We start from the raw sequence: 115,343 nt of genomic DNA, 5'->3' as shown, positions 1-115,343 counted from the left end.
TTGCTTTTGACCAATTGGTCAAATCTGCTGCTGCTAAAGGTGCAGTGGTTTGTACTTTAAATTCTTTTAACCCTACTACTTCTGATAATTTTTTACTAGATAAGTTTCCTGCTCCTGCATAATTATTACTGGCGGAACTTGCTGTTATTTTTTGAGAAGGAAATCCCCATGACTCCCCTTTTACTGAAGCTAACTGAGTTATGGCATCTAAATCGGCATTGAACTCTAACAAGTTGTTTCCATACTCAATTTCAAGCACAGATTTTTTATCTTTATCAGGTGGAAAAACAGCTACTTTACCATTAAGTGTTGTTACCACCATCCCATTTATTTCTGCTCTAGACATAATAAAATCCCAATCAGTTGTGTAGTATTGTACTTGTTCTGCCCACTTGGTTTTTGTAGCTGTTACATCGGCTGATAAACCTGAATATGCGCCTATAATTGAAGAAATTATTTCACTATCTTTTTTCTTGGAGAAAGTAAGGCTTTTACGTCCTACAATCATACGAATGGCCTCATCTCTGCATTCAACTTCTAATGTAGGGCCAGTGGTTCCGTGTACTCGTATATTTTGTTTGGTTATTATTCCTTCAAAAACAGGTTCATTTACAGAGTCATAACCTACTGCTATTTGTACTTTATTCCCTGGAACAAAAGTTGTAGAGGAGCTTACAGAAAATCCTTCAGTAGCAGCATTTCCATCGAGAATTACTAGAGTCGCTCTTGCTATTCTGTTTATAGATTTTTCAACAATAATACGTTCTACCTCAACAGTATCTGGAATTATCTTACCGTCAACTTTTATATCAAAAGTTACCAATCCTCCACTTTTTATGTCTGTTGTTCCACTCATGATACTATAGGTTTAATAATTGGAGGAAAAATTAATTCTTGTCCTCCTTTTAATTTTCTAAACTTATTTAACCCGTTATATTTTGCTACCTGTATATAATGATTGGGCGAATTCCACACCTTATTGCATAATTGAGGTAAACTTTCACCTTCAACTACTTCTACTAAATGTGTAACATCTGGTGACTCTTTTTTTTCTTTCTTTTTTTTCTTTTTTTCTGATACGTATTCTCCAAAACTCAATGAAATTTTTGCTCTTAGCGGACTTCCATCTGGTCTAAACAATGTATAGGTAGTATTAAACGTTTTTAAAACACTATTAAACGATAAGTTGGCTCCCCATTGAATTTTCACATAATTAGGACGATGAATTTTACCATTGTATGTATATACAATATCTTCTAAGGCTTTAATTTCTTTAGCCATATCAATTCTTTTTGAGAAGACTACCCCTGTACAATCAATTACAATTTCAAAACTTAATTCATCACTAGGTGTGTTTTTATACTTCTGAGAAGGTTTGCTAGAATCTATCGGTTGTTGCTCGTTGTAACAAATCTTTCTATTCCACTTTATAGAATTTGGATTGATCATTACTTTGTAAGGTTCTCCCGGAAGAGCTGTGCTAAAATTTTCATCAGTATATCCTGTTATTTTCAAAAATTCTAGTCCCATAATTTATCGTCTATAATTTGTTTTTCTCACTCCTTCAGTAAGCATGCGTTTACACATTTCCATCAATTCTTCTTTCAAGACATTAAAATCTTGCTCTTCAAAAGATGTAGATTGCTCTTTTTCGGTAATGATTTGAGTTTTTATAACTAATTCTCTAATTTCTACAGGCATTTGTTTGCTTTTAATACTCGTGTTAAGATGTTGTAAAATGTATGTAGGCCAATTCTATTGTATCGATTAAAACTTCACTCTCTTGTGATTTAAGATCAGAAATTGAATATTTAATTGGGTATGCTTTATAAAAATTCCACTTCATAGATACTTGTCCTTCCTTATTCAAAAGGTTTACTGAAACTGTTTTGGTTTGTATCGGTTTAGCCAAACCGCCATCTATAGTTTCTTTACACCATTTAGTTAATGCATCTCCTTTAGGTACCAGTGCTCTTTTGAGCACCAAGTTTTTACTGACTGAAACAGCAGGGAGGCGGTATTTAAACCTATTTTCTCCGCCTCCTGCTACTTCTTCTACTGTTTGTTCTTTGGTTAGACCTGATACTTGTTGAAAAGGCAAACCTTCACTACTATCAAATGAAACAGAAAAATAAAAGCCTACAGGAAATTTACCTACTTTATCTTCTGTCTTAGCCTTGTTCTTATTTGCCATTTGTTATAATGAGTTCTTCATGTGCAATCTCAATAGTATCGACAGCAACTTCGTTTCCATCAGATTTTAAATCGGTACTCGATATTTTGGTTGGCCATGCATTATTTAACTGCCATTGCATCGTTACATTACCGCCTTCATCTAATAGTTTTATAAGTACTGTTCTACGTTTAATTGTGTTCATTTTTATTTCTGCATGCCAATCCCAAAAAGTATTGTCATTTACAAACACTCCACGCTTCATAGTTACATTACCGTATTTAACAATTCCTGGCATTTTCTCTGTAGAAAACAACGGACTATTACTTTTACGATATTCTATAATTTGGTTCTCTACATCCATTCCAGATACTTCCTGAAATGCGACTCCTGTTAATTCAGTTCCTAAGTCTACTTCAAATCGGAACTTTGGCATGGGCCATGTTGCGCCTTCTACGCTACCGTCATCTGTTGCCATAATTTTCTTTTTTTATTTATATTAATTTGTTTGGTTATTTCTTTTGTTTTAAATCCCTAGTCTTTCTATTAACTAGAGGTAGCCATTTGTTGTTGGAAAGTCAACACTATAAATTCGGCAGGTCGTACAATTGCTACTTTTACTGTTACATTCATAAAACCGTTTAAAATGTCTTCAGAAGTCATTGTTGTTCCCAAACCGCACTCTACTGAAAAAGCATCAGAAGCACTTGCTCCTTGTAAACCACCTTGTTTCCATATTCCATTTAAAAAGCTTCCAATCATTGCTTTTACTGCTTCCCATGTATTCTTATCGTTAGGAGCAAATACATAAGCATTTGCTGCTAGTTTACAAGATTGCTCCAAAAAAATCATTGTTCTTCTTACTGATAAATACCTCCAATCTTTACTATTCCCATCCAATGTTCTTGCTCCCCATATTAAAATACCCAATCCATTAAAAAATCGAATGGCATTAATAGATTTACCTGAAATGGCATCTACGTTTAAATCAGCTTGTTGTGTTTCCGATAAACTTATTGGTAGGTTTACGGCGTCTACCATAGAAGTATTTGCTGGTGATTGCCATGGTCCAACTTGGTTATCTACCGTAGTTATTACTCCTGCCATACCTCCACTAGGTGGTAATAGGTTTGCATCTTGTAGTACATGAGCTATGATAGTGCTATATGTTGGACTCGCTACTAGCAACGAATTATTGTACTGACTAACTGTTAGTGCTTTTCCATTTGGTGGATTTTGAATATTTGCTATAATAGCATCAACCGTCACGTTAGGATTATCAGAAGGGCTTAAAATATCTTTTAATTTTGCTACATCTCCTCCAAAAAGATTTGTATAATCAATGTCTGTAGATTGCATTACTGTTGTTCCTACAAAAGGATAGTAAGCTGTTCCATAATCTAACCCATTAGATCCTGTACTATTACGAAATGCCTCAATATCATCCATATACATTAATGGATCTGGATCATCACCACCAATAATGTCAAAAATACATACTGCTGTTTGCATTTCTGTAGACTGTAATAGCATGGCTTGCATTAAAGAGGCATTGTTTTCTACTGATAATAATGTTGCCTCTGGACATATATACATTGTTGGTTCTTGCTCTTGCTTAAGCAAGGCTAAACCATTGGTTAATTGATTGATTTGCACATTTGGATTCACCACGTGTTCACCAACAGTTGCAGGAGTTCCCGATGGTGTCCCGTAAGCCCCAACTGAAACGATATAAGCATCTCCTCCTCCATTATCATAAAACAATTTTATACTATTATATAGGTAGTAAACTGTACTAGGATCTGGTAAAATTGAGTAAAAATCACTCCCAATCATCATGTAGTCTCCTTTTGTAGGCTGACTATCTTGTTTTACTAAATAATATTCTGGTTCGTATTGTTTTGCAGGGTCTGCGGGCGCAGGTGGATTGGGCAAGCAAAAAATAGCTTGAAAATCTGCGAACGATGTAATTTTTGTAGGTACATTCGTGTACGATTTCCCTTCGTACATAGCTTGTGGCGTATACCCAATAAATGCGGGAACTGCAGTAGCAACAGGTACTACTGAGTTTCCAAAAGCATTTACTTCATTGATATAAACCCCTGGAGATTTAATGGTTGATAAATTCATAAAACATTTGGTTATAGTTATTTTTAGTTATTTTCTTGATACTGAAATTTTTTAATTACTACTTCTTGTTCTTTCGAAGGAGTGTAATTTTGTGGCTGTCTCCATAAATTTAAATGCACAGTTTGACACCCTTCATTCGGAATGTATTGATTTTGATTCTTTGCTGTTGTCCAAGTGATATTAGGTGTAGTTGGTAAACTCTTTAAGTCATATAAACCATAGTAAATTGAATAAACTACAGGTGTATTTTGGCTTTTCCAATCCATTACAATTGTTAGTTCTCCATTGTCTTGTAATGTAATTCTATGTACATTTCCTGAGGGTTCCCAAGGCTGTAATGTAAATTGTGCATTTGTTGGATCACTAGTGTTATTCCACCTACTGCACTCCAACATATCCAGTTCTCTATGACTATTAATTATTGAAACATCGTTTTCAAATTGATACGTAAACACTCCAAAACAGCAGTTATTGGCTATATCGTTAAAATTGCCTGTTGTTGTTTGTGCTGCTATTAAATACCTTCCATACCCCGGATATTTACGCTTTGGAGGATTGCTTACAGTATTAGGATTATCAGCTATTTCTCCCCACAATACTAACTCTACAGAAGACCATTGCTTAGGTCCATTTGGCAATTGCGTTTCTTTCATTTTTAAATGCAATCCTTCTTTATCTACAGATGCACAACTCGGATCCCATTGCTGATTATTAAACCAATATCCTGAGTTTGAAATTCCGAACGGATAATTTGTCCACCAATAGTATCCATCAAACTCTAGCATTCCGTTAACAGAAGTTGCATTAGGTTCCTTTGCTCCCTGAGGCATTGGGTTTCTTTGTTTACACGTATTTAATTTATTCATTACTTATTTATTTTATACATATACATACATTAAAGAGACAACAACCAACTCTGATTCACTTCTTTTTATTTCAATAGTGTTAGGATTGGGTGCCGGTAACCCTTTACAAATCACCCTTGTTCTAGCCTCTCCATTTTTCTTTGTATTGCTTATTAAATTAAATTGGTATTTCGGAACTTCAGACAAGGGCAATACGCCCTCTTTTAAAGAAAACTCTTGGGCTTTTTGTCCGTTTTGAAGTATTACATCAAAGGGACCTTTAAACTGTTTCTCTGATTTTCCTGTTATTGACAGTTCTCCTAAATTTTGCTTACTATTATTTAGTATAAAATATTTCCATTGTGTTTCTCTAGCTTTAAATTGAATTTTATAATTTGCTAATTCTTTACTTTTATCTAGCTTTATTAACTCTTGAAAATGTATGGAAACCCTTGATAGTATGTTTGCTTCTTGTTTTTTTGTAAAACTTGGAATCAACTTTTTTTCTTTATTACTGGTTTCTACCGAAGCACTACTGAATTTAATAACTCCTAATTGATTTACTGGTAAATTTGTATAATGGTAAAATTGTTGGTTTGTAGTTGTTATATTAAAATTGAATGACTCCTCTCCCGTTGTTAACGTGATATAATTTAAAAACTCTTCTATAGTTTTTTCTGTTTGAGTATAAAACTCAAAGCCATTATCTATGACTTTTAATTTTAAAGAAAACCGTTTAATAATACCTTTCGTTTCTTTTGATGCTACATACACCAAACCTTTACATATATTATTTACAAAATAGGTATGCATTACCTCTACACGAAACATCTTATAAAAACTGCTTTTAAACATCTTTTGAAGTATTTGAAGTGCTTGTAATTTCTGATGTAAAGCCTTTTATTTCATTTGAGGAAATACTAATCAGCTTCATCTTATAAATAACACTAGGTTGATATTTGGCTCCTAATGCACTCCATAAATTGTGCATTTGTTGATAACCATCTCCTTTTTCAAACTCAAACTCCAAACGTGAAATACCTTTTGGAATACTTGAGGAAGTATTAGCATCTAACGCGGTATGTATTTGAAAAAATTGTATGGAAGCATTTAAAAATTTTAACACCTCATTATAGTCTTCAAAATTTGGAGATATTAATATGTACAAATTATAGCGTTCTTCTAATGGCTTATGCACATAATTTCCATTCTTACTCTGGTTATTTCTACTGTAAAAAGATTTGACTGTTTCTTGCCCTATGTGAATTAATGTTATAACTACCTTATTTTGATTTTCAATAGGTACGGCTCCCTTCTGGTCTATTATATTATTCGCTACAACAACATCATCACTTAATCCGAATTTATTCTTTAAAAACTGATTAAGCATATTGCTTGTAAATTGTAACGACTTAAAAATCATTGCTTTTCGGGGGATATTAGTTTGGCACTTCCAAAGTTAAACACAAGAAACAGAGCCACCTAAAAACAACGATATACAAATCATAGACATACTTTTAACTTTCAACTTTTTCATAGACAAAACGTAGACATCCAATTTTAATCCAATAAAAAAGTGACTCTTTTTAAGAGTCACTTGTATCCTGTTTTTCTAATTATTCCTTCTCTTAAAAAGAACGAATAAAACTTTTTAAATCTTGTTTTTTTTCTAAAATCATTTTTTTCTTTAATCGATATTTATGTGTTCGAACACTTTCTTTACTAATTCCTAAAATATACCTTATATCTTCATTAGACATATTCATTTTTAAATAACAGCAGTATTTAATATCCTTTACCGTTAAACATGGGAATTTATGGGTTAACTCTTTGATAAATCCGGGATTGATATTTTCAAAATACACTTTAAAATCATCCCAATGATTTGTTCTAGTATTAACTTTTATATTGTTTATAATAGAATTCAACCTCCCTCTAGTAGGATAATCTACTGATAAACTTAACTCTTTTATTCTCTCCATCATGCTTTTTAACAACGCTTTTTTTTGATCTAATTCTAAAACATAACGTGCCAAATTTTTATTTTCTGTAAGAAACGATGGTTCTCCATTTCTGTTAGTATTTAAACTCGATTTATGATGCACACTACTAAGAGATAAAATACTTTTAACATTGCATAATAAGTGTTTACTTCCTAAACTATTTTCAAGTGTTTGAATCATTACTGGAGTATTTTCTAATGAAAAATCCACAGTTTCATACCTGTTTGTTAAACAAAGTACTGGCGCTACTACTTTCGAAAACGAATTAAATAAGTATTTAATTTCTATGTTATTATTTTTAAAACTAAGAATGATAAGTTTTGGCGTAATTGTGTGCAAAAATTCTTTTAATAGTTTAATTGAATTCACGGTAACTGTGCTATAGCCACGCAAATCATCTAACTCACTTACTATTCTTGAAACAGTATGCGTCGTATCTGAAGCAACGATTATGTAGTGATTTTTTTTCAAAAGCTAATTAAGTACAAGGTGTCCTTTTAAAAAATTAACACCTTATAAATTTGGTTAAAGACTATTTAAGAGTTCTTTTTGCTTTGTACACATACTCAAAGACTTACCATTTAAAAGTCGCTTTTTTTCTAACATGCTTCCTGTTTTTTTCTATCAGTGCTAAAAAAAAAGGTAAGAACGTAACGTAATTGATAACCAAAAATATTTGCTTAGTTTTGAATAAAATAAGTGTTTCCTCTTGAAAATTTCTGAAACTCACATCGTAAAAAACATAAAAATTCCTATTCGGTTACAAGAATATGCTGTTGGAATCTTTAAAACCATTCTTACTAAATCTGGTATAAAAAAAGCGATTAAAAAAGGACTTATAAAGGTGAATGGTAAAACAGCTACCACTGCTTTATATATAAATGGAGGAGAAACAATCAACTTATTGGAACCTGAAGCCTGCCTCAAGAAAAAATATTTTAATTTTCCTTTAGAAGTTCTTTTTGAAGATGATTATTTAGCTATTATTCATAAACCAGCAGGAATTTTGGTTAGCGGGAATTCTTTTGCCACAATTGATAACGCCCTTACACAAAACTTACAAAAAAGTACTGTTTTTAATGCTACTCGTCCTCGCCCCATACATCGATTAGATTATCCAACAAGCGGATTGTTACTCATTGGAAAAACAACTGAAAGTATACCTGTATTAAACCAACTGTTTGAAAAAAAAGAAATTCAAAAAACATACCATGCAATTTGCATTGGAAAAATGGAAAGAAGCGGAGAAATTGATACTCCTATTGATGGTAAAAATGCGGTCACTTCTTTTGAAGTTATACAATCCGTTGAATCTTCTCGATTTGATTTCTTAAACTTGGTAAAGCTACATCCTAAAACAGGAAGAAAACATCAATTGCGTAACCATTTATTTACTATAGGCAACCCCATTTTAGGTGATAAAGAATACTTTTTAGAAAATAAAATTTTAAAAGGAAAAGGATTGTTTTTACATGCATCTACCCTCACTTTTACACACCCATTTAGTAAAAAAAACATAACTCTCACGAAAGAACTTCCAAAGAAATTCAAAAAAATATTCTGACAATATATCTCCTATAAAACATCTATCTTTGTCGCATGCGAATAGATATTATTACGGTAGAACCCGATTTAATAAAAAGCCCATTTGAAAACTCAATGATGAAAAGGGCTATTGATAAAGAACTTGCTGAAGTTCATTTTCATAACCTACGAGAATATGGTTTTGGTAATTATCGTCAAATAGACGATTATCAATTTGGTGGAGGCGCAGGAATGGTTTTAATGATTGAGCCTATAGCTAAATGCATTGACAAACTACAATCTGAAAGAACATATGATGAAATCATATACATGACGCCTGATGCTAAAACCCTTAATCAAGTTACAGCAAACACCCTTTCATTACAAGAAAATATACTTATTTTAACAGGACATTACAAAGGAGTGGATCAACGCGTTCGTGATAAATATATAACCAAAGAAATCTCTATTGGTGATTATGTGTTAACTGGCGGAGAATTAGCTGCTGCTGTTTTATGTGATGCTGTTATTCGATTAATACCTGGAGTTTTAGGCGATGAAACTTCTGCTTTAACCGATAGTTTTCAAGATAATTTACTATCTCCTCCTGTTTACACAAGACCTTCAGAATATGAAGGTATGAAAGTTCCAGAAGTCTTATTATCAGGTAATTTTCCTAAAATTGAAGAGTGGCGCTCTGAACAAGCATACAAAAGGACTAAAGAAATACGTCCAGATTTATTAGATTAACTAGTAATCAGTGATTTATTTATTTTTTTTATCAAAAGAAAAGTTCTAAATTTGCAGCCACAAAATCAACCTCTGACGAAAATCGTGAATGTTGCTTTTATACAACCATAAATAACAAGAAAATGGATTTAGTAAAATTTGTTCAAGACGAATTTGTAACAAAAAACGAATTACCAGAATTTGCAGCTGGTGATACTATTACAGTATACTACGAAATTAGAGAAGGAGACAAAGTTCGTACTCAGTTCTTTAGAGGAGTTGTTATCCAAAAAAGAGGAAGTGGAGCTTCTGAAACATTTACTATTAGAAAAATGTCTGGTACTGTAGGTGTTGAGCGTATCTTCCCTATTAACTTACCAACTATCCAAAAGATTGAGATCAACAAAAAAGGAAAAGTACGTAGAGCACGTATTTACTACTTTAGAGGTCTTACTGGTAAGAAAGCAAAAATTAAAGAAAAAAGACGCTAAAAATTTTTTCTCAAAAGAAATTAAAAAACACTGTGATTTTCACAGTGTTTTTTTATTCATATTTGTTAATAAAACCACACACTTAACTTGTTGATAACAAAATGATTAAAACGACAAAAAAGAAATGATTATTCCTTATCTTTGAAAGAGAGTTTACAAAAAGTGACGTCAGAATTACAGTTAACTGTACCAATCACCTAAAGTAAACCTTTAAAGTAACGTTCTTTATATATTTTGTTTTTAAACCTAATTAAGGCTAAATAAAATCATCCTAATTTTTGATTAATTGTAAGTTATTCGTAATTTATAGTTTTCTAGTTATAAGTTTATAAGTATTATTGGTGTAAGTTTAGCTTAACTAAGTTGTTTAAAAACATCGAAGTTTTTATTTTATAAATGATCTAATTTATAGGGTGAAACTTCTTTTGAAATAGCAATGTAGCTTTTTCTAAGGAAAAAGCATAAACACTGTTTTTATTTGATAATGTAGCAATACAAGTCAGTACCTCTTACTATTTCAAGAAAGCCATATCAATTACAAGAAATTGTTTGATATGGCTTTTATTTTTAATAACAAATTCTCTATTTAGTCTTTTTAAATTATCATATTCACAATAAAACACCTTAATTAATAATAATTTACTATCAAAAAACTCAACCGTAATTCTTAAATTTGCGTCACTTCAAAATACAATTTAATTTATTACTTATACATATGAATAAGACTGCTAAAATTATGTACACAAAAACGGATGAAGCTCCCGCATTAGCTACTCGTTCGTTTTTACCAATCGTAAAAGCTTTTACAAAATCATCTAACATAGAAGTAGAAACCAAAGATATTTCTCTTGCTGGTCGTATTCTTGCTAATTTCTCAGACTTTTTACCTAAAGAACAACAAGTTGAAGACGCTTTGGCTTTTTTAGGAGATTTAGCAAAAAAACCAGAAGCTAATATTATAAAACTTCCCAACATTTCTGCTTCTGTTCCTCAGTTAAAAGCAGCAATAAAAGAATTACAAGCTTTGGGCTATGCTTTACCTGACTACCCAGAAGAAGCTACCACCGATGAAGAAAAAGCAGTTTTAGCACGTTATAATAAAGTAAAAGGTTCTGCAGTAAACCCTGTTTTACGTGAAGGTAACTCTGATCGTAGAGCTCCAAAAGCTGTAAAAAACTACGCAAAAAAGAATCCTCATTCAATGGGAGCTTGGAGTGCTGACTCTAAAACTCATGTTTCTACAATGACAGAAGGAGATTTTGCACACAGTGAAAAATCAGTTACTGTACCTAATGCAACTGATGTACAAATTGTACATACAGATGCTAACGGAAACAAAACTGTTTTAAAAGAAAAGGTATCATTACTTGCTGAAGAAGTAATTGATGCTTCTGTTATGAGTAAAAAAGCACTATTAACTTTCTTAGATGAGCAAGTTAAAGATGCTAACGATAAAGGAGTTTTATTCTCTTTACACATGAAAGCAACCATGATGAAGGTTTCAGACCCTATTATATTTGGTCACGCTGTTCGTGTTTTCTTTAAAGATTTATTTGCTAAGCACGGTGATACTTTTAAAGAAATTGGAGTTGATGTGAACAACGGATTTGGTAACTTATTAAGTAATTTAGAAGAGTTATCAGCTGATAAAAAAGCGGCAATTTTAGCAGATATTGAAGCTATTTACACTAGTAATCCTGATGTAGCTATGGTAAATTCTGACAAAGGAATTACCAATTTACACGTTCCTTCTGATGTAATAATTGATGCTTCTATGCCAGCAATGATTCGTACTTCAGGACAAATGTGGAATAAAGAAGGTAAACAACAAGATACTAAAGCTGTGATTCCTGATAGTTCTTATGCTGGTTTATACCAAGAAACTATCGATTTCTGTATTAAAAATGGAGCTTTCGATCCTACTACAATGGGAACGGTTCCTAACGTAGGCTTAATGGCTCAAAAAGCAGAAGAATATGGTTCTCACGATAAAACTTTTGAAATCGCTACAGATGGAAAAGTTGAAGTTATTGATGCTAACGGAACTACCTTATTAACACATACTGTTGAAGCTGGTGATATTTGGAGAATGTGCCAAACAAAAGATGCTCCTATTCAAGACTGGGTAAAATTAGCGGTTACTCGTGCAAGAGCTACAGGAGTTCCTGCTGTTTTCTGGTTAGGAAAAGAAAGAGCACACGATGCAGAAATTATCAAAAAAGTAGAAAAGTATTTACAAGATCATGATACTACAGGTTTAGAAATTAAAATCTTATCTCAAGTAGAAGCTACCAAATATACTTTAGAAAGAGTTAAAGAAGGAAAAGACACTATTTCTGTAACAGGAAATGTATTACGTGATTATTTAACAGATCTTTTTCCTATTTTAGAATTAGGAACTTCAGCTAAAATGTTATCTATCGTTCCATTAATGAACGGTGGTGGATTATTTGAAACGGGTGCTGGTGGATCTGCTCCTAAACATGTTCAACAATTAGTTGAAGAAAACCACTTACGTTGGGATTCATTAGGAGAATTCTTAGCTTTAGCTGTTTCTTTAGAGCATTTAGGGAAAACTAACGACAACAATAAGGCCAAGATATTAGCGGAAACTTTAGATGATGCTACTGATAAGTTGTTAGACAATAAAAAAGGACCATCAAGAAAAACAGGAGAGTTAGACAACAGAGGTTCTCATTTTTATTTAGCTATGTATTGGGCAGAAGCGTTGGCATCTCAAGACAAAGATTCAGCTTTAAAAGCTCAGTTTACACCTATAGCTGCAAAAATGGCTGCAAATGAAACAACAATTGTAGAAGAGTTAAATTCAGTGCAAGGAAAAACTGTAAACATTGGTGGATATTACGAACCTAATAACGATTTAGCTAATGCAGTTATGCAACCTAGTAAAACTCTTAATGAAATTTTACAAAGCATCTAATGAAATTAGTTATCTAAAATAAAAAAGCAGGTGATAAAATCACCTGCTTTTTTATTTAAAAATACCCTAAGCTAATGAGCATACCAGCAACTGTCTCTGAATTGCTATTTCTTAAGCTCAGAGTTTACAATACAGCAAAATTATAATCGTCACATTCTAATATCTTAAAACTTTTAATTAGTAAATTTGAAACATGAAATTTATCAAAACAACCGAACAAGATTCTAACTACCATAATTTAGAAAAAATGAGTCTTTCAGAGTTATTGTTTAACATTAATAAAGAAGACAAAACGGTTCCTTTGGCTGTAGAAAAAGCACTTCCTCAAATAGAAAAGCTCACAAAACAAATTGTTTTAAACTTAAAAAAAGGAGGGCGATTGTTTTATATTGGTGCTGGTACTAGTGGTCGGTTAGGTATTGTAGATGCTAGTGAATGTCCTCCTACTTTTGGTGTTCCTCACGAATTAGTTATTGGACTAATCGCTGGTGGTGACTACGCCATTAGAAAAGCTGTTGAATTTGCTGAGGATTCGACAAATCAAGGATGGAAAGACCTACAAGAGCATCAAGTTTCATCAAAAGATGTTGTAGTGGGTATTGCTGCATCTGGCACAACCCCTTATGTTATTTCTGCCTTAGAAGAATGTAATAATAATGGTATTATTACAGGCTGTATAACCTGTAACCAAGGAAGTCCTTTGGCGCTAACTGCTCAATTTCCGATTGAAGTCGTTGTAGGCCCTGAGTTTGTAACTGGAAGCTCTCGAATGAAAGCTGGAACAGCACAGAAATTAGTGTTAAATATGCTTTCTACAGCTAGTATGATTCAATTAGGAAGAGTTAAAGGAAATAAAATGGTAGATATGCAACTATCGAATAACAAACTAGTAGATAGGGGAGAAAAAATGTTAGCTTCTGAATTAAATATCGACCAAAAAACGGCTAGTGAACTATTAAAAAAATATGGAAGTGTTCGTGAAGCAATAAAAAATGTTACCAATGAATAAACCTACCACTTTTGAAACAGGTATAAAAAAGCTTCTTATTTTTTTAGGCTTATTAATTGTTGCTCCTTTGGTATTAAGTGTTGCGTTTAAAGCTTTACGAGCTTTTAAAGAAACTCCAAAGATTTTTATTGCCTACGCCTTGCTTACAATTGGTATTTTATTAATACTATTTACCGTATATTATGGCTTTAAAACATTTAAAACCATATTAGATCACCTTTTCAGTAAATAACTTTTGATTAAAAATAATTCCATAAAAAAAATAACAGATTGGGAGCATTGGCCATCCGCTATGTTTTATCTCCCTAATCTTCCATACGCTTTTTATTTAGCTTTTAAAGCCAAACATTTGGCTTTTTTTAGCGCTGCTAATCCATGTATAAAAAGCTCAGGAAATGGCACAGAAAGTAAGTACGAAACAATTTTATTAGTTCCTGAAAAACACCGACCAAAGTCAGTTTTAATTAAACCAAATACTGATTTTGAAATCGTTTATAAAAATATTCAAAAACAAAAAATCAACTTTCCATTAATTGCTAAACCTGATATAGGCTTTAGAGGCTTGTTGGTTGAAAAAATAGCCTCAAAAAAAGCCTTAAAAAACTATCTTGAAAAATATGCTATTGATATTATTATTCAAGAGTTCTTAGACTATGAAAATGAGTGTGGCATATTTTACCACAGGAACCCCAAAGAAGATACAGGTAAAATTTCTTCCTTAACGCTAAAACGTTTTTTATCTGTTACTGGAGACGGAACCTCTACTTTAAAAGAATTAATTTTGGCTGATGAAAGAGCCAAATTGTACCTAGATTTATTTGCCAAAATCCATCTAGACAAACTTATGGAAATTCCTATTAAAAATAAGGTTATTAAACTTACAGCTGTGGGAAATCATTCCAAAGGAACTCAGTTTATTAATGGTAATTATTTAATAAGTGATAAACTAACAGCCACCTTTGACAAACTAAGTAAATCAATTCCTGGTTGGTACTATGGACGAATTGATTTAAAATACAATACTTTTCAAGAATTAGAGGAAGGCATAAATTTTAAAATACTAGAAATTAACGGAATTATAGCAGAACCTACTCATATTTACGATTCGCAAAACTACACCTATTTAAAAGCCTTAAAAGCTATAAGAACACATTGGAAATCACTTTTTACTATTGCTATTACAAACCACAAAAATTTTAACACCCCCTACAAAGATTCTCTGAGCTTTCTTAATGAAATTATTTTATTAAAAAAGTATACAAAAAAAATTAAACGTCTCTCCAAATAAAAAATCTTTTCTATATTTGTAAGTGAATACATGTTCATGTATTATAAGAATCCCCCCGAGTCTTAAGAACAATTAATTATTTAGCTGAATGGGAAGAAGATTATTTTTTTATTTACTTCTTTTTTGTGTTATTATTCCTACTTTTTCACAAGTAAAAGTAGGAGAAAATCCTTCTTCTATAGATTCAAATTCTATTTTAGAGTTAGAAAGTCCAGACAAAGTTTTAGTCATCAGTAGAATGACTAATGCTCAAATGAGTGCTATCCAACCTTTACGAGGAGCTTTGGTTTTTAACACCGACGAAAACTGTGTGTTTATGTATGACGGTAGTACTTGGAGAAGTTTGTGTGCTTCAGGAACCAGAGAAAGTATTGATGTTACTACTTCTTCCACCGCACCTACAGATAATGAAGTAGGTGATTTTTGGATTAATAATACTCAAAATAACACTACTAGTATTTGGGATGGAACTAGTTGGATTTCTATAGATAACAACCCAAGAAGAGGTAACGGAGCACCTAATGCTGGCAGTGCTCCCAATCCAACACCTGGAGATGTTTATGTAGATACAACCACCGGTATAATTTATGCTTATGATGGTACAACTTGGGTGACGTCTAACACAACACCATCTGCAAATAACGGACTTTTAATAAACGCTAGTAATACTATTCAATTAGGCGGCGTGTTAATTCAACCTACCACTATTGAAACTAGTACTACAAATACATTAGCTATTAGTGGTTTAGAAAATGGAAATACTACAACTGACGATATAGTTACAGTAGACAGAACCACTGGGGTTTTGAAAAAAATAACCAGTTCTAATTTACTAAGAGAAGACGTTACAAAAATTACAGCTACAGATGGACAAGTAACATTTACTGGTCTTATATTATATACAACTGATAAAATTAATGTATACAGAAACGGAGTTAGAATCGATTTTACCGTAGACAATCCTACAACAATTACCATAGAACCTGATGCTATATGCTATGCAGGTGATGAAATACGAATAGTTCAACTTTATTAATAATAATCCTCAATTCAAAATTTTAAAAACAATTTAATTATCAATTTATGAAAACAATTACAAACAAATTTAAAATAGCTCTACTTGCCGTTGGTTTCTTAGTAGTTGGTACTGTTAGTGCACAAACAACTGATGCTACTAGCGCCAATATAACTAAAGCTAATGCAGATGGTGAAACAATTAGATTAATTGACAATAAAGGTACTATTAAATACCTACAATCAAATAATGGTATTACAACTATTACTTCAACAACAGCTGGTAATAGAACTACCACTACATGGCAATTAGGGGGTACTTTAAATGAAAACACCTACATTGATGTTGATGGAAATGCTTTCGCTTTAGATGGTATCGAATTAGTAACTGTAGGAACTGGTGCTGGTGAATTACAAGCCTCTACTGATGCTACTACTGAATCTGATCATGGTACAGGAACTGGCTTCACTATTTTAGTTAGAGATGAAGCTACTGGTGCTACAAAAAAGTTATTAGCTACTGACTTAATTCAAAGTGGTCGTGAAGAATATACGGCTGATGCTGCAGCTGAGACTGCTAATTCTGCTACAATAACAGTTACAGGCATGCCTTTGAATGCTTCTAAAGTATTAGTATATAGAAATGGAGCTAAACTAAGAGCTGGGACTGATTATACTTTAACTACCGATACAGTTACTCTTGTTCCTCAAACAACAGCTCCTTATGACTGGAATATTTATGCTGATGACTTTTTTGAAGTTCACTGGATTAAATAATTTTAATGCCTTCTAATAGTATTAAACATATTAAACTATTTATATTTACTTCCTATGCATTGGTACTATTTACTTTTAGTATCAATGCACAAGAAGTTAGGGTTATTGATAATAAAGGAACTATACAAACAGTTAACAACAATACTGTAACTACCTCTGCAACAGCCCCTACACTTCCTGTTGAAAACGATGTTTGGTTCGATACTACCAACAATCAAATAAAAATATATGATACTGTAGATGGTTGGAAGTTAATCACATCAACTATAACTCAAAATATCTACACTTTTGACAACACTTTGACTAGTAATAGAACTTTAACTGGTGATGGAAATTCTTTACGTTTTACAGGTTTTAGTAGGTTTGATATTGATAACTCAGGATTTATAAATATCAACTCTACCAATGGTTCTTTAACTTTAAGAGCTAGAGACGGTATTGATTTACAAAACAGTAATGTTAGAATTTTTGAAAACCTTTCTGTAGCTAAAAGTTTTGTAGATAGTAATAATGATGCAGGCACCGCTGGACAAGTTTTATCTTCAACAGTTACTGGAACTGATTGGATTGATCCTAATTTAGCTAAAGTAGTAAACAAAACAACAAATTATACTTTAGTCCTAGCTGATAATGGAAAAGTTTTCACATTCAATAGTGCTGCTGATGTTACGCTAACAATTCCTGCAGGGTTACCAGTAGGATACAACATAAGTATTTATCAAATTGGTAATGGAAATGTCACCATTACTGGAGCTAGTGGTGTTACAGTTCTAAACAGATTATCTCGTTTTAAAACTGCAGGTAAAGATGCTGGAATAGGTTTAATAGCTACAGCTACAAATGTATTTCATTTAACAGGAGATTTAAAAAGGTAAACATGAAAAGATATATAACTATATTTTTTCTTTTTATAGTATTATTCAGCTACTCACAGATAGCTAGATATAATCACTTCCCTACAATGAAACCTCTTCACATACTGGATGGCAAACTAGATAATATAAGTTTTGCTTTTTCTATGCGGGTATTAGAAAGTGATTATAATGGTCCTATTATCAGGCTTAGGAGGGCTGGAGATAATGCAGAACAAGATTTTGGTTGGAGTGATGACGATATTGTTGATATTGCAGCGATAAATGCATGGAGAGGAGCTAATAATGTTTTTGTACACACATGGTATGATCAAAGTGGATTAGGAAGAAATGCTGTGCAAGTAACAAGAAACAGACAGCCTCTTTTTATTCCTGATATAAACAACCCACACTTTCAAGGCGATGGAAATGACGATCATTTATTAATTCACACTCCTAACGGTATTCAAGATGTAACTAATAATGGAAACCAAGGTACAGTTATAGGAGTAATGAGAGCTACCAGGAAAGCACAACATACATTTGGTGTATTAAATAACGCTAATCGTTGGTCTTCGCATGTAAACTGGAGTGATCAGAATTTATACTTTGACCCTGGTATTTGTTGCAACGGTACGCGTTCTTTCAATAATAATGGAAATGTTGGTGTTTGGGAAATATATTCTTTTATAAAAAATAACACTAATGTAATTGCTCGATCTGGAGGAATACAACGATTTAATGGAGCTCATGTAACTGGTAGATGTACTTTAAATACAGATTTCACCATAGGTTGGGCTAATGGTAATCAACCTCAATATCATGCCACGACTAGTTTTACCGAACTCATTATGTACAGAACGAACATAAATAATACACAAATACAAGAGATAGAACAAAATTCTATAACCTTTTGGAATATTTAGAGCCTCTATTCAGGTTCAACAAAGTTATGATAGCAATAATCTTTAAACTTAACCACATATATAATACTCTAAAATCATTAGCAATCCTTTTGATAATAACTTTCTCAAATACTGTTTCTTCTCAAGAGATAAGAGTTATTGATAATAAAGGAACTATTCAAAAGGTAAATAATAATAACGTTAGTACTTCTACAACTGCACCTACACTTCCAGTTGAAAATGATGTTTGGTTCGATACAACCAATAATGAAATAAAAATATATGATGTTATAGACGGATGGAAGTTAATTACTTCTATACTAGCGTCTCAAAACTTTTATACTGCTAACGGTAACCTAACAACAGACCGTACTTTGAGTGGCATCAATAATTTTGGATTAACATTAGAAAATCTAAATCACTTTCAGCTATTTAGTAATAGTGTTGAGGTAAATGGTACTAATAGCACCCAAATAAGATCTACTGGTGGTACAATGCAAATATCTTCTGGGACTTCTTCTCTAATTTCAGCAGGTACAACAATGGAACTTTCTGCTCCAAGTAATATTATGCTACAAAGTCCTACCGAATTTAACAGCACCTTATTAGATGTTAATAATTCTTCTGGTACTTCTGGTCAAATACTAAGCTCTACAGGCACTGGAATTGATTGGATAGATAGTCCCTCATTAAATAGTTGGCTTATTACAGGAAATAATGGAACAAACCCTAGCACTAATTTTTTAGGAACGACTGATGCCCAAGATTTAGTTTTAAGAGCTGGAAATATAGAAAAACTAAGACTTAACAATAACGTTGGACAAGTACTTGTTAATCAAGCTTCCGTTTTTAACACTCATCCTTTAGTTATAAAAGCTAATGGAGTTGATGTTTTAGCTTTTGAAGACAACACAGGAACTCCCAGATGGCACTGGAATCTTTTGGCAGATGGTTTAAACTTTGTAGAAAGTAATGTAGAAGATTACAGGCTCTTCTTAGAAAATGGAGGTGATGTTGGGATTAACACAAGTGACCCTACCGAAAAGTTGGATGTAAATGGAAGGTTCCGTGTTCGAGATATTCAAACGGTTACAAGTACTTCTGATATTTTAACAACAGACGTTAATGGTGTAGTACAAAAAAAAGCTTTATTAGCAACAGAAGCAAACAATCAAATCACTACTGGCACAAATGGTGGAGTATATTTAGGCCCAACTGTATACACTGGTACTTTTATAATCAACTCAAGCGGAAATATTACTGTAAACACATTACCTTTTCAACCTTCCCAAATTACCTTTGTTGCCCACGCAAATGTTGAATCTTTTAACTTAGATACAGATAATGGTGTAGGCAATAACAATACTGGAATAGCCAATTCATTTGGTACTATGAATGGTTTTGCAAGAGATAATGGTGGTACTATAACTCAGCAAGTTATTTATGTTGGTGGTAGTGGTAATTCTATTAACGACATATCAAGGTTTGCTTCTTCATCAAACTGTATAGGCTTAAGGTATAGTAATCAAAACGGTAACGACCTTGGTAAAATTACAGCTTCGCTTACTTCTTTTAACACTAACGGCTTTACTATTAATGTAAGTAGAACTAATAATGCAAGTAGTGAAAACCTTGTTGTATTATACACCTCCTACAAATAAAATGAGATATGAAAAAACTGTTGCTCTTTATATTTATTAATACTACTTATGTAGTAACAGCACAAAACGCTTTTCACAATTCAGGTAACGTCCAATTACATGATGGTGCTAAAATTGGTTTTCACACCAACATCGTTAATAATGGCACGTTAGATAACTATACAGGTTTTGCTGGTTTTTATGCTGATAACGAGGTTAGAACTATTTCTGGAACTAATCAAGTTACCTTTTTTAATGTAGAAATTGATGCACTACAAAACTTAGAATTGTTTAATTCTTTAGGAGTACGCAATCAGTTAAGTTTTATTAATGGGCAAGTCATCACCCCCAGAAATAACACAAATATTTCCTTCGATTTTATAGATTATGACTTCTATGCAGGTGAAGATAATGAACGACATATAAACGGATACACCTCTTTAAAACAAGGTAACAAAAACACTTCTAGTTTTTCTTTTCCTATAGGAGACGGAGCAATGCTACGTCCAATGAGCTTACCTCACACTAATGAATACTGCTTTTTTAAGGGAGCTTATTTTTACGAAGACCCTAATTTTCCAACTACTTTTACTGTTAATTTTTTAACAGACCAAAAACAAGCTCTAATTGAAAATATTAGCACTATTGAATTTTGGGATTTAGACGGAAAAAATGAAACCCAGATTACATTAACATGGAATAGTCGTAGTGATATTGCTTCTTTAGCGAATCAAATTTCGCAATTAATTGTAGTAGGTTGGAGTAAAACTGAAAGTCAATGGGTAAATTTAGACGTATTAAGGGTTACTGGAGATTTGTCTGAAGGAGCAATTACATCAGCTGCATTTATTCCTGACAATTATGAAGTAATTACTATCGGCTCATTACTAGATGATAAAATTAAAACCAATAATAACAACATTTTAATTTCTCCAAATGGCGACAATCTTAACGACTTCTTGGTTTTTGACGAGGTAAATGAATACACTCACAACAAGCTGGTTATTTATAACCGTTGGGGAAATATTGTGTACCAAACTGAAGACTATAAAAATGATTGGGATGGTACCTCTAATGGTAGAGCAACCATTAACAGAGAAGATAAACTTCCAGCAGCAACCTATTTCTACTACCTAGAATTGGGAGATGAACCAAATGCGTATCAAAAACTTAAGAAGGGCTGGGTTTATATTAACCGATAATTATTTTACTAACACTTTTTTTGGAGTAGTAGGGTTATATCCAAAATCGGCATCCGGCAATTCTATCCCTAATTGATTTATAATAAACCCGATACTAGCAAAATGATGTATTGCATGACTGTGCGCTTGTATCAAAGCGCTACCTAAAGTATAATTTGCCGTAACCTTTCCTGTTCCTAAATCGTCAGTAACAGCAATAATTGTATCAAAATCTTCCGTCTTTAAACAATATAATTGTTCAATAACTTCATTAAAATATGCAATACCAGAGGCTGTTTTTTGCTCTGCTAATTGATTGCGCTCTCTATCAGAAAAATCAACACATTTTTTATTTAATCCATTAAAAATACAGGCAAAGACATCTAAAATATGTCTCATATTAGCCCCTATACTCGAATAATAAGGTGGAATAGATGTATCACTGTATTGTTCATCACTAATCGCTTCCAATAGTTTAATTCCTCTTTGTAAATTTTTATCAATAGCTGCTATCATTCGTACCTATAAGTTTTCAAGTAAGTCGTATAAATATAGAACTTTTTACGGGGACAAATAAATTATTTTTCCAATTCAAAATAAGATACTATATATCAGCCACCTAACACAAAAAAGCTTTTTATATTAACTCTTTAAAAAAGTGTTAATATATTTTTTGGCACGTTCTTTGAAAAACATACAACAACTGCGGAAGCCGAAAAGCATATAGAGTAAGCATAACCCTAAAATTAGCAATTATGAGAACAGGGATACTATTATTATTAGCAATGATGTCATTAACAACTGTAAATGCCGACAACATTGAAAAATCAACTAGCAAAATTGGGGTTACAAACCGTTATAATGACGCTGTTACCTTTGTTGAAAGAGGAATCCAATTTCATGTATTTTTAAACGGAGATTTCGACTTTAATACCCACTACGATCGATATTCAGATTACGGTGTACGTATAAAACGTGATAGAAGAGGTCGTGTTAGAAGTGTAGGAAATGTGTATATAAATTACGATGCCAGAGGAAATGTAAAAAGAATTGGTAGTGTATTTATGAGGTATAAGTTCGGAAACTTATTTAAAGTAGGAAACCTGCATATCCAATACGATAGATGGGGAAATCCAAGGTTTAGAGGATATGTAAAACCAGGAGGACATCACCATTATGGAGATGATCAGTATTATTACGATGATGGGGTTGATGTAAATATCGATATAAATATAGGTGATATTTTTGATTATGACGATGTATATTTTTACAGAAAAGACTTTGGAAGAAACTATCGTCAGTTTAGAGAAGACACTAATTTTTACTACTATAGAGCCTTACCAAATGCTAAAATTGGAAAGCGTAGTAAAATTATAAAAAGACGTAAACACAAAGCTTTCAAAAATAAAAAGTACAACAATAAGTACAGAAAAGGAAAGCCTGAACAAAAAGGGAAATCGAGAAGAAACCATGAGTAAACAAAAATCCCTCATCAAAACTGATGAGGGATTTTTTATTTTATAAAGTACCGCAAACTATTTAGCTACGTTAACCGCTCTGGTTTCTCTAATTACCGTTACTTTAACCTGTCCAGGATAAGTCATATCGTTCTGAATCTTTTGAGAAATATTAAATGATAATTCAGCAGCTTTAGTATCGTTTACTTTAGCACTTTCTACCATAACTCTTAATTCACGTCCGGCTTGGATAGCATAGGCTTTTTGCACTCCGTTAAATCCGAAAGCAATATCTTCTAAATCTTTTAAACGTTGAATATAAGAATCTAACACTTGACGACGGGCACCTGGTCTTGCTCCAGAAATTGCATCACATACTTGAACGATAGGAGCTATTAAGCTCTTCATTTCAATTTCATCGTGGTGAGCCCCAATTGCATTACATACATCTGGCTTCTCTCCATATTTTTCAGCCCATTGCATTCCTAATAATGCGTGTGGTAATTCACTTTCTGTTTCAGGTACTTTACCAATATCGTGTAATAAACCTGCACGCTTAGCTGCTTTAGCATTTAAGCCCATTTCAGCAGCCATAAGACCACAAAGGTTTGCCACTTCACGTGAGTGCTGCAATAAGTTCTGACCATAAGAAGAACGATACTTCATTCGTCCAACAGTTTTAATCAATTCAGGATGCAAACCGTGAATTCCTAAATCGATCACCGTACGCTTACCCACTTCAATAATTTCTTGAGTAATTTGCTTTTCGGTTTTCTTAACAATTTCTTCAATTCTTGCTGGGTGAATTCTTCCATCTGTAACCAATTTATGCATAGATAAACGAGCTATTTCACGACGAACAGGATCAAAACACGATAAAATAATTGCTTCAGGGGTATCATCAACAATAATCTCAACTCCTGTTGCAGATTCTAAAGCACGAATATTTCGCCCTTCTCTACCAATAATTCGACCTTTAACATCGTCTGACTCTAAATTGAAAACCGAAACACAATTTTCTACAGCTTGCTCTACTCCCACTCTTTGAATCGTATTTAAAACTACCTTACGTGCTTCTTGTTGCGCAGTCATTTTAGCTTCTTCAATAGTGTCTTGAATGAAAGACATAGCATCAGATTTTGCTTCGTCTTTTAACGATGCTACCAATTCTGTTTTAGCTTCATCAGCAGATAGTCCAGAAATCTGCTCAAGCATATCTACGTGACGCTTGTGCATTTTTTCTAATTCTGACTCTTTTTTTTCTAAGAACTCTAATTTATAATCAAAATCAGCTTCTTTCTTTTCTAACTGTTTGTTTAGTTTTTTGGTTTTATCTAGTTCTGATGATACTTGACTTTCTTTATCTCTTATTCTTTTTTCAACATCAGAAACTTTCTTTTCTCTAGATAAAATTACTTTTTCGTGTTCAGACTTAAGCTCTATAAACTTTTCTTTAGCTTGTAAAATCTTGTCTTTCTTTATTGCTTCGGCTTCTACTTTAGCTTCCTTAAGAATGCTATTGGCCTCTTTTTTTGTTTCTTGTATTAATTTATTTGCATTAGATTTTTCTAACATTTTAGCAATAAAAAAACCTACTGCTACACCTATAATTCCTGCTAAAACAGGAAATAATATTCCCTCCATAATTTTGATTTGATTGTATAAAAAAAGCCTACATTAATAGGGTTTTAAAAAACTCCAAAATAACAAGTTTAGGATTAACTGATTGATCAAGGATCCGAGGTAAAATCGGCTTGCTTTACTAACCACGACTCATCCTTTATAATTGAATAACGTTGAGTTTAACAAACAATGTACTAATGTAGGCAGTATATTAAATAATATATTTTAAAGAACGTTTTATAAATGATCTTCTAGCAAGTTAGTCAATTCATTTATCTTTTGCAATACCTCGGCTTTTTCTTTAGTATTTTTTAATGATACTATTTCTGCTTTTGACGCAAACTGTAAAGCACTCATGGCTAAAACATCTTGCTTATCTGCTACCGCATAACTTTGTTCAAACTTAGCTATCAATTCATTAATACTTTTTGCTGCCTTACGTAACCCTTCTTCTTCATCGGTACTATTCACACTTAATGGATACGTTCTACCAGCAATTACTACATTAACTTTTATCTTTGACATGCTAAAGAACTTTATATTATGTGTTCAAAAGAGTAATGCATTTATCAATCTCTCGAACCAAAGCATTTATTTTGAGTTTTGTTTCTCTTGTATTTTCGTTACTGCCCTCAATAGTTTTTGCAACTTTCAGCAAATTAAATTGTTTTTGCTGTTCTTCTAATTGCCTCTCTTTTTCTTGTAATAAAACTTGTAACTCCGCGTTATTTTGAAGTAAAACTTTATTTTCTTCTTTCAAAAACTCATAATTTGAAAGTAAGTTCTTCAACTTATCTTCCAGTAAATGAACTGCTTCTAAAGGGTTACTCATTTATTATAGAGAATAAAACTATTCTCACAAAGTTATTAATATAACTTATAATTAGCAACTCTTTTAGTATTTTTTACCAAAACACTGATTATGAACCCCTAAGGTTTTTAGTAGATTTTTACTAGTTTTGCTTTAAACTATTGCATTTTGAAATTTTATTGTTCTCTTATTTTATTCGTCTTTTTTATCAGTGGTAATGCTCAAAATAAGTACCCTCGAAATTACTTTTCAAACCCTTTAAAAATACCAGTAGTAGTATCAGGTACTTTTGGAGAGTTGCGTAGCAATCATTTTCATTCTGGTATAGATATGAAAACTCTTGGAAAAGAAGGTATTCCTATTCATGCTCCTGCTAATGGATATGTTTCTCGCATTAAAGTACAACAATATGGCTTTGGAAAAGCGTTGTATATAACTCACCCTAATGGTTACACAACTGTATATGCACATTTAAAACGATTTGAACCAAGCATTCAACAATATGTAAAAAGTATCCAGTATCAAAAAGAAAAATACAACACAGGAAACCTTTTTCTAAAACCAGATAAATTCCCTGTAAAAAAAGGACAGATAATAGGTTATACTGGCGACACAGGTAGCTCTGGCGGCCCGCACCTACACTATGAAATTAGAAATACGAAAACCGAACATATTATCAATCCGATGCTTTTTGGTTTAAATGCCGAAGATGATAAAACACCTACTGTTCAAAAATTAATGGCTTATCCGTTAAGTGATGATGCGAGAATTAACAATTCTGCTTTAGCATCTGTAGTTTCTTTTAAAAATAACGGCCATGGTAATTATATAGCTGAAAAAATAACCGCTAGCGGTACTATTGGCTTTGGTATTAGCGTATTTGACAGATTGAATGGTGCTTTGAACAAAAATGGAATTTATAGTTTAGAAATGAAGGTAAATGGTAAACGCATGTATTATCATGATCTTGAAACCTTTTCTTTTGCCGAAAGCAAATACATTAACCTGTTAATTGATTATAAACATTACAAAAACTATAAAAATAAAATACAAAAAACACATAAAGTAGAAGCCAACAAACTTAGTTTATATAAAGATTTAGTTAATAATGGAAAAATTCATATTGAAAATGGAGCGAATTACAGTATTGAAATTATTGCCAAAGATTTTAAACACAATACCTCTAAAGTAACCATACCTGTTAAAGGAATTGAAGCGAACTTAGTATACAAACAAAAAGATACCACCAACTATAAAGTTACCGCTGCTAGTTTTAATAAGTTCCATCTGAAAAATATAACTGTTGCTTTTCCAAAAAACACCTTTTACGAAGATTGCTTTATCGATTTTAAGGTAGAAAATGGTACTGCTAAAATTCACGACCCTACAATTCCTTTAGACAAACGTTATACGCTAACTTTTGAGACCTCTTTTTTAACAGAAAATCAAAAGCAACAGGTGTATATAGCTAATGTTACAAATCCTAAATATCCGAGGTATACATCTACAAGAAAAAAAATAGATAAGGTATATACGAGCACAAAGCTTTTAGGTAGTTATGCTTTGCGTTTCGATACTGAAAAACCAACTATTCAATTATATAACTTTAGCAATAATCAATGGATTTCTAAAAACAAAACTCTTAAAGTTAAAATTGGAGATAAAGATACTGGTATTAAAAATTACCGTGCTACTATTGATGGTGAATGGGTTTTAATGGAGTATAATCATAAAAAAAGAATCTTAACGTACGATTTTAATGATAAAAAGTTGGTAGGTAGCAAACATATTTTTAAACTTGTAGTCTCTGATAATGTGGGTAATACTGAAACAGTTTCAGCAACATTTTTCAGAAAAGTAAACTAAACAAGCTTGAAAAAATTTATTCTTTTATTACTGTTCCCTTCACTCGTTTTTGCACAAAAAACAGCTACAGTAAAAGGAATCATTACCAATAAATTCAATACACCAATTGAAGGAGTTGCGATTTCTTATTTATCAAAAGGAACTACTACCGATGCCAACGGAATGTATCAATTTACCATTCCTATTCGCAAAACTGTTACTGTTACATTTACTCATGTTTCCTATAAAACTTTGGTAAAAAAATTCACTTCTAGAGGAAAAAGAAGCTTTAACTTCTCTCCTACTTTACAAATTAAGAGTGAAGAATTAGAAGAAGTTATTGTTAAAAACCAACAAAAAGAAGCACAGGGTATTACCAAAATAAAAACTAAAAAAGTAAAAAACATACTTGGTGCCAATGCCGGTGTTGAAAATATATTGATGACACTCCCTGGAGTTAGTAACAACAATGAATTAAGCACTCAATACAATGTTCGTGGAGGTAATTTTGATGAGAACCTAGTATATGTAAATGGAATTGAAGTCTACCGCCCTTTTTTAATCCGTTCCGGCCAACAAGAAGGACTAAGTTTTACCAATCCGCATATGATTCAGAATATCAATTTTTCTGCAGGTGGATTTCAAGCAAAATATGGAGATAAATTATCTTCTGTACTAGATATCACCTATCGAAAGCCAACCAACTTTGGCATTCAGCTAGATTTAAGTTTGTTAGGAGGTAGTTTTACCATTGAAGATACTTTTGCCAATAATAAACTAAGTGCAATTGTTGGTGTTCGTTATCGTGATAATAGCTTATTTGTAAATAATAAGCAGACTGAAGTTAACTTTAGACCCCAATTTACAGATGTTCAATCATTTTTAAGCTACCAAGCAACTAGCAAACTTACATTAAACCTCTTAGGGAACTTCTCTCTTAACAACTATAATTACCAACCATTAACTCGCAAAACCCGATTTGGAACTTTAACGAATCCGCTAGAATTGATCGTTTTTTATCAAGGGCAAGAAAAAGATCGTTTTCAAACCTTATTTGGAGCACTTTCTGCTGATTATCAAGTTAACGACAACCTAAAACTTACAGGTACAATTTCTTCTTTTAATACACAAGAAGAAGAATATTTTGATATTGCTGCCGCTTACGCCATAGGCGAAGTAAATAGCAATATTGGTGCTGAAAATTTTGGTGAAGTTGAATTTTCTCAAGGAATAGGTTCGCAAATTAATCATGCACGCAACGACTTGGATGCTTTAATCAGCAATATTCAACTAAAAGCTACTTTAAAAGACGGTAACAATGAATGGAAAGCTGGTATCAAATACCAGAAAGAAAATAGTAAAGACCGCATTCGTGAATGGGAAGTGATAGATTCTTTAGGTTTTTCTGTTCGTCCACCACACCATATTCCTAATAATCAACCATACGAACCTTTTACAGGTCCTATTGAGCCTTACAGAAATGTGAGAGCAGAAAATGAAACAGACATTAACCGTATTACTAGTTTTTTACAATTTAGTAGAAAAACAATGTGGAACGACCACCAAGTTTGGATGAATATTGGCGTTCGTGCTCATTATTGGTCTATAAAAACAGCTTCTACTAATAGTTATTCTCAAACAATCTTTAGTCCTAGAGCACAATTTGCTATAAAACCTAATTGGGAGAGCGATATGCTATTTAGAATATCTGGCGGATGGTATTCACAACCTCCTTTTTATAAAGAATTACGTGATTATGACGGACAAGTACATCCCGAAGTAAAAGCACAAAAGTCAATTCACTTAGTTGCTGGGAATGAATATAGTTTTAACGTATGGGAGCGTCCTTTTAAATTAGTTACCGAACTCTATTATAAAGACTTATCTGATGTAAATGCTTATTCTGTAGATAATGTCCGTATTCGTTATCGTGCAGACAACGTTACTGATGCCTATGCTTATGGTTTAGACGTTCGCTTAAATGGTGAGTTTGTTCCGGGTAACGATAGTTGGGTAAGCTTTGGATATTTAAAAACCGAAGAAAATAGTAACAATAGAGGTTACATTGCTAGACCAACCGATCAACGTTTAAAGTTTGGTGTACTATTTCAAGATTATGTACCTAACTTACCTGATTTGAAAGCCTACTTAAACTTAGTTTACAATACAGGTTTACCAGGTGGAGCTCCTGCATATTCAGATGTATATCAATTTCAAAACCGTTTAAATGATTATAAACGTGCCGATGTGGGAATTTCTTATGTTTTTGCAGATGCAAACAAACAACATACAACAGGTTTTTTAAAAAGTTTTAAAGAGCTTACTGCTGGTTTAGAACTTTTTAACATTTTTGATATTCGTAACTCCAATACCAACACATGGGTACGTGATGCTTACAGTAAAAATCAATACGGCATACCTAACTATATGACGGGAAGAGTGCTAAACTTCAAATTAGGAATGCAGTTTTAGTCTCCTTTACTCTTTTTAACGAAAAATTAGCGAAAAAACTTCCTTACTCATTTTACATACATAGTACTTTAGCTCAAGAATTTAAAAGTACTATGGAAAACTCTATCCATTTTTTGTAAGAGAGTTTAATAAGCACCAATATTATACTACAAAAAATAATTAAAATGAAAAATCAACAAATTGAAATTGAAAACTTATGGAGTCGATTTAAAAATTGGATTACTTCAAATGCTCCTCATTTATCAAAAGACCTTCAGCCTGCAGTTCAACCAGAAGAAATAAAACAATTACAACAAACTATACAAACAGAATTACCTGAAGACTTTATAGCCTTTTTAAGTATACACAATGGTCAAAATAGCAATGCTGATGGTTTTATAGATGCTGAAGAGTTACTTTCTTCTGACCGAATAATGGACGAATGGAAAATTTGGTATGATTTATATCAAAGTGGAGACTTTGATGATTGTGAAGCTGAGCCTGACGAAGAAATTAAAAACTTTTGGTGGAACCCTAAATGGATACCAATTACCTATGACGGATCAGGAAATCATCTTTGTATAGATATGGACCCTACTGAAAATGGAACCAAAGGGCAAATAATAAGGATGTGGCATGACGATAGTATAAGAGAATTTATTGCTCCTTCTTTTAAAATTTTCTTTGAAAACTATTGTAACAATCTTGAAAATGGCAAATATGTTTACTCCGACGAATGGGGAGGTATAGTTAATAAAGAAGATGTTTAAATCATTTTTTTACACTGTAAAAACTATAAACAATACACAACATTATGAATTACGAACAACATTTTCAACGCTCATCTGAGATTAGAAATGAATACTGGCAACAAACAGGAACTCCTTTTTCTGATGTTATAGGAAGTATGATTAACCCTACCTTTTTAGGAGGGCCAAAATGGCCTTCTTTGCAACAAGCACATATAGGAATTAATACTGATAATGAAACTATTATAGCTACAGATGGATTAAGTGATCCATATGACGACTACGATACAAACTCAGAAAACCAAACCTATAACGGTATTGGTTTAGAGCTCTATGCAATTAGCGGTAATAAATATGAAGACATTCAACAGGTTATTGATTCTTGGGAATTTAAAGTTATACGAAGAACAAGTAATATTGCTGCTGCTAACCCTAATATTTCATATACTATAAATGATTACACCTACATTTCCACTACTATTGATAGTAGTGGATTACCTGAATATTTTGTAAATGAAGATGAAGAGGTTGGTATATTGTTAGGTTTAAAAAATAACAGTATTAGTGACTCTTTAAAATTAAGTATTGAAGAAATAGCATTGGTTAACATAACACTTTTAACTCCAAAAGAATTAGCTTATATATTAGAAAATGGAGCTGAGGGAAGAAATAAAGTAGCAGAATTACTTACTAATAAAAATTTTCATAAATTAACATCTCAACGAGAATCTGTTATATAAAATAATCAGTTAACAGTAAAATTTAATAAATGAATTGGACTTTATTAATTACAGCTGGGCTTTTTGAAGTCGCTTTTGCTGCTTGTCTTGGCAAGGCTAAAGAAGCCACAGGAATTGAAGCTTCTTACTGGTATATAGGCTTTTTAGTTTGTTTATCTATCAGTATGTTACTTCTTATAAAAGTAACACAAGAGCTACCTATTGGAACTGCTTATGCAGTTTGGACAGGTATAGGAGCTGTAGGAACAGTATTAATTGGGATTCTGATTTTTAAAGAACCTGCTACATTTTGGCGACTCTTTTTTATCACTACCTTAATTATTTCAATTGTAGGACTAAAAGTAGTTTCTCACTAACTATAAAACATGAAAACAACACCAAAACACGACGAAAGAATTGCAAACATAACTTTTGCTTCTGTTTATCCACACTATGTTACGAAAGTTGAGAAAAAAGGTAGAACTAAAGAGGAGTTACATCAAATAATTGAATGGTTAACTGGTTTTGATAACCAGATGTTAAACAACTTAATTGATCAAAAAGTAACTTTTGAAACCTTCTTCAAAGAAGCCAACTTAAATCCAAATGCCCATTTAATTACAGGTGTTATTTGTGGTTATCGAATAGAAGAAATCGAAACTCCGTTAACGAAGCAAGTTCGTTATTTAGACAAGCTTGTAGATGAATTAGCTAAAGGTCGTAAAATGGAAAAAATTTTACGATAAACCTTTTAGGGTACTTAATAATTTTTAACCCTACCTTCTCACAATACCTCTTTATTTACAAGACTTTCAAGACGAATATCTTTTTTATAAAAAATAAAAACACCAGCAAGATGATAAAAATTGAATACATTTGCTTTTGTTAATTTTCAACACATGAAACTAGTTTTTGCTACTAACAATCTAAACAAACTTGCTGAAGTACAAAAAATGCTCCCTAGCTCTATTGAGTTACTTTCTTTGAAAGATATCGATTGCTTTGATGATATTGAAGAAACTGCAACTACTTTAGAAGGTAATGCTAAGATTAAAGCAAATTACATTACCGAAAAATTTGGATATAATTGTTTTGCCGACGATACAGGTTTAGAGGTAGAAGCTTTAAATGGAGAACCAGGAGTATATTCTGCTCGCTACGCAGGTGAACCTGCTAATGCTGAAAACAACATGCAAAAACTATTAACAGCGTTGGATAATAAAACTGATAGAAATGCTCAGTTTAGGACTTCTATTTGTTTAAATTTAGACAAAAAACAGTTTTTATTTGATGGAGTTTGTAAAGGAACTATTTTAACATCTAAACAAGGTGAAAAAGGTTTTGGATATGATCCTATTTTTCAACCTGAAGGATACAATAAATCATTTGCAGAAATGACTTCAGAAGAAAAGAACAAAATAAGCCATAGAGGATTAGCAATTCAACAATTAGTAGCATTTTTAAAATCAATTAACTAATTGAATTTATCAAAAACATACACCTTTCATTTTTTACTTTTATCGGTTTTACTGATCGTTTTTTTATTATTAAACATTAGCTTAGGTTCCGTATCAATACCTTTAAAAGAAATTTTCAATTCCTTATTTGGTAATCCAGTAGCAAAAGATAGTTGGGAAACCATTATTATCAACTACCGCTTACCTAAAGCAATTACTGCAATACTGGTAGGATCTGGATTAGCCATAAGTGGTTTGTTAATGCAAACATTATTCAGAAATCCACTTGCTGGTCCTTTCGTATTAGGAATATCTTCTGGCGCAAGCCTTGGTGTAGCATTACTCATTTTAGGCTCTAGTGTTTTTGGAGGATTTTTTTTAGTAGCAATCTACTCCAACTGGGCATTAGCCATTGCTGCTAGTGCAGGATCTTTCTTAGTATTATCAGCGGTTATTATCGCTGCAAACAAAGTCCGAAATACCATGTCTATTTTAATTATCGGCTTAATGTTTGGCTCGTTAACATCGGCCGTTATTAGTGTTTTAGCTTTTTTTAGTGAAGCGGAGCAAATACAACAATATTTATTTTGGAGCTTTGGAAGCTTAGGAAACCTAACTTGGGCTGAACTTTCAGTTTTTGGAGCAATTTACCTTGTAGGAATTCTTGGAACTTTTTCTGTTATAAAACCTTTAAACAGCTTTTTATTAGGTGAAAACTATGCAAAAAGCTTGGGTATTGACATTAAAAAAAACAGAAATATTATTTTATTAATTACAAGTATTCTTACAGGAGTCATTACTGCTTTCTCTGGACCTATTGCTTTTGTTGGATTGGCTGTTCCGCATATTGCTAAAATGATTTTTTCTACCTCAAACCACAAAGTATTATTACCTGCAGTTGCTTTAATTGGAGCAATTATTCTATTAATTTGCGATAGCATAGCACAATTACCTACAAGTGAATTTACTTTACCTATCAACGCTATAACCTCTTTATTTGGAGCACCAGTAGTTATTTGGTTATTAATTAGGAAGAAAAAGATTTATGTATAAAGTTCAGAATTTAAAAATGGTATAAATAGTTAAACGAGTACATATCAAACAGCAACCAAAACATATCGTCTTACAAACAGAAAACCTTTCTATAGGGTACAAGTCAAAAAAGCAAGAAACTCTTATTGTTTCGGATATTAACGTAACTATTGAAAAAGGAAAGTTTGTCGCTTTATTAGGTAAAAACGGCATTGGAAAATCAACCTTACTCCGCACCATTTCTAAAGTTCAAAAACCTTTAAAAGGTGTTGTAAAAATCAATCAAAAAGAACTTTCAGCCTATACCAACCAAGAATTATCTACTACCCTAAGTTTGGTATTAACCGAACGCCTGCCACTAAGTCAACTAACTGTTTTTGAACTCGTTGCTTTAGGTCGCCAACCTTACACTAACTGGATTGACAAACTAACACAAGAACATTTAAAAAAGATTCTTTGGGCAATTGAGCAAACAGAAATTACCCATTTAAAAGACAAGCGATTTTATGAATTAAGCGACGGTCAGTTACAACGTGTACTTATTGCTCGTGCGTTAGCTCAAGATACCGAAATTATTATTTTAGATGAGCCAACTGCTCACCTAGATATACATCACACCTTCAAAGTGTTTTCTTTATTAAAAAAACTTGTAGAAAACACTGGAAAAACTATTATTATCTCTACTCACGAAGTAAATATAGCCATCCAACTAGCAGATGAATTCATACTGCTTTCTGAAAAACAACTATACACTGGTACTTCTCAAGAATTAATTACCCAAAATGCCTTTAATGAACTTTTCCCTAAAGAATTAATAAGTTTTAACAAAACATTAGAACAATTCGTTATTAAGAAAAATTAAATTTGAGCGATTGTAACATTTTGTTACTTTTGAAACCAATCAAACTAAACAAACCTTAATTATTGATGAAAAAATTACTTTATATAGCTAGTGCTTTTGCACTGGTAGCTTGTGGCTCTAGCAAAGAAACTGCAAATAATGATGCCACCACAGACCAAGCTGCAAAATATGCCCAAACCATTACGGCAAAAGATTTAGGTAAACATCTGTTTATCTATGCTTCCGATGAATTTGAAGGAAGAAATACAGGGGAGCCTGGACAAAAAAAGGCGGTAAAGTATTTAAAAGATTTTTATGTTAGTCAAGGAATAGCTTCCCCTTTAGGTGGTAATGATTATTTTCAAGAAGTACCTTCTGAGTATTTAAGTAACAATCGTAGAGGAATGACTTTAAAAGACTCTGAAAATGTTGTTGCTTTTATCAAAGGAACGGAAAAGCCAAGTGAAATAGTGGTTATTTCTGCTCATCTAGACCACGAAGGGGTTAAGAATGGAGAAATATACAATGGTGCAGATGATGATGGTTCAGGAACTGTAGCTATTTTAGAAATTGCTGAAGCTTTTAAACAAGCTGCTGACGCTGGTAAAGGTCCTAAACGTTCTATTTTATTCTTACACGTTACAGGTGAAGAAAAAGGTTTATTAGGTTCTAAATATTATACTGAAAACCCAATTTTCCCATTAGCCAATACTGTTGCTGATTTAAATATTGACATGATTGGTAGAGTTGACGACCGCCATAAAGGAAATCCTAACTATGTATACTTAATCGGTTCTGATAAGCTAAGTACTGAATTACATAACATTTCTGAAGCGATGAATAAAAAATATACAAACATCGATTTAGACTATAAATACAACGATGATAACGACCCTAACCGTTTTTATTATCGTTCTGACCATTATAATTTTGCTAAGCACAACATTCCTATTATTTTTTATTTTAATGGAACACATGCCGACTATCACCGACCAACTGACACTCCTGACAAAATCAATTACGAAATGTTAGAAAATAGAGCTCGTTTGGTTTTCCATACTGCCTGGGAAGTTGCGAATCGTGAGCATCGTGTTGTGGTTGATAAAGCCGCAGAATAAGGTCTAATCAAATTTAAATTATAAAGTTTAAAAGCTCATCTACTTAGATGGGCTTTTTTTACGTTCTCTTCTTCATTTTTAACCTCAACCTTAAAATATATCTTCTTTTATCCATACAAAAAAGAAATAGCAGTTTATTTATCTATTTAAATAATTATATCAGAAAAATATTCTAAATATTAAACAAAAACCTGACAAATAACATTGCTTCGTTTACATTTGCCCGCTTAAATTGTAATCCCATGGTTAACGAAGGAAAATTATCAGTAGAAAATCAACAAAAATTAGATAAATTACAAGAAGAATTGGCTGCTGCCCGCGACACTTTTTTAGGGTATCCTGTATCAAAAGATTTTGATTATTCAGAATTAAATACATTTTTTCAATACCCAATTAACAACTTGGGAGACCCTTTTGAACAAGGAACTTACCGTGTACGAACTCATGAAATGGAACGCGAAGTCATTGCTTTTTTTGCTAAACTATTTAGAGCAAACCCAAAAGACTTTTGGGGATACGTAACTAATGGGGGCTCAGAAAGTAATTTATATGGCTTATACATTGCTCGTGAATTATTTCCTAAGGCTATGGTATACTATTCTGAATCTACTCATTACAGTGTACGTAAAAACATTCACCTATTAAACATACCTAGTATTGTAATTAAATCACAAGAAAATGGTGAAATGGATTACGAAGATTTTGAAAATACGGTTCGTATGAATCGTCATAAGCCTGTAATCGTATTGGCTACTTTTGGTACCACTATGAAAGAAGCTAAAGACGACATCGGTAAAATAAAAGGGATTTTACACAATTTGGCTATTCAAGATCATTATATTCATTGTGATGCTGCTTTAGCTGGCTCTTTCGGACCATTCATGCAGCCTCGCCTTCCTTTTGATTTTATGGATGGCGCAGATAGTATTTCTATTAGTGGGCATAAATTTATTGGTTCACCAATCCCAACTGGCGTGTTAATGGCCAAAAGATCGAATAGAGATAGAATTGCTAAAGGTATTTCATATATCGGTTCGTTTGACACCACTATTACAGGTTCACGTAACGGGCATTCTCCTTTATTTTTGTGGTATGCCATAAAAAAGTTAGGTATTGAAGGTTTACAACAGCGTTATCAGCATAGTTTAGCTATAGCTGAATACTGCGAAGCTGAATTGCAAAAAATTGGAATAAATGCTTGGAGAAATCCTAATGCAATTACTGTTGTATTACCAAAAACTCCACAAAGTATTAAAGATAAATGGCAGTTAGCCACTGAAGGGAACATTTCTCATGTTATTTGTATGCCTAACGTAACAAAAACTCAAATTGATGAATTTATAAACGATTTAAAAAATTGTACAGAACAAATTATTGAAGAGGAATTTTCCTATGATTTTTCATTAAGCTAACCTTTTATTAATTTAAGACAAGTACTTTTGGTTGCTTTAAAAGAAAATTTAATTATGAAAAAATTAGTAGTAGGGACAATGCTACTTGCATTGTCATTTGCTTATGGGCAAGAAAAAAAAGAAAAGTTAACTATTGAAAAAGGCACGTGGTATACTAGTGCAAATTTTTCTATAGGACATAATAGTAATGAATTTGAGGGTTCTCCTGAAACTTCTAAATATTTTAACTTTAACTTCTCTCCTAAGGTAGGATACACTATTAACGACAACTTAATTATAGGTTTAGGTGTAGGCTATGGATATTCTAAAAGTGAATCAGGGAGTCAAATTGGAAAAGGTAATTCCTACCAAATCTTTCCTTATGTTAAAAAACACTTTCCACTTGGAAAGAAATTAACTATTTCGTTACAAGGAGAGTTTAGTTATAGTTATGCTGATTATTCAAGCAATATTAATTCTACTCCATACGAAAGAAGCACCAACCAATATTTTATAGGAATAAGACCTGGAATAACTTATTTTTTAAACAAAAATATTGCCTTAGAAACTAATATAGGTAGTTTAGGGTATTCTAAAATAGACCAAGATGAAAGTAGTTTTCCTGACAGAGAATCTGATTCATTTCAGTTTAATATAAACTCAACTGATTTAATGTTCGGTTTATCATATTATTGGTAGTATTAAAGTTTACAAATCAAACAAAAAATGCTAAGAGAACTTCTTAGCGTTTTTTTATACATTCTATTATTTGAAACTTTTTATTTTGTTGCAACACACTTACTGAAGAAAAAAGCTTTGTTAGGTGCGTACTATAATTCAAATGTGAATTAGCAACTAACAAAAATCTTCCATTGTTTTTCAAACAATTTTCTACTCCTTTAAAAAGGTTGAGTGCCACGTCAATATTATTCTCATATTCAAAATGAAAAGGTGGGTTTGATACTACTAAGTCGAAAGAATTTTCTTTGATGTGCTCTAGAGTATCATCACATAAAAATTCTGTTTTATTTCCTTCTAAATTAATTTTAGATGATTCTATAGCCAAGTTAAAATCATCTAATAGAGTTACTTTAGCTTGTAGATTTTGCTTGGCAACTTCACAAGCTATAATTCCGTTTCCAGAAGCTACATCTAATACTCTCAGTTCTTCTGGTTTTACCACTAAATTTTCTAAAAAAAATTGTGTTCCTATATCTACATTCCCAGAAGAAAACACGCCATAATATTGCTGTAAAGCTCTGTCTTTCCATTGGATAGTGTTAATTAGATTTTTCTTTTGAATTTCTTTTTTAGGAGCTTTAAAAATAAGTAATCGTGCTTTTTTCCAAGCTTTTGACTGCGTAACTTCTTCAAAATATTGTTCAGCAACCTTTATAAAAGAAGGAGAAAAATACTTAGTCATAAACCCACAAATAACCTCAGTTTTTTCATGTGAAGCTTTATGGATTTGCTGTAAGAATAACTCAAATAACTCTAAAGACTTTGGTATTTTAATCAAGGCTACTTCTACATGCTGCAAATCATTAAGTGGAGTTTTAAAATCAACTTCCGTAGAAAAATTATTCAATTCTAAGTTGTGCCAAATTGCTTTTTGCTGACTAGCATACGTCCAAACAGTAGTAACTTTTTTATGCTGTAAAGCACAATTCCACAGCCCAAAACGATCATTAAAAAGGTGTACCTGCTCTATATTCTTTTCAGTTATATAATCTAACACTAAGAGTTCAGCATTACTCCAAGCTCGTAAACTTTTATCAGAAGTCTTAGGATAACGCTGTAATTGATACGTTTTTGAGTTTATTTTTACGGTAGTATCCAATTAATTTTCTACGTTTAGCTAATTAAAACCTCCTCTTTAGCGTAGTAAATATCATCTAAAGAAGTTATTTCTCCAGCTCTATTTCTTCTAAAAATATGTTTTGGCTCTATATCCTCAATTGAATCTTTCCCCATAGCAGCCACCATTTCTTTTATTGCGCTAATGGTTTTATTATGGTAATTTTTCACACGCATATTCTTATACTTAACTACCAAAGCCTTTACTAAATCTTTATCTTGTGTTGCCACACCTACAGGGCAAGTATCTAAATTACACTCACGTGCCTGTATACATCCTAAACTCAACATAAAACTACGAGCCATACCAATTGCATCGGCTCCTAAAGCTACATATTTAATCACATCAAAAGCATCAATAGCCTTTCCACTTGCAATAATTTTTACTTGATTTTTTAGTCCGTATTTTTTCAACATCTTGTTTACAAAAGACAACCCTTCTAACAAAGGGGTACCAATGTAGTTTGAAAACTCTAACGGCGCAGACCCCGTTCCCCCTTCTCCTCCATCAACAGCGATATAATCAGGATAATTATTAGCATCTGCAAAAGCTTTAATCATGGCTTCAATTTCATCGTTATCTCCAACACAAAATTTAATCCCAATAGGTTTTCCTCCTGATAATTCTCTTACTTGCTGAATAAACGCAATCATTTCATCAAAATTAGAAAAAGCATCATGTGCTGGTGGTGAATCTACTCGTGTAAAGGGCTCTACAGAACGAATTTCAGCAATTTCTTTTGTGTTCTTTTTTGCCGGAAGAATTCCACCGTGCCCCGGTTTAGCTCCTTGTGAAAGCTTAATTTCAACCATCTTTACCTCTTCTCTAACAGCATTTTTCTTAAAAACCTCTGCATCAAAAACGCGCTTCCCATTCACACTTTTTCCAGCTCCAAAATAACCAGTACCTACTTGAAAAATTAAATCTCCTCCTTGTAAATGATAAGGTGAAATTCCTCCTTCACCTGTGTTATGAGCAAAATCGCCCATTTTAGCTCCTTGATTCAATGCCATAATTGCATTTTTACTCAATGACCCAAAAGACATTGCTGAAATATTGATGATAGAAGAATTGTATTTTTGGGTACACTTATCTGAACCTATAAGTACTCTTTCACCACTTATATGGTGGTGATCTTTAGGAAATAACGAATGTTTTACAAACTCATATCCCTTTGCATATACATTGTGCTGGGTACCAAAAGGCACCGTTTCAATTTCTTCCTTTGACCGCTGATAAACAATACTTCTTTTTTCACGATTAATAGGCTTTCCACTCAAATCATCTTCAATAAAATACTGCTGAATTTTTTCTCGTTCTTCTTCAAACACCCAACGCAAACGAGCAATTACAGGAAAAGCACGCATTAACGAGTGCTTTTTTTGAATAAAGGCGTCATATATTGCTAATAAAGTTACCGCTGAAGCAACAGTTAACAAAATATAATTTCCCATATCTGGCATGAAATAAACCAACACACCACATAATATATTAATTACAATAATAACAGATAAAATGGTATCTCTCATCTCTTTTGTTTTTCTGGCAAAAATACAATTTTAGCATAAAAAAAGCTCTGACATATAGCCAGAGCTTTCTTTTATATTTGAAATACGTGAAATTATTTTTTGAATTTCGCGTACTTGTTTTTGAACTTATCAATACGCCCTGCAGTATCTACTAACTTAGACTTACCAGTGTAGAAAGGATGTGAAGTTCTTGAAATTTCTAATTTGATTAATGGATACTCAACGCCTTCTACTTCTAAAGTTTCTTTTGTATTAGCAGTTGAACGTGTTAAAAAAACATCTCCGTTAGACATGTCTTTAAACGCTACCATTCTATAATTTTCTGGATGGATACCTTTTTTCATCTCTTGTAAATTTAAAATCTTTTATTTTTGTTGAAAAAATTATAAAGTTGGTAAAGCTTTATAGTTGTTTCATATATCAAAAACCTGCAATGGCTATTTGAGGGTGCAAATTTAACCCTTTTTTTTAATTTGCAAACAAATAATTTGCTTTAATTTGTACAACATCTTTATAAACTATCGAAAATAACATTATATATATGCGTTTTTATCAACTTTTAACCTTAGGATTAACTACCTTACTCGTAACCTCTTGTAGCGAAACTAATTACAAATTTAAATTAGATACTACTAAAAAAACCACACTAGGTAAAAAAGCGGCTATTAAGTTTGAACAATTAAAAGGTGAACAGATAGACTCTGTACAATTGTACGTAAACAACAAACGTGTAAACACGAACGAAACAAGTGTTACTATTAACACAGCTGATTTTGGTGTAGGAAAACATGCCGTTACTGCTTTGGCTTTTTACCCTAATAAATCAAAAAAATTAAACAACTCTATTGAAGTATTAGCCAAAGAAGCTCCTGCTGTATATTCTTATAAAATTGTAAATATTTACCCGCACGACAAAGATGCTTATACACAAGGTTTGGAGTATAAAAATGGGTACTTATATGAAAGTACAGGACGTAAAGGACAATCTACCTTACGCAAGGTTGAATTAAAAACTGGTGACGTATTACAAAAAGTAGATTTAGATAAAAAATACTTTGGAGAAGGGATGACTATTTTTAACAATAAAATTTATTGGTTAACATGGCAAGCCAGAAAAGGGTTTATTTACGACTTTGAAACTTTTAAACAACTTGGAAGCTTTAATTATACAAATAGCAATCAAGGATGGGGATTAACTCACAATAATTCTGAACTTATTAAAACAGACGGAACTAACAAGGTTTGGTTTTTAGATGCAAATACCCAACAAGAAAAAAGAAGTATTCAAGTTTATACAAACAAATATCCTGTTGATAATCTAAATGAAATTGAACTTATCAACGGAAAAATTTATGCAAACAAATGGCAACAAAACTCTATAGTTATTATCAATCCTGAAACTGGTGTTGTTGAAGGGGTTGCAAACTTAAACGGATTAAGAGATATCGTTGCAAAAAACCAGGCTCTAGAACCACAAGACGATGTGTTAAACGGAATTGCTTATGACGCTGAAAACAATCGCTTATTTGTTACAGGAAAGCATTGGGGCAAATTATTCGAAATAGAATTAATCAAACAATAATCTACGACCAAAAACCATGAAAAATACCCTTCCCGTACTAGCACTTATTTTATCCATTATTGTAATGTCTTGTAGAAAAGACTTCAATACAGTTCCTAGTTATGGGAAGCTACAATTTTCCAAAGATACCGTATTTCTAGACACTATTTTTAGTAATATTGGTTCTGCTACTTATAATTTAAAAGTATATAACAAGAGTAACAAAACCATTACTATTCCAGAAATTAAATTAGAAAATGGAAATACGTCAAATTACCGATTAAACGTAGATGGCTTAGCCGGTGACAACTTTAACAACATCGATATTTTAGCAAATGATAGCATCTATATATTTATTGAAACCACTATTGATGTTAACGCAGTTACCAACCCTTTATACACCGATAAAATACTGTTTGACACAGGAGAGAATCAACAAGATGTAGCTTTGGTTACTTTGGTACAAGATGCTCATTTTATCTTTCCTTCTAAAAGTAGTTCAGGCATTGAAACATTAACTATTGATGGTAAAGAAACTGAGATACAAGGTCGTTTTTTAACTGATGAAGAACTAACTTTTACCAATGAAAAACCTTATGTTATTTATGGTTATGCTGCTGTACCCCCTAGCAAAACTCTAACTATTGAAGCCGGGGCTAAAATTCACTTTCACAACAACTCTGGTTTAATTATTGATAAAAATGCTAACTTAAAAGCAAATGGTACCCTAGGTGAAAAAGTCATTTTTGAAGGAGATCGACTAGAGCATCAATTTAGTGAAATACCGGGGCAATGGGGAGTAATTTGGATACGTGAGGGAAGCTATGATAACGAGTTGAATCACGCTCAAATTAAAAATGGAACAGTCGGACTCCTTGTTGACGGAAAAGATACCTCCTCTCCTACGCTAACTATAAAAAACACTGAAATATATAACAGTTCAAATTATGGTGTTTTAGGTAGAAACACTCATATTGAAGGAGAGAACTTAGTAATAGGTAGTGCAGGACAATCTGCATTAGCTTGTACTTTTGGAGGAAAGTATACTTTTACCCATGCCACTTTTGCTAACTTTTGGAACAATAGTATTCGTCAGTTACCTTCAGTTTTAGTCAATAACCACATTACTTACCTTAACAATGATAATCAAGAAGTTACAGAGACTAATGATTTAGTTACCGCTAACTTTATAAATTGTATTATTGAAGGAAATAACAATGTTGAGTTTGTTCTTGATAGAATTGATGGAACAACCTTTAATTATATGATTGAGAATTGTTTAATAAAATTCAATGATTTCAATAATTCATTTGCTGATAATAATGAATTAAATTTTGAAGACAGCTTACATTATCAAAACAACATTCTAAACGGAGAACCTAACTTCAAAGATGTTACCAGAAACGAATTTATCATTGGTGAAAATAGTGACGCTATTAATAAATCAAAGGCATCTGCTGTATCTGAAGATATTTTAGGAATTACTAGGTCCCCTTCACCTGATATGGGTGCATATCAACACATTACGTTTTAGACCAATAGAGTTTATCTACAAAAACACTTCCATTCAACGATTCAAACAAACCATTCGTCGAATTATAACAGAGTACACTACGAGCTAAGCATATATTTGTAGTGTATTTGTTTCATTCATCGTAATAAAATAAATAGATTAATTAGTTTGGTTAGTTGAGAGCTATTCTTTCTTAACAGTAATGAGTAGCTCTTTTTAAAAAAAGAAAATCAATAATAACAACATATATAAATATTTGTCGGGGGGCAATACTAATAGATTGAGGAATCTATTCAGGGTAAAAAAGGAATACACATGTATTCCTTTTTTGTTTTAGTTATTTATAATTAGAACTTTTGTTACCCATTATAAATTATTTAGTTTTTAAATACTTTTCCGTTTTTCATTACAAAAATAACCTTTTCCATCGTATGGATATTTTGAGTTGGATCTTCAGCTACTGCTATAATATCTGCATAAAATCCTTTTTTTACTTGTCCTAATTCATTTTTCATACCTAACAGTGCTGCATTAGTTACTGTTGCAGACTGTATCGTTTCCATAGCAGGCATGCCTGCTTCCACCATATATCCAAACTCCTTTCCATTTTTACCATGCTTAAACACGCCTGCATCCGTACCAAAAGCTATTTTTACTCCTTTTTTATAAGCTCTCCCAAATGTTCCTTGTATTTGCGGACCAACTGCTAAGGCTTTTGGCACTACAATCTCTGGATAAAATCCTTTTACTTTAGCCTTCTCTTCTACTTCTTTTCCAGCTGTAATAGTTGGTACTAAATACGCGTCGTATTTTTTCATCAATTCCATTGTTTCATCACTCATATAAGTTCCATGTTCAATAGTTTTTACCCCTCCAATAATAGCACGTTGCATTCCTTCATCTCCATGGGCATGAGCCGCTACATGCATTCCATAATCTTTTGCCGTTTCACAAATTGCTTTTACCTCTTCAATCGTAAATTGTGGGTTGTCTCCACTTTTAGCCACACTTAACACTCCACCTGTAGCTGTAATTTTTATACAATCTGCCCCATTTTTATAACGCTGACGTACTGCTTTTTTTGCATCTTCAACTGAGTTTACCACTCCTTCTTTAGGACCGGGGTTTCCTATCAGTTCTCTATTACTTCCGTTGGTAGGATCTGCATGCCCTCCTGTAGTTGCTAAAGATTTTCCTGCTGTAAATACTCTAGGCCCAGTAATTTTACCTGCTTTAATTGCTTTTGCCAAAGAAATGTTAACCCCTGTTCCTCCTAAATCTCTCACTGTTGTAAAACCATTTAACAAAGTGGTTTCAGCAAATTTTACAGAATTATACGCTCTATCCGCCTCATTTAAAATGTATTTTTCTAACCTCGATTTAGGACTGTGTTCACTTTCAATATGCACATGCATATCAATCAATCCAGGCATGACTACCTTATCTTTTAAATCGATTGTTACATCATCAGGGTTTTCAGGATTCACATACCCTTTTAAAACATCAACAATCTTATTGCCTTTTACAATTACAGTTTGTTGTTCTTTTATGTTTCCTTTTTCTGTATCAATTAATTTTCCACAAAACATATAGGTACTTTGAGTAAATGCTGCCATTGATATTGTTAAGAATAGCGCTAAAAAAAGTCTTTTTTTCATGATAATTTAAGAATGATTACGCAATAAATGTAGTGATTTTTATGTAGCTTGCCTTTTTAAATTTTGACAATTACATGAAGAACATTGTTATTACAGGAACGAGCAGAGGTATTGGTTTTGAATTAGCGCAGCAGTTTGCTAATCAAGGACATCAAGTCTTAGCTCTATCAAGAAATACAAAACCTTTAGAAGAAATAAACCACACCAACATTACAACTATTTCAGTTGATTTATCAAACGAAAAGGACATAAAAAAAGCGGTTGATTTTGTTTCAACGGAATGGAAAAAGGTAGATATCCTTATCAACAACGCTGGAAAATTAATCAACAAACCTTTTGAACAATTAACTACACAAGATTTTGAAGAGGTTTATAAAGTGAATGTTTTTGCAGTTGCTGAATTGACTAAAAATCTCTTGCCTTTTATGAATAAAGGTAGCCATGTAGTTACTGTAAGTAGCATGGGGGGAATTCAAGGAAGCATGAAGTTCCCTGGATTAGCTGCCTACAGCTCTGCCAAAGGTGCAGTAATTACTTTATCTGAATTACTGGCCGAAGAATATAAAGAACAACAAATCGCTTTTAACGTCCTAGCCTTAGGTGCTGTACAAACAGAAATGCTGGAAGAAGCTTTCCCTGGTTATGAAGCTCCTTTATCGGCTAAAGAAATGGCGAATTATATTTTTGATTTTGCGTTAACTGGTAATAAATACTACAACGGAAAAGTTTTACAAGTTTCTAGTTCTACTCCATAGAAAAATAACGACTGTCACTTCGAGTGATTTTCGTTCAACATAGCTGAAAAGAAAATTGTATCGAGAAGTATTAGCTAGTTCTCGATACAATTTTTATTTTTCCATTTTATTTCAAAATAAAAAACCACTCGAACTGACTTTTGAAAAAAACACTGATTAAATACATCCCTGAAGAAGCTATTCCATTAGTTGAATATTTAATTATTGAGCATAAAATCAATTTGAAAATAGTAAGCGAACGTCAAACCAAACACGGTGATTTTCGTCGCTTACCTAATGGTCACATGCAAATTACAGTGAATAACAACTTAAACCCTTATCAGTTTTTGTTAACGTTAATTCATGAAATTGCACATCATGTTACCTATCAAAAATTTGGAAGAGTACAACCGCATGGTAAAGAATGGAAAACAGTTTTTCAGCATTTAATGCTCCCTTTTTTACAGCCTGAGATTTATCCCAAAAATATGCTCCCTTTTTTAGCCAACTATTTAAAAAATCCAAAAGCCAGTACAGATGCTGATGTAAATTTATCACTGGCATTGCGAGGTGGAAAATCAGAAGACGGAAAGAACTTTATCTTTGAAATACCTAATGGAAGCGTTTTTCAATTCAAGGAAAAACTATACAAAAGAGGTGCTAAACGAAGAACACGCTATGAATGTTTAAATTTAGAAAACAAGCGTGTATATTTATTCAACCAAAATGCAGAAGTGAAACTAGTAGCTTTAAACAAATAATACTTGTATGAATACTAATTATTACGCAGTAATTATGGCGGGTGGCGTAGGTTCTCGCCTTTGGCCTGTAAGTACTGAAAAGTACCCTAAGCAATTTCACGACTTATTAGGAACTGGAGAGTCTTTGCTACAAAAAACCTTCAACAGAATTAATCAATTAATTCCAGCAGAAAATATTTTAATTGCCACGAATGAGCGTTACGAAGAATTAGTATTAGAACAACTTCCCGAAATTAGCAACAAACAGCTACTACTCGAACCTACAATGCGTAACACTGCTCCTTGTATTTTATATGCTGCTTTAAAAATTCATCAGCAAAACAAAAATGCGGTGATGTTAGTTGCTCCATCGGATCATTGGATAGAAAACGAAACTGAATTTATTAAGAATATTGAGACTTCTTTTAACGCTTGTGCTAAAGAAGATATATTAATGACTCTAGGAATACAACCAAATCATCCTAATACAGGGTATGGTTATATTCAGTTTGAAGAAAATGCTTCTGAAATAAAAAAGGTACAAACGTTTACCGAAAAACCTAATCTAGAAAAAGCTACTCAGTTTTTAGCGAGTGGCGACTATTTATGGAATGCTGGTATTTTTGTTTGGTCTGTTTCTAGCATTTTAGATTCCTTTAAAAAACATCTTCCTGAAATGGTCAACATTTTAGATACTGAAGACAACGTGTACAACACCAATTTTGAAGATGATTTTATTAAAAGTAACTATGAAAAATGCGAAAACATTTCTATCGACTTCGGAATTATGGAACGCTCTGAAAAAGTACACGTACTCCCTGTAGATTTTGGTTGGGATGATTTGGGTACCTGGGGTTCTTTATATAACAAACTTGGTAAAGATACTCACCAAAATGCAACAGTTGGAGCTACAACTATTTTTAAAGACGCCAACGGAAATATGGTTAGCACTAAAAACGGTAAAAAAGTAGTAATTCAAGGATTACAAGATTTTATTATTGTAGAAAAAGACGATGTATTGGTTATTTGTCCACGTAAAGCCGAACAAGACATTAAACAACTACGAACTGAAGCAAAAGAGCAATTTTAACAAATTACCTCTCTTTTTATAAGATATTACTGATTAATGGAATATTCCAACATTCTTAACATAGGAATTTTAGCACATGTCGATGCTGGCAAAACTACTTTAACCGAACATTTATTATACCATACAGGAGCTATAAGAAATATCGGAAGTGTAGATAAAGGCTCAACCGTTACTGATAGTTTAGCGCTAGAAAAAGAACGTGGAATTTCCATAAAAGCAGCAACCACTTCTTTTATTTGGAACAATACTAAAGTTAATCTGATAGATACTCCAGGACACGTAGATTTTTCTAGTGAAGTTGCAAGGACACTATGTGTGGTAGATGCTGTTGTTTTAGTTGTTTCGGCTGTTGAAGGTGTACAAGCTCACACCTTAACTATTGCCGATGCCTTGCAAAAACTAAAAATTCCTACAATAATTTTCATTAATAAAATTGACCGACAAGGAGCGGATACTGAAAGTGTTTTGGAACAAATAAAAGACGAGCTTCAAATTAAAACTGTATCTATCTATACCAGTCATCATGAAGGATTAGACACTGCCTATATTAGTCCTGTTTTTCACAATAATTCCCTTACCAAAGAGCAAAAAGAAACCATCGTAGAAGAGTTAATTGAAACCGATGAAAACCTGTTAGAACAATACTTAAACGGTCACACCATTACTGATGAGACCTATATAAAATCTATTGTAAAAAACACTTCCAAAGTTTTAATTTCTCCTGTATTTGTTGGAATTGCTAAAAACAACATTGGTGTAAAGGAACTATTAGACGGATTAACAAGTTTCATTAAACCAGATAAGAATACTGCTACACAAGAAACTTCTGCTTATGTATACAAGTTAGAGCATCATAAAACTCATGGTGTCATGGCACATGTAAAAGTTTTTTCGGGTGAATTATCTTCTAAGTCGGTTATTTATAATCATACTCAAGCCGTAGAAACAAAAATAAACCAATCAAAAGTTTTTCATCATACCAAACATATAGACACTACTATTAAAACTGGTGATATCGGAATTATTACAGGTGTTGTTGATACAAAAACAGGAGACATTCTTGGCAACCCCGAAGGAATTCCAAAACTACCCGAATTAAACACGCCTGTTTTAAGTGTACAAGTAATACCTGATAACGATAAAGATTACAATGCGTTAGCACAGGCTTTACAAATTATAGACAGAGAAGATCCAACACTACAATTCAAATGGCATAAACCCGAAAAAGAATTATTATTGTTACTAATGGGAGACATGCAAATTGAAGTGCTTACACATGTTTTATTAGAACGATTTTCAATCCCTGCTACTTTTACAGAGCCTCAAATTGTATACAAAGAAACCATAAGCAAAGCTGCAGAAGGTTACATTCGTTATTGGATGCCTAAACCTTGTTGGGCAATCATGACTTTTTTAATTGAACCCGCTCCTTTAAATTCTGGTGTTAGTTACCAATCTACGGTTTCTAAAAACGACATTCATAACAAATATCAAAACGAAATAGCCAGAACAATTCCAAAAGCTTTAGAGCAAGGTTTGCTTGGTTGGGAAGTAACTGATGTAAAAATAACATTGATTAAAGGAGAAGATCATAATGTTCATTCAAGACCTGGTGACTTTAACTTAGCTACCCCAATGGGTATCATGAAAGGCTTACAAGCTGGCGGAACACATTTGTTAGAACCGTTAGTTCGCTTTGAAATAAAAACCAATGAAGAATTTTTAAGTAAAATTATTTCAGAACTTACGACGAGAAGAGCTACTATCAACTCTCCCTCTTTTCTAAATGAAATGATGCATCTTACAGGAACAATTCCCGTAGCCACTTCTTTAGACCTAAGTATTAAATTAAATACTCTTTGCAGCGGTCGTATCCGTTTGCGAATGGTTTTTCATGGCTATGACGTATGTCCTGAAGGAGAAGGAAAATCAAGACCTTTTAAAGGAGTGAATCCATTAGACGAAGCGCAATGGATCTTACACCGTCGTGGTGCTTATAAAGCTGACGAACGAGTGATTTAGTTTACCTTCTTTATTTCATTCAACACTAAAGAATTAAAAGCTTTCTCTTCACTTATAAAGTGACTTTTTATAGAGATATAATTAAGAGGATTCACCTTTCCTTCTAAACGCATATAATCTTTTTCGGTAGTTAGCATGATTTTTTGTTCAGACGGCAACTCATTAAATGCTTTTTCAATCTTTAAAATGTCTTGCTGAGTAAAATTGTGATGGTCAGGAAAGTTTAGATGCTTAAAACTTACTTTCTTTTCTTTCAAAAAATTCAATAAAGGAGTCGGATTTGCAATTCCCGTTATTAACAACGCTTCTTTATCCTGCAAATCATCAATTGTTAACTCATTTGTTCCTTTTAAACTCTCATCGTAAGCAATGGTTGTAAAAAATACCTTTTGATATGATTTTGGATTGAGTTTTCGCACTATCTTTTCTTGCTCCGCTTTTGATAAATTTTCAGGACATTTCGTAACCACAATCATCGTTGCTCGTTTAGCTCCTCTCCTACTTTCTCTTAAATTTCCTGTGGGTAATACAAAATCGTCTACAAACAAATCGTTGTACTTGGTTAGTAAAATATAGCTACTCGCTGTTACTTTTCTATGTTGATAAGCATCATCCAACAATACCACTTCTGGCGGATTATTTTGTTGTAACAACTGCTGAATTCCGTTCGTTCTATCAGCATCCACAGCTACGGTAATAACTTTTTTAAACTTCTTATAAAACTGTAAGGGTTCATCACCAACATCTTCAGCTGTATGTGTATCGTTTACTAACTGAAATCCTTCTGTTTTACGCTTATAGCCCCGACTTAAAACGGCCATTCTATATTTATCATTCAATAAACGTATCAAATACTCTATTTGTGGAGATTTTCCCGTTCCTCCTACACTCAAGTTCCCCACGGCTATTACAGGGATTTCAAAAGAAGTCGATTTTAAAATACCAATAGTAAAAAACCAATTACGAACCCTGGTGATTACATCGTACAAAACAGCAAACGGAAACAATAAAAATCGAAGTAATTTCATTGTTCCAAAAATAATAAATTAGTTTTTACACTTACACCACAAACTATTTTATCTTTTCTTCCCTTCTCACTTCTTCACTTTTCTAACTTTTTAAACAGTTAAACTTTGTAACTTTGCTGTATCAATACTTTGAAAATTACCCAAATGCACATAAAAGATATTACCAATTATATTGAACAATTAGCGCCGCTTTCGTATGCTGAAGATTTTGATAATGTTGGCTTGCTAATAGGAAACTATAATACTGAAGTTACTGGAGTTTTGGTCACACTTGACACGCTTGAAGAAACGGTAGATGAAGCAATTGCTAACCACTGTAATCTTATTGTAAGTTTTCACCCTATTGTATTTAGCGGTTTGAAAAAAATTAACGGGAATAATTATGTGGAGCGTGTCGTGTTAAAAGCCATTCAACACAACATTGCTATTTATGCTACGCATACCGCTCTAGATAATGTTAATAATGGAGTTTCAGCTAAAATGGGAGAAGTTTTAGGCTTAGAAAACATGAAAACTTTGATTCCTAAAAAAGGAATCATCAAAAAACTAACCACTTATGTTCCGTTTGAAGAAGCAACTAATTTACGTGAAAAATTATTTGAAGCTGGCGCGGGAAATATTGGGAATTACGATAACTGTTCTTTTAATGTAGAAGGAAAAGGAAGCTACAGAGGAAACGAAAACTCGAACCCTACAGTAGGGAAAAAAGGAGAATTGATGTTTGAAAAAGAAACCTGTATTACAGTAACATTTGATTCTTATTTAGAAGGAAAAATACTTTCCGCTCTCTTTAAAAACCATCCGTATGAAGAAGTTGCCTACGAAGTTATTACTTTAGATAATCAAAACCAACATGTAGGTATGGGAATGATTGGAGAACTTCCTTCGGCGATGAATGAAAAAGACTTTTTATTATTTGTAAAAGAAACCTTTAAAACTGGTTGTGTGCGACACTCAGAATTACTTAATAAACCTATTAAAAAAGTAGCAGTGTTAGGAGGTTCGGGAAGTTTTGCTATTAAAAATGCACTACGAACTGGTGCCGATGCTTACATAAGTGCTGATTTTAAATACCATGAATTTTTTAAAGCAGAAAAAAGAATCTTACTTGCAGATGTAGGACATTATGAAAGTGAGCAATTTACAAAAAAGCTTTTAGTTGATTATCTTAGCAAAAAATTTAGTACTTTTGCAATTATTTTAAGCGAAAAGAGTACAAATCCAATACACTATATTTAACAGATGGCAAAAAAAGAAGTAACGGTAGAAGAAAAATTAAGAGCGTTATACGATTTACAGTTAATCGATTCTAGAATTGACGAGATTAGAAACGTTCGCGGTGAATTACCTTTAGAAGTTGAAGATTTAGAAGATGAAGTTGCCGGATTAAACAAGAGACTTTCTAATTTAGCTGAGGATGTTAAAAATTTAGAAACTGATATTAGTAATAAAAAGTTAGCAATTGAAGAATCTAAAAATTTAATTACTAAATACGAAGAACAACAAAAAAATGTTCGTAATAACCGTGAATTCGACTCTTTATCTAAAGAAGTTGAGTACCAAGAATTAGAAATTCAATTATCTGAAAAGAGAATTAAAGAGTACAAAGCTAAAATTGCTCAAAAGAAAGAGGTTATTGATAGCACCAAAGAAAAACTAGCTAAGCAAGAAGCGCATTTAGCTCACAAAAAAGGAGAATTAGATGCTATCTTAAAAGAGACTGAGAAAGAAGAGCAATTATTAAAAGAAAAGTCTGAAGAATTTTCACAGTCTATTGACAGGCATTTATTAACAGCCTACAAAAGAATTAGAACTAAAGTAAGAAACGGATTAGCAGTTGTGGCTATTGAACGTGGAGCTGCTGGAGGTTCTTTCTTTACTATTCCACCTCAAGTACAGTTAGAGATTGCTAACCGTAAAAAGATTACAATTGACGAGCACAGTGGTCGTATTTTAGTAGATCCTGCTTTAGCACAAGAAGAAAAAGAAAAAATAGACAGCTTATTTGCTTAATATTTTTCTTAAAATACATACAAAGCCTCCAAAATTTGGAGGTTTTTTTTGTTGTTATAAGCTTTTATTATAAAATTAGTAACAATTAAAAATCAAAGCGCCTCACTTTTCACCTAATGTTACATTTTCGTATCTTGCATTCTGCTTATGATACAATTTATATTAAATAATCAGGTAATAAAAACAACAGCAAACGCTGGTATTACCCTGCTCGACTTTATTCGGGAACACCAACAATTAAAAGGCACAAAAATAGGATGTCGTGAAGGCGATTGTGGTGCTTGTACCGTTCTAATAGGTGAACAAAAAAACGGTAGCCTTAGCTATCAAAGTATAACTTCGTGTATTTCTCCTTTAGGGAATGCTAACGGAAAACACATCGTTACGGTAGAAGGCATCAATCTGCCAAAAGAACTGAATACCGTTCAAAAAGCAATGGCCGATAATTATGCGACGCAATGTGGTTTTTGCACACCGGGATTTGTGGTTTCTATGACTGGTTATGCTCTTGACAGTAAACAAACAACTTCTTGTAACGATGCTATCAGCGGAAACATTTGTCGTTGTACGGGGTATAAATCGATTGAAAAAGCTGGTTTTGAAATAGCACAAAAACTACAAAAAAAAGATAAGAACCATCAAATCGACTGGTTAATCAAAGAAGGGTTTATTCCTAATTATTTTGAAACTATCCCTGAAAAACTAGCTCAAATACAACCAAAAATATTTGAAAAAACAGGAATAAAAGTAGCTAACGGAACCGATATATATGTACAACATGCTGATAAAATGGCTGAAGAAGATGTACATTTATTAACCGATAAAAACGCTTTAAAAGAAATTTCTTTTACCAAAGGTTTTTGCACATTAGGCGCTAATACAACGGTTACCGAAATAGCCGAAAGTAAACAATTGCAAACTCTCTTCCCGAAACTCAAACAATTTTTAAAACTTGTTTCTTCTGAACAAATTAGAAACATGGGAACCATCGGTGGTAACTTTGTAAACGCCTCTCCTATTGGCGATATGTCTATTTTCTTTTTAGCATTGAACTCAATGGTAACCATTCAAAAAGAAGATGGGAATGTGCGACAAATTCCATTTCAAGAATTTCATCAAGACTATAAAACATACGATTTACACGAAGGCGAAATCTTACAATCAATACAGTTTAAAGTTCCGCAGGCAGAAGACTTTTTTAATTTTGAAAAAGTGAGCAAACGAACACATTTAGACATTGCTAGTGTAAATTCGGCAGGAAGAATTTCTATAAAGAATAGTATAATTACAGATGCTCATTTTTCTTTAGGAGGTGTAGCCGCTATTCCAAAGTATTTATCAAATACCAATACCTTTTTAATCGGAAAAACAATCAATTCTGAAACTATAAAAGAAGCCGAAACTATTTTACAATCAGAAATTTCGCCTATTAGCGATGTTCGTGGAACTGCTGACTATAAGCGATTATTGGCAAGACAGTTATTTTTTGCTCACTTTTTAGAACTATTCCCAAATCAAGTAGAACTTAAAAAACTAATTGCCTAATGAAAACGATGAAGAACATAGACAGTTTTACACATGTTAGAGGAGAATCGTTATTTGTTGACGATTTAATGCTGAGACAGGATACCTTATTCGGCTTGGTGTTTGACTCGCCAAAAGCACATGGAAAAATCAAATTGGTAGATTATTCAAAAGCAGAAGCGCTAGAAGGCGTTATCAAAATATTTACCTATAAAGATGTTTTAGGAGAAAATCAAATTGGTGGTATTATTCCCGATGAACCTTTATGGGCTGAAGATGAAGTTCATTTTTGGGGACAACCGATTGCGTTTATCGTTGCAAAAAGTGAAGCCATTGCTAAAAAAGCGAGAACTTTAATTACCATAGATATTAAAGAACTTCCTGTAATCACAACCGCTAAAGAAGCCAAAGAAAAAGGAAGTTTTATCAATGCTCCTCGTTCATTTAACTTAGGAGACACCCAAAATGCTTTTACCGAATGTGACTATGTGTTTGAAGGCGAAACTTTTTCGAACGGACAAGAGCATTTGTACCTCGAAACACAAGGTTGTTATGCGGTTCCTCAAGAAAACGGAAATATAAAAATTACTTCCTCTACGCAAGGCCCTACTGCTGTACAAAAAACAGCGGCGAAAGTGTTGGGTATCCCAATGCATAAAATTGAAGTAGATGTCATCCGTTTAGGTGGTGGTTTTGGAGGAAAAGAAGATCAAGCTACTCCATGGGCAGTGATGGCTGCTGTGGCAGTACAACATTTGAATCGTCCAGTAAAATACATGCTGAATAGACATGACGATTTACGCATGACAGGAAAACGCCATCCCTATTCCTCATTTTATAAAATTGGTCTGACCAAAGACCTAAAAATAAAAGCTTTTGAAGCAGAGTTCTTACAAAACTCTGGTGCCGCCGCTGATTTATCACCTGCTATTGCTGAAAGGACTTTGTTTCATGCAACGAACAGCTATTTCGTTCCGAATGTGAGTACTACCGTGTATAGCTGTAAAACCAACTTACCCCCTAATACCGCTTTTCGTGGTTTTGGTGGTCCGCAAGGTATGTTTGTCATTGAAAGTGCTATTGCCGATGCCGCTGATAAAATGGGCATCAACAAAAGAGAAATACAAGAAACCAATCTATTAGCTGAAAATGATGAGTTTTCTTACGGACAAATTGCTACCGAAGTGCAAGCACAGAATTCTTGGTTTAGTGCAAAAGAACAATATCAACTTGAAAAATTAGAGCAAGAAGTTGCAGATTTTAATAGTAAAAATGACCGATACAAAAAAGGTATTTCATTAATGCCTATTGCTTTTGGTATTTCATTTACCAATACCCCAATGAACCATGCACGTGCATTGATACATATTTATCAAGATGGAAGTGTTGGCGTCTCTACAGCTGCCGTAGAAATGGGGCAAAGTGTAAACACTAAAATGTTGCAAGTAGCACAAAGTGTTTTAGGAATTTCGGCAGATAAGGTTAAACTGGAAACGACGAATACTACGCGTGTTGCCAACACCTCACCTTCTGCTGCGAGTTCTACTGCCGACCTCAACGGAAAAGCAGTTGAAATGGCTTGTAATTCGTTAGTTGAACGACTAACAAAAGTTGCCGCTGACATGCTTTCTTCCGAAGAAAAAAACATCTCCTTCAAAGAGAATTTTATTTTTACAAATGATCATAAATCAGAGCTAACCTGGGAAGCTTTAATTGCTGAAGCGATGCTACGTCGTGTGGCACTTTCTGAAAATGCCCATTATGCAACTCCAATTATTCACTTTGATAAAACCAAAGAAAAAGGACATCCGTTTGCTTACCATGTGTACGGTACTGCCATCACAACAGTTACGGTAGATTGTATCCGTGGTAATTATGAAATTGATAGTGTAAAAATTGTACACGACTTTGGTAAAAGTATGAATATGGGTATTGATTTAGGGCAAGTTGAAGGTGCTTTGGCACAAGGAATTGGTTGGATGACTCTAGAAGAAATTGCCTATAATAATGACGGACGATTACTCTCGAATGCGTTGTCTACCTACAAGGTACCTGATATTTTTTCGGCACCCAAAACAATAGAAACCATTCCGTTAAAAACAGAAGGAAATCAAATGGCTATTAAAAAATCGAAAGCAGTTGGTGAGCCTCCATTAATGTATGGAATTGGAGCTTATTTTGCCATTCAGCAAGCGGTGAAAGCTTTCAACCCTAATTATAAATTAAAATTCCACGCTCCTTTTACACCCGAAAAAGTGTTGATGGGATTGTATGAAAAATAGAAAAATTAATACTGTTTATGAATAAGAAAATATTCTTTGTGCTAGCAATTAGTACAATTAGTTTAAGTCTCTTAGGGCAAAGTAAAAAAATAAGAACTGGTGAGTTTATGGTTCATTTTCAAGAAAACTATAACAAACAACAGTATCGTAAAATATATAACAGATTTGCCGCTAGGTTTCAAAAGAATGTCCCGAGAAAAAAATGGGATTCTCTTTTAAACAAGATGAATTTTACCTATGGAAAAATAACTAGTTTCTCTTATGTTGAAACTGCTAATAATTCTGTGAGGTTTAATGTTAATTTTGAAAAAGGAAACCAACGTTTTAAATTATATCCAGATAATCAAATCCTAAACAAACTAGGAGGTTTTGTTTACAGAGACAACCCCTATTTAGAAAAAAACATATCAAAGATAGCTTTACCTTTCGATGAAGGAGTTTGGTACGTAGCACAAGGAGGAGATGCTAAAAGTGATAACAATCATTATGATGTTAATCCGCAAAAAAAAGCTTTTGATTTTGTTTTAATTGATGACAACAAAAAAGTTCATAACGGACAAAGACATAAAAACGAAAACTATTACTCTTTTGGCAAAAATGTTTTAGCCCCCATAAATGGTGAAATTATCTCCGTTATTGATGGAATTAAAGATAATGACCCAGGTCATATTAACCGTTATTATGCAGCTGGAAATTCCATTATATTAAAAACCAACAACAATGAGTTTTTGTTCTTTGGTAATTTAAAAAACAACTCTATTAAAGTGAAAACAGGAGACATTGTTACTAAAGGAACAATTATTGCTCAGGTTGGTAACTCTGGAAAATCTTACTACCCACACTTACATTTTCACATTCAAAATATTGAAAGTATAAACAGTGCAGACGGAGTTAAGTGTTACTTTGACAAAGCTTTGGTTAATAACAAAGAAAAAACCAATTACTCACCGATTAAAGGTGACTTAATTCAAAATAAATAGGTATCAAACTACAATACACCAAACAGAATATATTTAGGGGTGCGTTAATTTATAGCATCGGAGATACCATTGCATCCCTTTTACTAAACGAGTTTTCAATATACAGACTTCTCGGAATGGTACTTATTGGTGCTACTGTTTATGCTTTTGAAATCCCTAATTATTTTAATTGGATAGAAAAAAAGACAGCAAACAATAGCGGACTCAAAAAAACACTCGCAAAAACCCTATTAGCCATTGCGTACTTTAATCCACTTTGGATTTTTAGACATTTGCTGTTTATCAAGCTATTTTCCGGGAATTTTGAACAAATAACCAGTAACTTATTCATTGTTGCTTGTTGGTCGTTTTTAGTGAACATTCCTATTTCGTTTATCGCTAATTTTATCATTCAAAATAAAGTAAAACTCGATTGGCGTTTTTTAGCCAGTGCTATTTTTTCTGCACTAATGGCTATTTATTATGCCTTAAGCGAAACCATTTTTAACTAAGCTTTTATGAAATTCTGGCAACAGTTATATACAAAACTTCAAAACAAACAGAAGGTATACCTACTAACGGTAATTGAAAACCTTGGTAGTTCTCCAGGCCGAAAAGGCTTTAAAATGCTAATTGCTGAAGATGGTTTTATTTTCGGTTCTGTAGGTGGTGGTGTGATGGAGTTTGCACTCGTTGAAGAGGCCAAACAACTAGTACAACAAGAGAATCCGCCAACATTTAGTAAAAAACAAATTCATAAAGGAACTATCAAAGATGGTTCGGGTATGATTTGTTCTGGTGAACAAACGGTAGCCTTTCATTGCTTAGATGCTAAGCATATTTCAATAATCTCAACCATTATTTCTTCTTTACAACACGGTAAAAAAGGAACTTTACATTTATCTCCTACCCTATTTGATTTTACTCCTGATGTTCTAGAAAGTCAGTTTGAATATACCATCAACTCGAAAGAAGATTGGTATTTTAAAGAACACATTGGCTTTAAAGAAACCTTGTACATTGTAGGTGGTGGTCATGTAGGAGTTGCTGTTTCTGAACTCTTTGTAAAACTTGGTTTCTATGTGGTGATTTTTGACAATCGAGAAAACCTCAACACCTTAGAAAATAACCAAACCGCTCATAAAAAACAGGTTATTGATTATAACGATATTGAAAACTACATAGAAGAATCTTCTTCAAGCTATGTAGCCATTATGACTAATACATATACCGATGACAAATTGGTATTGAGTAAGCTTCTAAGAAACAACTATCAATTTCTAGGCGTTTTGGGTAGCAAAGCAAAGTTGCGAACGATGTGGGAAGTTTTGCAAAATGAAGGAGTTACTCAAGAAGAATTAAACAACGTTCACGCACCTATAGGGCTTTCTATAAAAAGTGAAACCCCAGAAGAAATAGCGGTAAGTATTGCGGCACAGATTATTCAAATTAAAAACACCTAAACGAATAATGAATCAACCTAATGAATATAAAACCTTTTTAACAAGCGTTTTTAATCGTTATGCTACGGTAAGTGACGAGGCGATTTCTTCTTTGTTTTCGGCTGTAAAAATTCATGATTTAAAAAAAGGAACTACTTTATTGCCTTTTGGTAAGGTATCAAAACACGTTCATGTTCTTTACAAAGGAGCTGTAGTTTCGTGTTTTTTACATAAAAACGGTACGGTATATCATAAAAACATCTTTTTAGCAGAGAGCTTTGTAGGTTCTGTAGTGTCGTCACTTACCAACACACCTTCTCAGTTTTCTCTAGAGGTTATAGAAGACTCAACCATTATTAGTTTTCCGTATGACACCTACAGACAACTTATTAAGGAAAACCAAGACTTGCAAAACTTTTACATCGCTTATCTTGAAAAGAACTGGGTGATTGATAAAGAAAAACGAGAAATTGACATTGTTTTAAAAGAAGCTAAAGAACGGTATCTCGATTTTGTAAACGCTAACCCCAACATAGAAAATAGAATACCTTTGCACTATATAGCCTCTCATTTAGGCATCACTCCTACTCAATTAAGCCGAATACGTAAGAGCATTAAAAAAAATGTATAGCAATCAACATATGTAAAGAAAAAGGTGTTATTTCCTTTCCATCTTTGCAGTATGAAAATATTCTTTTTATACTTTTTGGCCTTTATTGGTGGAGTATCTCTGGCTGTTCAAGCAGGATTTAACACGCAATTAGGTGCTATTGTAAAGCAACCTGTTATTGCTGTTATAGCCACCTCTATAGCCAGCGCTGTTTTTGGGTGCTTATTCATCTTGCTATTCAAAGAAGAAAGTATTCAACTAACTACAGCACAACAAGTACCTTGGTATTTATGGTTTATTGGCGGACTTTTTAGCATGATTGGTATTTCTCTTTATTTTTACACCATACCAAAGCTAGGAATTTCAAAAATGATTGCTTTTGGACTATGCGGTCAATTGATTTTTTCGTTATTCGCAGGAAAATTTGGTTGGTTAAACCTGCCTGTTGAGCCTATAACTACCAAAAAGTGTATTGGAATTGTTTTCATGGCAATTAGTATTCTTTTAATCAACTCAAAATGAAAAAAATAGTATCAAACATTCACAATTTAACTTCTTTATGGAAAACTGCTGTAGCTCCATATCGAGGACATCATAAAGAAACATCTTTTGAAAGCGCTTATATTGAAAATGCCCAATGGCCTAATAGAATTTGGACCAACCTCTCTCCTTCTGAAAACCAACTAAAAGAAGTACAACAACAAATGTTAGGAGAAGATAAGCATTTTACATTTTCTTTATTTACACTTCCCAATCAAGAAAATAATATGGAACTTGACGCTAAAATTCAGTTAAAGTCAACACAATACGGAATGAGTTTAGAGCTAAACGAAAAGTTCGAAACGCAAAGACACATCGACTTTAAAAGAGTAGAAAACACAGAAGAAGCTGACATTTGGAGCAACGCCTTTTTTAAAGCCTTTAATTACGAAATAAATACAGCAACCATTTTAAAAACCAAAGAAACCATTCCCTACTATCTTGTTTATTTTGAACAAGAACTTGTAGGCACCGTAATTTTATACACTACTAATACTGTTGCTGGCTTGCACAGTTTAGGTATTATTCCTGAAAAGAGAAAACAAGGTTTTGCTACCGAAATTATGCGTCACACATTGAACAAAGCCATTGACCAGAATTTATCATTAGCTACACTACAAGCCTCTGAAATGGCAAAAGAAATGTATTTAAAACTAGGATTTTCTTTAGACTTTTTAATGAAAAATTATGGTGTTACCAATCCTTCTTAAAAACACAGCATCTTAACACGCATAACTTTTGAACTTGGTAAAAAAATAGTAGGTTTGAAGCTACTAATGAGAGAGGATGAATTATAAAGAAGTCTTTAAAACGGTTGAGGAAACCTACACTCCGCTATCTACTGAGTGTCAACAAGAATTAATTACCAGTTCAAAAGTTTGTGTATATAAAAAAGGGGACATTGTTGTACGAGAAGGGCAATTCTCTAAAAAAGTCTTTTTTATTGTACAAGGATGTTCAAGAGCATATTATTTAAAAGATGGTAAAGATATTTCTGATTGGTTTACTTTCGAAAATCAGTTTATGGCTTCCATCGTTAGCTTTTTTAGTAACGAACCGAGTCCACATTATGTTGAATTTATTGAAGATTCAACCGTTTTGGAATTTTCAAAAGATACGGTTGATAAGCTTTCTCAAAAGCATCACGATTTTGAACGCTTAATTAGTAAAATAGTCACTGAAACCATGTTGGGACTTTGCGAGCGCTTATACACCATTCAATTCAACAAAGCAGAAGAAAGGTATAAACACCTACTAAGTATTTACCCTTTTATAACCAACAGAATTCCACTTACACATATTGCTTCTTATTTAGGAATAACTCTGGAAACGTTGAGCAGGATAAGAAACCCCAAAAAACGAATTTGATTTATATCAAATGATAAGCCTTCCATTTACAGCAATTTTGCTAACAAATACAATAACAATGGAAGATAACAACAAACAACAACTAAAGTCAATCTGGGGAAAATGGTGGGAACCTATTAGAAAATGGTTTTACCCCGCTTGGTTAATCTACGAAACTTCAATTCGGTTTTATGAGTATGCCTTATCGGTTTATATCTACTTTAAGAATCCGCAAAACAATATCGCTTCCTATATAGGAGAAGCTAGCACCCAAATTTTAGGCATATTTTGTAGCCTTAGCACTTTTATAATCTGCACAGCCTTTTTAACAATACCTACTTGTTTTATACTGTATAAGTTTTTTAAAACAAAAAACTTAACAGGTTCTCAATTTGAAGCAACATTAAAACCTATTTTTTAAGATAAATGAAGAAGATAGTCATTATAAACGGACATCCAGATAAGGAAAGTTTTAATTATGCCCTTTCTGAAGCTTATAAAACAGGCGCTAAGAAATCGACTGCTGAAATACAGGAAATAAACATCCGGGAATTAAACTTTAACCCCAACCTTCAATTTGGCTATCGAAAACGAACAGAACTTGAACCTGACTTATTAGAGGCACAAGAAAAACTAAAATGGGCTGACCACTTAGTATTGGTATATCCTATTTGGTGGGGCTCAGTACCTGCAATTATGAAAGGTTTTTTAGATCGGGTTTTACTCCCTGGTTTTGCTTTTAAAAAAAGAGAAAACTCTTTATGGTGGGATAAATGTTTTACAGGAAAATCAGCCAGAATAATTTGCACCTTAGATCAACCTGCTTGGTACTATAAATGGTTTTATAAAAGCCCGAGTCATAATGCCATAAAAAAACTAACATTAAACTATATAGGGGTAAAAAAAGTGCGAATTACTACTATTGGTCCTATAAGACTCTCAAAAGAAAAGTTTAGAAGTAAATGGTTGAAAAAAGTAGCAGCCCTTGGAACAATGAACAAATAAAAAGTAATCATTATTTTTTTACAAACTGTAACAATTTCAAATCTCATCTGTCATTGAAAAAAATAAAACTAATGAAACTAATTTTACAACTATTACTAATTACTTGTTTGATAGGTAAATCTTATGCTCAAAAAAATGATAAAAGTGTTTATCGTAAAACTGATGCTTATTTAGAAAACACCATAGATAGCCTAAATATTATTGGGTTAAACTATGTAATCCTTATTGATAATAAAGTAGTACACAAAAAATCATTTGGTTTAGCACATGCGCAGCTTAAAGTACCTATGACTATAGATAAGTCTTTTCCTGTTGCTTCAATATCCAAATTATTCAGTTCGGTTGCACTTCATAAATTAGTAAGCATTCATAAACGAGAGGTAAATGAAACTTTAGAAGATTTTCTTCCAAACAGAAACGATTTACCAGAATCTTGGAAAAAATTAACTCTCAAACAATTACTATCTCATACTTCTGGTGTTCCAGACCAAATAGATTATCAAATCTATTTAGCTCCTGATAGTGAAAAAAGTGTTATTGATGCTCTTAGAGATAAACCCTTTAGTTCTGAGCCAGGAACGGAGTCAAAATATAATGCAACAGGTTTTTTACTAGTTCGTGCTATAATTGAAAAATTGGCTAATCAGGATTTTGAATCCTATATGCAAACTGAATATTTCGATAAGTTCAATTTAAGCTCAGCTACGTACGGTGGATTTAAAAAAGTTATTCCTAATAGGGTGACTTGCTACCAAAAAAGAAATGGAAGTTTAGAAATGTTTCCTCTAAATTATTCTTCTCCTATGTATGCTGGTGCTGGTTTAAATATCTCAATAGATGATTTAGTTAAATGGTTTCAAGCCATTCAGAAAGAAAAAATAATCACAAAAAAACAACTCGAAAGAGTTTGGACTCCTGTAAAGTTAAAAAATGGAAAAGATGGCTATTTTGGATTAGGTTGGGAGTCTTACAGACTTCAAGATGGTTATAGAATGGTTGGACATGGAGGAGCTGGTATATCCTCTTTCAGACATTACTGGAACGAAAAAACCAATCAAAATGTCACAGTAATTTTGTTGACTAATGGTGCTTTAAACTGGACTATTAGACCCAATCAAATTAACTCACAAATTGCAACTATCATACTTGAAGATGAGTAAAACACTTTGTGTAATACTATACATACTCTTGCTTCTTAAAACCAAAATTATACATGTAACATACTAACAAACATTTTTCTACACAATACGATATGTAATCTTTTTATTGTTTGGTATCACTTTCCTTAGGCTTCGTGTGTTGACCCGATAAAAAAGTCACATTTTTTTATCTTACTTTTTTTTATATTTGGAGGAAAAATTGCTAAAACTTTTCCTTACTCTACCATTATAGGAATGTAATAGTGATTTTATTATGTATATATAACTAGTAAAAGCTTTAATAATCAAAAAAATGGAAAAGTCAGAATCAGGATCACCAATTTATAAGTATAATGAAGAAGATAAAAGAAACTTTGAAATAGCTTCTGGTGAGCCTTCAATTGAAGAAATTTCTAATCATATTGAGAAACATGTAGGTAAAATCGACCTAGTTTTTCACGAAATAATCTCTGATCAAGTTCACATTGATATTCACTGGGTAAAACCAACTGAAGAAAAACCTTTTCATACCTTTGTTACGTCGGGAATGAGTGATAAACCCATGCAAACACCAGAGGGTATTGAAGACTGCGACTTTTGTGAACTAAGTATTTGTTTACCTAAAGAATGGAAAGTTTCTGAAGAAGATTTTAACGATGAAAATAATTATTGGCCTATACGTTCGTTAAAATTTCTAGCCAGATTTCCGCATGAATACAATACTTGGTTAAGCTATGGACACACCATACCTAATGGACATCCAGCAGAGCCTTTTGCTGAAAACACAAAGCTGAACACGATGGCCTTATTACCTTCAGTAATTTTTGGAGAAGAATTCCATACTTTAAAACTTAAAAATAAATCAATAGATTTTTACACTTTAGTTCCTCTATATACCGAAGAAGTAGAGCTTAAACTAAAAAAAGGTGTGGAAGCCTTATTTGATGGATTTGATAAGTTTGGTGTTAATGATGTCTTGGACTTAAATAGACCAAATACAGTAAAAAAGAAAAAGTTTTTTGGGTTGTTTTAAACTAAGTAATATAAAACATTACTTACACATTTCTTTATTTAGACAACTTGTCCCTAAAATTAAAGTTTAACATGACTAACTTATAACCATATCTTTAACTATAATTAGTAAGATGGAGCAAATAATTGACAAATACCTAAAAGAACTTACCGATGTTCAATTAAATAAACTGCCAACCAAAATAGTTACAGAAATGGCCGACCCAAATCAAAATGAAAACGAAGAGTGGAGAATTTGGAATCCAGTTAAAAGCCAAGTAACTGACATTGAAATTGAAGAGTTTGAATCAAGACTTGGGTATAAGCTTCCAAGTCATATATAAAATTTCTAAGGTATAAACACTTTTATAAGCTTTAAATTAGTGGTTTTTTAGCTTGGTGTGTACTTGCATAGTTAAGTGCTGATCCACAAAACTACTCATAACCTAGACTATTAACCATAAGCTGACCAAAAATGACATTAGAAATATTACCAGACAAAGGGTTTAAACTAAACTCTGAAATTTTTAATTGGAGTGACGAAAGAAAATCGGTTAGACAAAAACTGAAAACCCATTATAAAGAAGATGATAGAGTCATTGAGGTGTCCCAATTCTTTGATGGTGACACAAGTCACAACATTGACCAAAAAAGAGATATTTATGAGGATATTAATGGTGTGAAAAATTATTTCTTTTTGAGTTTCGACAAGGATAATAAACTTTATGATTTGGAAGTTCATTGGGGAATCAAAATTTTGATTGACAATATAGAAATGGAGTTTGGAAAAGATATTGACATTTATTTAAACCATCTGAAATTAAAAGGTTATGACTTTAAAGAAATTGAGCAAGGAAATTATTTATTTGAAAAACTAAAAATAACAATTGCAAACTCTGAATCGACAGGAGGAGATGGAAACGGACTTTCATATTTCTATTTTGGACAGAATATTGAACATTTAATTGAAAATTAAAAACCAGTGATTAACAATATATAATCGCAATTACAACAGGTTCGAATCTACTCAATATAACTAACAAAACAGCAACTCAATCAAGACAAATGAAAATAGACACCGATACACTCCCTAAATGCTCATTAGAAGAGAAGAAATTTTCTTGGGGAGAGCCATATTTAGTTGTAACCCCAATATTTGACATGGTAATACCACAAGAATTATCTGATCTTGAATTTTCTGTTGAAGTATTTATAAAAAATAACTTCCGAAATCAACTATTAGAGTTTTACAATGTTTTGATTAATTATGAAGAAAACAATCGGATTGAAAATTTCGAAGACACCATACCCAAACAGCTTCGTAAAGAAGTGTTAGCAAAAATCAAAAGCTTTCTTGACTCAGAAAAGAAATTAACCCCTTGGGAGAAATACGATGAATATGGAAAAGAACTAGATTTTTTGTATAAGTTTGAAGAAGAGTTTAACCGAAAAATATTATTTATCAATCCGAAATAGAGCCACTTACTGTAATTATTATAAGTAATTCACTAACTCTCGCCTACTTTTTATCCTTTTGAACAATAATATACTATGCTAAAAAAAACTCTTCTCTAAATGGAAACACCCCAAATGACACAAGAACTCTATCAAAAAGCAATAAAATTTGCTGGAGAAAAGCATAAAGATCAAAAAGTCCCTGGAACAAATTCTAACTATTTGCTACATATTGCTAATGTTGCTATGGAAATAATCTTAGCATATAATGCAAATAACAATTTCGATTTGAATTATGCTGTTCAATTAGCGCTACTTCACGATACACTAGAAGATACTGATACTGACTTTTCGGAGTTATTGAACATATTTGGAGAAAAAGTTGCTAATGGAGTGCAAGCATTGACTAAAAATAAAAACATAAGCTCTAAAAAGGAGAAAATGACAGACAGCTTGAACCGAATAAACAAACTTGAAAAAGAAGTTGGAATGGTAAAATTAGCAGACAGAATTACAAACCTTCAAGAACCACCAAAACATTGGAAAAAAGATAAAATTCAACACTATTTATCTGAAGCTATCGTAATTAATGAAACACTAAATAACAAGAATGAATACTTAAATAAAAGATTAGAGAGTAAAATTGCTGAATACAAAAAGTATGTTGAATAAACACATTTCACACTACCAACCCTTAGTATAAGTAGTCAATTTCCCCTTACTCAGAAAAATGGCTCCCATATTATTAAACTACATTTCTTAACTAACATTTTTCTACACGGTAGCCAATAAACCATAAAAAACAACTCCCACCACCGTGGGAGAGTCATTCCCCTTAGACAAGGAGTATCACCCTTATTAGGCTTGGAGTCTCGCCCCGACAACAACAACACTTTTTTTCACCCTATAAAACAATCAGCAAAAGCTAACCTTTTTGGCAAAAACACTCTTAAAGAGCACATTACAAACATTATCTTAACCAAATAGCACCTAAAAAGTGTATTTTTTTTCATATCTTCTCATGGTCTAACTACCTACTAATAAGCCTTAAACACAAAAGCCATGAGGAACAAACTAAAAAAAGACTTAGGATTATTTGATGTTTTTGCCATAAGTACTGGAGCCATGTTTAGCTCTGGTTTCTTTTTACTACCAGGAATCGCTTCACATTACACAGGGCCTTCTGTCTTTTTAGCCTACTTACTTGCCGGTGTATTAATACTACCCACCATGTTTAGTATTGCTGAAATATCAACAGCCTTACCACGATCAGGTGGAGCTTACTTTTTTTTAGACAGAAGCTTAGGTCCACTCATGGGAACCATTGGCGGACTGGGTACGTATTTCGCTTTAATGCTTAAAACAGCCTTTGCTATTATTGGTATTGGTGCGTATGCCGCTATATTTTGGGAAGTTCCTACCAAGGTAGTAGCTATTGTAGCCACTCTTTTTTTTATGGCATTAAACTTAATAGGCGCTAAAAAAACCTCCGCCTTTCAAAAGGTATTTGTCATATTCCTATTAGTCATTTTGGTTGGTTTTATTGCAGATGGTCTTTTTTCTATATTCACCTCAGATACTATCACCGATGAATCTATTAACAAACAATTTACCCCCTTCTTTTCAAACGGATTTGGAGGTATGTTTACTACCATAGGTTTTGTTTTCGTTTCCTATTTAGGACTCACTCAAATAGTAAGTGTTGCAGAAGAAATTAAAAACCCTGAAAGAAACATTCCTTTAGGAATGATACTTTCTTTAGTCGTTACAGGATTAATTTATGGTTTGGGTGTTTTTATTATGGTTACACTTATTGAGCCTACCGCCTTTGCTAACGAATTGGCACCAGCTGCTACAGCCGCCGAACAACTTTTTAAATGGTTACCCGATAATGTGGGAGTACTGTTAATGTCGGTAGCAGCACTGGCTGCTTTTGCCTCTACAGGGAATGCAGGACTATTATCTGCCTCGCGATATCCGTTTGCTATGGGACGCGATAAACTATTTCCTGCTATTCTGGCTAGAATTGGTAAAAAAGGAAGTCCTGTAGTCGCTATATTTTTAACCACAGCGTTAATTATAGTATTCATTCTAGTACTATCAGAAGAAGGTATTGTAAAGCTTGCCAGTACCTTCCAATTATTGATTTTCATCTTTATTAACTTCTCTGTTATTGTATTTAGAAAAAGTAAAATAGAATCATACGATCCTGGGTATTTGTCTCCATTATATCCGTTTATGCAAGTTATCGGAATTGTTATTTCATTCATCCTTATTATTTATTTAGGATGGATGCCCATACTTTTTACCTCAGGCATTATTGTTATTGGCTTACTTTGGTATCATTTTTATTCCAAAGGAAAGGTTAAACGTGAAGGAGCAATCTTTCATTGGTTTGCGCTTTTAGGAAGACACCAATACGATGAGTTGGAAAACGAATTAATGACCATTTTAAAAGAAAAAGGACTTCGTGAAGGCGATCCTTTTGATGAAACCGTAATTACATCGAAAATAAAAATAATTAAGGATACCACTAACTTTGATGAAATATTAAATAAGGTATCTGATTACTTTTGCCAAGAGTTAGACCTCAACAAAGAAGGAGTACTCCACAAGTTTTTTCAGTCGATACCCGATGAATCTGTCATCACTTTACCAGGTATTTTGGTTTTTCATGCCAAGTTTAAAAGCGTTTCGCATCCATCCATGAAGATTGTAATTTCGAAAACTCCTATTGAAGGAACACTTCCCTCTGAAGATTATGAGTTTAAAAAGCCCATACAAATCTGTGCTTTTCTAATTAATTCTGATGAAAACCCAAAACAGCAATTACGTATGCTATCGAGACTTCTTGATATTTTAGAACGAGAGCACATCGTAAAAACCTTGCTTAAAATGAACAGCCATAGAGAAATTAAGGAGTTTTTATTACAAAACGAGCGATTTGTAAGCATCAAACTACTCGAAGGAACTCCGCAAGACACCATGATTGGAAAACAGCTAAAAGATATTCAGTTACCAAAAGATGTTTTAGTGGCTTTGGTTGAAAGAAACGACAAAACGTTTACCCCTAATGGTTCTACGGTTTTACTAACAGATGATGTACTCACCATACTAGGAGAAACCAAGTCTATTGCGAAACTGTATAAGGAATACATGAGTTATGAAATAGATAAACTGGATACGGAGGAGACTACTTAAATTTTAGTTTGATTTCTAAGGTTTAAAACGATAATTTCGCTATCAGGCGATATCTATTTATTAAAACGACAGGTACCTTAAACCTTCGGGGATAATTAAAACCACATGAACAAATTCATATTATTTTTTTCGATCTTCTTGGTCGGTTGTTGCAACAAGCCTAAATTACTTCAAAACGGACTTACCAGAAGCGCTTATAAAATAACCGAGTATGCAATTAATGTAGCTAACAAAGACTCAAACAATAAGAATCTTGACACTATTGTCATCACCAATAAAAGATTTAACAAGAGTAATAAAATATTAGCTCAAACACGACACACTCCATCTGATGGGCAAAAAATGGAGACCAATTATATCTACAATCGTTTAGGAAAATTGGAAAAAGAGATTGTTACAATGTCTATTGACAGTTTACCTCTTGAAGTTAATTACATATACAATAACAACCTTTTAGACCAAACAATAAGCCGTTTAGATAATAGAAATGAAAAATTCGAGCAAATTGAGAAATACTATTATAGAAGCAACAATACAAAAGAAAAAACTACAACCTCACTTCTTCTAATTAGTTTAAACACATCGGACACTATTATAAACTCTATTTCAACAAGTTATTTTAACAAAAAAGAATTAATTAAAAGTATTGAAACAAAAGTGTATAATAACCAAAAACTAAACAGTAAAACTGTGTACGAATATGATTGTGAAACTTTAACCGGTTCAAAACATTTTAATCAAAACGATTCGTTAATTTCAACAAGTAAATATGAATATAAATTTGACAGATTTAATAATTGGGTTGAAAAAAAGATTTTCGAAAATAACACAGTAAAGAGTATTGTTAAAAGGGAAATTGAGTACAATTGACAATACGAAATACTCTATAACATTCGTATTATTTTTAAAACTACACAATGTTACACCAATCGACAGTTAAATAAAACTCTCCTCTTCTGACTTTCCAAAAAAATCTAATTAACGTATCTTGCAGTCTTATTAAAAGACACCTATAATGCAAGACAAAAACGTACATACTTATATAAAAAATGTTGTAGAAAATATGCCAGCAGATTGGTTAAACTTAACCACGCACCGTCTGGATATTTATGTAGAAAAGCTAGCGAAAACCCAGTTTTTAGAACAGTTTGAAGATTTGTTTAACAACAACAATGCTACTGCTTCATCTTTAAACGAGTTGCCAACTGCATACGATTATATTCGTTTAGGGCATCCGTTATCGTCTGTATTAGAGTGGACGATTGCCAAACTATACAACACTAAAGCAGCAAATGTAATTAGTTTTTCGTCACAAACAGTTCCTGTTTTGGCTGTGTTAAGAGCGAATTTGTTTGCAAATAAAAACACGCAAATAGTGTACACCAATGAAATCCCTAGCTTTTTTGATGCAGAGGTAATTAAGAGCGTATACGGATATCAGTTTGAGCTAAAAAAAGTAGATAGTATTGAGGCTATTCCTGAGTTTGATGGTAGCACCGTATTGATTGTTGAGCAAGAAACTATTGGCAACTTTACCATTGTACCAAACGTTGATTTTTACATCAACACACATCCAGAATTAGGAAGCTTATTATTGGTCAACGGTGCACAAAACGATGCTTACATTTCAGACATTCAACATGTAAGAAGGAGAGAAACCATTGCCATGACTCCATCTAATTCGTTAAAAGCATTAAAAAGCCTTATCGATGAACCGTATGAGGTTACAGTAACTGACGTAGTACAAAACAAAGCAAAGGTTGAAAAACTCATCAATGAAATTACCAACACCAGTACAAAAGCGTTAGTAGCATCAAGTGGACTTTCAATACAATACGCCATTTTAATGGGATTGATTGATGATGCTCTTGAAAACCATCAAGGAAAAGCGATTAAAATTGTAGTGCCTCCAAACTGTTATGGTGGTACAAACGACCAAGCGAGACGTGTTGCTGCTTGTTTAAACAATGTAGACATTGTTGATTTACCTGTTGATGGAGACAACGACATGGTAGAAAGTATCGATACCGTGTTAACCAACATTGCAGCACAAGATGCGGTTCCGTATATCATTGCAGAAATTCCGACCAATCCAAGAGTAGAAGTACCTAATCTTACCGATTTAAGAGATGTTTTGAGTAAAAAACGTACGACTCCTACTGGTGAAACAGCGGTTGATCCTGTTTTTATTTTAGACCAAACTTTTTGTCCGAATGTCCACTTTTTAGGAGATACAGACATGTTAGCCAATATTAGAACTATTTCGTTTGCTAGTGGATCAAAATTCCCTAGTGGTGGAAAATGTACTGCTGGATACTGTGTTGGAAATAAAACAACCAACGCGTTAATCAAAAAAATAGAAAAGCACTTACATATTTGCGATAACGAGGCTACACCGCTTCAATATGAAATATTAGCTACACAAATGCCTTCAATGACACAACGTATTAGTGATGCTTATAAGAATACGCGTGAGTTTGTAAACTTTATTCATGAAGTGTTACCTGATGCTAAAATCAATTTTGTTTCAGAAGAACTAGCAGCACAAGGATTTACGCCATCGGTATTTTCGTTAGACCTTCCTACCAAAGGAAATACTGCGGAAGAAAAAGAAGCCTATAAAAGAGCCTTAAACTTAAAGCTTATCAATTTAATGATTACTGAAATTCCAAATGAAAGTAAGTATTGTGTAAGCTACGGACAGTTAAAAGGTTGTTACTGGACCATTCCTGCAACCTCAACACAAGGAACTACCAAAGAAGGGGATAAAGATTATATTGCTCGTGTAGCACTTTCTCCTAATATGGATTTAGCGCTTCATAAAAAAGTATTCTTAGACTTTGTAAAAAGTATTTAAGAATAATAAAACGTCATAGCGAAGAAGCTCATTGAGCGAAGTCGAAATGAACGACGTGGCTATCTTACTCCTCGCTATGACTTTTTTAAAAAAATTTCGCCTCAACTAAAAACTAACGACTACCAGCTACCGACTACAAAAACCTCCAGCACACTATACGTGTTACTTTGTTTCCTTGGTGCATAGGAATTACTTTAAACTCTTTAACTCCTAATTTCTTACCTGAGTTCTGTAAGCTTTCTACGTTTTCTTTTTTAGAAACCAAACTCGTAAACCATTTACTTACTTTCGGATGTTTAGAACTCTCATATAAATAGGTGTGCAAAAAAGCTTTCTCTCCGCCTATATACCATAACTCATTAGAGTTTCCTGCAAAATTACGTACTGCATTATTCCCTAAGTTTCTCGATTTTCTTCGGTTGGCTCCTCTCGCCTCTTCTGCCGATTTATAAAATGGCGGATTGCACATCGTTACCGTAAATGCATCACCTGCTTCTATAATTCCTTCTAAGATATGCTCTTCTTTAAACTGTTGTCTTAATTCAACCTTATCCGTAAAATCATTGTCATCTATAATGTCCTGAGCATAATCTAACGAATCTAAATCGATATCGGTTGCTACAAAATTCCAATCGTATACTGCAATTCCCAACAAAGGATAAATACAACTTGCCCCTGTACCAATATCTAACACCGTTACGTTTTCCTCACCCGCAACTAAATCAGCTAAATGGTGAATATAATCTACTCTTCCAGGTATGGGTGGACATAAGTTTTCATCAGAAAAATTCCAATGTTTAATATTATAATGAGCTGCTAATAAAGCCTTATTAAACTCTTTTACGGCTATTGGATCAGAAAAATCAATAGTCTCTTTCTCAAACTTTTCAATGATAAATTCAGAAAGTTTCGGATACTTTTCTACTAATAGTGTAAAATCGTATCCTTGGTTGTGTATGTTTTTAGGATGTAATCCTTTTTTTGTGCTCATTAAAGTGTAATAAGGGTAAACTCTAGTTGTAACGGATGTAAGTTTTCTTTTAGAATTGTAATGAAGTCTGCTCCATACTCTAAATAAAATTCTGAAAAATTACGTTGACGCTCTTCTAAACTTTGATTAGGTAATAATTCGTTTTGCAAAGCTACGATTCTTTCAACCATTTCTTTTTGACGTCGTTTTTCTGCTCGTAACCATCTTTTTTCAAGGTTTTCTAATCCTTTCACCTGCTTTCTTTCTTGAGCATTTACAGCTCCTACAAAAGAAACATCGGTTTGTTGAGCTAGCTCACGTAAATCATCAAATTGTTGTTGTAAAAACTGTTTTTGCTTGGTAAAATCTACCTTAGTATCGCCGTTAGCTAACACTTTTCTTGCGAGTAAGTCCTCTTGTTTTAAAAATAGTTCTTCTTCTGAAACGTTTAGTTTTTCTAACTTACCTAACTGCTTTTCTGAAAGTATTTGAGCTGAGTTTCTCAATAATAAAATAGGAAACGGAACATTTACTTTATCAAAATATGCCTTTAACTCTAACCAGTAGGCTAACTCTCCTCCTCCACCTATATAACATAAGTTCGGTAAAATTACCTCTTGGTATAGTGGACGCATAATTACGTTTGGCGAAAAACATTCTGGTTCGCTATGTAAATGGTCTAAGATTTCATCCTTTGTCCAAGAAATATCTGTATTGTTTACTTTGTATATTCCATTTTCAAGAACAATACGTTCGCGAATCCTATCGGTGATATAAAATAAGTTTATCTCACGCGGATTTACTTGTATTTTATATGATTGTTCTAGTGCTGTAATTGTTTTCGATACTTCTTTATAAGAGGTTTCGTGTAACAAATCGTATTCTACATACGGTGTTAGTGCTCTTTTTAATTCTCTTTCGTCAGCATCTAAAATTACCAAACCGTACTTTCCAAAAAGTTTGTCGGCTATATATCTTGTTGCACCTGCTAATGTTTTGTGCTGTAAATATCCTTTTTCAAAGAGTTCTTTTATTTGAATGGCATTTTTTGAACTTCCCAAATGTTCTGCAAACACTTCAAAAACATCTTGTAACCCCTCGGTTGTAAAACGCCCTACTGGTCCTGTTTGATCAGAATTCCACTGTACTTTTTTTCCTTTAAAATTAAAATAATTGATTTCCTCAAAATCATGGTCTTCAGTTGCCATCCAATATACAGGTACAAAATTCTCATTAGGAAATTGCATTGACAAATGCTCGCACATGTTTATAGTTGATATAATCTTATATAAAAAGTATAACGGTCCCGTAAACAAATTCAACTGATGTCCTGTTGTTATGGTAAACGTATTCTCTTTTAGTAAGCTTTCTATATTATTTTGCGTGTCGAACGACAAATCAATGTCTTTGTATTGTTTTCTCAATACTTCAACCAATCTTTTCCTTTGAGTGCTTGAAATAGGAGTTGCTTTCTTTTCTGCTAGTTGCTTTTCAAAGTTTCGTAAACTCGGATAACGGTTATAAAAAGGTTGCATCTTTTCATCAGCCTTTAAATAATCTTCCATTGTTTTAGAAAAGAATCCTGTGTTTTTATAAGGGATATTGGTTACGTTCATTACTTATTGGCTCTTTGAAATAAGGTATAAACATACGGACGTTCTCCTCCGTACGGATTTACAAATGTGTGATTAAAACTATTGACTAAAACAAAATCGTTTCCTAATTTTTCTTGTAGCATTTCCGCATTGTAACGTTGTAATTGCAGTCCACAACATTTTTCTGCTCCGTCTAAAGCAAAAACAGCAATAATTACGAATCCGTTTACTTTTACAAGCTTCTTTAGCAGGTTAAAATAGGTGTTTTGTTCTTCTTCTTTTAAAAAGAAATGTAGTACCGCCCTATCATTCCATACATCAACTTCATCAAGCTCATGTAACTTGGTTGGAGTTACTAAATCATCAGCGATAAAATTAACTTTTGAGGCATCTTTTCCTAATCGATTTTGTATATCGATTAAAGCTTTTTCAGATAAATCATTTGCTATTAAACCTGAATATCCATCAGCTACTAATGCATCAATTAACATAGATGAACCAACACCAACATTTAAGATTGTAGCGTCTTTAGATACGTTGGATTCTTTTAGTAATTGAATAGTTTCTTTCGAACTTTCTTCGAACCAGCCTAGTTTTTCAGTTGGATTTTTTACATAGGCTGCATTCCAGTGCTTTTTGTAATTAATTTCTTCCGGAATGTTACACTCACTCTCTTTTGTAGTCATAGTCCAAAAATAGGAAAATTTAATCCTTTGTCGAAAACTTACCACACTTCTAACAGATTTTTAACTACATTCTTTTTTAAACCATCTATTTAGGTATTTTTACAGTTAGTAAATTACAATTATGCAGTTTAAACATCCTGAGATTTTATATTTCTTAGCTTTTTTACTCATTCCTATTTTGGTACACCTGTTCCAACTACAGCGATTTGTAAAAGTTCCGTTTACCAATGTAGCTTTTTTACAAAAGTTGGTATTGCAAACACGTAAAAGTTCTCGTATAAAAAAATGGCTGATTTTAGCCACTCGTTTACTGCTGCTCGCTGCTCTTATTTTTGCATTTGCTCAACCATATTTTAGCAACCACAAAGCAAATGAAGAACAACATTTCTTTATGTATCTTGATAACTCTTTAAGTACTAACGCTATTGGAGAAAAAGGTAATTTACTGCAAATTGCTACCCAAGAAATTATTGAAAACACAACAGAAAACACTAAGTATTCTTTACTTACAAACGATCATTTTTACACAAATAAAACAGCTTCTGAACTAAAAGAAGAGTTGTTAAAAACAACCAATACGGCAAAAAACAGAAACCTTGCTGATGTTTTTCTAAAAATGACTAGTGAGCATAAGTCTGTTACTTCTCCTACCAAAAACATTGTAATCTCTGATTTTCAAAACATTAAAAAAGAGGAAATTGACAACGCTCCTAAAAATACTTCTTTTGTAAAATTGGTTCCTGAACAAAAAAACAACATTTCTATTGATAGTGTTTTTGTAGATGACAATGGAGGATCTAATTTCAACGTACATATTGTTGTTAAAAATCAAGGAAATGCTAAAAATGACATTCCTATTGCTATATACAATAATGACAAATTGTTGAATAAACAAACCTTTAGTATTGAAGGAAATAAGACTACAGAGGTTACTTTTTCTGTTGTAAAAGCACCTGTGTTTTTAGGTAAAGTAGCTATGAATTTTAACGACACCTACGGGTTTGATAATTCGTTTTATTTTACCATTAATGCTAACGAAAAAATTAATGTATTAGCTATTGGAAAATCGAATGACTTCTTACAACGAATTTATACCAAAGATGAGTTTAACTTTACTTCTTCTACGCTGCAAAATGCCAACTATAATTTGATAGACAAGCAACATCTTATTGTATTAAATGAGTTGGAAAGTATTCCAGCAACCCTTTTGAATAGTTTAGAAAGCTACACTAAAAAAGGTGGAAATCTTGTTATAATTCCAAATAAAGAATCAGTACTTTCTTCTTATAACAACTTTTTCAGGAAGCTAAATACAGGAAAGTTACTTTCTAAAAAAAATGATAGCTTAAAGGTTACTTCAATTAATTATAATCATCCTCTTTTAAAAAATGTTTTCGAAAAGAAAGTTGCTAACTTTCAATATCCGTTTGTAAAAACCTCTTTTAATACTGAGTTTAAAAATGCTAGTAACATTGTTTCTTTTGAAAACAAACAAGGGTTTATCAAACAGATTAATCTACCAAATGCTTCCATGTATTGGGTAGCGGCTCCTCTACTAAAAGACAATAGTAATTTTACGAACTCACCTTTAATTGTACCTGTTTTTTATAACATCGGAAAACAGAGTTTACAACTTTCTGAATTGTATTATACCATAGACAAACAAAATACTATTGATATTGATACCCAACTAGGTAAAGATGAAGTTTTAAGTATTGTTACTAATAAAGGTTCTTTTATTCCTTTGCAACAAACTTTTCAAAACAAAACACGTATTACCACTAAAGATCAACCTTTAGTTGCTGGTTTTTATCAAATACAACAACAAAATAATGTGCTTAGAAATATTGCTTTTAATTACAATAAAGATGAAAGTGTCTTAGACTTTTTAGTATTTTCTGAAGCTAATGGTATGACCATATCTACTTCAGTTAAAAACACCTTGGAAAATATTAATGATGAAAACAAAATTCAATGGCTTTGGAAATGGTTTTTGGGCTTAGCTATTGTATCTTTGCTTTTAGAAATTTTGATTTTAAAATTCTTTAAACCATGACAACGCTGCTTAAATCGGCAACAATAATAGATGCTTCTAGTCCTTACCATCAACAAACTAAAGATATTTTAATTACCGACGGTATTATTACCAAAATTGACAACAACATTGCTAGTGAAGAAAACTATACTGTTGTAACGCTTGAGAATCTTCATGTATCTCCGGGTTGGTTTGATACGAGTGTTTCTTTTGGAGAACCTGGTTATGAAGAGCGAGAAACCTTGCAACATGGTGTACAAGTAGCGGCTAAAAGTGGATTTACACATGTAGCTATCAATCCAAACACACACCCTATAGTTGATAATAAATCGGCTATTGAGTTTTTAATTAATAAAGTAAAGGGAGCGGCAACTAGCATTCATCCTATTGGAGCTTTAACACAGCAAAGTAAGGGGGTTGAAATGTCTGAAATGTACGACATGCAACAATCGGGTGCTATTGCTTTTGGCGATTATAACAACCCTGTTAGCAATGATAATTTGTTAAAGATAGCATTGTTATATGCTCAAAATTTTGACGGATTGGTACTAAGCTTTCCTAAAAACAATTTAATTGCAGGTGAAGGTGTTGCTAACGAAGGAAAAAACAGTACGCTTTTAGGCTTAAAAGGAATTCCTGCGCTTGCAGAAGAAATTCAAATTTCTCGCGATTTATTTCTGCTAGAATATACAGGAGGGAAATTACACATTCCTACTATCTCAACGGCAAAGTCTGTTCAACTTATTAAAGAAGCAAAAGAAAAAGGCTTAGATGTAACCTGTAGTGTTGCGGTACATAATTTAGTGCTGACAGATGATGAATTACACGGCTTTGAAGCTAATAAAAAAGTAAACCCTCCCCTACGTACGGAAGAAGATAAAAAAGCCTTAATACAAGGTGTAAAAGAAGGAGTTATAGACATGATTACTTCAGATCATAATCCAATTGACATTGAACATAAAAAAGTAGAGTTTTCTACTGCAAAAGACGGAACTATTGGTTTAGAAAGTGCTTTTGGAGCCTTGAATACTGTATTAGATTTAGAAACTATTACTAACTGTTTATCTAACAATCCTAGAAAACGTTTTAATATCGAATCGACCTCCATAAAAGAAGATGAAAAAGCTAGTTTGTCTATTTTTAATCCTGATGGAGCGTATACTTTCTCTAAGGAAAATATTGTTTCTACCTCGAAAAACAGTATCTTTCTAGGGAAAAAGCTAGAAGGAAAAGTATACGGTATTTACAATAATAGTCAACTAATTTTAAACTCATAGAATTATGGAAAATCTAACAGTAAACGAAGGAAAAACCGAAGCAATCATTAGTCATTTTACAGTTATAGGACTTATTATTGCCTTTGTTTTAAACATGAACAAAAAGAATGCTTTTGCTAGTTTTTACATTAGGCAAATGCTTGGTTTAAATGTTCTTCAGCTTTTAAACGGCTGGGTTGTTTATAAATATTTAGGTAGTAATGCTGGTTGGATTGTTGGTGTACTACTATTTGTGCTTTGGTTAATTAGCCTTTTAGCTGTTTTAAAGGGAGAAAAAAAGCTTGTACCAGTTGTTGGTGAGCAATTTCAAAACCTATTTAAAGGAATTTAACACATGAGTTTACAATATATTGTAAGAGAACCTAAAACCTCGAATGCTAACCCTCCATTATTAATTTTATTACACGGATATGGTAGCAACGAACAAGATTTATTTTCATTTGCAGAAGAATTACCAGACGATTTATTAATTGTAAGTGCTAGAGCTCCTCATGATATGGGCTATGGTGGTTATGCTTGGTATGCTATAAATTTTGATTCAGTTAACGGTAAGTTTTCTGATTTAACACAAGCAGCAGAATCGGTTGATAAAATTGCTTCTTTTATAGATGAAATCAAAGAAAAGTACAATACCAATCCTGATAAAACATTTTTATTAGGATTTAGTCAAGGAGCTATTTTAAGTTATGCGTTAAGTTTTAAATACCCGAACAAGGCAAAACACGTAGTAGCCTTAAGTGGTTATATTAACGAAGAATTATTGCCTGCTGAAATAGACAACTCTATTACAACAGATTATTATATCTCTCACGGAACCGTAGATCAAGTTCTTCCTATAGATTGGGCACGTAAAGCCCCTATTTTATTGAAAGGCTTTGAGTTGAATTATGATTATTCTGAATATCCTGTTGGACACGGTGTTGCTCCTCAAAACTTTTATAGCTTTAAAAGCTGGATAGAGGAAAGACTCTAAACTTTAACAATTAAATTAGAGTAAAATTAAATATTTTTGCAACTAAAAAAATAGCATGAGCAACATATTTAATCAAGACATACTTTACTACTGGAGTGCTCCTTTTTTCATTTCAGTAATTTTACTCGAAATGTTCTTTAGCTATCGAGCTAAAGCTAAAAACTATGAGTTTAAAGATACTGCCACTAACGTATACTTTGCCTTAATTAACTTTGGCTTAGATTTACTAATGAAGGTTACTTCATTTGCTATTATGGGCTTTTGTTATCAATACAGAATTATTGATTGGGAAGGTAATATGTCGTGGGCGTATTGGTTATTAGCCTTTATTGGTCAAGATTTTTTGTATTATATTCACCATTATGTAGATCATCATTCAAGATTTTTCTGGGCTGTACACGTAACACATCACAACTCTGAATTTTATAATATTTCTACTGGTTTTAGATCTCCAGTTTTACAACCTTTATTTAGGTATATGTTCTTTTTACCCTTAGCTTTTCTAGGTGTTATGCCGTTGCATATTATGTTTGCATACGCCATGAACCAGAACTACGGAACCTTATGCCATACCAATTTTATTAAAAGTAAATTAGGATGGTGGGGATATATTTTTGTTACTCCTTCACACCATAGAGTTCACCATGCTTCGAATACTAAATATTTAGATAAAAATATGGGAATGGTGTTGATTATTTGGGATCGTATTTTTGGAACTTTTCAAGCTGAAGAAGATGAAATGCAATATGAAAAGTTACGTTATGGTTTAACCAAACCTTTAGAAGACAAAGGCCCTATTAATATTATTTTCCATGAGTGGAAAGAAATTTTTAAAGACTTTTTTACACGAAAAAAGAATTTGCCATTAACAACACGATTAAAATATGTGTTTATGCCCCCGGGATGGAGTCATGATGGTAGCTCTAAAACGAGTAAGGAATTACAGGAAGAACTTAAAACAGCCTCTTTAAAAGAGCTGAAATTACAAAAAATAAAAGTCGAGTAAACACTCGACTTTTTTCTTTTATTAGCTATTCTAATACTATTACTTTAATATCTGATTTGCGTGTTCTTTCGTTTTTACTTTCGTAATTACATCTTCTATCACTCCATTCTCATCAATTACAAAAGTAGTACGGTGAATTCCGTCATACTCTCTACCCATAAACTTTTTAGGTCCCCAAACACCAAAAGCATTGATTACATCTTTACTTTCATCTGCTAATAAAGGAAAAGGTAATTCATTTTTATTAATAAAGTTTTGCTGGCGTTTTGCAGAATCGGCACTCACCCCTAAAACGTCGTAGCCTTTTGCTAAAAATGTTTTATAATTATCACGTAAATCACAAGCTTCAGCTGTACAACCAGGTGTGCTAGCTTTTGGGTAAAAGAACAATACTAGTTTTTTTCCTGCATAATCAGAAAGCTTTACTACATTTCCTTTTTCGTCTACCGATTCAAAACTTGGTGCCTTATCTCCTATTGTTAGTGTTGTCATATTATTATGTTTCATAAGTTATTAGGTCAAAGTTACAAAGTTGATTTTGATTATCCATAAAACATACAAAGCTTCTTTGTACCTTTGATTTTTTCAAATTTTATAAAGCAATGACGAAAGCAGAAAAAGTTCAGTTTGTTATAGATACTTTAGAAGAATTGTATCCTGAAACTCCCATCCCTTTAGACCACAAAGATCCTTATACTTTGTTGATTGCTGTATTGATGTCTGCACAAAGCACTGATGCCCGAGTAAATACCATTACACCTTTATTATTTGAAAAAGCTGACAATCCGTACGATATGGTAAAACTTACCGTAGAGGAAATAAGAGAAATTATCAAACCCGTAGGCTTGTCTCCTATGAAATCGAAAGGAATTTATGGTTTATCAAAAATCTTAATTGAAAAACACAATGGTGAAGTTCCTGTTGATATGGACGCCTTAGAAGAGCTTCCTGCTGTTGGACATAAAACGGCTAGTGTGGTGATGTCTCAAGCTTTTAATATCCCTGCATTTCCAGTAGACACCCATATTCATAGATTGCTATATCGTTGGAATTTATCTAACGGAAAAAATGTGGCTCAAACTGAAAAAGATGCAAAACGTTTATTTCCTAAAGAATTATGGAACAAACTGCACTTACAGATTATTTATTACGGACGTGAGTACTCTCCTGCTCGAGGTTGGAAGTTAGAAAATGATATTATTACTAAAACTGTTGGAAGAAAATCGGTAATAGACGATTATAATAAAAAGAAAGCATAAAAAAAGCCCCAACCTTGTTGAAGCTTTTTCCACTCTTAATTCAAATTCAATTCAATGAGATAGTTTGATTTTGTTTTAACTACTGTTAGCGATTTAGAAAAATTAATCAAATATTGAATTGTTTCTTGTTTAGGTTGCATTTTAAAGTCAGGAGACTTCTTAGAGTAAATTTGCATCATATATAATCCCTTATTATTACTTATAATCAATGATTTAACGATGCATTTTTTCAAATATTGTTTAACTGACCAAAATAATTTTATTTTTTTCAATTATTTTTCTCAAATTAATTAAAGCATAACGCATTCTACCTAAAGCTGTATTTATACTCACGCCTGTATTTTCAGATATTTCATTAAAACTCATATCATTATAAATACGCATTTTTAAAACTTCTTTTTGTTCTTCAGGTAATTCTTCAACTAACTCTTTAACATCGTTTAAAATTTGTTCTTTTATTATTTTTCCTTCTGCATTCAAGGTTCCATCACTTAACACAGAGAAAATATCAAACTCATCTGTATTATTAAATGTAGGCATACGATTGTTCTTTCTAAAAAAGTCAATAATTAAATTATGAGCAATACGCATAACCCATGGTAAAAATTTACCTTCTTCATTATAATTTCCTTTTTTCAGCGTTCGTATAACCTTTATAAAGGTGTCTTGAAAAATATCTTCTGTGGTATCTCTATTTTGTACTTTACTATAAATAAAGCTATAAAGTCTTTGCTGGTGGCGTTTAATCAATAATTCTATGGCGTACTCGTTACCATTAATGTAGTTTTTTACTAAAACACTGTCATCTACTATGTTTTGCATAATAATTACTTTTTTAAAAGAGCAACTTATTAGTTCTCTTTTGGTTAGGGGATATTAAGTTATAAAAGTAATTATCTTGCTATAGGCTATTATTTACTGATTAATAATGAGTTACAAATATTAAATTTTTTAAACACAAATACAAATATTATCTTAAAATTTTAATTAAAAATTTATCATTACTCACAAATTACACTTCAATAGTATAAAAAAAATTCAACAAGATTTCTACTATTTTAACCTACAAATTGTTTAAACTTTATTTATATTTATATTTTTTGACACTTTATTAAAGTTTAATTTTTTTCACCCCCGAAACTATGAACCATAATTTAAACTCACCTGAATTAATTATTTATCCTCCAGGAGAAGTAATTTTGGAAATAAAAGAAGAAAATATAGTTCCAGCTGGTAACATTATTTTTGAAAATAATTTTAATCAACCTTTACCATCTGTAGTTGAGGCCACGTTTAACGCTACAAAAACAAGTATTTCTATTAAAGTTTTGTTCTTTATTGACTCAAAAGCAAAATTGACCTGTATAAATGTTAATCAACTTTTTTCTATAAGCAATTTTGGGCATCCCAAACTACAACTATTTTTATCTTGCAATGAAGAACAAGCTAGAATTTTAAGTGACAAAGCTACTCCAAATAAATACAAAGCTTACACAGTAGAGTTTTCTACAAACAACACTGAAAATTTTCCTGAGCGCATTAGTTTAAGTGATATTAAAATTATTCAAACCTTTATTTGGAATATAGACCCAAAAACTTCAAGAGGAACAGAAACTACTGTCCAAACAACAGATTAACGTCGCTTATAAAAATTTTATAAATGAAATATCGTAAAGCTCTAACCTTTACTGTGTTGCTCTTTTTATGTACTCTATTTTCTCAAGAAAATAACAAAGTTCCTTTTTCTCTCTTTTTTAAAGAAATTAATAAACTAAAATTAAAAGAAGTCAACTTTACTAAAACCTCTCATTTCTTTTTAAAAAAAGAATGGGATTCTGTTCTTGTTTTTTCTTCTAAAGCTTTATTATTTAACAAACAACAAAATATCAATAACTATATCCATTATATGCGTGGATATAGTTTTATGAAGAAAAAATTGTATACAGAAAGTTTAAAAGAATATGAAAAAGTAAACACTAACTTCCCTTTTTACCATAAAATAATACGGAACTTAGGTGGTATTTCCTTAGAACAACGTAATTATAAAAAAGCTATCCTATATTTTGAGCAATTAAATAACATTACTGATGCTGTTAGTGCGTATGAAAAAAGTTCTGTTATTCATGATACTGGCATAGCTTACTTTCACCTTGAAAATTATAAAAAAGCAACAACTAATTTATTAAAAGCAATTCAACTTCAAGAAAAGAAACAAGATACACTTCTACTAATAGGTTCATATATGGATATTGCCAATGTATACTACGCACAATACAAAGACAATATAGCCATACCATATTTTGAAAAAGCTTATGAATTATCAAATAAAGTTTCTGATTTTGAGATAAAAAGGAAAGCTGCTTTAAATATGTCTGTAGTTGAAGAAAACCGAAAGAACTTTGCCAAGTCTTTAGCATACAGAAAAGAATTCGAAAAGTGGAAAGATTCACTTACCAATCAACAAAAAATATGGTCGGTTGCTCAGTTTGAAAAAAAGCTAGCTATTAGTCAAAAGCAAAAAGAAATTGACTTATTGGCTTCTCAAAATAAATTAAAAGAGAGTCAGAGAAACAACTTATTAATTTCATCTTTTCTTCTACTTTTTCTACTAATTATCAGCGTTTACTTTTATATCCAAAAAAACAAAAACCATCAAATAATTACACGTCAAAAAGAAGAATTAAATCTTTTAAATAAGACAAAAGACAAATTGTTTTCTATTGTGAGTCATGACTTACGCTCTTCTGTAGATTTAATAAAAAGAACCAATATCAATCTTTTAAAAAAAATCGATCCTTTAAAAGATTCTCTTTTAAGCAATATTGTTCTTTCTAATATCACTACCGCTAATACTACTTACAACCTTCTTGAAAACTTGCTAAACTGGGCTACATTACAAACAAAGCAATTGTATTTTCATCAAGAATCTGTCGACTTACATTCTATTATAAAACAAGTAGAATATAATTTCATTCCTCTTTTTAAAAGTAAAAATATCTCATTTCAAAATCAAATTCCTACAGCTACTTTTATTTTTGCTGACATTGATTCTCTAAAAATAATCATTAGAAATTTATTAGACAATGCTGTTAAATTTTCTCATAATAACGGAATAATATCAGTACACTCAAAAGACGTGGATGATCTTATTCAATTTACTCTTAAAGATAATGGTATTGGAATGAATAAAACAATAGTAAATAACCTCCTCAAAGAAACTTCTTTACTAAACAAAAAAAAGAATCAACAAGAAATTGGCACTGGGTTAGGTATACAATTATGCAAAACATTAGCTCAAAAAAATAACGCTACATTCACTATTAAAAGTACTGAAGGTAAAGGAACTCAAGTATTGTTACGTTTTAAAAAACCATAATAAATGGAGAAAATAAACATTTTAATTATTGAAGACGATCAAGAAATTGCTTCTGAATTAAACACTATGTTAACCCTAAAAGAATTTAATGTAGTAGGAGTTGCTAATACATACAGAGACGCTATTTCTCTATTTTACAAATTAGCGGTAGATTTAGTAATTATTGATATTTTTTTAGGAGAAAACCCTGAAGGAATTACTTTTGCTGAAACCATATCTACAGTCCCCAATTCTTTGAAGCCTTTTGTATTTTTAACCTCTTCTAAAGATCGACAAATTTTTGAACGTGCCAAACTCACCAAGCCTTTTCGCTTTTTACTAAAACCTTTTAATGAATTAGAACTACTTTACAGCATTGAAATGGCTATCGAAAAATTTTACAATCAGTCTAATGTTTACGCTAGTAATGATCAAGATACAGTAATAAGTAATCAGTATTTATTCATTAAAAAAAGAGGTGTTTTAAAAAAAGTAGATATTGCTACCATTATTTATATTGAAGTAGAAAACAGGTATTGTAACATTGTTACTGAACAAGAAAAGTTTGTAATTCAAATATCTTTGAATAAGATTAACCACTACCTTGATGATAAACTTTTTAAACAAGTTCATCGAAAATACATTGTAAACACAGAGGCTATTGAAGAAATAACTACCTCAAAAAACTCTTTACTTCTAAAAAACCAACATCTTGTATATTACAGTGATAAATACAAAGACCTTATCAATAATTTTTCCATTTTAAAATAACCACCATTCTTACTGTTTCTAAAAACACATAATACTCTTTTCTACTTCTTTCTATCCCTTTTTATTCTCTATTCACTACATAAAATTACTCTACCATAACATTTACCTTACTTACAAGCCTTTTAACAAGTAGTTTTATATCAGATAACAAAAAATAGCGCTATCAAATGTTTTCTACAATACTCAAGTAGAGTTCAGAGACTACTATAAAAACGAGGCGTCACCCCGAAAAGCCTTATGAGTAAGGAAATTAAAAATATAAAATTATGTCTACTTTAATATCTGAAAATTTAGAATCAGAGGTAAATAAAAACGTAGCAAACGGACACTCATGGGTGTTTAGTTTATTCATTAACAATACAACAGATCGAGATTTTAAAGTTAAGCAGAAAGAATTATTCGTTGGTCGTTGGTATACAGATGGAAAAGACAACAAAAAACCTGTTACGATTCCTGCTGGTCAAAATATTCAAGTTTTCGGTGTTCGTGCATCAGATGGCACATGGACAGGTTATGAAGCAGAGTGTACATGGATAGATGAGGCTCCAAGTGGTGAGAAATCTTATGGAACTATACATTTACGAGTTAATGTTCCTTACTCGTCGAACAATGAGTCAGAGCTCACAGTAAGTGCATTGTTAGATCAAGAAGGATGGGAAAAAATACCTAAAAAAGGACATTCATTTTCTCGATCAATTACAATATCAATGATTGGTGATAAAATCGTTGCAAGTGATCAAAACAACTTTGTCGAAATTAGAGATGAAGAATATGAAAATTGTCTGATGCAAGAAATCAACAATAATGATTTGATGAATAATTGGGATGTATTGCAAAAACTCTCAGTACAAGAGCCTTTTGACCCAAATCAGTACATCCCTAAGACGGTAGAATACCCTCCTAAACAACGTTTTGTTGCACGAAGCGAGACCATGAATATCCCTAAAACTGAATGGAGTGGTATTAGTGACCCAATTTATCATTCTCATTATTCACAAAACGAATTAATCGAGGAATATTTTGCAGTAGCAGCATACTCAATTAATTCAAATGCTCGCGAATATCAATCAATCCCTAAGGGAGTAGACGTCACAAAAGTCAGCTCCATTGAAGTGGGATGTTCAATAAAGTATACCCTTGAAAAAAATCAAAGTATCAAAGAAACTCTGACGGGTAGTTATGCCAATAAAAAAGTTGGAATGGAAATTAAAAACCAGCTCGAAAGTCAATTTTCTCAACGAGATGTATTTGAAAAGTCAACATCTCGAATAGAACAAAGGACCCAAACCATACACATTGGTGCTGCCGATGATGATCGTACATTTGTTCCTTGGGTATTTTCTCAGACTATTCTTTTATATAGAAAACCCAAAAATAAACCTGTTAGCTTAGTTGGAATAGCAGAATGGACAGACCTTGTTCTATATAAAACATACAGTTAGTTATTTTGTAAATGAAAGGTAGATGTAGCAAGTAATGATTTGATGCTTAGAATAGTTTTGCATCAATAGTACTCATAATAAACAAAAAAGGTTTCGAGTAGTTTTGAAAAGCCACCATTTTTATATCAAAAATGGTGGCTTTTACGTAGTTTTAAAGCTTGTGAAGATGCCCTTTTCTACATCTTTCTATACCTATCTATTCTCTATTCACTACATAAAATCTCGGTTTCGTAACATCTATCTCAAAATGTAACTGATTTGAAAGTAATTTCACATCAGAAAACAAAAAATAGCGCTATCAGGTGTTTTCTACAATACTCAAGTAGAGTTCAGAGACTACTATAAAAACGAGGCGTCACCCCGAAAAGCCATATGAGTAGGCATTCTATTAAACCAAATTAAAATGGAAACTTTATTAACCAATCAAAATGAAACTTTAAAATTGAGTTCTTCTTCCGAAGTATTATTTAATGTAACTGACGACCAATTTTCTAAAATTATCACGATACAAACAGATCCAGAAAACCCAAGATCTTTAAACATTAAGTACAACACAGCTATTACATGTACTTTAAATACTAGAAAAGCTTTTTCATACACTATTGCTATTTATACTGGCTTAGACTCTCCTATAAACAAAACCCCTGAGGAAACTTTTAAGATAGAACCATCATCTTTAAGCAATGGTAACGTTAAAATTACTAGTAATAAATTTAACTTCATGTCGGGTCAATTTATTATTGGGCTTTCTGTAAGTACACCTGCAAACACTAAAAAAACATTATGTAGTTTTAGTAAACTGATCTCAGGAAAACAAGGAGCTACTTTTTACGAGTCTTTACAAGTATTAAGCATTAACGCAACGAATCAAGGGTTTGAAATTGAAGTACAATCTAACGCATTGCCCGGAGTAAACCCACAAAATAACAGGGATAGTATATTTTTATTTAAGAACAATCCTGTTGATGAGCAAATTAAAGGAACAAGAGTAATAGACTCTTCTAGTTTAGCTACCACTATTATCACTACTGATAGCTTAGTAGAAGGAGATCAATACGCTATCGGTTATTTCTGTGGAAACCTACTTGGAGCATGTTCAGCAAGACAGTTTTTCATCATAAACAATATTGGATAGACCCTACGTAGTAACACCACTAAATATACTTCTAGTGGTGTTCTACAATTATTTCTAACCTAAAAAAACGACAACCATGTGTACCAGAATATTTAACAATTTCAATAAAGATAATAACTTCTTAACTACTGCTAGAAATATGGATTGGGCAGAGCAAATGCCAACGACCATATTTGCTTTTAGAGTAACTCCAGACGACGAAATGATTAAGTGCGGAACTGCAATACAAGATGAACATTCACTGTTATGGGAAGCGCAATACAGTAGCATCGTAACAATGGTGGGTACCGAAGCTCCTTTTGGCGCATCTGACGGTATCAACTCTCAAGGGCTTGTAGCCAATTTATTATACGATAGTGGTGCTTCTTATTACAGAGAAGATGGAAGCTCTTGTAAAAATTTAGATGTTTTAAGATGGGTTCAATTTGTACTGGATACCTGTTGTTCAGTTTCTGAAGTAATTGCTAAGTTTAACAAAGAAGCTGAAACTCAAATTCAGTTAATTGGAGGAGAAGTTCCTGGTTCTAATAAAAAAGCTTCTTTGCATCTTGCTGTTTCTGACCTTCATGGTAAGTCTGCCATTATTGAAGTTCATCATGGAAATTACATCATTTACGAAAATCCTGAATTTAGAGTAATGACTAACGAACCTTCTTATGCCAAACAAATTGAACTAAATCAATTTTGGCGTTGGCAATGGAATGATAAAAATAACTTTCCTAGTAATACACTTCCTGGTGGTCCTTTTCCTTCTGATAGGTTTGCCAGAGCTTCGTATTATCTAAATCATTTATACAACTCTACTAGTAATTATGATTCTTTAACTCAATCTAAATCAGTTGTTATGAATGCATCTGTGCCTGTTAACTTCAAATCTGACAATCTTCAATTTCCTAATATAGCCCAAACTTTATGGACAAGTGTTGCCTCTCACAATGATCTTACCTACTATTTTTGTAATGCAAGAACCATGGGAGAAATTTATATGGATTTGAATAAAATGAATGATTTTCCTAGTGCCGTTTCTAAACTTATTGTGGTTTCTGAAAACGATAAACATGAATTTATAAACCATGAACTATACGGATGTCTAAACGAAAATTTCACAAAAACTGTTGATCCATTTGCTATGACAGCTGTACTAGTGGATAAATAAACTCTTTTAAAACTTTATATTAAACAGTTGTAAAAATTACAACTGTTTTTGTAACAGTAAAAACACTTAATTGAATTTATTTTTGGTAGAAGCTCTTCCTTATTTAAACAAACTCATTTTCCGCTTATACCCTTTTTCAATTACTTAAATCAACTATTTAATCATTTAAAGAACTCTTTTTTAAATACACATAGGTGCTAATTATTTTTGAGTTTTAATCCTTAAACTACCATATCTATGAAAACTAATATTCAAGAAGAAATTAATACGCTACTTAGAGAAAACATTGACAACTTTTTAAAAGAAATCCAAAAGTCGTTACCTTCAAATGTAACAGTATCTACAAACTGGGGAAATCTAGATAATGTTTACGAACATTATAAAAACAGCCATATTTTCAATAGAAGACTGCAATTCAATCCCTTTGTGATTGTTTATTGCGAAAGCCCTGAAGATGTACAAAATACATTCAAAGCTGCAAAGAACAACAAGCTCCCTTTCAAAGTCAGAGCTGGAGGTCATGATCACGAAGGCGAATGTACTGGAACTAATATTGTGTTAATCGATGTTTCTAAAATGAACTATCCCGAACACGATAATGAAAAAGTTTATATTGAAAAAATTGACGGAGAAAAAATTGCACATATTCGTCCAGGTATTCGTTTTAAAGACCTAACTTCAAAACTCGCTGACCAAGATGTAATGATTCCTCATGGTACTTGTGCTACTGTGGGTATTGCTGGCTTCACCATGGGTGGTGGCTGGGGACCATGGACTCGTAAATATGGCATGTGCTGTGAACGTTTAGTCGGCGCTACCGTTTTGTTAGGAAATGGAGAATTTGCAGAGCTCAATGAAAAAAATGGTAAGATTCCTGATTTACTTTGGGCATTAAGAGGTGGTGGTGGCATGAGTTACGGAATTGTAACCGAGCTTAGAATTAAAACTTTTGAGCTACCTAAAATATTACATCGCTTCAACGTCGTTTGGAATCCGTATTCCGATTTAAATCCAGATAAAGTTGAAGAAAATGTTCCTACTCTTGAAGTACTACAAAAATGGGAGGAAATTATTCAACCTAACAACTCACCCCAACTTATTGGAACTAACTTAAAAGTGAGTGCAAGGTCGTGGGATGAAAACATTCCTATTCCTTATAAAACTATCTATCTTAATTGTCAGTTTAATGGGTATTGGGAAGGAGATGAAATAAGCTTGAGAGAGTTTATAAAAGATACCTTTAAAGATGTACTTGCCGTTACAGATACTATGTTAACTATTGAACCTGCCACAGGTGCAGATTTTGAACATAAAAGCAACTATGGTGACCACCTTATGAGTTCATGGGATAGGGAGTCTTTTAATGAAATTAAATTATCCATGCTCCCTCCTAAGTTATTAATGGGTACACCGTTACAACCAGATTTAGATCTACCTGCACCACATAAAATAACTTCAAGACTTGTTGATAAAAAAGGTTTAGGAGAAGAGGGACATCAAAAACTAATTGAAAGCCTGTGCTCTCCTCTATTAAATGAGCATAACAGAAAAAATACTATTACATCTTATATTACCTTAGGAGCTATTACAGGTGAATTTTACAAAAAACATCCTGAGACCAATAGTGCTTTTCCCTACAATGACAAACAATATACCATACAATACCAATGCTGGTGGGAGGCCTTAGATACAAATATGGATCCAGCAATTAAAAAGTATATTGAAGAAAAAATAAAAAACTTCCAAGACAATACTTTATATGATTACACCAATAGAGCGCTGGACTGGATTGAAGTATGTAGAGATTTTGATATCCCAAATACCTCTGGCGCATTTATAAGCTTTAAGGATAGTTCTATTCCTACTAAAACATATTTTGCCCAAAACTACAATAAACTTATTAGGATTAAAAAACAATACTCGAAAGATCCTTATAATCATTTCAGAACAAGAAAAACAATAATATAAATCTACTTCTCCCCCTTCTTAATGAAGGTTTTTTTTTTTTGACTATTTTCGAAAAAACAACAAATAGACACCTTATTTTCTAAACATTCTATATTTAATTTAAGTTTTGTAAAAAGAAAAGTCCTTGATATTTACATTAAGGTTATAATGTAGAGTTAATAGAAAATCGTACTTTTATAGCTTATTTTTTCGAGTATATGAAGACTGATATTTCAACTGTGAATCCAAAAGAAAATATTATCATAAAAGGAGCTAAACTGCACAATTTAAAAAACATTGATGTCGTTATTCCTCGTAATAAATTAGTAGTTATTACTGGACTTTCTGGTTCTGGTAAGTCTTCTTTGGCTTTTGATACTTTGTATGCTGAAGGACAACGCCGTTATGTAGAAAGTTTAAGTTCGTATGCACGTCAGTTTTTAGGTAAGTTACACAAACCTAAAGTAGACTATATCAAAGGAATTGCTCCTGCTATTGCTATTGAGCAAAAGGTTAACGCTACTAATCCACGTTCTACCGTTGGTACCTCAACAGAGATATACGATTATATTAAATTATTATTTGCGCGTATTGGTAAAACCTTCTCTCCTATTTCTGGGAATGAAGTAAAAAAACATACGGTTTCTGATGTTATCAATCATGTAAAAACTTTTGAGGAACGCACGAAGTTATTATTACTTGCTCCTATACACATAAATAAAGACAGAGATATAAAAACTGTTTTACAAGTACTAACACAGCAAGGATATGCTCGTTTAAAATATCAAGATACTGTATATAGGATTGATGAATTTCCTATAAAAGATTTTAAAGGGAATGAATTACAATTAGTTGTTGATAGAATTGTTGTAAAACACGAAGAAGATTTTTACAACCGTTTAGGAGATGCCATTCAAACAGCTTTTTTTGAAGGAAAAGGAATTTGTCTTATTGAAAACTTATCTGATAATAGCACTACCGAATTTAGTAATAATTTTGAATTAGACGGAATTTCGTTTCTGGAACCAAACACGCATTTATTTAGTTTTAACAATCCTTACGGAGCTTGCCCTACTTGTGAAGGTTACGGAAATGTGATTGGTATTGATGAAGATTTAGTAATTCCAAATACTGGACTTTCTATCTACGAAAATGCTATTTTCCCTTTTAAAACAGATAGTTACAAGAAATATAAGAACGATTTAATTCTAAATGCTGAAGAATTCGGAATTTCTATTCACAAGCCATGGTTCGAACTTACAGATGAACAAACAAACTTGGTTTGGAATGGAACTAAAAAATTCAAAGGAATTAATCATCTATTCAAAAAACTAGAAGAGAAAAGTTACAAAATTCAAAACCGTGTAATGCTTTCTCGTTACCGCGGAAAAACAAAATGTACTGAATGTAATGGAAAACGTTTGCGTAAAGAGGCCAACTACGTTCAAGTTTATGGTAAAACTATTGATGAATTAGTAACCTTACCTTTAGATGAATTAGCGGTGTTTTTCAATAATATTGAATTAAACAAATACGAAGAAAAAATTGGTAAACGCTTGCTTACCGAAATTAATAATCGCTTACAATTTTTAACAAATGTTGGTTTAAACTATCTAACGTTAAACAGAACGTCTAACACACTATCTGGTGGAGAAAGTCAACGAATCAATTTAGCTACTTCACTAGGAAGTTCGTTAGTAGGTTCTATGTATATTTTAGATGAGCCTAGTATTGGTTTACACCCAAAAGATACAGAAAGACTCATTGGTGTATTAAAAAACCTACGTGATTTAGGCAATACCGTAATTGTAGTTGAGCATGATGAAGACATTATGAAAGAGGCTGATTATATTATTGATATTGGTCCAGAAGCAGGAACTTATGGTGGAAATGTGGTTGCCGAAGGAACTTTTAAAGATATTTTACAATCTGAGTCACTAACCGCCAAATATCTTTCCGAAGAATTAAAAATTGAAATCCCTACTAATAGAAGAACATCAAAAAATTCTATAGACATTATTGGGGCTCGTGAAAATAACTTAAAAAACATTGATGTTTCTTTTCCGCTTAACAACTTAACCGTCATTACAGGAGTTTCTGGTAGTGGTAAAAGTACCTTGGTTAAGAAAATACTGTATCCTGCCATGCAAAAGAAACTAGTCGGATATGGTGAAAAACTAGGGCAACACACGGATGTTACTGGGAGTTTTGATTCACTAAAGCACGTAGAATTTATCGATCAAAATCCAATTGGTCGTTCTTCTCGTTCTAACCCTGTAACCTATATAAAAGCGTATGATGATATTCGTAAGTTACTTTCATCTCAAAAACTATCTAAAATAAGAAACTACCAACCCAAGCATTTTTCTTTTAATGTAGACGGTGGCCGTTGTGAAGTTTGTAAAGGTGAAGGAGAAGTTACTATTGAAATGCAGTTTATGGCCGATGTACATTTAGAGTGTGAAACCTGTGGTGGTAAACGCTTTAAAAAAGAAGTACTGGAAGTAACTTTTGAGGGAAAATCGATTGATGATATTTTGAATATGACAATTGATGATGCCGTTGCTTTTTTTACAGAACACAAACAAACCAAAATAGCCCGAAAATTAAAGCCTTTACATGATGTTGGACTAGGTTATGTACAATTAGGCCAGTCATCTTCTACCCTTTCTGGAGGTGAAGCACAGCGTATAAAACTAGCTTCGTTTTTAGTAAAAGGAAATACCAAAGACAAAGCTTTGTTTATTTTTGATGAACCAACTACTGGATTGCATTTTCATGATATTAAAAAATTATTAGCTTCTTTTAATGCGCTAATTGAGCGAGGACACTCAATTATTGTCATTGAACACAATATTGAATTGATTAAATGCGCTGATTATATTATTGATCTTGGTTTGGAAGGTGGAAAAAAAGGCGGAAACTTAATCTTTGCAGGTACCCCTGAGGAATTAGCTAAAGACAAAAAATCATATACATCGAAGTACTTAAAAGAAAAATTACATTTTTAAGAGAAAAGCCACCCAACCTCTCGGTCGGACAGCCTTTCACAACAAAAATTAACAAAATTTAATAACTAAAGATTACTAAAATTTCGTGTCTCCAATATTTGGATTGTATACGTAATTAAAGGTATAATACTGTGCTCCTGAATTAGCTGGATTAGAAGAATTACTGCTATCCATATCCTTATAATAACTTAAAATCTCTATCTTAGCATAAGTTCCGTCTGTAGTTTTTACCACAATAATTTTTCCTGCTACTGGACTAATTTTATGTTGTGGTGGTCCAGAATATGTATACCAAGTTCCCTTTGGCAATGCCAAATTACCTTCTTTATCTTGCACAAAATTAAAATCGTTAGTAACAGAAGTTATTTCAGAGAAAACTCCATCCACAACCACTAACGCTGCATTACCTGTTCTATCTGGCTCGCCTGAAATTCCAGTTTTCTCACCTCCATTTACAAGAATAGTAGTCCCTCTAAAGGCAATATCCCAATTATTCCCAGTTACTACCTCTCCTGTTTTAAAACTAAACTTTACAAACTCTCCTGATACTAAAGGTGGACTTACCGAATAATCGCTAGTTTCTTTAGCATGTAAATTTTCTACTTTTTTTACTACCACATCCTCTAAAACAACATCGTCATTATCACTACATGAAACAGCTACAAAAGCTAACATAGTTATTGCTAAAATTGATTTTAAAACTCTCATTTTGTATTGATTTTATATTAAAAATTAAATTGAATTCTTCCGTAATAAGTGCTACCCAAACGCAACACACTATCGTTATTTGTAAAACTTTGTTTATTTTCTAGTCCTCTTTCATTAAAAAGATTGTCTACACCAACTTGAACATTCATTAACTTGAAAAACGTTTTATCTACCGCTATACTTACTTGAGTATTGGCAGAAACAAAATCATCAAATTCGTCTATAATCCCCTGACTATCATTGGTATCAAACAAAGCATACTTGCTTCGATACACCGCCCGAATATTTGCCGAAAAATCATATTGATAATTCTCGTAGAATACCTTTAGATTTCCCATATGCCTTGACCTATTGGGTAATCCATAGTAGTTAGACAATGTCATTCTTTGGGCAGATGAAGTGGGGGTTTTCCTAAAGAAAACAGTCCCCGATTTCACTTTTTTTTCTTGACCTTTATCTCCAGTATCTAAAAGCTGATAGCCTCCTAAAACCCTAAAATTGTTATTTACTTTATACCGCATATCTACTTCAACACCTTGCGTATATACTTCATCAATATTTCGGTATGAAAACGTTCTTGTTCCTAGCGGTAAGTTTAATTTAGAAGCATCTAATTGTGTGTCAAAAGTATCTATCAAATCTTTGATATCATTTCTAAACAAATTGATATTTAGTTTCAAATTTGATATCGGCTGTACTTGAAACCCGAAGTTATATCCAATAGAACTTTCTGCCTTTAATTCTTTTTCTATCATTTGTACCTCCGACAAATTTCCATACAAATCGTGTAAAGTTTGTGTACCCAATACAATATATCCACTTGCTGTATTCTTAAAATTGAAATATAATTGGCGAAAATCAGGTGCCTTAAATCCATAACCTACAGAGCCCTTAGCCATTAACCAATTAGTTATTTTATAGCTAGAAGATACTTTAGGAGTAAATGCTGATTTGTACCGATTACTATCTTCAAACCTCGCTCCTACAACTACATTTAAATTGTTAACCGGATTGAAATCAAACTGACCAAAAACATAAGGAGTATTGAACTTTTTCACCCCATTAAACTCCGTTCTTTCTAAACTTTCTAAGTTGGCTCCAGTCCCCAAAATTAAAGTCCCAATACTGAAGGTGTTTTTGGATTTAATTTCAGGTCTTAAAAGTGTTTGGTCGTAATTTGTTCGTTCCTCATTAAAAATACTTTCTGCGTTGTACTTAGTGACGTAAAAAGTATAATCTACATTCCATTTATTGGTTAGGTCGTGAGACAGTTTTACTGTAGCATTCCAGTCTTTTTGTTTGTTTTCTTCAGAATTATCTCCTTGTATTTGAGAAAAGTATCGTTGAGAAATTGTTCCTCGTAGCTTATCAGAAAAATCATACATGACTTTTAAATTTCCTGTAAAACTTTGATGCGGTGCTGTTGTTTTTGAAGCCGTTTCTGGCGATAAGTCAAACCCTTCACTAGAATTCAAATTGCCTCCAGCTACAATCCCTAATTTTCTCTTTTTCCAAACAACGTTTGTGTTTATATCCAGTTCATTTTTTGCTCCTCCTCTTGCAAAATAACTCACCGAACCTTTTAACTGCTCGCGCTTTGGTTTCTCTGTAATTATATTAATAACACCCCCAATTGCTTCAGAACCATATAACGAAGAAGAAGGTCCTTTTACAATTTCTATTTGTTTTATATTGTTTACTGTTAACCTGTTTAAGTCTATATTTCCTGAAGTTCTTCCAACAATTGGTACCCCATCTAATAAGATTAACGTATAATCGGCTGCAACCCCTTGCAACTGTACTCCTTCAGAATTTCCAAAGTCTGTTACTATGGTGATTCCAGTTTGTTCTAATAAAATGTCTCTCAGCCTAACCGACCCTGATTTTTGTATTTGTTCCTTCGTGATTAAGATAACTGGCATTGGAATCGACGACAATTGACGCGATGTTCTAGTAGCGGTTACAATTACCTCATCTAAATCATAGCTAGCCGTTGTTTTTTTCTCACTATGAGATTTTTCTTGAGAATACCCCACGAAACTTAACAATATAAAACTTAGCAATATGCTTTTATTTAGAAACATTCTTAATAATTTTTCTGCAAATATATTCTTTATTTTTAATCAATCTAAATAAAATTTATATTTTTGTAGAAAAATAAAATCAAACAAAACTCACGATGAAAAAAATATTATTAGGTAGTTTATTAATACTATCTGCACTTACAGTCAATGCCCAAAACAAAAAGAAAAAAGACAGAGAAGCAATAAAAAAAATGTGTGGCTGCTATGAAGTCACCTTCAACTTTGCTGAAACTTTTAACAACAGTAAAGACTCTCTTTACAAGCCTTCAAAAACAAAAACCGACAAAGCTTTAGAATGGGCTGAATTAATTACTGACAAAAACAACCAAATTTCAATTCAACATTTATTACAAGTAGGAAATCCATCTAACCCACATATTGTGAAGCATTGGAGACAAGATTGGTTGTATGAAAACACTGATTTTTATATGTATAATGGTGATAACAATTGGTTATTCCAAACCAAACCAAAATCAGAAGTTAAAAAACAATGGACTCAAAAGGTATACCAAGTAGATGATAGTCCACGATATGAAGGTACTGCTACTTGGGTTCATGTAGATGGTAAAAGCTATTGGGAAAACACTACAGATGCTCCATTACCAAGAAGAGAGTACACAAAAAGAAGCGATTATAATGTAACTGAAAGAGGTAATCGTCATGAAATTACAAACTACGGTTGGTTACACGATCAAGATAACAGAAAAATTATAAGAAAATCAGGTAAAGAAGATGTTATTGTTGCACACGAAAAGGGCTATAACACTTACGTAAAAGTAGCTGATAGCAAATGTAAAGCTGCACAAGATTGGTGGAAAACTCACACAAACAAGTGGCTATTAGTAAGAAATAAATGGGCAGAAGTTTATGGTAGAAATGCACACCTATCGTTAGAGCAAAAAGTAGATAACAAACCTTTATACAAGCATTTGTTTTCTGAAAAAACTTCGAATGAAGAACAAATTGATAACGCAATAGAATCTTTTGTAAAAAAAGTAAACTAAAAAATTAAACCTCTCAAATAAAAAAGAAATGAGAATTATAGTATCTCTACTACTAATATGTAGTTGTATCCAAACAATATACAGTCAAGCAACTATACAGGGTGTTGTAAAATCAGAAAGTAATGAAGCCATCCCTTTTGCAAATGTTTTTATCAAAGGAAGTAAAATAGGTACTGAAACTACTGAAAATGGTCGCTTTATACTTAAAGAAGTACCCCTTTCAAACTATAAACTTGTGGTTAGTGCTGTAGGTTTTATTCAATCATCACAAAAAATTGCGATTACAGGAGATGTAAACAACTTAATTATTATCTTAAAATCAGACACTCAATTAGATGAAATTGAACTTTTTGGTGCAAGAGATAAAAGAGCTGAAAAACTAGAAACACTTACCAGATTACCTTTAGCTCCTAACGAACAATTACAAAGTATATCGGTATTATCACACAAACTAATCGATCAGCAAAATGCTTTAACTCTTAGTGATGTTACTAAAAACGTAGCTGGAGTTTATACGTTTGCTACTTACGGAAACACTAAAGAAAGTATGTCCTTAAGAGGCTTTAGGGGTATTCCACTATTAAAAAATGGGGTTCGTATTAACTCAGATTTTAGAGGAACGGGAATGATTACCGACATGGCTGGTGTTGATAACATTCAAGTACTAAAGGGAATTTCAGCTATTAGTCAAGGTTTAGGTGGTGATTTAGGTTCTGCGGGAGGAGTTATCAACGTTGTTACTAAAACTCCTAAATTTTATACGGGGGGTGAAGTAAGCTTTCGAGCAGGAAGCTTTGGTAAATTACGTCCTACTTTTGATGTTTACGGACCAATTGACACGGATAAAAAACATGCTTTTAGAATAGCTGGTTCTTATGATAAAGCCGACAGTTATAGAGACCATGTAGGTTCTGAACGTTTTTATGTAAACCCTTCTTATGCTTGGAGACCTAATGACAAAACAACTATTACTTTGGAAATGGATTATATGCATGACAGTAGAACTCCAGATCAAGGAACTCTTAATTTAGGCACCTACGATGTAAATAACATTTACAAGCTTCCTAACAACAATTTTATGGGATTTGACTCAGACAATGTTACTACAAAAAATCTAACCTATGCTATTAGAGTTGACAGAGAGTTAACCGATAAGTTAAGTATAAAAGCAGGGTATTTTGTTTCTGATTTAGATATTGATACTGAAACCTCATACGCTTTTCAAGGAAGCTCAAGAAACGGATTGAGTGTTCTACCCGACTCTCAACGTTACAGAGAATATAGTGCCTCAGGTAGAAAAGATAACAACAGTGTATTACAATTAGATTTGGTAGGTAAAGATGTAAAAACAGGATTTTTAAAACATACTTTCCAAATTGGAGCTGATTTTCGAACTTCAGAATTTGATAATTTAAGATACATAACAAACTATAATTCTGGGAACAATTATGTAGATATAATAGATGTTTTACAACCTATAAATAATACTCTTCCTAACGGAATTAGTGTTAGCAGAAACGCAAGTGCAGATACAGGATCGAGAACAGAAGCTTACGGAATTACCGTTCAAGATAAAATTAGCTTAACCAATTGGGCAGATGTTTTCTTAGGATTACGCTACACCTCTATGAAGAGAACCAAAGGTAATTTTATAGGAAGTCCATTAGGAACATCTAAAAGTGATGACGCCTTTAACCCTCTTGTAGGTTTTAATCTGAAACCAAATGAAAATATCATTGTTTTTGGTTCATACGCTAGTAGCTCAGACCCTAGAACTTCTTTTTATATGGATGTTGACGGTAACGAGTTAGGTACAGAGCGTTGGGATCAAATTGAAACTGGTATCAAATCTACTTGGTTAAACAACGCTTTACGCTTTAATATTACTACATTTTTTACTTCAAGTAAAAACTTAAACCTACCAGTATATGATAACGCGGGTAACAACTTAGGTTATTATACTCAAGGGGGTGACGATGTTAGAAATGGTGTAGAAATTGAATTAGTTGGTCGTATCCTTCCTAATTTAGAAATCATTGGTGGATATTCATATTTAAATGCTAAATACAAAGATCATGTATCTTATTATTACAACTCTCGCCCAATGAACACACCAAAGCATACAGCTAACTTGTGGGCACGTTATGCTTTTCAAAAATCATTAGATGGTTTATCAATTGGCGCAGGAGCTTATTATTTAGGAGAACGACCTCATAATGTATGGTCTAGAAACTACACACATACAGGTGTAGTTCCTGGGGTGAAACCTTTCGACCTAAAAGCATATACTACAGTTAATGTACAAGCCTCTTACAAATTCAATGAAAAATTAAGTATAGATGTATTTGGAAATAATATCTTTGGCGAAATAGGCTACAACGCTTATCGTACAAGCTATATTAATAGAGTTGAGCCTGCCAATTTTGGCTCTACACTACGCTATAAATTCTAAAAATTAAAAACATGAAAAAACAACATATAACACTTACTCTTGTCCTTCTTATAAGTGCAATGCAAGCACAAACAAAAAACATCTTTTTTGAAAGATCCTTTTGGCAAGCCAGCCCTACAATAAAGACTGTTGAGCAGAAAATAAAAAAGGGCAACGACGTTACTGCTTTAAATCCGAATGGATTTGATGCTGTTACTTATGCTATTCTTGCAAGCGCACCTAATAAAACGATCAAGCATTTACTTACCAAAAAAGGAAATGATGTTGATAAGATTACCCACGATAAAAGAACTTATGTATTTTGGGCTGCTTATAAAAACAATGTTGAAATAATGAAGCATTTAATAGCCAACAATGCTCGTATGGACTTAAAAGATTCTCATCAATTATCTCCTCTAACTTTTGCAGCCAATGCAGGACAAACTAATAAAGAAATTTATGAGCTTTGCATTCAAAACGGAATTGATATCAAAACAGACGTTGATGAACACGGGGCGAATGCTTTGCTATTAGTTTTACCCAGTTTAAAAGACCTCTCTTTTGTTGAATATCTTTCTTCTAAAGGCTTGGACATACACAGTGTTGATAGCGATGGAAATGGCGCTTTTAACTATGTTGCTAAAAAAGGAAATAAAGAAGTATTAGAACTTCTTATAAAAAAAGGATTACCTTATAAAAACCTAAATAAAAAAGGAGGAAATGCTATGTTATTAGCTACACAGGGGTCTCGAAGCGGTTACAATTCTTTAGCCTTTTTTAACTATTTAGAGAGTTTAGGGATCAATCCAAACATTACTAATAGCAATGGAAAAACACCGCTACATAATTTAGCTCGTGGGAACAAAGATTCGAATACCTTTAATTATTTTCTTGACAAAGGTGTAAATGCCAATCAAGTTGATGAGAACGGAAACACTCCTTTAAGTATTGCTGCTAGCAGAAACTCTTTAGAAATTGTTCAGTTATTATTAGGAAAAACCAAGAATGTTAATCACACTAATAAGAAAGGGCATTCAGCACTTACATCTGCAGTTGAATACAACTCAGAGGCAGTGGTAGATTATTTAATAAAAAACGAGGCTGATATTGACGTAAAAGATAATAAAGGAAACTCTTTAGCTTATTATTTAATCAAAAGTTATCATCCAAAAAAAGTGAACGATTTTACAGAAAAAATGAATCTTTTGGCCAATAACGGATTAAACTTAATACAACTTCAAGCCAATAAAAATACGTTATTCCATATAGCAATAGAAAAAAACAACATCGATTTACTTAAAAAAATCAACACGTTAAAAATTGATGTAAATGCAAAAAATAACGAAGGCTTAACTCCATTACATGTAGCCGCTATGCAAGCAAACAATACGAATGTAATTAAGTATTTATTAAGTATTGGAGCTAACAAATCAATTACTACTGATTTTGATGAAACGGTACACGACCTAGCTAAGGAAAATGAAATCTTAACCAAAAAAAATATAGATATTAACTTTTTAAAATAAACTTAATCTACCAAATCGTGCGTAAATACAATTACACGCGATTTGGTATGGAACTAAACCGATAAAAATGAAAAAAATCATAGCTCTTTTTATTACTGTATTCTCAATAATGGCTTTTAACACAACAGATAGCACTACCTACAAATGTATGATTCAAATGAAAAATTATACTGGTGAAGGTGCTTACATTGCTATTTCATTATTAAACCCTAATGGAGAATACGAAAAAACATTATACGTTCAAGGTGATGATGAAGAATGGTATTCTGACATTACTGAATGGTGGAAATTTCAAGGAAAAGTTCGTACAGATATTGACGCTATCACAGGAGCGACCATTAGCGGAGGTAATCGAGCTATTACCGTTTTAAAAATTGACAACGATAAAATTGATAAAGGGTATAAAATTAGATTTGAATCGGCTGTAGAAGATCAAGAATACTACAAAAATGATGTAGAATTCGAATTAACTACCGAAAACCTTAAAGGGAAGTTTGAAGGAAATGGATTTATTCGTTACATCCGTTTAATGCCTCAGTAATTTTATCAATAGAAATAGCTAACAAAAATGACCACTTCTATATGGAGATATAGCCACTTAACCTTGGCTATATCTTCTTTCCTTTTCGTTCTCGTTGCTGCTGTTACAGGTATTGTTTTATCTTTTGAACCTATCTCAAAACAGCTTTCAGACTACAGTATTTCTAACACTGAAGAAATTACACTTGCTCAAACAATTTCTGCCCTACAAAAACAGTACGATGAAATAATTTCAATCACCGTTGATGAGAATGATTTTGTAAGTGCTTCTGTAGTTACCAAAGAAGGAAAAAGTGATACATTTTACATACATCCAATCACAGGAGAAAAATTAAGTGATATCGAGAAAAAGAACCCTATTTTTCAGTTTGCTACTAGCTTACACAGGTCTTTATTTTTAAAATCTACAGGAAGATTTATCGTCGGTTTTATGTCTTTTTTACTCTGCTTAATTGCAGTAACAGGTTTCATTTTAATCGCCAAACGACAAGGCGGTTTCAAACAACTTTTCTCTAAGGTTATAAAAGAAAATTTTGAACAGTATTACCACATTATTGTTGGTCGTTACACGCTTATCCCAATAATAATCATTACGCTAACAGGAGTGTATTTATCGTTAGATAAATTTTCGGTTTTACCTACAGATAAAATAAAGCATTCTTTTGATTTTTCTTCTACTTTTCCCAACAAAAAAATAACCGTTGTTGAATTCCCTACATTTACAAACACCACCTTAAATAAGGTAAAAAGTATTGAGTTCCCTTTTTCTGAAGACGAAGAAGATTACTTTTTTGCGAAACTAAATGATAGTGAAGTACTAATTCATCAATATACAGGAACTATAATTAGTAAAGAAAACCTTTCGTTAACCAGTATACTTTTAAACTGGAGTTTATTATTGCACACAGGAAACGGAACAATTATTTGGTCAGTTGTATTACTACTTTCTTCAATATCTATCCTGTTTTTTATCTATTCAGGGTTTGCAATGACCTTCAAAAGAATACAAAAAAGTTCCCTCCCTAAAAATAAAATTAAGAAAGACAATGCTGAAGTTATCATATTAGTAGGTTCGGAAACCAACAACACCTACCCTTTTGCTTCCTCTCTATACAACGCATTCATAAAAAAAGACACCCCTGTTTTTATTGACATTTTAAACAATTATACTTCGTATAAAAATGCAAAACATCTAATTGTATTAACTTCAACTTACGGAGAAGGGGAAGCTCCTTCTAACGCTTCTAAATTCTTACAGCTAATTCAACAAACGACTATTCAAAACCCAGTGAACTATTCAATAGTTGGCTTTGGTTCAAGAGCATACCCTCATTTTTGTCAGTTTGCTATTGATATAGAAAATATACTAGAACAACTTCCAAAGTTTAAGACTCTTTTACCTGTTTATAAAATCAATAATCAATCCTTTCAAGATTTTAAAACTTGGGGACACCAATGGAGTGAAAAAACTGAAATTAATTTTGAATTGATACAAGAAATTAAAAAGCCTAAAAAACAACAAACTTTTACAACCCTTTCTAAAACTGAAGTAAACAACGACGACTCTTTTTTAATCTGTTTACACCCCACTAGAAAACTTCGTTTTAACTCTGGTGATTTACTTTCTATCACTCCTAAAGAAGACAATATTGAACGCTTGTACTCTATTGGAAAAATAGGTAATGACATCATACTAAGTATTAAAAAACATGATCTTGGAGTGTGCTCTAACCTACTTTATCAGTTAAAACAAAACGAGCCACTTAAAGCAAGTATTAAACAGAATAAAGCTTTCTATTTTCCTAAGAAAAAGAAAGAAGTAGTGCTAATTGCTAACGGAACAGGTATCGCTCCTTTTTTAGGAATGCTGCAACATAAAAAAGGCACAAAAGCACATTTGTTTTGGGGAGGAAGAACAAAAGAATCATTAAAAATGTACACCCCTTTGTTAAAAAACATAGAACAAAGCAACATTCACATTGCCTATTCTCAAGAAAAAGAGAAAGAATATGTGCAAGATTTGTTACTAAAAGAAGAAACTACAATTTCTACTGTTTTACAAAATGGAGGTACTATTATGATTTGCGGTTCTATTAAAATGCTGAAAGGTGTTGAAAAGGTATTAGAGCAAATAACTTCGAATAAACTAAACACATCCTTAAACCACTTCAAAAAGACCAATCAAATTAAAACGGACTGTTATTAAAGGCGGTTAGTGGTTGGCAGTTGGCGATTGGCAGTTGACGGTTAGTGGTTGGCAGTTGGCGATTGGCAGTTGACGGTTGGCGGTTGGCGGTTGGCGGTTGGCAGTTGACGGTTGGCGGTTGGCGGTTGGCGGTTGGCGATTGGCGGTTGGCGGTTGGCGGTTGACGGTTGGCGGTTGGCGGTTGGCGGTTGGCGGTTGGCGGTTGGCTAAAACTATTATTTTTTAACTTCAAGTCACCTTTTTTATCTATCAATCAACTACCGACTACTGGCTAGAAACTACTGGCTAACGTCTACCTTCTACCGACTATCAACAACGAATTCTAATTTATCTACTACGAATTCTAATTTTCTCCAAATCTACCTGTACTTCTGTGGTAATTTTGATCATATAAAAACAACAATTATGTGGTCAAACAACAATTATTCATCAGTATTAAAAATGTATTTAGAAAAATACACTAGCTTAAAATTACAAATAAACACAAGCGGATTAATCGCTTCTGTTGAAAAACAAGAAAACGGTCAGTGGATTAACGACCGAAACCTTCCTAACATCTTAAACAAACTATCAACTAGTATAAATTTAGGAAAGGATGTAACTATCATTTTACAACAATAACAGTAACTATATTAACCTTAAAACAAAAAACTATGAAACAAAACATTTTAAAAGTAGGTACAGTAATGGGATTACTACTACTAATTGGGGCATTTTCAAATTGTAATAACACAAAAAGTGACAACAAAAACAAAGAACTGGGAAACATTGCTACTACAGAGAAAACTATTGAAAAACCTGTAGTGGAATACAGAAAACCTATAGTATTTATTACTGGAGACGACAAAAGTAATAGTCATTTTTACGATAGTGCACGAGTTTATTTCAAGGAAAAAAACTACGAGATAATCAACGGAAAATATTCAGTAGAAGAAATTATTACTTGGATGAACAACAACGCTACGAAAAATCCTTACGGAGAAGTTCATATTGTAAACAACAATAACCCTTTTAGAGCAATGAACTTAGAAACCGTAATTAATGGAGAGAAAGTAACTGCTGAAGCTTTGCAAAAAACAATAACCAAAGGCACCTTACCTCCAGTAAAGAATGAAACAATTACTAACGATACTAAAATTATTTTTCATACCAATCAATTGGCTGAAAACACTGATTTAGTAAACACTTTAAAAAGTGCTTTTATAACTGAGCACAAAATTCCGCAAGTAGTGGTATCACCCTACTATAATGTTTTTGGAGGAGCGTTTTCTAATCATTATTTAGCTCAACCCTACTATGTATTTTATCCAACTGCAAATTCTCCTGGTAAAGTAGATTTATCAAAAGAAATTGCTAAAAAATACCCTGAAGAAAAAGAAATTTCTTGGTATGATGCTTTAAATAACGAAAGAGAACGTTATGTAGGAGAACCTTATACAATTCATTATACAATTCCTGTAAACCTAGAATTAGATTACCATAATTCTGATAATGACATCCCTCACTTTGTAATGCAAGAAGAAATAATGGACTTCATTGCTAGTGAAAAAGGATTAATGAAAGAAGTTGAAAAGACAAATATTCCTGTAGAGAAATTTAGATGGACTTATACTGTAAAAGGCAGTCAATTAATTATCAAAGGGAAAGCTTCTGCTCTTTGTGTTTTAAAACCATTAACAAAACCTTACGGAGAATTAGAGCATGTAAAACCAGATACCAATAACAAACGTTTATACGCTATGAAATAACTAATAATTGTTGAACAAACGTCATTACGAACCTAGGAAAACCTCATAATAAAAGTAACTACTTCAACCTTCTTCCCTTCGTAATGACGTTTTATTTAAGTATGTTTGTTATCATGGAAACCCTACATCATATCATAAAAACAGTCATGAAAAGTAGTTTTGTATTGAGTCTTAAAAAACACTCAATACAACGCTTTACTTTTTTATTCTTGTCCTGTTTTTTTTATGGTCTTATACGTATTTCTGCTCAAAACCAATCGTTAAAAACCTACACTAAAGATAACGGACTTCCTAGCTTACACATAAACAATGTTGCTCAAGACAATACGGGGTATATTTGGTTAGCATCTAATAAAGGTTTGGTACAATTTAACGGAAAAGAGTTTACAAGCTTTACTACTAAAAGCGGGCTTATTTCTAACCATATCAATACTGTTTTTTCAAAAGGTAATACTCTTTTTATAGGTACTAATAAAGGAGTAAGTATTAAAAACCACCATGGGTTTACTAATTTTGAAAGCAACAATATAAACTGCTTTTTAACCGTTAAAAACCATACTTTTTTAGGAACTAACAAAGGAATTGTTAGAGTTCGTGAAGACTACCTCTCTCCTCTTCGCACTAACTTTCAAATTGACCTTAATCAAATAAACGACATGCTATTTGATGGAAATTTTTACTGGATAGCGACAAATAAATCTCTATGGAAACTCGATAAACTTATCAACCCTGAAGTTTTAAAACGAATAGATGTAAATAACTACACTTCCATTTTAATTAATGGAAAAACGATTGTTGCAACTACCTATAACGACGGACTAAAGTTTATTGTTAATGAAGAAGTAAACACACAAACCATCACTACACAGAATGTTACTAACATAAAAAAAATTAATAATCAATTTTGGATTATCTCTGAAGATAATGGTATTGAAGTACTAGATGCTAATTTTAATTTCGTAAGAAACATTAATAAATACAACACCTTAACCACCAATAAAATTACCAGTGCTTTTCAAGACAATGAAAATAACACTTGGATTTCTACAAAAGACTCTGGAATTTACTTTATTAAAAGCGACCAACCAGTACAAAAAAAACCGACCATTTCTTTTAAAAATATTGAGGTAGTTTTTACTTCTTTAGACAGTATCGACATCAACAACTATCATAAAACCCTAAAACTACCCGCTGATAAAAATCACCTCTCTTTTTATTACAAAACAATAAATATTAACAACTTAAATAAATTAGAGTATCGTTATACGCTCAACAATCAAACCAGCCCTTGGAGTACTAAAAGCGCTATTGATTTGGCCTATTTATCTCCCGGAAACTATAGGTTTGCTGCGCAATCAAGAATTGGAAAAACAGAGAGTACCCCTATTGAGTTTAATTTTTTTATTGATACTCCTATCTATAAAAAAAGTTGGTTTATTTGGTCGGGTATTGGATTAGCCTCTCTAATTTTAACACTCATCATTTGGTTTTACATACGAAGAATTCAAGCCAAGAATAAAGCCAAAGTTGCAAAATTAGAGCTAGAAAATCATTTGATATCTCTAGAGCAAAAAGCTTTGCAGTTACAGATGAATCCACATTTTATCTTTAATGTTTTAAATGGCATTAAAGCTTTAGGAAACTCAGGAAAATTGGCTGAATTAAATACAACTATTAGTAAATTTGCTACACTTTTACGGGGTGTTTTACACAATTCTAGACAGGAAGAAATTAGCCTAACTGAAGAAATTGCCACACTAAAAAATTATATCGAGCTAGAGCAGCAAATAAACTCGAATACCTTTGAATATTCAATAACCACAAACCTTGGCATTGATGCTGAAGAAATTCTAATTCCACCAATGCTAATACAACCTTTTGTTGAAAACAGTATAAAACACGGAATCTCTTCTGTTGAAAATGGAAAAATTACGGTAAATTTTTCAGTAAAAAAGAATCTTTTACATTGTGAGATAATAGATAATGGTATTGGTGTTTATCGATCAAAAGAGTTTAAAAAAATAAGCCCACATAAATCTGTAGCTTTAAAAGTTACACAAGAACGAATTCAAAACCTGTCGAAAAAGAGTGCTTTTTCTATTAGTGAATTATATGATGAAGGAAGAGTAACAGGGACTAAGGTCGTATTTGAAATTCCTTTAAACACTGATTTTTAAAACATGAAAAAACTTTCTGCAATTTTAGTAGACGATATGCCTACAGCCCTAGAGATGTTGCAAAACGATCTTACTCAGTATCATCCAGAAATTGAAATTATTGACACTGCTAAAAGTGTGGTAGAAGCATTAAAAGTGTTACGAAAGCAAGAACCAGATATTTTATTTTTAGATATTATGTTGGGAGACGGTACAGGTTTCGACGTTCTAGAAATCCATCCAAACTTATCTTCAAAAATTATTTTTGTTACTGCAAGCGACGAATATGCTATTAAAGCTTTTAAGTTTGCTGCTATTGATTATGTATTAAAACCCTATTCAAACGAAGATTTGGCAAATGCAATTAACAAAGCAAAAAATCAAATTAAACCCGACAAGGAACAGCTTACAGTCCTCCAACAATCCATTTCAAAACCGAATCAACGTCCTAAAAAGATCTCATTAAACACATCTGACAAGATTACGGTGGTAAATTTAGACGATATTGTTCGATGTCAGTCTGATAATAACTACACGGAGTTTTTTATGAATGACGGACAAAAAATACTGGTTGGTAAAACCTTAAAACACTTTGCTGACATGTTAAAAGAGTACGACTTCTTACGAGTACATCAAAGCCATCTAATTAATATTCAATTCATTAAAGAATTTATAAAATCTGATGGAGGGTATTTAGTTTTAAAAAACAAAACAACTGTTCCTGTTTCGGTCCGTAAAAAAAATGAAGTTATTAGTGTTTTAGAAAAAATATAATTCCCGTTTTTTTCCTATTTCCTCTGGTTTTTTAACACTTTTGTTAAAGTTTTATTAATTTTTTATTTACCTTAGTGTTTATAAACTAAAAAAATTATGGTTGCATTTAAACCGGAAAAAGGTAGGTTATTAATTGCTGAACCAGCAATTTTAAATGATAGTTCATTTAAGAGAGCCATCGTTTTACTTACTGAGCATAATGAAAAAAGTTCGGTGGGTTTTATATTAAACAGACCTTTAGACCATGTACTTAGCGATTTAGTTCCTGAGATAGACTGTGATTTTACAGTATATCAGGGCGGACCAGTAGAACAGGATAATTTATACTTTATCCACAAAGTTCCACACTTACTTCCTAACAGCATTGAAGTTGCAAACGGTATTTACTGGGGAGGTAATTTTGACCTTTTAAAAGAACTGTTAAACAATAAGGAGTTAAAAGCTAGTGATATTCGTTTCTTTTTAGGCTATTCTGGCTGGGGAACAAACCAACTAGAAGAAGAACTGCTCATGAACTCTTGGTTTATTACAGAGAATGACTACGAAAATATTTTAACCACCAGTAACCAAGGTTTTTGGAAAGAAAAACTATTACAAAGAGGAGGCAAGTATAAAATTTGGGCAAATGCCCCTAGCGATATACAAATGAACTAGTTTTAACTAGTTACTGTTGCTAGTTTTAAACTACTTTTTATTTTATTAGTTATATCTATTGAAAATTCTTTTTTACGATAATTAGTAACTGGTTGAATTCCTACAATAGCATTCGTTATAAAAACTTCGTCTGCTTTTTGGATTTCAAAAGGAGAAATAGTTGTTTCTTCTATTGTATACTCTGGGTGTTTCTCTATAATTTCAATTACTTTTTTCCTAACAATTCCTTTAATACAACCTTCAGTTAAAGCAGGAGTTTTTATTGTGTTTCCTTTTACTATAAAAATATTTCCATTAATAGTTTCCACAACTCCTTTACGTTCATTTAGTAAAATACAATTATCTAAATCGTTTTCTTTGGCAAAAACAGCAGCCAATGTATTCAACATTCTGTTTGTTGTTTTAATTGTTGAAAGCAATCCTGAATAATTATAAAAATCTTTAAAAACATCCATCCTATACACTTCTTTTTCTGTAGGTATTAATGGAGTTCCTTCTATAATATAATCTACTTCGTTTGTAAGCGGTTCATATAAACCACCGTCTTTCCTAAAAACCGTTAATCGCACTCTATACGTAGAAGATGCTGGTAACTCTGTTATTGCTTTAAGAATCTCTTCCTGTAAATATTCAAGAGTAAACTTCATAGGTATTTTCATACGAAGCATTCGCATAGAAGCCATTAATCTAAAATAGTGGTCTTCAACAAAAACAACTTTACCATTGAACACTTTAATTGTTTCAAAAATAGCATCGCCGTACTTAAAAGCTCTATTTTTTGTTGAAATTTGTACTTCGTTATCAGAAATTAATGTTCCATTAAAGTTTAGCATTTCTTAAAAATTTTAATTGCAAACTTACAATTTAGGCGAATATTAGCCACAAAAAAACTCGACAAAATTGCCGAGTCGCTCTTTTAATTCTATGCTACTTGTTTCTTAAGCTCCTATAGTATGCTTTAATTCTTCTATTTGATTTTGCCAAAGCATTTTCGCTTCTTCTGCATCATCTTCATCATCAGCAAAATCTGTAACAATTACAGCAACGTCTTTTGTTAGTGGATCTACTTGAATTTTGAATTCAAAATAACTATCATCACCTTCACTTTCTGTCCATTTAAACTTAATACGTTCGTCTGCTTTTTTGGTAACTATTTTTGCCTCTTCTTCAGAGTCATCCCAAATAAAAGTAATAAGTTTTCCTCGTGAATTAACTCTGTCTGCGAACCATTCTTCTAAACCTGCTGGTGTTGCAAAATATTGATATAACATGCTTGGGGATGCATGAATGGGAAACTCTAACTCAAATTTAACTTTGCTCATCTATTTTTTTGTTTAAGCGCCAATATAGATATTTATTTTTTAAAAAAAAATTTAAATGTTTGTTGTCTAAAACCAAAAAGTAATTATATTTGCACCCGCAATCAGGCGAGGTAGCTCAGTTGGTTAGAGCGCAGGATTCATAACCCTGAGGTCGGCAGTTCAAATCTGCTCCTCGCTACAAAACCCAAATCGAAAGATTTGGGTTTTTATTTTTAATTCATTTTCAAACTTTTATAAATTGCTTCTTTTATTTTTTCTTCTGTAATCCAACCGTTGTAGTTTTTATATTTCTCTGTGAGCAAAGAGTTATTTTTCACCTCTTCTAAACTTGCTCCTTTTTCAATTTCTGAGATAATAGTGTTTTTTAAATCTTTCAACATGCTTAAATACACTTTTAATTCTTTTTCTGATGATACATTTCCGTGCCCTGGAATTATTTTAGTAGCATCATCGGCTATCATTATTATTTTTTCAATTCCGTCAATATAGCCATCAATAGTACCTCCAGAATTTAGATCTATATAGGGAAACTTTCCTTGAAAATAAGCATCTCCTACATGTAATACATTACTATTTCCAAAGTACACTAAGGCATCTCCATCAGTATGCGCATTATGAATATGCGTAATCATAATTGGCTCCTCATCAATATAAAACTGTATATCTTTTGAAAAGGTAATTACTGGTAATGCCTCTTTAGGTGATGCTGGTCTTTTCTTACCTCTAATAACTTGCTCAATACTCATTCGTTTACGTACATTTTCGTGAGAAACAATTACAGCTCCTTCTTTTTGAAAGTTAGCATTCCCTCCTGTATGATCACCATGCCAATGTGTATTAATCAAATAGGTTATTGGTTTCGTTGTAATTGTTTTAATAGTTGCTAGTATCTTTTTACTTAAAGGAGCAAATTGATCATCAATCATAAACACACCGTTCTCTCCCACAAAAATCCCTATATTTCCACCTTGCCCTTTTAAAACATAGATATTTTCTGTTAGTTTTTCTGAAGTTATTGTAACTTCTTTTTGTTGCGAAAAGACATTAGATGATAATACAGAAAAGAAGGTAGTTAGTAATAATAATGAGGTTTTCATTTGTAAAATATTTTAGTTTTTTGAAAAGTAGTCGGTAAATAAACTACTAATTTACACGATAATACATTTTAAAATGAGGACCTACTTTTTCCACTTCAAACTCCTCTCCTATGATCTCGAAATCTAAGTTTTTATAAAAACCAACAGCTTCTTTTCTAGCATTACACCATAAAACAGCCACCTTCTTCGTTTTCAAGATATTTTTGGCGGTTTCTAACAATAGTCTTCCTGCCCCCATTCCTCTTACCTCTGGTAAAGTAGCCATTCCCCTTAACTGAAATTGACTTCCTTTAATAACTTCAATTTTATTTTGTACAAAAGAAGCTATACCTACCAACTTATTGTTATAAAAAGCCCCTAGGTGAAACGTGTTATCAAGCTCATCTTCCTTAAACTTGTATGGCAAATCAATGTTGTTTCGTAATACAGCTAATCGAATAGCATAGGTTTCTTGAACTGATATATTTTTTATTTTTATCATCTAAAATTTCTTTAACTCAAAAATACAGAATGAATATAAATTTTAACCTGATTAACAAAGAAGATATTCTTGTAATTCTTCCGCTTTTACGTAAAGCCAATACTACAACACCCAAAGATATTTTAAAAGCTAGAGTTTTAGAAATGGCAGCATACCCTAACTATGAATGCATAGGTGTTTTTGATGATGATAAACTAATAGGTATTTGCGGACTTTGGTATAGCACTAGGCACTATATTGGTAAGAGTGTAGAACCTGACCATGTAATTGTTGATGAAAACTACAGAGGTAACAATATAGGTAAGCAGCTTTTTAAATGGGTATACGATTATACAAAATCTAAAGGATGTGAAGCGGTTGAATTAAATACGTATACTGCTAATAGAAAGTCTCATAAATTTTATTACAACGAAGGCTTTGAAATTTACGGGTTCCATTTTCTTAAAATTATAAGAGAAGAGAAAGCTTTCTTTTAATTCTGATACTAGTCACATAAAAAATAGTATAAAACCATACTTATATTACGGTTTATTTTCCAATACTCCATTTTAAATAATTTAAGTTTGAAAAAACTCAAAATTTTTATTATGGTAAAGAATATTTCTAATTTAGGAACAGGTTTAAACAAAAAAGAACAACAATCTATTCACGGAGGAAAAAAGCATTGCTTACTTCCAGACAATACTTGTTCTGAAATTTGGATTGGTTGTGCAGAAATTCAGTGCCAGCCTCTTTAAAAAATCAGCCGGATTTTCCCGCTTTTTTTTATCTTTTATTCACATATTCACACTTCATTTCAACTGTACAAACATTTTTTTATAATTCATACTACAAAAACCATAAATAAAGAGCCTTATTTTTATGGTTAAGCCATAACTTTTTTACGCTTTTTTATGCTGCTGTTAATTAAAATCTAAGTATCTTAGCAACACTTAAGAGACGTCTTAAGTTCTTTTTCATAGCAATTTTCCCACTCAATCTTTTTTGAGTGGGTTCTTTTTTTTATTTTGAAAATGATTCACTTAAAAATTGGGCATAAAAAAAAGACTATCTTTTTCAGATAGCCTTTTCTATATAGTTGGGTTTAGGTTATTTTATAACCTAAACTTTAATCTACAATCTCTACATTAAAAGCGTTTAAGCCTTTTCTACCTTGTTCGGTATCGTAACGTACTTTGTCATTCTCTCTAATATCGTCAATCAATCCTGAGTTGTGTACAAAAATATCTTCTCCTGATTCTGATGATGTAATAAACCCAAATCCTTTTGAGTTGTTAAAAAATTTTACTGTGCCTTCTTGCATCTTGCTTAAGTTTTAAATTATTATGTAATGTTTTGTAAAAGAAGAACCTTTATATAACTTCCTATAATGTAATAATACAATTACAAAGAGCTATCATGCTTATAAACACTTAAAAAATAAAGGAATAATGAGATAAAAAAAGACAAGAAGAGAATAAACTCAAAAAACTAATTACTATATACTACTTTGAAATAATTAAGATGTTCTACTTGAACGGTACAAAGATACTCTTTTTTAATTGATTATTGGTAAATTAGTTTCTTTTTAATTTTGAACACCATAATTTCATACGTTATACGTATAATAAAAACCGATTTTTATACTCTTTTTGACTATACAAGATTATATTTTACATTCACATGTATAAAACTATAAAATCTTTATAAACCTATGTTCTTCACTTTCTGAAAGCTACCTATTAAAGATATCATTTTTGTTATTTTTTTTCAAAAAAATATTTGCAGATATTAGAAACAGTCTTATATTTGCAACCGCTTTACTGCGGGAGTAGCTCAGTTGGTAGAGCGTCAGCCTTCCAAGCTGAATGTCGCCAGTTCGAACCTGGTCTCCCGCTCTAA

Annotated in this window: 111 protein-coding genes, 2 tRNA genes and 1 other RNA gene (1 of these 114 cut by a window edge); 82 read left to right on the top strand and 32 right to left on the bottom strand. The window is 32.5% G+C overall.

The window, feature by feature from the left end:
- From vgrG to ACN0WY_RS03660, 10 genes are all read right to left on the bottom strand, one after another.
- Positions 1-856, bottom strand: partial view of a type VI secretion system tip protein VgrG gene (gene vgrG, locus ACN0WY_RS03705; protein WP_417799592.1) — the start only. It extends 944 nt beyond the left edge of the window; only the first 856 of its 1,800 coding nucleotides appear in the window; the start codon lies at positions 854-856; its stop codon lies off the left edge, out of view.
- Entirely contained in the window at positions 853-1,530 is a 678-nt protein-coding gene (locus ACN0WY_RS03700) for a hypothetical protein (protein ID WP_330488188.1), read from the bottom strand. The genes vgrG and ACN0WY_RS03700 overlap by 4 nt, the downstream gene beginning before the upstream one ends.
- Positions 1,531-1,533: 3 nt before the next feature.
- Positions 1,534-1,701, bottom strand: a complete 168-nt coding sequence (locus tag ACN0WY_RS03695) for a DUF5908 family protein (RefSeq protein ID WP_330488189.1) — start codon at positions 1,699-1,701, stop codon at positions 1,534-1,536.
- A gap of 22 nt (positions 1,702-1,723) precedes the next feature.
- The gene (locus tag ACN0WY_RS03690; protein ID WP_330488190.1) at positions 1,724-2,194 is read right to left on the bottom strand and encodes a phage tail protein; all 471 of its coding nucleotides are present in this window, start codon (positions 2,192-2,194) and stop codon (positions 1,724-1,726) included.
- Positions 2,184-2,651 carry a phage tail protein gene (locus ACN0WY_RS03685; protein ID WP_330488191.1) on the bottom strand — a complete coding sequence of 156 codons (468 nt, stop codon included), beginning with the start codon at positions 2,649-2,651 and terminating at the stop codon, positions 2,184-2,186. The genes ACN0WY_RS03690 and ACN0WY_RS03685 overlap by 11 nt, the downstream gene beginning before the upstream one ends.
- A gap of 68 nt (positions 2,652-2,719) precedes the next feature.
- Positions 2,720-4,303, bottom strand: coding sequence for a phage tail sheath family protein (locus tag ACN0WY_RS03680; protein WP_417799591.1), 1,584 nt, complete (start codon positions 4,301-4,303; stop codon positions 2,720-2,722).
- 23 nt (positions 4,304-4,326) lie between these two features.
- Positions 4,327-5,169, bottom strand: a complete 843-nt coding sequence (locus ACN0WY_RS03675) for a hypothetical protein (RefSeq protein WP_417799590.1) — start codon at positions 5,167-5,169, stop codon at positions 4,327-4,329.
- 12 nt (positions 5,170-5,181) lie between these two features.
- Positions 5,182-6,003 (bottom strand): hypothetical protein, encoded by an 822-nt coding sequence (locus ACN0WY_RS03670; protein WP_417799589.1) that lies wholly within the window; start codon positions 6,001-6,003, stop codon positions 5,182-5,184.
- Positions 5,996-6,571, bottom strand: coding sequence for a DUF4255 domain-containing protein (locus ACN0WY_RS03665; RefSeq protein ID WP_417799588.1), 576 nt, complete (start codon positions 6,569-6,571; stop codon positions 5,996-5,998). Before ACN0WY_RS03665 ends, ACN0WY_RS03670 begins: the two co-directional genes overlap by 8 nt.
- Before the next feature lie 205 nt (positions 6,572-6,776).
- Positions 6,777-7,622 carry a helix-turn-helix transcriptional regulator gene (locus tag ACN0WY_RS03660; RefSeq protein WP_417799587.1) on the bottom strand — a complete coding sequence of 282 codons (846 nt, stop codon included), beginning with the start codon at positions 7,620-7,622 and terminating at the stop codon, positions 6,777-6,779.
- Positions 7,623-7,860: 238 nt separating this feature from the next.
- Here ACN0WY_RS03660 and ACN0WY_RS03655 point away from each other — a divergent pair, with 238 nt between their 5' ends.
- From ACN0WY_RS03655 to ACN0WY_RS03595, 13 genes are all read left to right on the top strand, one after another.
- Positions 7,861-8,715 (top strand): RluA family pseudouridine synthase, encoded by an 855-nt coding sequence (locus ACN0WY_RS03655; protein ID WP_417799586.1) that lies wholly within the window; start codon positions 7,861-7,863, stop codon positions 8,713-8,715.
- A gap of 35 nt (positions 8,716-8,750) precedes the next feature.
- Complete coding sequence (gene trmD / locus ACN0WY_RS03650; RefSeq protein ID WP_330488198.1) at positions 8,751-9,425, top strand: tRNA (guanosine(37)-N1)-methyltransferase TrmD; 675 nt, start codon at positions 8,751-8,753, stop codon at positions 9,423-9,425.
- Positions 9,426-9,547: 122 nt separating this feature from the next.
- Positions 9,548-9,895 carry a 50S ribosomal protein L19 gene (gene rplS / locus ACN0WY_RS03645; protein ID WP_330488199.1) on the top strand — a complete coding sequence of 116 codons (348 nt, stop codon included), beginning with the start codon at positions 9,548-9,550 and terminating at the stop codon, positions 9,893-9,895.
- A gap of 715 nt (positions 9,896-10,610) precedes the next feature.
- Positions 10,611-12,836 carry an NADP-dependent isocitrate dehydrogenase gene (locus ACN0WY_RS03640; protein WP_417799585.1) on the top strand — a complete coding sequence of 742 codons (2,226 nt, stop codon included), beginning with the start codon at positions 10,611-10,613 and terminating at the stop codon, positions 12,834-12,836.
- Between the two features lie 193 nt (positions 12,837-13,029).
- Positions 13,030-13,845 (top strand): N-acetylmuramic acid 6-phosphate etherase, encoded by an 816-nt coding sequence (gene murQ / locus ACN0WY_RS03635; protein ID WP_330488201.1) that lies wholly within the window; start codon positions 13,030-13,032, stop codon positions 13,843-13,845.
- On the top strand, positions 13,838-14,077 hold the full coding sequence (locus ACN0WY_RS03630; RefSeq protein WP_330488202.1) for a DUF6095 family protein: 240 nt from the start codon (positions 13,838-13,840) through the stop codon (positions 14,075-14,077). Before murQ ends, ACN0WY_RS03630 begins: the two co-directional genes overlap by 8 nt.
- A 3-nt stretch (positions 14,078-14,080) precedes the next feature.
- A complete protein-coding gene (locus ACN0WY_RS03625) occupies positions 14,081-15,133 on the top strand; it encodes a D-alanine--D-alanine ligase (protein ID WP_330488203.1) in 1,053 nt (350 codons plus the stop codon).
- Positions 15,134-15,221: 88 nt separating this feature from the next.
- Positions 15,222-16,169: a hypothetical protein gene (locus ACN0WY_RS03620; RefSeq protein ID WP_417799584.1), complete on the top strand. Its 948-nt coding sequence runs from the start codon at positions 15,222-15,224 to the stop codon at positions 16,167-16,169.
- Between the two features lie 47 nt (positions 16,170-16,216).
- On the top strand, positions 16,217-16,924 hold the full coding sequence (locus ACN0WY_RS03615; protein WP_417799583.1) for a hypothetical protein: 708 nt from the start codon (positions 16,217-16,219) through the stop codon (positions 16,922-16,924).
- Between the two features lie 5 nt (positions 16,925-16,929).
- Positions 16,930-17,799: a hypothetical protein gene (locus ACN0WY_RS03610; RefSeq protein ID WP_417799582.1), complete on the top strand. Its 870-nt coding sequence runs from the start codon at positions 16,930-16,932 to the stop codon at positions 17,797-17,799.
- 86 nt (positions 17,800-17,885) lie between these two features.
- Positions 17,886-18,701, top strand: a complete 816-nt coding sequence (locus ACN0WY_RS03605) for a hypothetical protein (RefSeq protein WP_417799581.1) — start codon at positions 17,886-17,888, stop codon at positions 18,699-18,701.
- A 26-nt stretch (positions 18,702-18,727) separates the two neighbouring features.
- Positions 18,728-20,341: a hypothetical protein gene (locus ACN0WY_RS03600; RefSeq protein WP_417799580.1), complete on the top strand. Its 1,614-nt coding sequence runs from the start codon at positions 18,728-18,730 to the stop codon at positions 20,339-20,341.
- An 8-nt stretch (positions 20,342-20,349) separates the two neighbouring features.
- Positions 20,350-21,522, top strand: a complete 1,173-nt coding sequence (locus ACN0WY_RS03595; protein WP_417799579.1) for a gliding motility-associated C-terminal domain-containing protein — start codon at positions 20,350-20,352, stop codon at positions 21,520-21,522.
- Here ACN0WY_RS03595 and ACN0WY_RS03590 read toward each other — a convergent pair whose 3' ends face one another.
- Positions 21,523-22,017, bottom strand: coding sequence for a DinB family protein (locus ACN0WY_RS03590; protein WP_330488209.1), 495 nt, complete (start codon positions 22,015-22,017; stop codon positions 21,523-21,525).
- Between the two features lie 239 nt (positions 22,018-22,256).
- Between ACN0WY_RS03590 and ACN0WY_RS03585 the strand changes: the two genes are divergently transcribed.
- Positions 22,257-22,979: a hypothetical protein gene (locus tag ACN0WY_RS03585; protein WP_417799578.1), complete on the top strand. Its 723-nt coding sequence runs from the start codon at positions 22,257-22,259 to the stop codon at positions 22,977-22,979.
- 57 nt (positions 22,980-23,036) lie between these two features.
- Here the strand turns inward: ACN0WY_RS03585 and rny are convergent, their stop codons facing one another.
- The 4 genes from rny to ACN0WY_RS03565 form a co-directional block, all read right to left on the bottom strand.
- Positions 23,037-24,602: a ribonuclease Y gene (rny, locus tag ACN0WY_RS03580; RefSeq protein WP_330488211.1), complete on the bottom strand. Its 1,566-nt coding sequence runs from the start codon at positions 24,600-24,602 to the stop codon at positions 23,037-23,039.
- Between the two features lie 49 nt (positions 24,603-24,651).
- A non-coding RNA gene (gene ssrS, locus ACN0WY_RS03575) (6S RNA) lies at positions 24,652-24,760 on the bottom strand.
- 58 nt (positions 24,761-24,818) lie between these two features.
- Positions 24,819-25,106, bottom strand: coding sequence for a cell division protein ZapA (locus ACN0WY_RS03570; RefSeq protein WP_330488212.1), 288 nt, complete (start codon positions 25,104-25,106; stop codon positions 24,819-24,821).
- Between the two features lie 16 nt (positions 25,107-25,122).
- Complete coding sequence (locus tag ACN0WY_RS03565; RefSeq protein ID WP_330488213.1) at positions 25,123-25,413, bottom strand: hypothetical protein; 291 nt, start codon at positions 25,411-25,413, stop codon at positions 25,123-25,125.
- 147 nt (positions 25,414-25,560) lie between these two features.
- Between ACN0WY_RS03565 and ACN0WY_RS03560 the strand changes: the two genes are divergently transcribed.
- From ACN0WY_RS03560 to ACN0WY_RS03505, 12 genes are all read left to right on the top strand, one after another.
- A complete protein-coding gene (locus ACN0WY_RS03560) occupies positions 25,561-27,258 on the top strand; it encodes a M23 family metallopeptidase (protein ID WP_330488214.1) in 1,698 nt (565 codons plus the stop codon).
- A gap of 6 nt (positions 27,259-27,264) precedes the next feature.
- Positions 27,265-29,709 (top strand): carboxypeptidase-like regulatory domain-containing protein, encoded by a 2,445-nt coding sequence (locus ACN0WY_RS03555; protein WP_417799577.1) that lies wholly within the window; start codon positions 27,265-27,267, stop codon positions 29,707-29,709.
- A 164-nt stretch (positions 29,710-29,873) separates the two neighbouring features.
- Positions 29,874-30,458: an SMI1/KNR4 family protein gene (locus ACN0WY_RS03550; protein ID WP_417799576.1), complete on the top strand. Its 585-nt coding sequence runs from the start codon at positions 29,874-29,876 to the stop codon at positions 30,456-30,458.
- Between the two features lie 44 nt (positions 30,459-30,502).
- A complete protein-coding gene (locus tag ACN0WY_RS03545; RefSeq protein ID WP_417799575.1) occupies positions 30,503-31,177 on the top strand; it encodes a hypothetical protein in 675 nt (224 codons plus the stop codon).
- Positions 31,178-31,206: 29 nt separating this feature from the next.
- Positions 31,207-31,533 (top strand): DMT family transporter, encoded by a 327-nt coding sequence (locus ACN0WY_RS03540; RefSeq protein ID WP_073183272.1) that lies wholly within the window; start codon positions 31,207-31,209, stop codon positions 31,531-31,533.
- 9 nt (positions 31,534-31,542) lie between these two features.
- Positions 31,543-31,902: a DUF2200 domain-containing protein gene (locus tag ACN0WY_RS03535; protein WP_073183274.1), complete on the top strand. Its 360-nt coding sequence runs from the start codon at positions 31,543-31,545 to the stop codon at positions 31,900-31,902.
- A 153-nt stretch (positions 31,903-32,055) separates the two neighbouring features.
- Positions 32,056-32,634 carry a non-canonical purine NTP diphosphatase gene (locus ACN0WY_RS03530; RefSeq protein ID WP_073183277.1) on the top strand — a complete coding sequence of 193 codons (579 nt, stop codon included), beginning with the start codon at positions 32,056-32,058 and terminating at the stop codon, positions 32,632-32,634.
- Positions 32,635-33,666, top strand: coding sequence for an iron ABC transporter permease (locus ACN0WY_RS03525; protein WP_330488220.1), 1,032 nt, complete (start codon positions 32,635-32,637; stop codon positions 33,664-33,666). It begins immediately after the preceding gene.
- 25 nt (positions 33,667-33,691) lie between these two features.
- Positions 33,692-34,507 (top strand): ABC transporter ATP-binding protein, encoded by an 816-nt coding sequence (locus ACN0WY_RS03520; RefSeq protein WP_417799632.1) that lies wholly within the window; start codon positions 33,692-33,694, stop codon positions 34,505-34,507.
- A gap of 65 nt (positions 34,508-34,572) precedes the next feature.
- Positions 34,573-35,604 (top strand): M28 family metallopeptidase, encoded by a 1,032-nt coding sequence (locus ACN0WY_RS03515; RefSeq protein ID WP_330488221.1) that lies wholly within the window; start codon positions 34,573-34,575, stop codon positions 35,602-35,604.
- Between the two features lie 242 nt (positions 35,605-35,846).
- Complete coding sequence (locus tag ACN0WY_RS03510) at positions 35,847-37,016, top strand: histidine decarboxylase (protein ID WP_330488222.1); 1,170 nt, start codon at positions 35,847-35,849, stop codon at positions 37,014-37,016.
- A gap of 54 nt (positions 37,017-37,070) precedes the next feature.
- Positions 37,071-37,694, top strand: a complete 624-nt coding sequence (locus ACN0WY_RS03505; protein ID WP_417799574.1) for an outer membrane beta-barrel protein — start codon at positions 37,071-37,073, stop codon at positions 37,692-37,694.
- Positions 37,695-37,737: 43 nt separating this feature from the next.
- On the opposite strand, the gene ACN0WY_RS03500 is transcribed toward ACN0WY_RS03505, so the two are convergent.
- From ACN0WY_RS03500 to ACN0WY_RS03490, 3 genes are all read right to left on the bottom strand, one after another.
- The gene (locus ACN0WY_RS03500) at positions 37,738-38,835 is read right to left on the bottom strand and encodes a methyltransferase (RefSeq protein ID WP_417799573.1); all 1,098 of its coding nucleotides are present in this window, start codon (positions 38,833-38,835) and stop codon (positions 37,738-37,740) included.
- Between the two features lie 14 nt (positions 38,836-38,849).
- A complete protein-coding gene (locus ACN0WY_RS03495) occupies positions 38,850-40,382 on the bottom strand; it encodes an FMN-binding glutamate synthase family protein (RefSeq protein ID WP_330488225.1) in 1,533 nt (510 codons plus the stop codon).
- Positions 40,383-40,474: 92 nt separating this feature from the next.
- Positions 40,475-40,726 (bottom strand): type B 50S ribosomal protein L31, encoded by a 252-nt coding sequence (locus ACN0WY_RS03490; RefSeq protein ID WP_047789607.1) that lies wholly within the window; start codon positions 40,724-40,726, stop codon positions 40,475-40,477.
- 197 nt (positions 40,727-40,923) lie between these two features.
- Between ACN0WY_RS03490 and ACN0WY_RS03485 the strand changes: the two genes are divergently transcribed.
- Positions 40,924-41,964 (top strand): glutaminyl-peptide cyclotransferase, encoded by a 1,041-nt coding sequence (locus tag ACN0WY_RS03485; protein WP_330488226.1) that lies wholly within the window; start codon positions 40,924-40,926, stop codon positions 41,962-41,964.
- 16 nt (positions 41,965-41,980) lie between these two features.
- Entirely contained in the window at positions 41,981-43,477 is a 1,497-nt protein-coding gene (locus ACN0WY_RS03480; RefSeq protein WP_417799572.1) for a hypothetical protein, read from the top strand.
- Positions 43,478-43,833: 356 nt separating this feature from the next.
- Here the strand turns inward: ACN0WY_RS03480 and ACN0WY_RS03475 are convergent, their stop codons facing one another.
- Entirely contained in the window at positions 43,834-45,114 is a 1,281-nt protein-coding gene (locus ACN0WY_RS03475) for a metal-dependent hydrolase family protein (RefSeq protein WP_330488228.1), read from the bottom strand.
- 74 nt (positions 45,115-45,188) lie between these two features.
- On the opposite strand from ACN0WY_RS03475, the gene ACN0WY_RS03470 reads away from it, so the two are divergent.
- The 4 genes from ACN0WY_RS03470 to ACN0WY_RS03455 all read left to right on the top strand — a co-directional run bounded on the left by ACN0WY_RS03470 (position 45,189) and on the right by ACN0WY_RS03455 (position 49,700).
- Positions 45,189-45,869 carry an SDR family oxidoreductase gene (locus tag ACN0WY_RS03470; protein ID WP_330488229.1) on the top strand — a complete coding sequence of 227 codons (681 nt, stop codon included), beginning with the start codon at positions 45,189-45,191 and terminating at the stop codon, positions 45,867-45,869.
- Positions 45,870-46,009: 140 nt separating this feature from the next.
- Positions 46,010-46,609, top strand: a complete 600-nt coding sequence (locus ACN0WY_RS03465) for a SprT-like domain-containing protein (protein ID WP_417799571.1) — start codon at positions 46,010-46,012, stop codon at positions 46,607-46,609.
- Between the two features lie 7 nt (positions 46,610-46,616).
- Complete coding sequence (locus tag ACN0WY_RS03460) at positions 46,617-47,678, top strand: mannose-1-phosphate guanylyltransferase (protein ID WP_417799570.1); 1,062 nt, start codon at positions 46,617-46,619, stop codon at positions 47,676-47,678.
- 36 nt (positions 47,679-47,714) lie between these two features.
- Entirely contained in the window at positions 47,715-49,700 is a 1,986-nt protein-coding gene (locus ACN0WY_RS03455) for a GTP-binding protein (protein ID WP_417799569.1), read from the top strand.
- Here ACN0WY_RS03455 and lpxK read toward each other — a convergent pair.
- Positions 49,697-50,728 carry a tetraacyldisaccharide 4'-kinase gene (gene lpxK / locus ACN0WY_RS03450; RefSeq protein ID WP_417799568.1) on the bottom strand — a complete coding sequence of 344 codons (1,032 nt, stop codon included), beginning with the start codon at positions 50,726-50,728 and terminating at the stop codon, positions 49,697-49,699. The two genes, ACN0WY_RS03455 and lpxK, sit on opposite strands and share 4 nt — an antisense overlap.
- Before the next feature lie 144 nt (positions 50,729-50,872).
- Between lpxK and ACN0WY_RS03445 the strand changes: the two genes are divergently transcribed.
- The 22 genes from ACN0WY_RS03445 to ACN0WY_RS03340 all read left to right on the top strand — a co-directional run bounded on the left by ACN0WY_RS03445 (position 50,873) and on the right by ACN0WY_RS03340 (position 72,113).
- Positions 50,873-51,967, top strand: a complete 1,095-nt coding sequence (locus tag ACN0WY_RS03445) for a Nif3-like dinuclear metal center hexameric protein (protein WP_417799567.1) — start codon at positions 50,873-50,875, stop codon at positions 51,965-51,967.
- Positions 51,968-51,970: 3 nt separating this feature from the next.
- A complete protein-coding gene (locus tag ACN0WY_RS03440; protein ID WP_330488235.1) occupies positions 51,971-52,741 on the top strand; it encodes a hypothetical protein in 771 nt (256 codons plus the stop codon).
- A gap of 147 nt (positions 52,742-52,888) precedes the next feature.
- Positions 52,889-54,286 carry an FAD binding domain-containing protein gene (locus ACN0WY_RS03435; protein WP_417799566.1) on the top strand — a complete coding sequence of 466 codons (1,398 nt, stop codon included), beginning with the start codon at positions 52,889-52,891 and terminating at the stop codon, positions 54,284-54,286.
- 8 nt (positions 54,287-54,294) lie between these two features.
- Positions 54,295-56,547: a xanthine dehydrogenase molybdopterin binding subunit gene (locus ACN0WY_RS03430; RefSeq protein ID WP_417799565.1), complete on the top strand. Its 2,253-nt coding sequence runs from the start codon at positions 54,295-54,297 to the stop codon at positions 56,545-56,547.
- 17 nt (positions 56,548-56,564) lie between these two features.
- Complete coding sequence (locus ACN0WY_RS03425; RefSeq protein WP_330488238.1) at positions 56,565-57,527, top strand: peptidoglycan DD-metalloendopeptidase family protein; 963 nt, start codon at positions 56,565-56,567, stop codon at positions 57,525-57,527.
- Between the two features lie 116 nt (positions 57,528-57,643).
- Positions 57,644-58,018 (top strand): hypothetical protein, encoded by a 375-nt coding sequence (locus ACN0WY_RS03420; protein WP_281980181.1) that lies wholly within the window; start codon positions 57,644-57,646, stop codon positions 58,016-58,018.
- A gap of 6 nt (positions 58,019-58,024) precedes the next feature.
- Complete coding sequence (locus ACN0WY_RS03415) at positions 58,025-58,969, top strand: XdhC family protein (protein ID WP_417799564.1); 945 nt, start codon at positions 58,025-58,027, stop codon at positions 58,967-58,969.
- A gap of 7 nt (positions 58,970-58,976) precedes the next feature.
- A complete protein-coding gene (locus ACN0WY_RS03410) occupies positions 58,977-59,579 on the top strand; it encodes a Crp/Fnr family transcriptional regulator (protein ID WP_417799563.1) in 603 nt (200 codons plus the stop codon).
- A 51-nt stretch (positions 59,580-59,630) separates the two neighbouring features.
- On the top strand, positions 59,631-60,080 hold the full coding sequence (locus ACN0WY_RS03405) for a DMT family transporter (RefSeq protein WP_417799562.1): 450 nt from the start codon (positions 59,631-59,633) through the stop codon (positions 60,078-60,080).
- Positions 60,077-60,808: a GNAT family N-acetyltransferase gene (locus ACN0WY_RS03400; protein WP_417799561.1), complete on the top strand. Its 732-nt coding sequence runs from the start codon at positions 60,077-60,079 to the stop codon at positions 60,806-60,808. Before ACN0WY_RS03405 ends, ACN0WY_RS03400 begins: the two co-directional genes overlap by 4 nt.
- 76 nt (positions 60,809-60,884) lie before the next feature.
- The gene (locus tag ACN0WY_RS03395) at positions 60,885-61,466 is read left to right on the top strand and encodes a Crp/Fnr family transcriptional regulator (protein WP_417799560.1); all 582 of its coding nucleotides are present in this window, start codon (positions 60,885-60,887) and stop codon (positions 61,464-61,466) included.
- Between the two features lie 58 nt (positions 61,467-61,524).
- Positions 61,525-61,866: a hypothetical protein gene (locus tag ACN0WY_RS03390; RefSeq protein ID WP_417799559.1), complete on the top strand. Its 342-nt coding sequence runs from the start codon at positions 61,525-61,527 to the stop codon at positions 61,864-61,866.
- Between the two features lie 5 nt (positions 61,867-61,871).
- The gene (locus ACN0WY_RS03385) at positions 61,872-62,450 is read left to right on the top strand and encodes an NAD(P)H-dependent oxidoreductase (RefSeq protein WP_417799558.1); all 579 of its coding nucleotides are present in this window, start codon (positions 61,872-61,874) and stop codon (positions 62,448-62,450) included.
- A gap of 71 nt (positions 62,451-62,521) precedes the next feature.
- Positions 62,522-63,610: a serine hydrolase domain-containing protein gene (locus ACN0WY_RS03380; RefSeq protein WP_417799557.1), complete on the top strand. Its 1,089-nt coding sequence runs from the start codon at positions 62,522-62,524 to the stop codon at positions 63,608-63,610.
- A 292-nt stretch (positions 63,611-63,902) separates the two neighbouring features.
- The gene (locus tag ACN0WY_RS03375; protein ID WP_417799556.1) at positions 63,903-64,622 is read left to right on the top strand and encodes a suppressor of fused domain protein; all 720 of its coding nucleotides are present in this window, start codon (positions 63,903-63,905) and stop codon (positions 64,620-64,622) included.
- Between the two features lie 112 nt (positions 64,623-64,734).
- Positions 64,735-64,944: a hypothetical protein gene (locus tag ACN0WY_RS03370; protein WP_417799555.1), complete on the top strand. Its 210-nt coding sequence runs from the start codon at positions 64,735-64,737 to the stop codon at positions 64,942-64,944.
- 131 nt (positions 64,945-65,075) lie between these two features.
- A complete protein-coding gene (locus ACN0WY_RS03365; RefSeq protein WP_417799554.1) occupies positions 65,076-65,576 on the top strand; it encodes a hypothetical protein in 501 nt (166 codons plus the stop codon).
- A gap of 89 nt (positions 65,577-65,665) precedes the next feature.
- Complete coding sequence (locus tag ACN0WY_RS03360; RefSeq protein WP_417799553.1) at positions 65,666-66,076, top strand: hypothetical protein; 411 nt, start codon at positions 65,666-65,668, stop codon at positions 66,074-66,076.
- A gap of 99 nt (positions 66,077-66,175) precedes the next feature.
- Positions 66,176-66,727, top strand: coding sequence for an HD domain-containing protein (locus tag ACN0WY_RS03355; RefSeq protein ID WP_417799552.1), 552 nt, complete (start codon positions 66,176-66,178; stop codon positions 66,725-66,727).
- A 390-nt stretch (positions 66,728-67,117) separates the two neighbouring features.
- Complete coding sequence (locus ACN0WY_RS03350) at positions 67,118-69,256, top strand: amino acid permease (protein ID WP_417799551.1); 2,139 nt, start codon at positions 67,118-67,120, stop codon at positions 69,254-69,256.
- 105 nt (positions 69,257-69,361) lie between these two features.
- The gene (locus ACN0WY_RS03345) at positions 69,362-70,126 is read left to right on the top strand and encodes a hypothetical protein (protein WP_330488267.1); all 765 of its coding nucleotides are present in this window, start codon (positions 69,362-69,364) and stop codon (positions 70,124-70,126) included.
- A 145-nt stretch (positions 70,127-70,271) separates the two neighbouring features.
- Positions 70,272-72,113: a cystathionine beta-synthase gene (locus tag ACN0WY_RS03340; RefSeq protein WP_417799550.1), complete on the top strand. Its 1,842-nt coding sequence runs from the start codon at positions 70,272-70,274 to the stop codon at positions 72,111-72,113.
- Positions 72,114-72,246: 133 nt separating this feature from the next.
- Here ACN0WY_RS03340 and rlmF read toward each other — a convergent pair whose 3' ends face one another.
- The 3 genes from rlmF to ACN0WY_RS03325 are packed head-to-tail and all read right to left on the bottom strand — an operon-like array spanning position 72,247 to position 75,364.
- On the bottom strand, positions 72,247-73,104 hold the full coding sequence (rlmF, locus tag ACN0WY_RS03335) for a 23S rRNA (adenine(1618)-N(6))-methyltransferase RlmF (RefSeq protein WP_417799549.1): 858 nt from the start codon (positions 73,102-73,104) through the stop codon (positions 72,247-72,249).
- Positions 73,104-74,699, bottom strand: a complete 1,596-nt coding sequence (gene bshC, locus ACN0WY_RS03330; protein WP_417799548.1) for a bacillithiol biosynthesis cysteine-adding enzyme BshC — start codon at positions 74,697-74,699, stop codon at positions 73,104-73,106. The genes rlmF and bshC overlap by 1 nt, the downstream gene beginning before the upstream one ends.
- Positions 74,699-75,364, bottom strand: coding sequence for a class I SAM-dependent methyltransferase (locus ACN0WY_RS03325; RefSeq protein WP_417799547.1), 666 nt, complete (start codon positions 75,362-75,364; stop codon positions 74,699-74,701). The genes bshC and ACN0WY_RS03325 overlap by 1 nt, the downstream gene beginning before the upstream one ends.
- A 121-nt stretch (positions 75,365-75,485) precedes the next feature.
- Here ACN0WY_RS03325 and ACN0WY_RS03320 point away from each other — a divergent pair, with 121 nt between their 5' ends.
- The 5 genes from ACN0WY_RS03320 to ACN0WY_RS03300 are packed head-to-tail and all read left to right on the top strand — an operon-like array spanning position 75,486 to position 80,655.
- The gene (locus ACN0WY_RS03320; protein ID WP_417799546.1) at positions 75,486-77,420 is read left to right on the top strand and encodes a BatA domain-containing protein; all 1,935 of its coding nucleotides are present in this window, start codon (positions 75,486-75,488) and stop codon (positions 77,418-77,420) included.
- On the top strand, positions 77,417-78,676 hold the full coding sequence (locus tag ACN0WY_RS03315) for a dihydroorotase (protein WP_417799545.1): 1,260 nt from the start codon (positions 77,417-77,419) through the stop codon (positions 78,674-78,676). The genes ACN0WY_RS03320 and ACN0WY_RS03315 overlap by 4 nt, the downstream gene beginning before the upstream one ends.
- A gap of 4 nt (positions 78,677-78,680) precedes the next feature.
- On the top strand, positions 78,681-79,007 hold the full coding sequence (locus ACN0WY_RS03310; protein WP_099213844.1) for a hypothetical protein: 327 nt from the start codon (positions 78,681-78,683) through the stop codon (positions 79,005-79,007).
- Between the two features lie 3 nt (positions 79,008-79,010).
- Positions 79,011-79,649, top strand: a complete 639-nt coding sequence (locus ACN0WY_RS03305; protein WP_330488275.1) for an alpha/beta hydrolase — start codon at positions 79,011-79,013, stop codon at positions 79,647-79,649.
- A gap of 55 nt (positions 79,650-79,704) precedes the next feature.
- Entirely contained in the window at positions 79,705-80,655 is a 951-nt protein-coding gene (locus ACN0WY_RS03300; protein WP_330488276.1) for a sterol desaturase family protein, read from the top strand.
- 39 nt (positions 80,656-80,694) lie between these two features.
- On the opposite strand, the gene bcp is transcribed toward ACN0WY_RS03300, so the two are convergent.
- Entirely contained in the window at positions 80,695-81,147 is a 453-nt protein-coding gene (gene bcp / locus ACN0WY_RS03295) for a thioredoxin-dependent thiol peroxidase (protein ID WP_330488277.1), read from the bottom strand.
- 110 nt (positions 81,148-81,257) lie between these two features.
- Between bcp and ACN0WY_RS03290 the strand changes: the two genes are divergently transcribed.
- A complete protein-coding gene (locus tag ACN0WY_RS03290; protein WP_330488278.1) occupies positions 81,258-81,914 on the top strand; it encodes an endonuclease III in 657 nt (218 codons plus the stop codon).
- A gap of 240 nt (positions 81,915-82,154) precedes the next feature.
- Here ACN0WY_RS03290 and ACN0WY_RS03285 read toward each other — a convergent pair whose 3' ends face one another.
- Positions 82,155-82,736, bottom strand: coding sequence for an RNA polymerase sigma factor (locus tag ACN0WY_RS03285; protein ID WP_330488279.1), 582 nt, complete (start codon positions 82,734-82,736; stop codon positions 82,155-82,157).
- Between the two features lie 320 nt (positions 82,737-83,056).
- Between ACN0WY_RS03285 and ACN0WY_RS03280 the strand changes: the two genes are divergently transcribed.
- The 8 genes from ACN0WY_RS03280 to uvrA all read left to right on the top strand — a co-directional run bounded on the left by ACN0WY_RS03280 (position 83,057) and on the right by uvrA (position 94,731).
- Positions 83,057-83,551: a hypothetical protein gene (locus tag ACN0WY_RS03280; RefSeq protein ID WP_330488280.1), complete on the top strand. Its 495-nt coding sequence runs from the start codon at positions 83,057-83,059 to the stop codon at positions 83,549-83,551.
- A 23-nt stretch (positions 83,552-83,574) separates the two neighbouring features.
- A complete protein-coding gene (locus ACN0WY_RS03275; RefSeq protein WP_417799544.1) occupies positions 83,575-85,290 on the top strand; it encodes an ATP-binding protein in 1,716 nt (571 codons plus the stop codon).
- 3 nt (positions 85,291-85,293) lie between these two features.
- Positions 85,294-86,040, top strand: coding sequence for a response regulator transcription factor (locus tag ACN0WY_RS03270; RefSeq protein WP_330488282.1), 747 nt, complete (start codon positions 85,294-85,296; stop codon positions 86,038-86,040).
- A 266-nt stretch (positions 86,041-86,306) separates the two neighbouring features.
- The gene (locus ACN0WY_RS03265; RefSeq protein WP_330488283.1) at positions 86,307-87,482 is read left to right on the top strand and encodes a hypothetical protein; all 1,176 of its coding nucleotides are present in this window, start codon (positions 86,307-86,309) and stop codon (positions 87,480-87,482) included.
- Positions 87,483-87,885: 403 nt separating this feature from the next.
- Positions 87,886-88,617 (top strand): hypothetical protein, encoded by a 732-nt coding sequence (locus tag ACN0WY_RS03260; RefSeq protein WP_417799543.1) that lies wholly within the window; start codon positions 87,886-87,888, stop codon positions 88,615-88,617.
- A gap of 76 nt (positions 88,618-88,693) precedes the next feature.
- Positions 88,694-89,773, top strand: coding sequence for a linear amide C-N hydrolase (locus ACN0WY_RS03255; RefSeq protein ID WP_417799542.1), 1,080 nt, complete (start codon positions 88,694-88,696; stop codon positions 89,771-89,773).
- A gap of 237 nt (positions 89,774-90,010) precedes the next feature.
- Positions 90,011-91,741 (top strand): FAD-binding protein, encoded by a 1,731-nt coding sequence (locus ACN0WY_RS03250; RefSeq protein ID WP_417799541.1) that lies wholly within the window; start codon positions 90,011-90,013, stop codon positions 91,739-91,741.
- A gap of 197 nt (positions 91,742-91,938) precedes the next feature.
- Positions 91,939-94,731, top strand: a complete 2,793-nt coding sequence (gene uvrA / locus ACN0WY_RS03245) for an excinuclease ABC subunit UvrA (protein ID WP_417799540.1) — start codon at positions 91,939-91,941, stop codon at positions 94,729-94,731.
- A 75-nt stretch (positions 94,732-94,806) separates the two neighbouring features.
- On the opposite strand, the gene ACN0WY_RS03240 is transcribed toward uvrA, so the two are convergent.
- Both ACN0WY_RS03240 and ACN0WY_RS03235 read right to left on the bottom strand, forming a co-directional pair.
- Positions 94,807-95,439 (bottom strand): HmuY family protein, encoded by a 633-nt coding sequence (locus ACN0WY_RS03240; RefSeq protein ID WP_417799539.1) that lies wholly within the window; start codon positions 95,437-95,439, stop codon positions 94,807-94,809.
- A gap of 17 nt (positions 95,440-95,456) precedes the next feature.
- Positions 95,457-97,523, bottom strand: a complete 2,067-nt coding sequence (locus ACN0WY_RS03235; RefSeq protein ID WP_417799538.1) for a TonB-dependent receptor plug domain-containing protein — start codon at positions 97,521-97,523, stop codon at positions 95,457-95,459.
- A gap of 95 nt (positions 97,524-97,618) precedes the next feature.
- Between ACN0WY_RS03235 and ACN0WY_RS03230 the strand changes: the two genes are divergently transcribed.
- The 10 genes from ACN0WY_RS03230 (at position 97,619) to ACN0WY_RS03185 (ending at position 110,562) form a co-directional block, all read left to right on the top strand.
- A complete protein-coding gene (locus ACN0WY_RS03230) occupies positions 97,619-98,527 on the top strand; it encodes a DUF6607 family protein (RefSeq protein ID WP_417799537.1) in 909 nt (302 codons plus the stop codon).
- Between the two features lie 28 nt (positions 98,528-98,555).
- On the top strand, positions 98,556-100,979 hold the full coding sequence (locus tag ACN0WY_RS03225; protein ID WP_330488291.1) for a TonB-dependent receptor: 2,424 nt from the start codon (positions 98,556-98,558) through the stop codon (positions 100,977-100,979).
- Between the two features lie 11 nt (positions 100,980-100,990).
- Positions 100,991-102,484 (top strand): ankyrin repeat domain-containing protein, encoded by a 1,494-nt coding sequence (locus ACN0WY_RS03220; protein WP_417799536.1) that lies wholly within the window; start codon positions 100,991-100,993, stop codon positions 102,482-102,484.
- A 67-nt stretch (positions 102,485-102,551) separates the two neighbouring features.
- Positions 102,552-103,025, top strand: a complete 474-nt coding sequence (locus ACN0WY_RS03215; protein WP_330488293.1) for a DUF2271 domain-containing protein — start codon at positions 102,552-102,554, stop codon at positions 103,023-103,025.
- Between the two features lie 27 nt (positions 103,026-103,052).
- Positions 103,053-105,230 carry a PepSY domain-containing protein gene (locus ACN0WY_RS03210; protein ID WP_417799535.1) on the top strand — a complete coding sequence of 726 codons (2,178 nt, stop codon included), beginning with the start codon at positions 103,053-103,055 and terminating at the stop codon, positions 105,228-105,230.
- Between the two features lie 405 nt (positions 105,231-105,635).
- A complete protein-coding gene (locus ACN0WY_RS03205; RefSeq protein WP_047789227.1) occupies positions 105,636-105,851 on the top strand; it encodes a hypothetical protein in 216 nt (71 codons plus the stop codon).
- A 32-nt stretch (positions 105,852-105,883) separates the two neighbouring features.
- Positions 105,884-106,978, top strand: a complete 1,095-nt coding sequence (locus tag ACN0WY_RS03200) for a hypothetical protein (protein WP_417799534.1) — start codon at positions 105,884-105,886, stop codon at positions 106,976-106,978.
- An 83-nt stretch (positions 106,979-107,061) separates the two neighbouring features.
- Positions 107,062-109,155 (top strand): histidine kinase, encoded by a 2,094-nt coding sequence (locus ACN0WY_RS03195; RefSeq protein ID WP_417799533.1) that lies wholly within the window; start codon positions 107,062-107,064, stop codon positions 109,153-109,155.
- A gap of 3 nt (positions 109,156-109,158) precedes the next feature.
- Positions 109,159-109,908 (top strand): LytTR family DNA-binding domain-containing protein, encoded by a 750-nt coding sequence (locus ACN0WY_RS03190; RefSeq protein WP_330488297.1) that lies wholly within the window; start codon positions 109,159-109,161, stop codon positions 109,906-109,908.
- Positions 109,909-110,004: 96 nt separating this feature from the next.
- Positions 110,005-110,562 carry a YqgE/AlgH family protein gene (locus tag ACN0WY_RS03185; RefSeq protein WP_330488298.1) on the top strand — a complete coding sequence of 186 codons (558 nt, stop codon included), beginning with the start codon at positions 110,005-110,007 and terminating at the stop codon, positions 110,560-110,562.
- Between the two features lie 2 nt (positions 110,563-110,564).
- On the opposite strand, the gene ACN0WY_RS03180 is transcribed toward ACN0WY_RS03185, so the two are convergent.
- A complete protein-coding gene (locus ACN0WY_RS03180) occupies positions 110,565-111,395 on the bottom strand; it encodes an aminotransferase class IV (protein WP_330488299.1) in 831 nt (276 codons plus the stop codon).
- Positions 111,396-111,500: 105 nt separating this feature from the next.
- Complete coding sequence (locus ACN0WY_RS03175) at positions 111,501-111,884, bottom strand: START-like domain-containing protein (RefSeq protein ID WP_330488300.1); 384 nt, start codon at positions 111,882-111,884, stop codon at positions 111,501-111,503.
- A gap of 104 nt (positions 111,885-111,988) precedes the next feature.
- Here ACN0WY_RS03175 and ACN0WY_RS03170 point away from each other — a divergent pair.
- Positions 111,989-112,062, top strand: a tRNA-Met gene (locus ACN0WY_RS03170).
- Between the two features lie 34 nt (positions 112,063-112,096).
- Here the strand turns inward: ACN0WY_RS03170 and ACN0WY_RS03165 are convergent.
- Together ACN0WY_RS03165 and ACN0WY_RS03160 are read right to left on the bottom strand one after the other, a co-directional pair.
- Positions 112,097-112,981, bottom strand: a complete 885-nt coding sequence (locus ACN0WY_RS03165) for an MBL fold metallo-hydrolase (protein ID WP_417799532.1) — start codon at positions 112,979-112,981, stop codon at positions 112,097-112,099.
- 46 nt (positions 112,982-113,027) lie between these two features.
- Complete coding sequence (locus ACN0WY_RS03160; RefSeq protein ID WP_330488302.1) at positions 113,028-113,462, bottom strand: GNAT family N-acetyltransferase; 435 nt, start codon at positions 113,460-113,462, stop codon at positions 113,028-113,030.
- Positions 113,463-113,491: 29 nt separating this feature from the next.
- On the opposite strand from ACN0WY_RS03160, the gene ACN0WY_RS03155 reads away from it, so the two are divergent.
- Both ACN0WY_RS03155 and ACN0WY_RS03150 read left to right on the top strand, forming a co-directional pair.
- Positions 113,492-113,938: a GNAT family N-acetyltransferase gene (locus tag ACN0WY_RS03155; protein ID WP_330488303.1), complete on the top strand. Its 447-nt coding sequence runs from the start codon at positions 113,492-113,494 to the stop codon at positions 113,936-113,938.
- A 111-nt stretch (positions 113,939-114,049) separates the two neighbouring features.
- Positions 114,050-114,199, top strand: coding sequence for a hypothetical protein (locus tag ACN0WY_RS03150; protein WP_167455898.1), 150 nt, complete (start codon positions 114,050-114,052; stop codon positions 114,197-114,199).
- Between the two features lie 371 nt (positions 114,200-114,570).
- On the opposite strand, the gene ACN0WY_RS03145 is transcribed toward ACN0WY_RS03150, so the two are convergent.
- Entirely contained in the window at positions 114,571-114,765 is a 195-nt protein-coding gene (locus ACN0WY_RS03145; protein ID WP_330488304.1) for a cold-shock protein, read from the bottom strand.
- Between the two features lie 501 nt (positions 114,766-115,266).
- Between ACN0WY_RS03145 and ACN0WY_RS03140 the strand changes: the two genes are divergently transcribed.
- Positions 115,267-115,339, top strand: a tRNA-Gly gene (locus tag ACN0WY_RS03140).
- Positions 115,340-115,343 lie beyond the last annotated feature (4 nt).

It is taken from the genome of Tenacibaculum sp. (genome assembly GCF_048269885.1).
Taxonomy (GTDB): domain Bacteria; phylum Bacteroidota; class Bacteroidia; order Flavobacteriales; family Flavobacteriaceae; genus Polaribacter.
This window is presented reverse-complemented; position numbering and strand designations above follow the sequence as displayed.

Coding starts and splice junctions, on each gene's coding strand:
- ACN0WY_RS03700 (WP_330488188.1), bottom strand. CDS start 1,530: ATGGGACTAGAATTTTTGAAAATAACAGGATATACTGATGAAAATTTT.
- ACN0WY_RS03695 (WP_330488189.1), bottom strand. CDS start 1,701: ATGCCTGTAGAAATTAGAGAATTAGTTATAAAAACTCAAATCATTACC.
- ACN0WY_RS03690 (WP_330488190.1), bottom strand. CDS start 2,194: ATGGCAAATAAGAACAAGGCTAAGACAGAAGATAAAGTAGGTAAATTT.
- ACN0WY_RS03685 (WP_330488191.1), bottom strand. CDS start 2,651: ATGGCAACAGATGACGGTAGCGTAGAAGGCGCAACATGGCCCATGCCA.
- ACN0WY_RS03680 (WP_417799591.1), bottom strand. CDS start 4,303: ATGAATTTATCAACCATTAAATCTCCAGGGGTTTATATCAATGAAGTA.
- ACN0WY_RS03675 (WP_417799590.1), bottom strand. CDS start 5,169: ATGAATAAATTAAATACGTGTAAACAAAGAAACCCAATGCCTCAGGGA.
- ACN0WY_RS03670 (WP_417799589.1), bottom strand. CDS start 6,003: ATGTTTAAAAGCAGTTTTTATAAGATGTTTCGTGTAGAGGTAATGCAT.
- ACN0WY_RS03665 (WP_417799588.1), bottom strand. CDS start 6,571: ATGATTTTTAAGTCGTTACAATTTACAAGCAATATGCTTAATCAGTTT.
- trmD (WP_330488198.1), top strand. CDS start 8,751: ATGCGAATAGATATTATTACGGTAGAACCCGATTTAATAAAAAGCCCA.
- rplS (WP_330488199.1), top strand. CDS start 9,548: ATGGATTTAGTAAAATTTGTTCAAGACGAATTTGTAACAAAAAACGAA.
- ACN0WY_RS03640 (WP_417799585.1), top strand. CDS start 10,611: ATGAATAAGACTGCTAAAATTATGTACACAAAAACGGATGAAGCTCCC.
- murQ (WP_330488201.1), top strand. CDS start 13,030: ATGAAATTTATCAAAACAACCGAACAAGATTCTAACTACCATAATTTA.
- ACN0WY_RS03630 (WP_330488202.1), top strand. CDS start 13,838: ATGAATAAACCTACCACTTTTGAAACAGGTATAAAAAAGCTTCTTATT.
- ACN0WY_RS03620 (WP_417799584.1), top strand. CDS start 15,222: ATGGGAAGAAGATTATTTTTTTATTTACTTCTTTTTTGTGTTATTATT.
- ACN0WY_RS03615 (WP_417799583.1), top strand. CDS start 16,217: ATGAAAACAATTACAAACAAATTTAAAATAGCTCTACTTGCCGTTGGT.
- ACN0WY_RS03610 (WP_417799582.1), top strand. CDS start 16,930: ATGCCTTCTAATAGTATTAAACATATTAAACTATTTATATTTACTTCC.
- ACN0WY_RS03605 (WP_417799581.1), top strand. CDS start 17,886: ATGAAACCTCTTCACATACTGGATGGCAAACTAGATAATATAAGTTTT.
- ACN0WY_RS03600 (WP_417799580.1), top strand. CDS start 18,728: ATGATAGCAATAATCTTTAAACTTAACCACATATATAATACTCTAAAA.
- ACN0WY_RS03595 (WP_417799579.1), top strand. CDS start 20,350: ATGAAAAAACTGTTGCTCTTTATATTTATTAATACTACTTATGTAGTA.
- ACN0WY_RS03590 (WP_330488209.1), bottom strand. CDS start 22,017: ATGATAGCAGCTATTGATAAAAATTTACAAAGAGGAATTAAACTATTG.
- ACN0WY_RS03585 (WP_417799578.1), top strand. CDS start 22,257: ATGAGAACAGGGATACTATTATTATTAGCAATGATGTCATTAACAACT.
- rny (WP_330488211.1), bottom strand. CDS start 24,602: ATGGAGGGAATATTATTTCCTGTTTTAGCAGGAATTATAGGTGTAGCA.
- ACN0WY_RS03570 (WP_330488212.1), bottom strand. CDS start 25,106: ATGTCAAAGATAAAAGTTAATGTAGTAATTGCTGGTAGAACGTATCCA.
- ACN0WY_RS03565 (WP_330488213.1), bottom strand. CDS start 25,413: ATGAGTAACCCTTTAGAAGCAGTTCATTTACTGGAAGATAAGTTGAAG.
- ACN0WY_RS03550 (WP_417799576.1), top strand. CDS start 29,874: ATGAAAAATCAACAAATTGAAATTGAAAACTTATGGAGTCGATTTAAA.
- ACN0WY_RS03545 (WP_417799575.1), top strand. CDS start 30,503: ATGAATTACGAACAACATTTTCAACGCTCATCTGAGATTAGAAATGAA.
- ACN0WY_RS03540 (WP_073183272.1), top strand. CDS start 31,207: ATGAATTGGACTTTATTAATTACAGCTGGGCTTTTTGAAGTCGCTTTT.
- ACN0WY_RS03535 (WP_073183274.1), top strand. CDS start 31,543: ATGAAAACAACACCAAAACACGACGAAAGAATTGCAAACATAACTTTT.
- ACN0WY_RS03530 (WP_073183277.1), top strand. CDS start 32,056: ATGAAACTAGTTTTTGCTACTAACAATCTAAACAAACTTGCTGAAGTA.
- ACN0WY_RS03515 (WP_330488221.1), top strand. CDS start 34,573: ATGAAAAAATTACTTTATATAGCTAGTGCTTTTGCACTGGTAGCTTGT.
- ACN0WY_RS03510 (WP_330488222.1), top strand. CDS start 35,847: ATGGTTAACGAAGGAAAATTATCAGTAGAAAATCAACAAAAATTAGAT.
- ACN0WY_RS03505 (WP_417799574.1), top strand. CDS start 37,071: ATGAAAAAATTAGTAGTAGGGACAATGCTACTTGCATTGTCATTTGCT.
- ACN0WY_RS03495 (WP_330488225.1), bottom strand. CDS start 40,382: ATGAGAGATACCATTTTATCTGTTATTATTGTAATTAATATATTATGT.
- ACN0WY_RS03490 (WP_047789607.1), bottom strand. CDS start 40,726: ATGAAAAAAGGTATCCATCCAGAAAATTATAGAATGGTAGCGTTTAAA.
- ACN0WY_RS03485 (WP_330488226.1), top strand. CDS start 40,924: ATGCGTTTTTATCAACTTTTAACCTTAGGATTAACTACCTTACTCGTA.
- ACN0WY_RS03480 (WP_417799572.1), top strand. CDS start 41,981: ATGAAAAATACCCTTCCCGTACTAGCACTTATTTTATCCATTATTGTA.
- ACN0WY_RS03475 (WP_330488228.1), bottom strand. CDS start 45,114: ATGAAAAAAAGACTTTTTTTAGCGCTATTCTTAACAATATCAATGGCA.
- ACN0WY_RS03470 (WP_330488229.1), top strand. CDS start 45,189: ATGAAGAACATTGTTATTACAGGAACGAGCAGAGGTATTGGTTTTGAA.
- ACN0WY_RS03460 (WP_417799570.1), top strand. CDS start 46,617: ATGAATACTAATTATTACGCAGTAATTATGGCGGGTGGCGTAGGTTCT.
- ACN0WY_RS03455 (WP_417799569.1), top strand. CDS start 47,715: ATGGAATATTCCAACATTCTTAACATAGGAATTTTAGCACATGTCGAT.
- lpxK (WP_417799568.1), bottom strand. CDS start 50,728: ATGAAATTACTTCGATTTTTATTGTTTCCGTTTGCTGTTTTGTACGAT.
- ACN0WY_RS03445 (WP_417799567.1), top strand. CDS start 50,873: ATGCACATAAAAGATATTACCAATTATATTGAACAATTAGCGCCGCTT.
- ACN0WY_RS03440 (WP_330488235.1), top strand. CDS start 51,971: ATGGCAAAAAAAGAAGTAACGGTAGAAGAAAAATTAAGAGCGTTATAC.
- ACN0WY_RS03435 (WP_417799566.1), top strand. CDS start 52,889: ATGATACAATTTATATTAAATAATCAGGTAATAAAAACAACAGCAAAC.
- ACN0WY_RS03430 (WP_417799565.1), top strand. CDS start 54,295: ATGAAGAACATAGACAGTTTTACACATGTTAGAGGAGAATCGTTATTT.
- ACN0WY_RS03425 (WP_330488238.1), top strand. CDS start 56,565: ATGAATAAGAAAATATTCTTTGTGCTAGCAATTAGTACAATTAGTTTA.
- ACN0WY_RS03420 (WP_281980181.1), top strand. CDS start 57,644: ATGGTACTTATTGGTGCTACTGTTTATGCTTTTGAAATCCCTAATTAT.
- ACN0WY_RS03415 (WP_417799564.1), top strand. CDS start 58,025: ATGAAATTCTGGCAACAGTTATATACAAAACTTCAAAACAAACAGAAG.
- ACN0WY_RS03410 (WP_417799563.1), top strand. CDS start 58,977: ATGAATCAACCTAATGAATATAAAACCTTTTTAACAAGCGTTTTTAAT.
- ACN0WY_RS03405 (WP_417799562.1), top strand. CDS start 59,631: ATGAAAATATTCTTTTTATACTTTTTGGCCTTTATTGGTGGAGTATCT.
- ACN0WY_RS03400 (WP_417799561.1), top strand. CDS start 60,077: ATGAAAAAAATAGTATCAAACATTCACAATTTAACTTCTTTATGGAAA.
- ACN0WY_RS03395 (WP_417799560.1), top strand. CDS start 60,885: ATGAATTATAAAGAAGTCTTTAAAACGGTTGAGGAAACCTACACTCCG.
- ACN0WY_RS03390 (WP_417799559.1), top strand. CDS start 61,525: ATGGAAGATAACAACAAACAACAACTAAAGTCAATCTGGGGAAAATGG.
- ACN0WY_RS03385 (WP_417799558.1), top strand. CDS start 61,872: ATGAAGAAGATAGTCATTATAAACGGACATCCAGATAAGGAAAGTTTT.
- ACN0WY_RS03380 (WP_417799557.1), top strand. CDS start 62,522: ATGAAACTAATTTTACAACTATTACTAATTACTTGTTTGATAGGTAAA.
- ACN0WY_RS03375 (WP_417799556.1), top strand. CDS start 63,903: ATGGAAAAGTCAGAATCAGGATCACCAATTTATAAGTATAATGAAGAA.
- ACN0WY_RS03370 (WP_417799555.1), top strand. CDS start 64,735: ATGGAGCAAATAATTGACAAATACCTAAAAGAACTTACCGATGTTCAA.
- ACN0WY_RS03365 (WP_417799554.1), top strand. CDS start 65,076: ATGACATTAGAAATATTACCAGACAAAGGGTTTAAACTAAACTCTGAA.
- ACN0WY_RS03360 (WP_417799553.1), top strand. CDS start 65,666: ATGAAAATAGACACCGATACACTCCCTAAATGCTCATTAGAAGAGAAG.
- ACN0WY_RS03355 (WP_417799552.1), top strand. CDS start 66,176: ATGGAAACACCCCAAATGACACAAGAACTCTATCAAAAAGCAATAAAA.
- ACN0WY_RS03350 (WP_417799551.1), top strand. CDS start 67,118: ATGAGGAACAAACTAAAAAAAGACTTAGGATTATTTGATGTTTTTGCC.
- ACN0WY_RS03345 (WP_330488267.1), top strand. CDS start 69,362: ATGAACAAATTCATATTATTTTTTTCGATCTTCTTGGTCGGTTGTTGC.
- ACN0WY_RS03340 (WP_417799550.1), top strand. CDS start 70,272: ATGCAAGACAAAAACGTACATACTTATATAAAAAATGTTGTAGAAAAT.
- rlmF (WP_417799549.1), bottom strand. CDS start 73,104: ATGAGCACAAAAAAAGGATTACATCCTAAAAACATACACAACCAAGGA.
- bshC (WP_417799548.1), bottom strand. CDS start 74,699: ATGAACGTAACCAATATCCCTTATAAAAACACAGGATTCTTTTCTAAA.
- ACN0WY_RS03325 (WP_417799547.1), bottom strand. CDS start 75,364: ATGACTACAAAAGAGAGTGAGTGTAACATTCCGGAAGAAATTAATTAC.
- ACN0WY_RS03320 (WP_417799546.1), top strand. CDS start 75,486: ATGCAGTTTAAACATCCTGAGATTTTATATTTCTTAGCTTTTTTACTC.
- ACN0WY_RS03315 (WP_417799545.1), top strand. CDS start 77,417: ATGACAACGCTGCTTAAATCGGCAACAATAATAGATGCTTCTAGTCCT.
- ACN0WY_RS03310 (WP_099213844.1), top strand. CDS start 78,681: ATGGAAAATCTAACAGTAAACGAAGGAAAAACCGAAGCAATCATTAGT.
- ACN0WY_RS03305 (WP_330488275.1), top strand. CDS start 79,011: ATGAGTTTACAATATATTGTAAGAGAACCTAAAACCTCGAATGCTAAC.
- ACN0WY_RS03300 (WP_330488276.1), top strand. CDS start 79,705: ATGAGCAACATATTTAATCAAGACATACTTTACTACTGGAGTGCTCCT.
- bcp (WP_330488277.1), bottom strand. CDS start 81,147: ATGACAACACTAACAATAGGAGATAAGGCACCAAGTTTTGAATCGGTA.
- ACN0WY_RS03290 (WP_330488278.1), top strand. CDS start 81,258: ATGACGAAAGCAGAAAAAGTTCAGTTTGTTATAGATACTTTAGAAGAA.
- ACN0WY_RS03285 (WP_330488279.1), bottom strand. CDS start 82,736: ATGCAAAACATAGTAGATGACAGTGTTTTAGTAAAAAACTACATTAAT.
- ACN0WY_RS03280 (WP_330488280.1), top strand. CDS start 83,057: ATGAACCATAATTTAAACTCACCTGAATTAATTATTTATCCTCCAGGA.
- ACN0WY_RS03275 (WP_417799544.1), top strand. CDS start 83,575: ATGAAATATCGTAAAGCTCTAACCTTTACTGTGTTGCTCTTTTTATGT.
- ACN0WY_RS03270 (WP_330488282.1), top strand. CDS start 85,294: ATGGAGAAAATAAACATTTTAATTATTGAAGACGATCAAGAAATTGCT.
- ACN0WY_RS03265 (WP_330488283.1), top strand. CDS start 86,307: ATGTCTACTTTAATATCTGAAAATTTAGAATCAGAGGTAAATAAAAAC.
- ACN0WY_RS03260 (WP_417799543.1), top strand. CDS start 87,886: ATGGAAACTTTATTAACCAATCAAAATGAAACTTTAAAATTGAGTTCT.
- ACN0WY_RS03255 (WP_417799542.1), top strand. CDS start 88,694: ATGTGTACCAGAATATTTAACAATTTCAATAAAGATAATAACTTCTTA.
- ACN0WY_RS03250 (WP_417799541.1), top strand. CDS start 90,011: ATGAAAACTAATATTCAAGAAGAAATTAATACGCTACTTAGAGAAAAC.
- uvrA (WP_417799540.1), top strand. CDS start 91,939: ATGAAGACTGATATTTCAACTGTGAATCCAAAAGAAAATATTATCATA.
- ACN0WY_RS03240 (WP_417799539.1), bottom strand. CDS start 95,439: ATGAGAGTTTTAAAATCAATTTTAGCAATAACTATGTTAGCTTTTGTA.
- ACN0WY_RS03235 (WP_417799538.1), bottom strand. CDS start 97,523: ATGTTTCTAAATAAAAGCATATTGCTAAGTTTTATATTGTTAAGTTTC.
- ACN0WY_RS03230 (WP_417799537.1), top strand. CDS start 97,619: ATGAAAAAAATATTATTAGGTAGTTTATTAATACTATCTGCACTTACA.
- ACN0WY_RS03225 (WP_330488291.1), top strand. CDS start 98,556: ATGAGAATTATAGTATCTCTACTACTAATATGTAGTTGTATCCAAACA.
- ACN0WY_RS03220 (WP_417799536.1), top strand. CDS start 100,991: ATGAAAAAACAACATATAACACTTACTCTTGTCCTTCTTATAAGTGCA.
- ACN0WY_RS03215 (WP_330488293.1), top strand. CDS start 102,552: ATGAAAAAAATCATAGCTCTTTTTATTACTGTATTCTCAATAATGGCT.
- ACN0WY_RS03210 (WP_417799535.1), top strand. CDS start 103,053: ATGACCACTTCTATATGGAGATATAGCCACTTAACCTTGGCTATATCT.
- ACN0WY_RS03205 (WP_047789227.1), top strand. CDS start 105,636: ATGTGGTCAAACAACAATTATTCATCAGTATTAAAAATGTATTTAGAA.
- ACN0WY_RS03200 (WP_417799534.1), top strand. CDS start 105,884: ATGAAACAAAACATTTTAAAAGTAGGTACAGTAATGGGATTACTACTA.
- ACN0WY_RS03195 (WP_417799533.1), top strand. CDS start 107,062: ATGACGTTTTATTTAAGTATGTTTGTTATCATGGAAACCCTACATCAT.
- ACN0WY_RS03190 (WP_330488297.1), top strand. CDS start 109,159: ATGAAAAAACTTTCTGCAATTTTAGTAGACGATATGCCTACAGCCCTA.
- ACN0WY_RS03185 (WP_330488298.1), top strand. CDS start 110,005: ATGGTTGCATTTAAACCGGAAAAAGGTAGGTTATTAATTGCTGAACCA.
- ACN0WY_RS03180 (WP_330488299.1), bottom strand. CDS start 111,395: ATGCTAAACTTTAATGGAACATTAATTTCTGATAACGAAGTACAAATT.
- ACN0WY_RS03175 (WP_330488300.1), bottom strand. CDS start 111,884: ATGAGCAAAGTTAAATTTGAGTTAGAGTTTCCCATTCATGCATCCCCA.
- ACN0WY_RS03165 (WP_417799532.1), bottom strand. CDS start 112,981: ATGAAAACCTCATTATTATTACTAACTACCTTCTTTTCTGTATTATCA.
- ACN0WY_RS03160 (WP_330488302.1), bottom strand. CDS start 113,462: ATGATAAAAATAAAAAATATATCAGTTCAAGAAACCTATGCTATTCGA.
- ACN0WY_RS03155 (WP_330488303.1), top strand. CDS start 113,492: ATGAATATAAATTTTAACCTGATTAACAAAGAAGATATTCTTGTAATT.
- ACN0WY_RS03150 (WP_167455898.1), top strand. CDS start 114,050: ATGGTAAAGAATATTTCTAATTTAGGAACAGGTTTAAACAAAAAAGAA.
- ACN0WY_RS03145 (WP_330488304.1), bottom strand. CDS start 114,765: ATGCAAGAAGGCACAGTAAAATTTTTTAACAACTCAAAAGGATTTGGG.